Source organism: Achromobacter sp. (assembly GCF_050285585.1).
Classification (GTDB): Bacteria; Pseudomonadota; Gammaproteobacteria; order Burkholderiales; family Burkholderiaceae_B; genus Achromobacter.
Genome location: NZ_JBLZXF010000007.1, coordinates 56741 through 166458, shown reverse-complemented (window position 1 = coordinate 166458; position 109718 = coordinate 56741). Strand labels below are relative to the sequence as shown.

The following is a 109718-nucleotide window of genomic DNA, read 5'->3' as shown; positions in this document are numbered from 1 at the left end:
TCCGATCACCTACTTTTGGGGGATGCTCATCACACACATGCCCGATACCCGGCGATCGCCGAGCAAAGCGCCCCGCCATCGGGGCGCTTTTCATTTGCGGCCCGGCCAGATGGCCTGCCTCGCGCGTGCGCCTGATATCGGCCCGCCGCCATACCCGTCACGACGGATGCTTCTCATCCGAATGCCGGTGCTACAGATGGAAGCGCCACGGGAACATGCGCCTGCAGGCAATCCCCTCACCCGAGGCAGGCGCGCCGATCCAGGAGGATGACAGCATGGCTTCAGGCACTCGGTTATCAGACGTCATCGTCAAGCTGCCGGATCGTTCTACGTGCCGCGTAGAGCGACGTTTGGTGATCAAGCGAAACGCGAAAGCATCGCCGCAGCCGCCGCAGTACATCTGCTCATTGCCTACGGGCGAGCTCGTGACATGGCTTCAGGGCGGAAAGTACCGGCTTCCCGACGGCACGATAGCCGTCGCGGTCGCCCATCGCCCCCCAAGCAAATAAGCGCCACGCCTGGCCGCGGACTGCCGGTGCGTCGGCGGTTCGATATCCGGACTGCCGGAGCAAGGGGGAGGCGTCGGCGAGGCAAGCACGCGGCGCGCAGCAGTTATGATGCAGACCGTTCCTTCCGCAACACCAAGGTTTCACGTATGCCCGCCCTTGCCCGCCGTCTTTTCGCCGTCCTGCTGTTCTCCGCCAGCGCCGCCGCGCACGCGGCCGGCAGCGAATGCGTAGCCGAAGTCGAAGCCGCGCGGGCGAACATTGCGCGCGCGCAGGACGTGCAGCGCACGCGCGAATTGGCGAACGACCTGCAGTTGAACCACGCGCTGTGCCAGGGCCGGCTGGACCTGCTGGATGCCCGGTTCGCGCTGGCGGACGAGTTCGAAGCCTGCCGTCGCGATGGCGTGGCGTTTCCGGAGAAAGTCGTGCGCGCCATGACCGATGCGTCCGACGAATTGACGGACCTGAAGGCCGCGTGGATCAGAACCTGCGGCCCGCAGATGAAGGATTGAAGGCCCGCCGTCGCAGGCCTAGGCGTCAGGCGGCCTGTTTGTCCGCGCCTTGCGGATAGAAGATGGCGCGACTGGGATCGAAACCATAGCGGGGCTCGAACTCCGTGGCGTCCGCGGCCAGCGCCAGCACCGAATCCAGGATGAAATCGGCCTTGTCGTCCGATAGCAGGACGCTGAAATTCAGCCTGATGAAGCCGGGCTTTTCGATCTCGCGGCCGTCGAGGATGGCCTGGCGCATCCGGTTGGATTCAATTTCGCCGATCCCGAGCAGACGGTGCACATAGGGGCCCGCGCAGGCGCAGCCGCCGCGGGCCTGGATACCGTAGCGGTCGCTCAGCATGCGCGTCACCAACTGCTGGTGCACGAAACCGCCCTTGCCGTTGCGGACCCGGAAGGAGAAGATCGGCAGCCGGTTCGCCGTGAGCGAGCCCAGCAGTTCCAGTTGCGGCGCGTCTTTCCAGCGGGCCAGCGCGCGCTGTACGAACTGGGCGTTGCGTTCCCGCATGAAATCGGCGCCCAGCGCCTCTTTCACCAGCAGCGCCAGGGCAGCACGGATGTCGCCTACGACGTTGGGCGTGCCGGCTTCCTCGCGGGATTCCAGGCTGCCGCTGTAATCATGGCCGGCAGGCGATACGAACTTGACCGTGCCGCCGCCTGGCCAGGTGGGCTTGGTATCGAGCACCGCGTCGCGGCGCACGATCAGCACGCCCGACGCGCCGGGACCGCCGATGAATTTGTGCGGCGAGAAGACGATGGCGTCGATGCGGGCGTCAACGGCGGGCGACATATGGACGGGCAGGTAAGGCGCGCCGCCGGCATAGTCCCACAGCATCTTCGCGCCGCCGGCCTTGACCCGCCGCGTGATCCCCGCCACGTCCGCCACGATGCCCGTCACGTTGGATGCGGCGGACAGCGCGCAGAGGACGAGCGCGTCGCCAGCATTCGCCAGCGCCGCGTCCAACTGGGCCAGATCGGGGCCGCCTTCGGGGCTTTCCGCCACTTCGATGAGCTCGGCGCCGCACTCGCGCCAGGGCAGGATGTTCGAATGGTGTTCGTAGGGCCCGATGATGACCCGGACCTTCCTGCCGGCCGCCAGCGCGGCGGGCACGCCGAACAGGTGTACCAGGCGGTTGATGCCCGCGGTGGCGCCGGAGCCGGCGAAGATCACCGCATGTTCATCGCCCGCGCCGCAGCAGCGGGCGATCGCCGCGCGCGCGTCGCGGCGCAGCCGCGTGATGTAGCCGCCGCAGAAAGAGGCCTCGGTGTGCGAATTGGCGTAATACGGCAACACCTGCTCCAGCACGAAGCGCTCCACCTGCATCAGCGCGCGGCCCGAGGCCACGTAATCGGCATAGACCAGCGGCTTCGCGCCATAGGGTCCGTCGACCACCGCATCCTTGCCGATCAGCCCGTCGGCGAGCGCCGCGACGACATCGCCGATTCTCAGGCTGGCTTCGAATTGCTGCAACGGCCGTGCGCGGGCGGGGCTGGCTGGGAGGGGGGCATTCATGGCAGGGATATTCCGGTACGTTTCGAAATATCATACGATGGATGCATTGATGAAACATCACCTAAATTTTGCTTCAGCCAATCAAAAACGGGTCATTTGATCGAATATATGGAAAAAATAGACAAACTCGATCTAAGCATCATTTCCTGCCTGCTGAAAGACGGCTCGTTGTCGCAGCGCGAGCTGGCCGACCGCGTCGGCCTGTCGCAGAACGCCTGCTGGCGCCGGCTGCAGCGCCTGAATGCCTGCGGCATCATTCGCGGCACGCGGGCCGAGGTCAATCTGGTGGAACTGGGGCTGGACCTGACCGTATTCGTCATGATCCGCACGAGCCACCACGCCAAGGACTGGGCCGACGGCTTTCGCCGCCACGTCGAGCGCCTGCCCGAGGTGACGGAGTTCTATCGCATCGGCGGGGATTGGGACTACCTGATCAAAGTGGCCTGCCGGGGCATGGCCGGGTACGACCGCTTCTACCAGAAACTGATCACCGACTTCGAACTGTCCACGGTGACCGGCTTCTTCAGCATGGAAGCCATCATCGAAAACCGTCCGCCGGATCTGCGGCAGCTGGACATCTGACGCTTGCCGGCGGCAAGGCATCGGCCCGGGCGGCCGGCCGGCGCTTCTTCAGGAACAGGAACACATGCTGGAAGGCGTCGTCCGCGCGGTGCAGCGGGCCCGCCACTCCCGCGATCGGCGGCGTGAATGCGTCGAACAGGCCAACCGCCATGGGCAACACCGGATATGGCACCCGGTCGGGCCGGTCGTTGTAGCCCAGCACCAGCACGCCTGCGGGCTTGAGCACGGCCTCGCAATTCTCCAGCAACTGCCTGCAGCCCTGGGCCTCGTCGATGCCGAACCCCAGCAACCCGTTCGCCACCACCACGTCGAACGCGTTGCCGCCGTAATACCCGGCCATGCGCGTGGCGCTGCCCGTCCAATGCCTGCCCGGCTGGCCGTAGACTGCCTTGCCGGCCTCGATATCCAGCGAGTGGAACTCCGTATTCAACAAGCGCGGATAGTGCCAGTTGTGCTTATCGATGCCCACGAACAGCGTCTTGACCGCGCCGGGGGCCGCGCCGGCCATATTGTTGATGTAGCCGAAAACCGAATCTTCTAGGAACTGACGGTTCGCGGCGCGGAGCCGGAAATCGATATTCAGCCTTTCGGCCGCGCGAGGAGACAGCTTGAACAGCGCCCTCTTCAGCAAATAGCGCAGCTTGCGCATCTCCTTTCCCTTTCCGTGCCGTTGGCGTACTCGCAAACCGCCGCACTGCGCATGGGACCCGCGGGCCGCAGTCGGCTGCCTGGAGGGGAAAGATAGCCAGGGGTGGAATCAGGAGATATAGGATCGGACTGAGATTGAAAAGGAGACGGGGCGGCCACGATTCGCGGCGCCGATAAGGGCCGCCAGGCTCTTCCAGTGCTTTAGATTCCAGGCGCGGTGCCGTTCTACCGGCCGCTGGAGGCGATGTACCGGGGGGTGTTCTTCGACGCGCCGCAGGTCAAGATCGGCGACGACGGCGGCGGCAGCAACAAGGCGGCATACCTGCATCGTGCGCCTCATCCGCAACAGCCGGGATTACGCGGGCTGAAAAGATCGCAAGGCCGTGGCCGCGGCCCTGCGCCCGATCTACGCGGCCCCCAGCGCACAAGCGGCCGAGCAGGCGCTTCAGACGTTCGCCGATGGACCGTGTCGACTCCATGCGGACCGCGATAGATTAGAGCCAGAGTTGGCCACTTCCCACCCCCTACCCTGCGCAGAACACGGCATCCGTCGAGCTATTTTTCAGCAAGCCTCTTGCTGAAATGGCGGATGGCCGCAATGCAGTCTTCATATGCCAGCTGAAACAGGAAATGCGGCGCGTCGATATCGCATATAAAAAGATCGGGCGCGATACCGGCCAGACGTTGCGCCGCCGACTTCGGCACCAGTTGATCCTTCGTCGCCCTCAAATATAAAACGGGTTGGCTTATGGTCTGACCCGAGGCAAAAAGATCAACAGAGAGCGCCTCTGCTGCGCGAACCTGCCAAACCTTGGAAGCGACTGTTCTCAAGACCTCTTTGAGCTGCTGTCTCAGCTCAGGCGTTGCGCCCTTTCCCATCAGATAAGCCGTCAGCATGCGTGACGGTATGAGGCGAGGAGAGACCATTCGCGCCAGGCGCTTCATCACAAATTTCAGTGGTACATCAAGCTTTGCGAACGAAGCGCCCAGAATAATACCTTGCAGCCCTGGTATTCGTTCTTGTCCAAGACGCAAGGCAAGAGGGCCGGAAAAAGATTCACCAATGACAATAAAGTCGTTGGCGGGCAGTTGTTGTCGTACCCATTCCAGTAATCCGTCATAGTTCAGAGGCTCGAGAGGCGGATAGCAGATCGTCTTCACACGGAAGTCGGCAGCCAATGCCGCCGCAAATCTCTGTAACATGATGCCTGTGCCGTCGAGCCCCGGCAGAATGACTATTTGGTACGGCTTTCGCATCCCCGCTCGTCTCCATTAACATCGACGTGATATCGAATAGTCACCTGAACCATCACGCTCCATTGTTTCAACATTGGAGCTTGAAGGTCTGTCCGTGCAGGTTAGCATGAGGCGTGGTGCCCGGTCCTCATCGTTTCTCCAGGCAGCGCTCAGCGGCACCCAACACTCTCCAACGATTAACTTCTTGCTGATAGGCCGGGTCGCAGAACTCGTACTATTTTTCACATTGAAGACATTGAGGAAACGGATCGCAATTGTTTCAATCTGAACCTGACCGTGGATCCAAGCACGATTCCGGCATTGTCTTTCAGCAAAGATCGCATGGCACATTCGCAAGCCATTTAAACCAAAACGCACATGACAGCAGTTGCTGATCGCTTGAAGGTCGGCGACGGGCCAATATCACGCACAGGCCGCCACTGTGCTGCACGATGCGCCGATGAATGTCTCGCTGGTTAACCCTGCACAGGCGCGAGACTTCGCTGGAGCCTTGGCCGTACGTTCTAAGACCGATGGGATCGACAGCTATGTGCTGGCCCGTTATGGCCGGGCGCTCAAGCCGCCGCTGTGGCATCCAGCGCCCGTGCACGCTCGACAATTGCATGCACTGCTGGCGCGACGTGAAGCCTTGGTCAAGGACCTATTGCGAGAACGGCTAGACGCCGGCAAAAGCAAGATGCCGCGCTCGGCGCTCGCACGTCTGTGCTTCGGCGTGCTCAAAACGCGTTCGCCCGATCGCCTGAATTACGCCTAATCTCTTGACGGGTAAGACGGCATTTTTTTTAGCAGTCCCTTCGGCAGAAGCTTAGAGTCCTAAACCCTCCCGTTCCATAACCCCCTTCAATTGCATTTTTATTTTCAAATCGTCATCCATCGGAATGCCAGTTCTTAACAAATAATCCTTTCGATCAAGTAGAGCGAAGGATTCCCGAAGATATGAAAGAAACAAACCCCATTCTTTCGAGGTTAAACCAAGCAAAAAAACGCTCTCCAAAGTCTTTTTGCAAATCCATAGCAATCTCAATACGGGAAGTTTTGAGCGGGAAGAGTGGAAATATATTCTTTCCAGTTCTTTGGCTGGAACGCCGTACCTTCACCACCGTTCGGATTCCTGAAGGCAACGGTTCCTGTGCTTTCCTGAAGGTAGACTGCCCGACCATCTTTGTAATATCGCACAGATGATGGATTAGTCATTACGTTTTCTATATGACTAGCAAATTGCTCACGCGTCCTAACCCCTTAAACTCGCCCTGCACAGGAACGTGCTTCTCGAACGCATGGCCTCCAGCTATTTCCTCAGCGGCGAGTTGGACGCGAAGTTTCGCTGCATTCGCTGCATTTTCAGCACCGGTGCCAACCGCGGAGCTTCCTTTTGCGCCGCTAAGGGCCGAAGCCTTAGCCCCCTCTGCCAACGCGCGGGCAGGCCTGGCGCGCTACCATGAGCCCCTGCCGCGAGCGGAAAGGCTGACCAATCGCGCGATCGACGGGGCCCGATGGGGCAGGCATGTAGCGCCACCCGCCGTCAGTCAGGGATTTTTAAGGATTGCCAAAGATGTCGTTGCTGGATAGAACATACGACCGCACGCTGGATGCCTGGACGCACGCCTACCTGGCGCCGGCCTGGCGCGGCGCGGTTGTGGAAGGCTGGCTGTTCGAAGGGCTGGAAGCTCGGCGCGCGGCGCAGGCGCGCCTGGCGCAAGCGGGGGTCACCGCGCGCTTTCGCAGCGCCTACAAACCGCTGCTGCATTTCTTCCTGGAAGAGGTCGACCGCGCGGGGCTGGAATCCGTCGTCGTCCGCTATCCCCTGCACGAACACGCGCAGGCCAACCGTTTCACGCTGGAAGCGTATCCGCTGGCCGCCCTGCTCGAAGGCGTGCGGGTCACGATGCAGGCCGGCGCCGGCGACCTGCACTACGACGTCAGCCTGAGCTACGCCGACGGCCGCAGGATCGAAGAACGCGTCTACGCGCCGAACCAGCTGAACCATGCGCACGACGGCACGCCCGAACTCTCGCCCACCGGCTGGCTGCGCGTGCGCGACGCCAGCGGCGCGCTGCAGACCGATTCCGCGCAAGCCACCGAATACCAGCAAGTCTTCCGCAGCATCGTGGACACGGTGCGCACCCATGCATGGGGCGCCCATGAGCCGTATTTCGAGCGCCTGGAGATCCGCGTGGACCTGCCGGGCATCGATTTCGCGCTGCCGGTGGACGAGGAAATCGTCAGCACCTTCGAAGCGCTGCACGAAGATGTGTATTTCTCGCTGCTGGAACACTTCCAGCAGCATTCGGGCCGGCCCTCGGGCGACCGCGGCCTGCAGCCCGGCCAGATCATTCCGGACATCCGCCGCCATGACGGCGCGGCGCGCGTGCGGATATCGCTGGAACCGTTCGCCGCGCTCGCCCCCGTCGTCCCCGCCGCGCCGCAAGCGCCGCTGGCGCAAACCCGCGAGCCGCTTTCGGCCGCTCACATCGCGGGCTGCATGGCCGCGCTGGGCGGCGACACGTTCCAGGCCGTTTCGCGCCAGGGCCGGCCGGTGCTTGGAACCTACCTGCGCGGCCCCGGCCCCGCCGTCTTCATTTCGGGCGCGCAGCACGCCAACGAAACCTCCGGCGTCGTGGGCGCGCTGCGCGCCGCGCAGACGCTGGCCGCGCGCGGCAATGCGCACTTCGCGCTCATCGCCGCCGAGAACCCGGACGGCTACGCGCTCTTCAACCGGCTGCGCGAACATCATCCGCGCCACATGCTGCACGCTTCGCGCTACAGCGCGCTGGGCGACGACATCGCCTACCGCGAACGCGCCCCGTTCTTCGAGCGCGACGGCCGGCATCAGGCGCTGGCCATCAGCGGGGCGCAACTGCACATCAATCTGCACGGCTATCCCGGCCACGAATGGACACGGCCTCTGTCCGGCTATCTGCCGCGCCATTTCGAACAGTGGACGATTCCCAAGGGCTTTTTCCTGGTGCTGCGCCATCATCCTGGCTGGAGCGAACGCGCCCGCCGCCTGATCGAAGGCGTCACCGCAAGGCTCGCGCACAACGTGCCCGGCCTGGTCGAGTTCAATGCCCGGCAGCTTGAACTATTTCATGCGCACGCGCTCGAAACGGGATTCGACGTGCTCAACGGCATCCCGGTGCAGATAACGGAAAGCGACCGCGAAGACCTGCCGCTGGCGCTGATTTCGGAGTTTCCGGATGAAACCGTGTACGGCGACCGTTTTGTTTTCGCGCATACTGTGCAGATGGAAACCGTCCTGGCGGCGACTGAGCTCTACCGCTCGGGACTTTAACGGCTACATGCCGCCCACGGCCAAGGACCGCGACGGCAACCGACCCTTAGAACCAATAAGAAAATGAACATCCGAGAACGCAATCACGGCGACGACCTGGCACTGGTGGACATCTGGCTCCGTTCGGTGCGCGCCACGCATACGTTCCTGACGGAAAAAGAGATCCAGGCCATGTACCCGCAGGTGCTCAATACCTACCTGCCCTCGGTGCGGGTATGGGTATGCGAGGACGACGCCGGCGAAGTCGCCGGCTTCATGGGCCTGAACGGCAACAAAGTCGAAATGCTGTTCGTGGACGCCAACAAGCGCGGCAAGGGGGCCGGACGCCGCCTCCTGAATTTCGCGCGGTCGTTGCACGGCACGCTGCTGGTGGACGTGAACGAACAGAACCCCCAGGCCCACGGCTTCTACAAGCACTACGGCTTCGAGGACGTCGGCCGTTCGGCGCATGACGATTCGGGCCGGCCCTTTCCCATCATCCACATGAAGCTCGCCGGCTGAGGCCGGGCCTGTTTACGCCAATTAGAGCTTGGCGCGGGCCCTAGGCGCCCGATTTTTCCTCATGCCTGGCCTTCCAGGCCTTCAACGCTTCACGGTAGGCGTCCAAGGCTTCGTTGTAGACGTCATACACACAGGGAATGCAGCCGCTGTTGCAGCACTCCTCGGGCGCGGGCGGCTCGGGAGGAATGGGCGGCGGATCGTCGTCGGGAATTGCTTTATCGGTGCTCATGGGGAAATGTTAGCGCCGATCCGGCGGAGCGCGATCGATCACGCCGAGACCATGGCTCGCCACTCGGCGCGGCGGATCTCGTAGCGCCGCTTCCCGGCGCCGGCCGCGTCCGGCATGGCGACATGGCGCATGCCGCATTTTTCCAGCACCCGGCAGGAAGCGGCATTGTCGTCCAGCGCCACCGCCGCCAGCGCGTCCACGGGCAGACGCCCGAAGCCCAGGGCCAGCAGCGCCTGGGCGATTTCGGTGGCGTACCCTCTGCCCCAGCTATCGGGCAGGAAGGCGTAGGCCAGCTCTATCCCGTCGCGCGCGATGGCGCGCTTCAGGCCGGCGCGCCCCACCAGCGCGCCGCCATCCCTTTCGCTCAGCACATACATGCCGAAGCCGTGCTCGCGCCAGTGCGCTACGTTGCGCTGCAGATAGAGCTGGCTGGCGGTGAAGCCGCGCGTGCCGCCCATCGTCGCCATGAGACGGCCGTCCGCATGCATGGCGGCAATGAGCGGAAGGTGGATTTCGTCCATGCGCCGCGCATGCAGGCGGGCAGTGTCGAACACAGAAGGAAACAGCGCTAGGGACATGGCGGAAACAGTCGCGGTGCCTTCCATCATAACGGCCGCCCCCGGGCCGGCCCAGATCCGAAAGGATGAGCCGGCGCGGCGGTTCAATCGAGGCGCAGGCCCAGGAAACTCCAGCGCACGTCGGCGCGGTCCAGCATGTCTTCGCGTTCGCTGAGATGGTGGGAGGACAGGCCGTGCGCGGCGGCCAGTTCGATGGTTTCCTGCGCCGACACATCGAACATGCGGCGCCCCGCAGGCACGGGCCCATGCCGCAACGACATGAGAATCTGGCCCCGCGGCGCCAGCAGCGCCGCCAAGGCCTCCATGCCGTGGCGGCGTTCGTCGGCGTCCAGGTGCATCCACACGGCCGTGAGCATGATCACGTCGAATGCGCGGCCCTGCCCGCGCAGGCCGTCCAGGCCGGGCAAGGCGTCGTCCACCCACTCAAGGGTGGGCAGCGCGTGACGGCGCTGTCCTTCCAGGCGCAGCGCCCGCGTGGGCTCGGCCGCGACCACCGCATGGCCCATCCGCGCCAGCGCGGCGGCGTCGCGGCCGGATCCCGCGCCGATGTCCGCGATGCGCGACGGCGCCGCGGGAATCAGGTGCGCCACATCGCGGTGCACGTCGGCGAACGCGATGCTCTCGTACTGATCCGCAAGGGCGGCGGCGTTTTCGCCGTAGCCCTGCGTGCCCGGCGCGGCCGTCACGATTGGCCGTCCGGGCGGGCGCGAAACGCCTCGGGCGGCCAGGTGGCCTTGATCGCGTCGTAGATGCGCTTGCCGACCCGCCCGTCCTGCGGCAGGTTGCGCTTGGCCTGTTCCTCGCGCACGGCGTCGCGGGTCTTGGCGCCCGGAATGCCGTCCGCCACGCCGACGTCGTAACCCAGGCCGTAGAGCATGTCCTGCAGCTCCTTGATCTGCGCGCGCGACAGGCCGGGATCGTCGGTGGGCCAGGCCGCGACGAGCGCGGGGCCGCCTTGCAGGCGGTTCAGCAAAAGCGACACCGCCAGGCCGTACCGGCGCGATTGGTTGTAATGCAGGATGGCGTCGAAGTTCACCGTGGCCAGGAAGACGGGGCCCTTGGCGCCGGTGGGCGCGAACAGATAGGCCTGCTCGTCATTGCCCGAGGGCAGCTTCAGCGCGGATCCGTCGCCTTGCTTCAGGCCGGCCTGCGCCCATTGGGCGATCGTGCGGCGGTCCTGCGAGCCGACGTACTCGGCATCGGGCTCGGGAGGAATGGCGGCCGCCAGCTCGGCGGGCACGCGCACTTCCACCACCGCCGGCAGGCCGTGCGTCCACTTCGCGCGGCGCTTGCGCAGATGGTTGGCCGTGGAGGCCAGCGCGTCGGGCAGCGAGTTGTAGAGATCGATCTTGCCGTCGCCATCGCCGTCGGCGGCCAGTTCATAGAACGAGGTCGGAATGAACTGCGTCATGCCGAAGGCGCCGCTCCAGGAGCCGATGAACTTGTCGGCCGGCACGGTGCCGTCGCGCAGCAGCCGCACCGATGCGTAGGCGTTCTTCTCCCACAGCGACTTGTTCTCGGTGCAGGCGCGCGTCAGCCAGGCGTCCAGCACGTTGGTCTTGCCGACCTGGCGGCCGTAGTTGGTCTCGATGCCGAAAATGGCGACCAGCGTGGCCGGGTCCACCTGATACTGCTGGCTGATGGCGGCGAGCTGCGGGCCGTACTTGGCCAGCACGGCGCTGCCGTCTTTCACGCGCTCATCGTCCACCGTCTTGGCGATGTAGTCCCACCACGCTTCGCGCCCCTCGGGCTGGCCCTTGGCCGACGCTACCGTCGTGGGCAGCAGCTTGGCGTTGGCCGTGTATTTGTCCCAATCGGCCACGGTCAGTCCGTTGGCGGCCGCTCCCTTGCGCAGCTTGGCGATGCAGGCCTTGGTATCGAGTTCGGTCGGAATGATGACCTGGGGCGCGGCAGCGGGAGCCGCGGGCGCGGGCGTGGCGGCCGGCGCGGAAACGGTGGCGGGCGCCGCAGCGGCGGGCGCGGCGGTGGCGGCAGGGGCTGACGCGGGCGCAGGCGCGGCCGGGGCCGCGGCGGGCGCGTCGTCAAAACTGCGCTTGGGCGTCAAGGTGGGCAGTGGCTGGGCCGGGGCGGCCGGCTGGGCGCGCGATCCGGTGGCGGAGGCCGGCGACTGCGCATGCGCGGCGCCCGCGGCGGCGGCCGCGAACACCGCGGCCGTCAGCACGCGGGAAAAAGTATCGATTCGAAAGCGAATGGAACGCTGGCGCATGGCAATCCTGAAAAATCGAAGTCAGCCGGGATCGTACCGCGATCCGGCCAACGGCATCGAACGGCCGCGCCCGCCACGAAACGGGCGTCCGGCGCCAGCGCGCGCAGGAACCCCGTCCGAATCCGGCGAGCGCGTTGCCAAGCGTGCCGCGACAGAGAATAATCGGCACATCGACCAAGCTGCGCCATGACACCGTTCCGAGGAAAGCTTCGCATCCGGCACCTGGAAATCGTGCTGACCGTCGCCGAGCTGGGCAATCTGTCCAAAGCGGCGGCGCAACTGCACAGCACGCAATCGGGCCTCTCGCGCGCCATCGCCGAAATCGAGGAGCTGGTCGGCGCGCGGCTGTTCGAGCGCACCGCGAAGGGCACCACCTGCACGCCCCTGGGCGTTGCGATGTGCCGCCACGCGCGCCAATTGCTCACCGGTTTCCGCAAGGCCGAAACCGATCTCGCGGCCGTGTCGCGCGGCGACGAAGGCAGCCTGACGGTGGGCTGCTTTTCGATGTTCGCGGGCTGGCCCGTGGCAGAAGCCGCGCGCGCTTTCAGGCAGGCCTGTCCGCGCATCACGCTCACCATCGAGATCGGCACGCACGAGCGGCTCATCGAGGACCTGGACGCCGGCGCGATCGACGTGCTGATCAGCCGCTTCTCCTCTACCGTCAACCCGCAGATCTACCGGTCGACCGCCCTGCTGGACGACCCGGTGGTGCTGGCCTGCTCCCCCCGCCATCCGCTGGCCGGGCTGCCCGGCACCACCCTGGCCGATTACGTGGCCTACCCCTGGATCACCGCCCTGCCGGGCAGCCGCATACGCGGCGAACTGGAAATGTCCCTGCGCCAGGCCGGCCTGCCCATTCCCGACATGATCGGCGTCCTGTCGCTGGAGTTCGGCCGCGAGATGCTGCTGGACGGCCAGTATCTGTGGATGCTGCCAGGCAGCGTGGCGGCCGTCCAGCAGGCGCGCGGCGAGCTGGCGGTGCTGCCGGCCCGGCCCGCGCTGCGCAAATCGCCCCTGGCCGCCATCTGGCGCCGCGACCGCCCCAGCACGCGCCAGGCGCGCGCCTTCGCGGCGCAGCTCGAACTGGCCATCCAGGCCGACAGCATCGCGCTGGCGGCGTGAACACGCATCACCTTCAGGATCCCGACACCATGCACGACTGGCTCAACGCATTGCCCAAGGCGGAATTGCACCTGCACCTGGAAGGCTCGCTGGAACCCGAGCTGCTGTTCCAGCTGGCGCGGCGCAACGGCGTGGCCCTGCCCTGGCCCGATATCGACGCCCTGCGCGGCGCGTACGACTACGGCAATCTCCAGGAATTCCTGGATCTCTATTATTTGGGCGCCGACGTGCTGCGCACCGGGCAGGACTTCTACGACCTGACCTGGGCCTATCTGCTGAAATGCCGCGAGCAGAACGTCGTCCATACCGAGCCCTTCTTCGATCCCCAGACCCATACCGACCGCGGCGTGCCGCTGGAGGCGGTGCTGGACGGCATCGGCCAGGCGCTGGAGGACGGCCGCAAGAAGCTGGGCGTGGGAAGCGGGCTGATCCTGAGCTTCCTGCGCCACCTGCCCGAAGAACAGGCCATGCGCACGCTGGAAGCGGCGCTGCCCTACCGCGACGCCTTCATCGCCGTCGGCCTGGACAGCAGCGAAAAGGGCTTCCCGCCGCGCCTGTTCCAGCGCGTGTTCGACCGCGCGCGCGCGGAAGGCCTGCCCGCCGTGGCCCATGCGGGCGAGGAAGGGCCGCCGGAATACATCTGGGAAGCGCTGGACCTGCTGAAGGTGCTGCGCATCGACCATGGCGTGCGCGCCGCCGAAGACCCCCGGCTGATGGCCCGCCTGATCGACGAGCAGATCCCCCTGACGGTGTGCCCGCTGTCCAACATACGCCTGCGCGTGTTCGAACACATGCGTCATCACAACATTCTATCGCTGCTGGACGCGGGCGTGAAAGTGACCGTCAATTCCGACGATCCCGCCTATTTCGGCGGCTACGTGAACGAGAACTTCCACGCGCTCTACGAGCACCTGGGCATGACCCGCGAGCAGGCCCAGGCGCTGGCGGACAACAGCCTCGACGCGCGCATCGTGAAGTAGGCCGGCGGCGGCCGCCTACCGGGCCATGCGGGTTTCGCATGGCCTCGTTCAAAACCGGCATGGCCCGCAGGGCTTTTTCCTCCCTACCATAGTGCGGCGTCCGCGGCATCCGCCGCGGCCGTTCAAACAATGAGCACACAAGGGGGCAGGATATGAGTCAAACGGTTCAGGCGGCGCTGCGGACGGGCACGCTGACCGGCGTGCGCGAAGGCGGCGTTTGCCGCTATGGCGCCATTCCCTATGCGCAGGCGCCGGTGGGCCGCCTGCGGTTCGCGCCACCCCGGCCCGCGTCGTGGCGCGGCAACCTCGACGCCACCCGGCCCGGCGCCATCGCGCCCCAGCTGCCGTCGCGGCTGCGCGGCGCGATGGGCGATTTCGAGGCCGCGCAGTCCGAAGACTGTCTGCATCTGACCGTCTGGACGCCCGGCGCCGACAAGCGGCGACGCCCCGTCGTGGTGTGGCTGCACGGCGGCGCCTGGCAAAGCGGCGCAGGCGCGCTGGACTGGTACGACGGCTCGCGCCTGGCGCAGCGCGGCGACGTGGTGGTGGTGGCCGTGAACTACCGGCTGGCCGCGCTGGGCTGGCTGCACGTGCCCGGGCAGACCGCCAACGTGGGCCTGCTGGACCAGGAAGCCGCGATCGACTGGGTGCTGGACAATATCCAGGACCTGGGCGGCGATCCGGAGCGGGTCACGGTCATGGGGCAGTCCGCCGGCGCCTCTTCGATCTGCGCCATGCTGGCCCGCAAGCCGCGGTTTTCGCGCGCCATCCTGCAAAGCGCCGCGCTGGGCCGTGGATTCCGCAGCGCGCGGCAAGCCGATGCGCTGGGCCGGGCCTTTCTGCGCGCCGCCGGCGCCGAGACCCTGGATGCCGCGCGCGCGTTGCCGGTCGCCGCGCTGCTGGCCGCGCAACAGGCCCCCGAAGTGGCCGAAGCCCTGCGCGCGGAAGGCAGCAGCCGCAGCCTGTTCGGCCCCGTGCTGGACGGCGAGATACTGCCGCTGGACATCGCGCCCGCGCTGAAGCGGGCCGCGTCGCGCGCCGACGTGCTGGTGTGCTACACGCGGGACGAGATGGCCGCCTTCCCCGGCAACGCGGCGGACGCCGCCGGCCAACAACTGGGCGAGGACGTTTTCGGCGCGCCCTCGCGGCAATGGGCCCAGGAAGCCATCGCCCAGGGCCGCGAGGCCTGGCTCGCGCGTTTCGACGTGGCGCCCACGTCGCGTTTCGGCGCATGCCACTGCATCGAACTGCCTTTCGTGTTCGATACCTTGCGGGCGTTCTCCGCCGCGCCCATGCTGGCCGGCCTGCCGCCCGACCAGGCCGGGCAACTGGCGCGCCGCACGCAGGCGGCATGGATCGCGTTCATCCGCGGAGACGCTCCCGGCTGGCCGGCGGCCCCGCACATGCAGATCCTGGCCTGACTCCACCCGGGCCCGCCGCCCGGCAGGTATCCCATATCAACGATTCAAGGGGAAATTCCATGTTCAAGCAAACCGCGCTCGCGCTTGCGCTGCTGATGCCATTGGCAGCCACCGCAGCCTATCCGGACAAACCGGTGAAGATCATCGTCTCCAACCCGCCCGGCGGCCCCGTGGACGTCATGCTGCGCGTGCTGGCCAGCAAACTGGGCGCCGCCTGGGGGCAGCCCGTCGTGGTCGAGAACAAGCCGGGCGCATCCGGCATCATCAGCACGGGCGCGCTGGTGAAGTCCGCGCCCGACGGCTACACGCTGGGCATGGTGGTGGCCTCGTCCGTCACCATCGTGCCGTTCGCCGTGGACAGCCTGCCATTCGACCCGCAGAAAGACCTGCAGCCCATTTCGCTGGTGGCGCGCACGCCCTTCATCTTCATCGTGCCCAAGGAAAGCCCGCTCAAAACCTGGGAGGACTTCGTGCGCGAGAGCAAGGCGCGCAACCTCAGCGTGGGCTCTTTCTCCATCGGCACGGCCTTCCACCTGGTGTGGGAGCAGACGGCCCGCCGCGCCGGCATCAAGGCCCTGTACGTGCCCTCGTCCTCGTCAGGCAAGACGCAGAACGACCTGATCGGCGGCCAGCTCGACGTGGGCCTGGACGCGCCTTCAAGCTCGAAGGGCCTGATCGACAGCGGCCGCCTGCGCGCCCTGGCCATCACCAGCCCCGAACGCTTCGGCGGGCTGCCCGACACGCCGACGCTGGAGGAATCCGGCCTGAAGGGCTATGCGCCGCAGCCGTGGATCGGATTGATGGCCCCCGCCGGCACGCCCAAGGAGCGCGTGGCGCTGATCCAGCAGTCCGTCTCCGACATCCTGAAGGACCCCGCGATGAAGGCGCAGATGGAAACGCTGGGCATGATCCCGATCGGCAGCTCGCCGCAGGAGCTGGCGGCGACGATCGAATCGGACCGGGCGGACATGGGGCCGCTGATCAGGGAACTGGGCATCAAACTGCAATAGCCGCCCCCGCGCGCGGATTCAGTCCGTCAGTCCGCGCGCGCCCAGCGCGCGCAGGAACGTTTCCGACAAGGGTCCGGACAGTTCCCGCGCGTCCAGCCGGCCCTGCGCGATGCGGGCGTCCACGGCGCCATGCATGCCGTGATACAGCACGATGGCGGCGAGCGCCGCGTCGTCCATGGGCCAGCAGCCGGCGCGCGCGCCGGCATCCAGGATGCCTTCGAGCTGCTCCAGCACCGCGCTTTTCTCGGCCACGCCACGGTCGGGATGGTGCGTGTCGTGAAACACGACGTCATGCAGGGCGTAGCCGCCGAAATAGGCCTCCACCCCGGCGCGCGTCCAGGCGCGCAGGCGGGCCACGCCGTCGTCGGGCGCACAGGCGTCGACGGCCTGCGCAATGTGGTCCAGGAACCCTTGCGAGAATTTGGCGCGCAGGGCCGCCAGCATGTCGTTCTTCGAAGTGAAGTAGTGATAGAACGTGCCCTTGGCCACGCCGGCGCGTTCGACGATGTCGTTGATGGTGGTGGCCTCGACGCCCTTCTCGACGAACAGCGCTTGCGCCGCGGCCATCAGCTCGTCCAACCGCACCGCGGCGGGCTTGGTGCGCGGCTTGCGGGCGGCCGCCGGGCCTGCGGGCGGGGAAAGCGGGTCTGGAGCGGCGGACATATCGGCTAGGGCATCCATTCAACGGCAAGGCGCCAGTGTAGAGGACGCGCCCGCCGGCAATCAAAATTTGAGAACGATTCTTTTTTCAATTGACCGACGGTCGGTCGATTAATAGAATACCCCTTCCTCCCCCCTCATCCGCCGCTATGCATCCCGCACGCCGCCGCGCCCTGGTCCTGGCCGTCAACCTGGGCAGCTTCATCACCATCCTGGACATCAGCATCGTCAACGTGGCGCTGCCCACGATGCAGGCCGCGCTGCGCATCGACATGGCCGGGCTGCAATGGGTGGTTGACGCCTATGCCCTCTTCCTCTCGGCCTTCATGCTGTCCGCGGGCCCGCTGGGCGACCGCTACGGCCGCAAGCGCTCATGGCTGGCGGGCGTGCTGCTGTTCACGGCGGGCTCGGCCCTGTGCGGGCTGGCGGACAGCCTGACCGCCTTGCTGATCGGCCGCGCCGTGCAGGGCGTGGCAGGCGCTCTGCTGGTTCCCGGGGCGCTATCGCTGCTGACGCAGGCGTTTCCCGACCCGAAGGAGCGCGCCCAGGCCATCGGGATCTGGGCCTCGTGCAATGCCGTGTCGCTCATCGTCGGGCCGATGCTGGGCGGCGTGCTGGTCGCGCACTTCGACTGGCAGAGCATCTTCCTGATCAACCTGCCGGTGGGCGCGCTGGCCGTGGCGCTCGGGGCCTGGAGCATCACGGAAAGCGCCCATCCCGACCATGCCGCCTTCGACCCGGCGGGCCAGGCGTTGAGCGTGCTGTGGCTGGGCGCCCTGACCTTCGGGCTGATCGCCGCGGGCGAACACGGCTGGGCCGCTCCGCAGGCGGCGGGCGCGCTGGCCCTCGCCGCCTGCGGACTGATCGCCTTCCTGTGGGTCGAGCACCGCGTGGCGCGGCCCATCCTGCCGCTGGGCCTGTTCCGCGACACCGGCTTCGCCATCACGAATGTCGCGTCCTTCGTGCTGGGTTTCTCCGCCTACAGCAGCCTGTTCTTTTTTTCGCTCTATCTGCAGCACGTGCGGGGGCTGTCGCCGCTGGCGGCCGGCTGGCAGCTGGCGCCGCAGTTTGCCGCGGCGGGGCTGGTTTCCGTCGTGTTCGGCCGGCTCAATCTGCGCTTCGGCCTGCCGCGGCTGATGATCGCCGGCTACACACTGATCGGCGCCGCCATGCTGGGCATGACCGGCTTCGAGGCGGATACGCCCTACGCCGTGTCGGGATCCTTGCTGGTGCTGCTGGGCCTGGGCACGGGTCTGGCCGTGCCGTCGACCAGCATGGCGGTCATGGCCACCGTGCCGCGCGAGCGTTCCGGCATGGCGTCCGCCACGATGAACGCGCTGCGCCAGACCGGCATGACGATCGGCATCGCGCTGCTCGGCGCGCTGATGAGCGGACGCGCGATCGAAGCGCTGACGGCGTCGTTGTCGCGCCTGGGCATGCCCGATGCGCGCGCGCTCGCGCGTGCCGCGATCACCCAGCATGCCATGCCCGGACAACCCGTCAACGCGGCCGCGCTTTACGCCGATGCGCTGGCCGGCGGCTTCCACGCGGCGATGCTCGCGGCAGGCGTCGCGTCTCTGGTGGCGGCGCTATTGCTGCTGGCCGCCGCGCGCGGTTCCAAGCGCGTTCTTCGCCCGGCATGAGCACCGATTTCCGAGGCGCGGAATTCCACCGGCCGGAATCAAAACCGCCTGTTCTTAAGCGTCGGTAACAAACGCGCCGGCGCCAAAACGCTCAGGTAAGATCCTCGCTCAATAACAGGTTAACAACCAAGAGGAGAACGAGACATGCCGCAATCCAATGCCCTGTTCCGCCTGGCGCCTCTGGCGCTGGCCGCCCACCTGCTGATGGCCGGCCCGGCAGCCGCGCAAAGCGCGCCGGGCACGCAAGGGCCGCTGGTCCCCGCGCCGAATCCCGCGCTGGCCGCGCAGATCGACGAACGCGCCCGCGCCATCGAAGACAAGCTCATCGCGTGGCGCCGCGACATCCACCAACATCCGGAACTGGGCAACCAGGAAACGCGCACGGCCAAGCTGGTGGCCGATCACCTGCGCGCATTGGGCATGGACGTGAAGACCGGCGTGGCCGGCACCGGCGTCGTCGCCGTGCTCAAGGGCGGCAAGCCCGGGCCGGTGGTGGCGCTGCGCGCCGACATGGACGCGCTGCCGGTCAAGGAGCAGGTGGACGTGCCCTTCGCGTCCAAGGCGAAAGGCACCTACCTGGGCAAGGAAGTGGACGTGATGCACGCCTGCGGCCATGACGCCCACACCGCCATCCTGATGGCCACCGCGGAAGTGCTTGCCGGCATGAAGGACGAGCTGCCCGGCAGCGTGAAGTTCATCTTCCAGCCCGCCGAGGAAAGCCCCGCCGACTTCGAGCCCGACGGCAAGAAGATCTGGGGCGCCAAGATGATGGTGCAGGAAGGCGTGCTGGACAACCCGAAGGTCGACGCCATCTTCGGCCTGCACGTATCCAGCGCCTACCCCTCCGGCAAGCTCTCGTGGCGCAGCGGGCCCGCCATGGCCGCGGCCGACCAGTTCTGGATCGACGTCACCGGCAAGCAGACGCACGGCGCGCGGCCCTGGTCGGGCATCGATCCCATCGTGGTCGGCTCGCAGATCATCCTGGGCCTGCAGACCATACCCAGCCGCCAGATCAACAGTATGCTGGAGCCGGCGGTCATCACCGTGGGCGCGATCCACGGCGGCAACCGCATGAACATCGTGCCGGACAGCGTCGCCATGACGGGCACCATCCGCACCTACGACGAAGGCATGAAGAAGGACATCCACCAGCGCATCGCGCGCACCGCCGACATGATCGCGCAGAGCGCGGGCGCCAAGGCGGACGTGCGGGTGGTGGAGCTCTACAACGCCACCGTCAACAACCCGGAACTGACGGAAAAGATGGGCGCCACCCTGCGTCGCGTGGCGGGCGACGGCAACTATGGGCTGCAACCCAAATCGACGGCATCCGAGGACTTTTCCTTCTATCAGGAAAAAGTGCCGGGCATGTTCTTCTATCTGGGCGTGACCCCCAAGGGCACGGACGTGGACAAGGCGGCGCCCAACCATTCGCCGCGCTTCTACGTGGACGAGCCGGGCCTGCTCAACGGCGTGCGCGCGCTGTCCAACCTGGCCGTCGACTACATGGCCGGCGCACAGAAAGGCAGCTAGGCCGAAAACGCGGCGTGGTAGGCGACCTCGCCTTGCGCGGGACGCGTGAAGCTCAGCGCCATGAAGTACTCGGGCGGCACGCCCGGGTAGGTCAGCGCCGCCCGGGCGAATCCGAAGCGGCCGTAATAGCCCGGGTCGCCCAGCACCACGCAGCCCGCCGCGCCCAGCGCCCGAAGCCGCGCCAGGCCCTCGCGCAGCAGGGCCGCGCCAATGCCCCTGCCCTGCCGGTCCGGCCGCACTGCCACCGGCCCCAGCCCGTACCAATCGCTTGAACCGTCGCTTACCGTCACCGGCGAAAACGCGATGTGGCCCGCCATGCGGCCGTCCTCCCAGGCCACCAGCGACAGCGTCAGCGCGCCCGCCTCGCGCAGCGAATCGATGATGCGGCCCTCGGTTCCCTGGCTGTGGGGATGGTCTTTGAACGCGTCCTGCGTCAACGCGAAAATGGCCTCGCGGTCGCGGGGCGTTTCTGGAAGAATCTGCATGGTTCTGCTCCTGCCGGCATTGCGCACGAGTGTAGCGCCCCGGGCCCTTGCGCATTGACGCAGGCGCGCGCGCTGAATACAGTGGTCCCACCAACGACCTTACGGATTCCCATGACTCGCTATCGTGTCGGCATCGCCGGCTTCGGCGCCATCGGCCAGGCCGTGGCGCAATCCCTGGATGCCGGGCTGCCCGGCCTTGCGCTGGCCGCCGTCGCGGTGCGCGACCCGAACGCCCCGCCCGCGTTCTCCTGGGCCAGCGGCGCCCCGGTGTACACCCGCATCGACGCCCTGCACGCGCATTGCGACGTGGTCGTCGAATGCGCCCCGGCCGCGGTGTTCCGAGACATCGCCGAACCCGTGCTGCGCGCCGGCAAGAAACTGGTCGTGCTGAGTTCGGGCGCCCTGCTGCGCCACGACGACCTGATCGAACTCGCCCGCGCCCATCACGGCCAGATCGTGGTGCCGTCCGGCGCCATCCTCGGCCTCGACGCCATTACCGCCGCCGCGGAAGGCGTCATCCACTCCGTCACGATGATCACGCGCAAGCCCGTGCGCGGCCTGCTCGGCGCGCCCTACCTGGCCGAGAACAACATCGACATCTCGGCCATCACCGAGCCCCGCCTGATTTTCCGAGGCTCGCCGCGCGATGCCGCGGTGGGGTTCCCCGCCAACCTGAACGTCGCGGTCAGCGTCTCTCTCGCGGGCATCGGCCCCGACCGTACCACTCTGGAAATCTGGGCCGATCCCTCGCTGGAACGCAATGTCCATCGCGTCGAGGTCGCGTCCGATTCCGCCTCGTTCTCGATGGAGATCCAGAACATCCCCTCGGCCAACCCCAAGACCGGCCGCATCACCGCGCAAAGCGTGATCGCCGCGCTGCGCAAGCTGACCGGCCCCTTGCGCGTGGGCACCTGACAGGGCGATACGGAGCGCGTCAGGCCGCGGCTCGGCGCAATGCCGCGGGCTCCTGCCGCGCCGCCATGCGCCCCAGTTCCCAGTTGCCCGCGCCGTCCAGGTCCAGCCTGTGGGTATGGAACGCATCCAGCGTGCTGCGATGGCCGACGCTGACCAGCATGCAGGCGGGCAGCGCGCCGCGCAGCAGGCTGTACAAGGCATGCTCCAGGCCTTCGTCGGTGGCGGAGGTCGCTTCGTCCAGGAATACGATCGCGGGCCGGTTGAACAGGGCGCGCGCGAACGCCACGCGCTGCTGCTCGCCAATGGACAGAATACGGGCCCAGTCCGCCACCTCGTCGAGCCGCCCCGCCAGGTGCCCCAGGTTGACCTGCCTGAGCGCCTCGGCCAGCCGGGCATCGTCCTCGGGCTGAGCCAGGCCCGGGTAGGCGACCGCGCCCCGCAGATCGCCCAGCGGCAGGTACGGCCGCTGCGACAGGAACAGCGCGGACGCGCCCTGCGGCCGCCGCACCCGCCCCTCGGCATAGGGCCACAGGCCCGCCAGCGCGCGCAGCAGCGTGGTCTTGCCGCTGCCCGACGGCCCCTTTATCAGCAGGGCCTGCCCCGGGCGCAGCCGCAGGTCCAGGTCCCGCAACAGGACCGCGCCGTCGGGGCGGCGCAATTGCACGCCTTCGATGTCCAGCCCGTCGGGCAGCGTTTCCGTCCGCACGGCAGGCAGGGCACGCGCGGCCTCGTTGGCGTCCAGGAACCCATTGAGCCGGTCCAGCGTGGCGCGGTATTGCGCGAAGGTGTCGTACGACGTGCGGAAGAACGACAGCGAATCCTGCACCTGCCCGAAGGCCTGCGAGGTCTGGATGACGTCGCCCAGCTTGATCGCGCCGCTGAAGAAGCGCGGCGCCTGCAGGATGAAGGGAAACACCACGGCCACCTGGCTGACCGACAGGTTGAAGCCATCGAATTTCAGGCCCCGGTACACCCGCGCCCACAGATTGGCGATGTAAGCGGTGAAGCGCGTCCATAAGGTGGCGCGCTCCACGTCCTCGCCCTGATAGAACGCAACGTTCTCCGCGTTTTCGCGCAGGCGCACCAGCGCATAGCGGAAGTTCGCCGTCAACCGTTCGGACAGGAAGTTCAGCCTGATCAGCGGCCGCCCGATCTTGAATGCGAAAAGCGTGGCCACGATCACGTACAGGTACACCACGAACACCATGGCCCGGGGGATCTCCACGCCTCCCACCGTCAGCGCGCCCGACAGCCCCCACAGGATCGACGTGAACGCAACCAGCGACACGATGGCGCTCAACGCGCCGATCGCCAGCGTGCGCGAACCGGTGACGAACATGGCGATGTCCTGCTCGATACGCTGATCGGGGTTGTCGACGGGGGCTTGCAGGAAATGCCCGCGGTAGTAGGCGCCCGCGCCCAGCCAGTCGCGCGTCAGGCGTTCGTTGAGCCAGACGCGCCAGCGGATGTCGAAAGCCTGGCCGGCATAGCTGTCGGCCAGGGTTCGCGCGACGTGCACGCAGGCAAGCACCGAGAAGATGCCCAGGAAGCGCCAGAACGCGGATTGGTCCAGCGCCTGCAGCGCGCTGTAGAAGCCGTTGTACCAGAACGAAAACAGCACCGTCATGCGCACGGCGAACATCGCCAGGAACAACAGCAGCGCCAGGGTCAGCAAGGGCCGCCAGCTGCGGCGCGGGGTGAGATACGGCCATGCCAGCCGCCAGAACTTGCGCCCCCAATCCGTGGTGCGCGCGAGCACCGCCGCGGCCAGCGCCAGGCCCACGGCGGTAATGCCGAACGCGCGCGCAAGCCACAGCGCGCTTTCCGCGAGTTGCTGGTGCCAATTCAGGTCCATGAGCCGATCGCCCTCCAAATACGCGTTTCCTGTTAGACGACACGCGTACGCCGAGTTCCGGCGAAAGGCCCGTTTTAAGCCTCGCTTAAGCGTTCCGGCCGGGCAAGCGAAGGCGCATTGAAAGCGCAGGCATTCAACGGGCTCCCAGGTCCAGGTTGGCGAACACGTCCGCCAGCGTCGGCACGGACCGGGCGGGCCAGATAGCGCTCAGATCGAAACTGGGCAGCGCGTGGCCGTCGCGCACTTCGCAGAAGCGCACGCCCCTGAAATCCATCGAGCGGATCCAGCTGGGCAGCAGCGCCACGCCGCAACCGCCCGCCACGCAGGACAGCACCGTGAGCGTGCGGTTCGCCTCCTGCGCCACGTGCGCGTCGTGCCCCGCCTTGCGCATGGCGTCCAGGATGCCGGCATAGAACGCCGGCAGCTGCGACTGCGGATACATCACCAGGCCGGCCTGCGCGATCTGGGCCATGCTTACCTGGCCGTCGGCGGGCACGTCGAGCTCATCCGGCACGGCGGCCACCAGCCGGTCCCGCAACAGCTGGCGTTCGCGCATGCGGCCGCCGACCGCAACGGGCGTATGCATCAGGCCGATATCGATTTCGCCGGTCTGCAGGGCCTCGGCCTGCTCGGCGTTGCTCATTTCACGCAGGATCACGCGCACGCCCGGCGCCTGCCTGCGCATTTCGCGCAGCGCGCGCGGCAAGGTGTCGAAGAGGGCCGACGACACCAGCCCGACCGTCAACTGCCCGGCGCTGCCGCGGCCGATCTCTCTCGCGCGGTGCGCGGCGGCATCGATCCGCGCCACGCTGGCGCGCACGTCTTCAAGAATGGCGAGGGCCGCGGGCGTGGGCGTGGAGCCCCGGCGCGAGCGTTCGAACAGCCGCACGCCCAGGTCTTTTTCCATGCGGGCCAGGCCCTGGCTCAGCGCGGGCTGCGCGATGCCCAGCCATTCCGAGGCCCGGCTGACGCTGCCGTGGTCGACCACCGCCAGGAAATAACGCAAATGCCGGGTTTCCATATTGATCCAATATATATAAAGCAATTTTCCAGAATAGAAAATTATATGTGGGCTTCCTAGAATCCCGCCTTATGAAAAGCGCCGCCGGCCCTTGGCCAGGCGCACGATAAGGAGACTGTTTTGCCCTCGCCCGCCATTGGCGCCGCCGTCGACACCCATGCGCACGTATTCCGGCAAGGCCTTGCGCTGGCCGACGTGCGCCGCCACACCCCGGACCATGACGCCACGCCGGCCGAGTACCTCGCGCTGCTGGACGCCCACGGGCTGAGCCACGGGGTGCTCGTGCAGCCCAGTTTCCTGGGCACGGACAACAGCCACATGCTCGACGCCCTGCGCGCCGCGCCCGCGCGCCTGCGCGGCGTGGCCGTGGTGGAGCCCGGAATCGCCCCGACGGCATTGCAGGCGCTGGCCGACTCGGGCGTGGTGGGCATACGGCTGAACCTGATCGGCCTGCCCGTTCCCGAACTGGGCCTGCCTGTCTGGCAGACGCTGCTGGCGCGCGTGAACGCGCTGGGCTGGCACGTCGAAGTCCACCTGCCCGCCTCGCGCCTTCCCGACATCCTGCCCGGGCTGCTGGCCGCGCAATGCCGCGTGGTGGTGGATCATTTCGGCCGCCCCGACCCCGCCCGGGGCGTGTCCGACCCCGGCTTCCAGTACCTGCTGCGGCAGGGCGACAGCGGCCGCGTATGGGTAAAGCTGTCCGCCCCCTACCGCAACTGGCAAGCCGCCGCTTGCGCGGCCTCGGGCCGCCAGGCGACGCAGCGGCTGCTGGAGGCCTACACGCCCGAACGGCTCATGTGGGGCAGCGACTGGCCCCATACCGAGCATCGCCACCTGGCGTCCTATCCGGCGGCAACGCAATGGCTGGACGCCTGGATCGACGACCCCGAGCACCGGCGCATCGTGCTTGCCGACACGCCGCTGCAGCTGTTCCAATTCCAAGGAGACACACCATGACCCATCTTTTCAAACGCCTGGCGCGCCGCGGCGCCCTGTTCGCCGCCGCGGGCCTGCTGGCCGGCGCCGCGGGCGCCGCCTCCGCGGCCTATCCCGAACGCGCCATCACCCTGGTCGTCACTTACCCGCCCGGCGGCACCGTGGACGTGGTGGCTCGCCTGATCGGCCCCAAGCTGGCCGCGGAGCTGGGCCAGCCCGTCGTCATCGAGAACCGGGGCGGCGCCGGCGGCATGATCGGCGGCGCGGTCGTGGCCAAGGCCAAGCCCGATGGCTACACGCTGATGCTGGACGCGTCGAACCACGCGCAGAATCCCGCCCTGCATTCGAAGATGCAGTTCGACACGCTGACGGCGTTTGCGCCGGTTTCCCTGCTGCTGCGCGTGCCCAACGTGCTCGTCGTCACGCCCTCGTACGAGGTCAAGACGGTGGCCGACCTGATCAAGCTGGGGCAGCCCGGCGCCAAGGATCACGTGTACTTCGCCTCGGCGGGCCCGGGCTCTGCGCAGCATCTGGCGGGCGAACTGTTCAACCTGCTTGCCAAGACCCAGCTGCAGCACGTGGCCTACAAAGGCGGCGGCCCGGCCATGATCGACGTGATGTCGGGCCAGGTGCCGGTGATGTTCGCCAGCATGGGTTCGGCCTGGCAGCACGTGAAGAACGGCAAACTGCGCGCCGTCGCCGTCGGCGGCCTGGAACGCTCCAAGACCGCCCCCGACCTGCCCACCATCGCCGAGTCCGGCGTGCCGGGCTATGAAACCTACGAATGGAACGCGGTGTTCGCCCCGGCGGGCACGCCGACCGAGATCGTGGACCAGGTGTCGCAGGCGCTGGCCAAGGTGCTGAAGGACCCCGCCATCGCCGAGCAGTTGGCCGGCATCGGCGCGGAGCCCATCGGCTCGACGCCCGCCGAACTGGACACCTTCCGCCGCGCGGAAATCGCCAAGTGGCAGCGCGTGGTCAAGGAAGCGGACCTGAGCCTGGACTGATTGGTGCCGGGCCTCCCCCGGCCCGGCTATCATGATCCCTGACCAGGCATAGGCAGGGACAGGCAGATGGACAAGATACGGCTCGACAAATGGCTCTGGGCGGCGCGCTTCTACAAGACGCGCAGCCTGGCCGTGCAGGAAATCGGCAAAGGCCGGGTATTGGTGAACGACCAGCCAGCCAAGCCCGCGCGCGAAGTCGCGCCCGGCGACCTGGTCGCCATCCGCAAGGAAGACCCGGCGCTGCGCGTGCGGGTCGTGGCCGTCAGCGGCGTGCGCGGCCCCGCGCCCGTGGCGCGTCAGCTCTACGAAGAAACCCCGGATAGCGTTGCGGCGCGCGAACGCGCGGCGGAGATGCGCCGCCTGGCGCCCGAGCCGGCGCTGGGGATAGAAGCCGGCCGGCCGACCAAACGGGACCGGCGGCTGATCGACCAGATGCGCGGCAAATGAACGGCGAATCAGCGGCCAGGCCGACCTACCGCATCGGCGCCACGGCCTGAGGCCGCACCACGTCCACCCAGACACGCGACCGGACCAGGCTGGCGACCAGCTCGAACAGATGCTGCGGCACCCGGGCCGGAACCACGACCCGGCTGAGCAGGGCCTTCAGATCCACGCGCAGCGTCGCGCGGTCCGCCGCGCCCGCGCGCCCCCGGCCGCGCCGGCCGGGGAACGCGCTCGCATACAACCGCAACCCTCGCGCTTCGCCTCCGGCGCGCACGGGGCGGGCCTCGCCGGCCAGCCGGCCGAAATCGAGCAAGGTGTCGCCGTCAGGCAGCACCGCCTCCTTCAGCGCGGCCGTGCTCGAACAGATATACACCGCGACGTCCGAGGCATCGGCGCGCGCCGACGCGCATTCGCCAGGCGATGTCCAGAACCACCAGTCCAGCGTGCCGATGAGCCCCGCCCGCGCCGGCTCGGGCCGGCACGCCTGCGGGCTGTCCAGGCGCAGCACGCTGAACTCAAGCAGCTCCATCAATTCGATGAAGGGCAGCTTGCGCATCACATCGATGCTTGCGGAGAGATCGGATCCGTCGACGGTCCGGCCATGGAAATGCCCGAGCATGGAAACCTCCCTGTCCAGGATGGAACGACGGCCGCCGCGGCGGCCACTCCCGAGTGATTACTGGGTCTGCTCCAACAAGGCGGCGCGCATCTTGCGGCGGGCCTTCATGGTGGAATAGATCAGCCAGGCCGCGAGAGCGCCTATGGCATAGATGAACGCCGCGCTGATGGGCCGATCCACGAAGATGGCCATGTCGCCGCGTGACAGCAGCAGCGCGCGGCGGAAGTTCTCCTCGACCATGGGGCCAAGCACGAAGCCCAACAGCAAGGGAGCCGGCGAGAACCGCAGCTTCAGGAACACGTAGCCCACCACGCCCAGTATCAGCACGACGGCCACGTCGAAGAGGCTATTGTTGGTGCTGTATACGCCCACGCAGACAAAGAACAGCGCCGACGGGAACAGGTACTTGTAGGGCACCCGCAGCAACTTGGCCCACATGCCGATGAGCGGCAGGTTCATCACCACCAGCATCGCGTTGCCGATCCAGAAGCTGGCAATCAACCCCCAGAAGATGTCCGCATGCTCGGTCACCATCTGCGGACCGGGCTGAATGCCATGGATGATCAGCGCGCCCAACATCAGCGCCATGACCGAATCGCCCGGAATGCCCAGGCTCATCGTGGGGATGAAGCTGGTCTGGGCCGCCGAGTTGTTCGCGGACTCCGGACCGGCGACGCCTTCGATCGCGCCGTTGCCGAAGCGGCCCGGAGTCTTCGACACCCGTTTCTCGACCGCATAGGACATGAACGACGCGATGGTTGCCCCTGTTCCCGGCAGAATGCCCAGGACGGAACCGATGGCGCTGCCGCGCGCGATCGGCGCAACGGACTTCTTGATGTCGCCGGGCTCGGGACGCACCGCCATGCGCCTGGCGCCGTTGTCCACCACGCTTGCCTTGCCGATGCGGTTCACGTTCGCGAAGAAGTCCGCCAGGCCGAACAGCCCCATCGCCAGCGCCACGAGTTGAACGCCGTCGCTCAGTTCGATCACGCCGAACGCGTAGCGGATCGTGCCAGTGTTGACGTCGGTGCCGACGACACCGAACAGCAGGCCCAGGAATACCATCGCCACACCCTTGACCGCGGAGCCCTTGGCCAGCGTGGCGCCCGCGAACAGGCCCAGCATCATCATGGAGAAATATTCGGCGGGGCCGAACTTGAACGCCACTTCGACCAGGATGGGCGAGAACAGGATCATGATGACAATGCCCACGCACGCGCCGATGAACGACGACATCACCAGCATGAACAGGGCGGAACCGGACTTGCCCTGCTTGGCCAGTGGATTGCCATCCAGGCAGGTCACCGCGTGCGACGGCGTGCCGGGCAGGTTCAGCAGAATGCAGGTGATGCCGCCGCCGTACTGGGCGCCGTAGTAGATGCCCGCCAGCATCATGAGCGCGGCGGTCGGCGTCATGGCATAGGTTAGCGGCAACAGGATGGAGATCGCCGCCAGCACGCCCATGCCGGGCAGCACGCCGATCAGGTTGCCCATGAAGACGCCGAATAGCGACCAGGCCAGGTTTTCCCACTGGAAGGCAATGGAGAAACCATGCATTACGTTCGACAACAGTTCCATGGCTTACCCCCAGCGAAACATCGGGAACTGGAGCTGCAGGCCCCAGGAGAAGACCAGCCAGCCGAACACCGTCATCGCCGTGGCGAGGAGCGCCGCCGAGCGCCAGCTGTTGGACGTGTCTCCCATGGCGGCGATGAAGACCAGCGCAAACGTCGCGGGAAGAAAGCCGAGGAAATTCCCGATCACGATGAAAGCGCCGATTCCTGCCGCAATGCAGGCCATGCCTCGCAGGCGCTCCGCCCTCGTGGGTTGCGGCGCGCCGTGGTCGACGGCCTCGTCCGGTTGCGCCAGGTCGTCCGGGTCGGGGCTGAGCGGGATCAGGACACCCAGGGCCACCAGGAAGCAGCCCACCAGCATCGGAAAGTAGCCTGGCCCCATCCGCGCCAGCTCGCCGACCGCGTAACTGTTGGCCTCGATGATCGTCAAGGCTCCGCAGAGCGCAATCAGCGCCCCTCCCCATACATCGCGTTTTATCGCCAGTGTCTTGCTGCGCATGTTCCCCCCTTCCGGAGTCAATGTTGTTTTCGCGGCGGCCAGGACCGCCACGGGATCGAAAGAAACGGGACTGTAGAGATAGGCGCTTGCATTCGGCTTTCACCGCCGCGGCGCACGGCGCGCGTGGCGCAATGCGCGCGCGCGGCCGCCGCGCAAACGTTCACGTAAATGAACACGGTCCGTCTTCGATGTTCAGAAAAGTGGACATGCATTGCTTGAATGCGATCCGATCAGGAGGAAACCGGAAAACTGGCATGGAACTTGCCGGCGACGATGCGGTTTGCCAAACGTTGCATTTTTTCCGCGGCGCCGAGAGCGGCCCGCGGCAGGCATAATCCCTCTCTTTGCCCCGACGACTCTCGCCATGTTCCACCGCTTGGGCCGCTTACCGCTGACCGTCAGGATTCCGCTGGGTGTGGCAGTGCTGTTCTTCCTGGTTTCCAGCGCGCTGATCTCGCTATCGCTGCACGGTCTTTCGCGCCAGTTCGAGCGGCAGGTCTCGAACCTGGGCCAGGTCTATCTGGATGGCCTGTCCGCCGCGGTGCTGCCTGCCGTGCGCGCCGGCGACCGGGCGCAGATGCTCGAAGTGCTGAACCGCGCCCTGGACACGCAAGTCGGCATCGTCGACCGCACGCTGGCCATCATCGGCGCGCAGGGCCAGTTGATTGCGCATGTGGCTCGCTATGCCGAGGTCGAGGCCATTCCCCTCGAGGCGCAGCTCGCGCGGTCCTCCAGCGGCACCTATCTGAGCGCCGTGTCCAACGGCGTATGGACCTGGCGGCTGCTCGACGAGAATCGCCCCTGGCTGGGCACCGTCGCGGCCAACCTGGACGCCGGCGACTTCATCGCGCAACGCCGCTCCCTGACGATCGAACTCGTGCTGGCCGGCCTGGGCGTGAGTCTGGCCGGCGCCGGCCTGGGATTCCTGCTTGCGCGCCGGCTGCAACGGCCCATCATCCGTCTCACGCAGCAACTTCGAGCCGCCCGCCGCCACAAGCCTGAACTATTGGACCTTCGGGCGGCCAGGCCCGGGGACAATGAGCTGAACGAACTGATGGAGGCCTATAACTGGATGGTTCGCAGCGTGCAGGAACGCGAGACCCTGGCGCGCCGGCACGACCGCATCGAGCGCGCCGCGCTGCTGGGGCGCATGTCCGCCGCGCTGGCACACGAGGTACGCAACCCGCTGGCGGGCATGCAGACCGCCTTGCAGACGCTGCGGCGCTTCGGACATCAGGAAGAAGCGCGCCGGGACGCGATCGATTTCGTCGACCGCGGCATACAGACCTTGCGCTCCGTGGTTGACGCCAGCCTGCAGACCTTCAGGCCGGACGGGCAATCCCCGCGCCTGACCCTGGCGGACATCCAGGACGTGCAGCTGCTGATCCGCTCCGAGGCCAGGCGCAAGCGGATACGCTTGACGTTCCGCAATGACTGGCCCGCGCAGGCGCTGCCCCTGCCCGCCGCGCCGCTGCGCCAGATCCTGCTGAACCTCTTGCTCAACGCCGTCGCCGCGTCGCCCCCCGGCACCGAGATCGAGGTCGACAGTGAATGCGACGGGTCGCGCCTGCGGCTGCGCGTCGCGGACCAGGGCCCGGGCCTTCCCGATGAGGCGCGCACCGCGCTGATGCAGCATGGCGACGACCACGCGGAAGGCATGGGTCTGGGTATCGTGCGGGAGCTCGTCCAGGGCCTGGCGGGCGAGATCGCCATCGCCAACGCTCCGGGAGGCGGCGCGACCATCATCGTGCAATTGCCGTATGCGGCATTGGAGGACAGGAAATGAGCTACGTCGACGTCTTGCTGATCGAAGACGACCGCGTGCTGGGAGGGGCGTTGCGGCAGCGCCTGCAATTGGAAGGACTGTCGGCCGCCTGGGTGGAAAACTGCTCGCAAGCCGTCGAAGCGTTCCGCCGCCAGCGGCTGCGCCCCGCTTTCATACTGGCCGACATCCGGCTGCCGGACGGCTCCGGCGAGGACTTGTACCGTCGCATCATTCCTTATGTGGCACGCTCCACCATCGTATTCGCGACCGCCTACGGCGAACTGGCGCAGGCGGTGCGCCTGGTCGCGGCGGGCGCCACCGACTATCTCACCAAACCCTACGATGTCGACGCCCTGATTGCCCGCATCCGCGCCGCCATCGAAGCGTTCGACGACGAGGACGCCAGCGGCGCCATGCCGGAGAACCCCTTTCTGGGCAGCGCCGCCACGGAAGCCGTCGCGACGGACATTCAGAAACTGGCGGCACAAAGCCTGACCGTGCTGCTGCAGGGTGAAACCGGCGTGGGCAAGGAACTGACCGCGCGGTTCATGCATGCGCATTCCCCGTTTGCGAGCGGTCCGTTCATTGCGGTCAATTGCGCAAGCCTCACGGACGATCTGGTCGAAAGCCAATTGTTCGGACACCGGCGGGGCGCGTTCAGCGGCGCCAGGGAGGCGCATCGGGGCCTGATTGAACACGCGGACGGCGGCACGCTGTTCCTGGACGAGGTCGGCGAATTGGCTCCCAAGGCGCAGGCCGCGCTGCTGCGCGTGCTGGAAGACAAGCGCTTCCTGCCGCTGGGCGGCAACACTCCCCTGAAGGCGAAGTGCCGCTTCGTGGCCAGCACCAATGCGGACCTGCCCGAAGCCGTGCGGCGCAAGGCATTCCGCGCCGACCTGTATTACCGCCTGTCGGTGGGCCACCTGAACCTGCCGCCATTGCGCGAACGCGTGCAGGACATACTGCCGCTGGCCACGCGCTTCCTGAACGACTGGTCCGCGGCCTCGCCCGCCCCTGCCGCGTTCTCGCCAGGCGCGCAGGAGGCGTTGCTCGGGCACGCCTGGCCCGGCAACATCCGGGAACTCAAGAACCGCGTCCTGCGCGCGGCGGTAACCGCCGACGGCCCTGCGATCCAGGAAAGCGACCTGTTTCCCGAAGGCAATTTGGGCGGGCCCGTCACCGTCCCGGACCTGAGCGCCGCACGCGCGGATGCTGAACTGCGTTCGATCCGGCAGGCCATCGCGGCATCGGGAGGCCAGGTCGGACTGGCCGCCAAGCGGCTGGGGATTTCGCGCACCACGCTGTGGAAGAAGCTTCGCCAGCGCTGACCGCGGCCACGCGGCTCGCGCAGGCGATTAACATAGGAATTTTTACGCAAGCCCATCATGAAAAGCAGTTCGACAGGCGGCCTCGTCTATTCCACGGAAAGCGGCAGGATGTGCCCGGGATGCCGCAGGCCGCTCGCGCAATGCGCTTGCAAGCTGGCCGCCCAGGCTTCCCCGGGCGGCGACGGCACCGCCCGCGTATCCCGGGAAACCAAGGGGCGCGGCGGCAAGAACGTTACGGTGGTCAAGGGCCTGGCGCTGGACGGCGCCGCGCTGAATTCGCTGGGCAAGCAATTGCGCGCCGCCTGCGGCTCGGGCGGAACGGTCAAGGATGGCGTGATCGAAGTGCAAGGCGACCACTGCGACCGCATCATCGACGCCCTGCAGAAGCAGGGTTATCGCGCCAAGCGCGCCGGCGGCTAGCGCGAACGGAGAACGAACAATGACGGACCTATCGATGGCGGAAATCGCCAGCTGGCATGCCCACGTTTACTTCGACGCCGGCAGCCGGGATGCCGCCTTCGCGCTGCGCGAGCAAATCGCCGGCGCATTCGGCGGCCGGATGGAACTGGGACGCTTCCATGAGCGCCCCGTCGGCCCGCATCCGCAATGGAGTTACCAGATCGCCTTCGAGCCGGCGCAGTTCGCCGAGATTGCGGCCTGGCTCGTCCTGCACCACGGCGCCCTGGACGTGTTCATGCACCCCAACACCGGGGACTCGCTGCGCGACCACCGCGACCGCGCCGTCTGGATCGGGCGCAGCCACGCGCTGAACCTGCAGGCGCTGGGCGCCTGATCAAAGCGCGCGGCCCACGATCAGCGAATCCAGCGCCATCGCCGGGTCGCCGCTCTTGCCTTCATATGGCAGGCGGCTCAGCACATAGCGCATGGCATTGAGGCGCGCGCGTTTCTTGCAGTCCGACTTGACCACGACCCACGGCGCGTCCGCCGTGTCGGTGTGGGCGAACATCGCCTCCTTGGCGCGCGTGTAATCGTCCCATTTGTCCAGCGAGGCCAGGTCCACCGGGCTCAGCTTCCACTGCTTGAGCGGATGGACCTTGCGCTGCTGGAAGCGCCGCAACTGCTCCTCGCGGCTGACCGAGAACCAGAACTTGATCAGGTGAATGCCGCTGGAGACCAGGTGGCGCTCGAAATCCGGAACCTGGCGCAGGAACTCCTGGTATTCGCCATGCGTGCAAAAGCCCATCACGCGCTCCACGCCGGCGCGGTTGTACCAGGAGCGGTCGAACATGACTATCTCGCCCGCGGTGGGCAAGTGCTGCACGTAGCGCTGGAAGTACCATTGGCCCCGCTCCGTGTCGGACGGCTTTTCCAGGGCGACCACCCGCGCTCCGCGAGGGTTCAGGTGCTCCATCATGCGTTTGATGGTGCCGCCCTTGCCCGCCGCGTCGCGGCCCTCGAACAGAATCACGACGCGCTGGCCCGTGGCCTTGACCCAGGCCTGCAACTTCAGCAGCTCGACCTGCAGCCGGTACTTCTGCTTTTCGTAGTTCCGCCGCTGCATGCGGTGGCGGTAGGGATAGAGGCCCTCGCGCCAATCCGCGACCAGCTCGTCGTCGGCGTCGAGGGCGGCGTCCGGCGCCCGCGCGCCCGCCTCCAGCAGGGCGCGGTGCACAGCCTGCGCATCGTCCGGAGACAGTTCCTCGATGACCGAACGCAAGGCGTCGCGCGCCTGGATGGGGTCGGTGGCATGATGGCGCCGCGCGATGTCGGCCAGCACCGCCACGGCCTCCTGCCGCGCGGCGGCCACGCGCGCGGAGATGCGCTTGCGGGCGTCCAGCTCACGCGTGGCCGTATCTTCGGGTTCCGGCGCGAGGTCCTGGCCGGCGCTGTCCGGCATCTTGTCCGTCATGGGGGTCTCCTTGTTGCGCTTGCCGTGCGGCCCGCGGCGGCCGGGCGGTCGCCTGCGTTCTTGCCGGCAAACGCCCGGAGCCTGGCGGGGCAAACGGCGCGGATTTGACGTGTATGCCCGGTTGTAGCATCTTTGGCTGGCCAGGTCCCCGACGGGCCTGCCTTGTCCTCCCTTCTCTTTCACGGCGCGCCATGTGGTCATTCATCAAACGGCTGCTTGCCGGCCCTGCGCCGGCCGAGGATCCCCTGCGCGAAACCCTGGGTTTCGACGACGCCGGCCTGACCCGCAGCGGCGAGCTCTTGCGCGCAATGCGCCAGCGCGAGTTCTGGCCCTGGAGCGAGATCCACGAGTTCGGATTCCGCTATGCGCAGGCCATGTTCCCCGATCCATGGTCCGGCGACTACATGGAGGGCCTATGGCTCTTCCGCGTTCCCAGCGACGGCGGCGGGCTGATGGCCATGGAATTCGACCAAGCCGCGCTTGATATCGACCGCCTGCCTCCCGCCCTGCTGCGCAACCTGCCCGGACTGGACATGGGCGTGTTGCGGGCGGGGCTGGCCGCCGCCCGCCGCGGCCCGCGCAATTTCGAGGAGGAAGGCGAATGGATTGCGTGGCGGCGCGCGGCGGCCGCGCCGCCGGACTCGCCGGCTGAGCCTACAGCCGGTCCAGGCCCTGCCTGAGGTCGGCCAGGATGTCCTCGGGAGTCTCCAGGCCCACGGACAGGCGCAGCAAGCCCTCGGACAGGCCGTAGCGCTCGCGGTCCTCGGCGGTGTAGCTCGCGTGCGTCATGGAAGCGGGATGCTGGATCAGGGTCTCCGGATCCCCCAGGCTTACGGCGATCCGAGCCAGCTTCAGTCCGTTGAGCAGCGCGCGGCCGGCGGCGAGGCCGCCCTTCAGCTCGAACGCGACCAGGCCGCCCCCGGCCGCGAGCTGGCGCCGCGCGATATCGATGCCAGCGGTGTCTGGCAGGCCTGGATAGAACACCTCGGCCACGGCGGCGTGCCCGCGCAGCAACTCGGCGACCCTTCTGGCCGATTCACTGTGGCGCTGCACTCGCAGTTCCAGTGTCTTGATGCCGCGCAGCACCAGGAACGCCGTGAACGGCGACAGGGTCGCGCCGGTGAAGTACCGCAGGCCCTGCAAGCGGATGGCGTCGATGTGCACCTTGCGTCCCAGCACCGCGCCGGCCAGCAGGTCGCCATGTCCGCCCAGGTACTTGGTGGCGGAATGCAGAACGATATCTGCGCCGTGCTCGATCGGGCGCTGCAGCACCGGCGTGGCGAAGGTGTTGTCGACGATGGTCAGCAGCCCTTTGCCGCGCGCGATGGCGGACACGGCCGCGATGTCGACCAGGCGCAGGTTCGGATTTGCGGGGGTCTCGAAGTAGACGGCGCGCGTCTTGGGGCCGATGGCCGCGGCCACGGTTTCCGGCCGGGTGAAGTCCGCGAACACTGCCCGCACCCCGAAGCGGGCCAGGCCCTGCGTGAAGAGGGTGAAGGCGGTGCCGTACACGATCTGGTCGACCACGATCTCGTCGCCGCTTTGCAGCAGCGAGAACAGGGTCGCCGAGATGGCGGCCATGCCCGAGGCGGTCGCCACGCCGGCCTCGGCGCCTTCCAGCGACGCCAGCCGCTCTTCCAGCAGCGCCTGCGTGGGGTTGCGCGTGCGGCCATACACATAACCCTGCCGTTCTCCCAGGCGGATCTGATCAAAGGCCTCGATGCTGTCCTGGGTGTAGGTGGAGGTCAGGTACAGCGGCGGCGACAGCGCGCCCTGCTCGTCCAGCGGGTCATACCCCAGGTGGATGGCGCGCGTGGCGAAGCCGCGTTGCAAGGAGTCGGACATCTTGGAATTCCTATCGTCGGGTAAGACAAGGGCATGCCGCCCTTGCGCGGAAATCAACGTTTGTGGTCGGCGCGGCGCGACAGCCATTCGCCGGTGAACTGCACGATCGACACCAGGGCGATCAGGATCACGATCACCTCGAACATCACGCGGGTTTCGTAGCGTTCGTAGCCGTAGCGGATCGCCAGGTCGCCGAGGCCGCCGGCGCCCACCGCGCCCGCCATGGCCGAGGCATTGATCATGGCGATGACGCTCACCGTCATGCCGCCGATGATGCCCGGCAGGGCTTCGGGCAGCAGCACGTGGCGCACGATGTGCCAACGCCGGCATCCCATGGCGCGCGCGGCCTCCACCAGCCCGTGGTCCACCTCGTTCAGGCTGACCTGCGCAATGCGCGCGAAGAATGGGATCAGATTGGCCGACAGCGGCACGATGGCGGCCCATGTGCCCAGGGTGGTGCCCACCAGAAAGCGCGTGAAGGGCAGCATGGCCACCAGCAGGATGATGAAAGGAATGGCCCTGAATGTGTTCACCGCGATCGACAGCGCCTTGTTGAAACGCGGCCGCGGATAGAGGCTGCCCGGCGCGGTGACGGTCAGGACGACCGCCAGCGCCAGGCCGGCAACGATCGCGATGGCGGCCGAGATGCCGACCATCGCCAGGGTCTGCAGGAACGCCTGCAGGTATTTATCAAGCATCGGCAGCGACATAACCCAGCACCTTGATCTGATCGGCCAGCAGCGCGGCGCGCGCGGCCTCTTCCCGTAAAGCGCCCGCGGGCACCGACACCAGCAGGCTGCCTTGCGCGTGGCCGCGCAGCCGGTCCAGCCCTCCATGCAGGAGCGTCGCGCCGGGACCCAGCGCGGCCAGCGCCTGCAGCGACACGCCCTCGGGCCGCCCCTGCCCCGTGAAACGCAGGCGCAGCACGGCGGTTCCGTCCCGGCCCTGCAGGTCGGGCACCAGCCGGGCCTCCAGGTCCGCCGGCAGATCGTGCTGCAAGGGCCGCAGCAAGGCGCGCGTGGCGTCCGCCTGCGGACTGCCGAAGACGCGCCACACCTCGCCGTGCTCCACCTTGCGGCCCCCGTCCAGCACCAGCACCTTGTGGCAGATCTCGCGGATCACCGCCATGTCGTGCGTGATCAGCACCACCGTGAGACCCAGCTTGCGGTTGATGTCGCGCAGCAGCGTCAGGATCGAATGCGTGGTTTCAGGATCCAGCGCCGAGGTGGCCTCGTCGCACAGCAGGATCTCCGGCTCGTGCACCAGGGCGCGCGCGATGCCGACCCGCTGCTTCTGGCCGCCGGACAATCTGGCGGGATAGGCGTCCGCCTTGTCGCGCAGCCCCACCAGGTCCCGCAGCGCCTCGACGCGGGCGCGCGCCGCCGCCGGCCTTACCCCGGCCACGCGCAGCGGCAGGGCCACGTTCTCGGCCACCGTCTTGGCCGACAGCAGATTGAAGTGCTGGAAGATCATCCCGATGCGGCGGCGCAGCCCCACCAGCGCGTTCTCGTCCAGCCCGCCCACGTCCACGCCATCCACCAGCACGCGGCCGGCGCTGGGCCGCTCCAGCATATTGATGGAGCGCAGCAGCGTGGACTTGCCGGCGCCGCTTCTTCCGATGATGCCGAACACCTCGCCGCGCGCGATGGAAAACGAGACGTCGGACAGCGCCGCGACGGGCCCCCGCGCGCCTTCGTAGCGCTTTTGCAGCCCTTCGAACACGATGTGGGCGTCCCGAGCCTGGAGCGGCGGCGCGGCGGCCGGCTGCCCGATGGAAAATTCGTGTTGCATCATGGCTCAGAAAACCGGGATCACCGACCCTTCGTACTTGCTCAGGATGAACTGGCGCACCGCTTCCGAGTGGTACGCCTTGACCAGCTCGGGCACCCACGGCGCGTTCCTGTCCTGCTCGCGCACCGCGATGATGTTCACGTAGGGATTGTTCTCCTTCTTCTCGACCGCGATGCCGTCGCGCGTGGCGATCAACCCGGCCTGGTAGGCGAAGCTGTTGACGATGGCGGCCGTGTCCACATCCGGCAGCGAGCGCGCCAGCACGACGGATGCGCTCTCGACGAAATCGAGCTTCTTGGGGTTGGCCGTCACGTCGGCCAGCGTGGCCGTGCCCGTCGCCGGGTCGAAGCCCTCCTTCAGCGTGATCAGCCCCTGGTCGCGCAGGATAACGAGCGCCCGCGTCTGGTTGCTGGGATCGTTGGGAATGCCGACGCGGGCGCCGTCCGGCAGATCCTTCAGGGACTTGTACTTGCGCGAATAGAATGCGATGGGCGAAATCAGCGTATTGGCGACCGGCACCAGCTTGTAGCCGCGCTGCCTGATCTGGTCGTTCAGGAAGGGAATGTGCTGAAAGGCGTTGGCATCCAGGTCGCCGTTGTTCAGCGCCTCGTTGGGGCTGGCGGTGCCGGTGATGACCACGGGCTCCACGGCCAGGCCGTTCTTCTTGGCGACCTCGGCCACCACTTCCCAGATCTGCTCGTCGACGCCGCCGCGCACGCCGACCTTCAAAGGCCTGGGATCGGCCGAAAAGGCCGGCCCATGGAACATCGCCGCCGACGCCAGCACCGCGCCAAGCAGCTTCTTGAAAAAACGGGGAGTCATATTGGAATCGCCTCTCAGGCTAAGCGGTTATGAGAGAAACGATTCTAGGGACGGGCATCCGCCCGGCGAACGAATAGTTCGTTGAGTCGTTATTACAGGGGCGTTTGGTTATGGCCGCGCGGCATATGCCCGCCGCGCGGATCGCGCCGTGGAATCAGAAGGGCTTGACCACGACCAGCGTGACGATCGCGGCGGACGCGACGACCGTGAACGGCGCATACAGATCGACGAGCGGCGGGCGCCGGCCGCTGCCGTCCGCCATGCGGCGCAGGGCCGCGCTCTGGATGCCCAGCAGCGCCGACAAGGCCAGCGCGAAGCCGATCTTGACCCAGATCCAGCTCATGGCGAACCAGCCGAAGGTCATGGCCAGGTGCAGGCCGACAAGCCAGGTCAACACCATGGCCGGCGTGGTGACGAACAGCGTCCACCGGCGCAGCGCGCCCAGCATCTTGCGTTCTTTCGGGGCTTCGTCGCTTTCCTGCGGCTGCGAGGACAGGAGAAACAGCGACACGAACAGCGAACCGCCCAGCCAGGCGACCATGGCCGCCACATGGAGCATTTTGAGTAGTTGGTATGTCATGGCCCGGATTATCGCCGGATGCGGGCGCGGGCGCGAACGGCCGCTCGGCGGCCGTTTGCGCTACAGCAAACCGGCGCGCGGGGGCAGGCTCAGTTGGCGGCCTCCGGGGCGGCCGCGGGCTTGGCCGCCGGAGCTGGCGCGGCCGGGGCGGCCGGGGCGGCCGCCCCGGATCCGGAACTGGCGGGCGTCGATGGCGCCTCGGCCGGCGGCGGGCTGCCAGCGGGTCCGGACTTGGCTGCCGCCGCCGGCGCGCCCGTGGCGGCGGCCGGGTTCAAGGTGTCCGCCGGCGCATCCGGAGACACGGCGGGCTCGGCCGGCGCCGGCTTGGGCGCCGCCTTGGCGCGTTTCGCCGGAACGTCCTGGGGCGCCGAGGCGGCCTGCGCGTCCGGCAGGAAACGCTGGAGCAGCTGGAAGAATCCGTCGTAGAACTGAGGCCGCGCCACCGTCTGGCTGGCCGTCTTCACCAGCGAATCGTCGCTGGCGCCGAAAGGCATGGACACCTGCCCCAGCACGCTTACGCCCACGCTGGCGGAATTGGCGGTGCGCTTGATGGAATAGCGGTCCTGCACGGCGTTGGCGAACACCGTCGCGCGCTCGTTCGAACTGCCGTCGGACGCGCATTCGATGTTGAAGCTGATCTGCGTGTGCTGCCCGTCCTCCGCCTGAAAGTTCTTGTGCCCGGTCACGCGGGCGGACTCGAACCGGTCGATGTAATAGCCCTGACTCAGCAAGGCGCGGCGGCCAGCGTCGCAAGCGGCGGCGCTACTGGCGGAAACGGTGCGGGAATAGGTGTCGCTCTGGGCGAAATCTTCTTTCTCGAACGCGGGCTTGGGAGAGGAACATCCCGCGACCAGGCCCGTCAGGACGGCAAGCAGCGCAACAGGGTAACGGCGGATGAAACGGGGCATGGATGAGGGCCCGGCCGGACGCGGTCAAAGGGCTGCCGGCAAAACAGCACGCTCCGCCGCCCCGCAAGAGGCAGTAATGCGTAAAAGTCCGGTTATAGCGCATCCCCTTGCACCATGCTTTTACCAGGGATGTACAGTTCAACGGAGAGGTAACAACGAAAAAGGGGACGAGCCCGCCTGTTCCTAGGCGTGGCGCTCCCTGCTTTGGGCAAGATCATCGCTCGATCCCCTGCCGATGGGCGCGCAACGCGCGCGCCCTCCATGCCCATCGAAACTGGTACTAACCCTTGGTCTCACATCGTGGGATTTTGGCTATTCTGGCCGGGTCGATTCAAAACCCCGCAGAAGAGACCTGCCGTCACTGCAGGCGCCGACGGAGCAACCGCCCCGGAAACTCTCAGGCAAACAAGACTGCGCGGCCTAGACAATCTGGAGAGAGGCGCCAGGCGCGCCCACCGAAGGGGAACCCGCCGCCGTCCGCGCAGCGGGTGAAGCTCTCAGGTACAGAGACAGATGGGGTGCTGCGGCCGGGTGGCCGCGGCCACTCGAATCTGGAGCGACCATGCCCCGCATCGCCATCATCGGCGCCGGCATTACCGGCGTCACGTCTGCCTATGCCCTGAACAAACGGGGATACGACGTCACCGTCTACGACCGCCAGCGCTATCCCGCCATGGAAACGTCCTATGCCAACGGCGGCCAATTGTCAGCCAGCAACGCCGAGGTCTGGAACAGCGTTTCCACCATCATGAAAGGCCTGCGCTGGCTCGGCCGCCACAACGCGCCGCTGCTGCTGAATCCCCGGTTCAGCTGGCACAAGTATTCCTGGCTGGCGCAGTTCATCGGACAGATCCGCCATTACCGCCAGAACACCATCGACACCACGCGCCTGGCCATCCAAGCCCGTCAATACCTTTACGCGATGGCGGAAGAAGAAAACATAGACTTCGACCTGGAGCGCCGGGGCATCCTGCACATCTATCACGACGCCGCCAGCTTCGAGACGGCGCGGCGCGCCAACGAGCTGCTGCAGGCGGGCGGGCTGGAACGCTACGCGGTGACGCCCGACGAGGCGCGCAGCATCGAGCCCGCGTTGCAAACCGCCTGCCATGGCGGCTTCTACACGCCGTCGGACGCCACCGGCGACATCCACAAGTTCACGAGCGGCCTGGCCCGCGCCTGCGAGCGCCGCGGCGTGCGCTTCGTGCACGACGCCGACGTCCGGGACATCATCCATGAGCGCGGCGCCTACCTGCTGGATCTCGCCAACGAAGACGGCGCGCGGGCCGGCCAGCGCGAGTCCGCCGACGCCGTCGTCATCTGCGCCGGCGCCGCCAGCCGGCTATTCGCCAAGCGGCTGGGCGACTCGCTCAACATCTATCCCGTTAAGGGCTATTCCATCAGCGTGCACCTGGACGATGCGGAAAGCCGCGGCGCCGCTCCCAGCGTGAGCCTGCTCGACGAGGCAGCCAAGATCGTCACCAGCCGTCTGGGCGATCGCTTCCGCGTGGCCGGCACGGCCGAGTTCAATGGCTTCAACATGGACATCCGGGCCGAACGCGTGCAGCCGCTGGTGGACTGGACGCGCAAGCACTTCCCCGGCATCCGCACCTCGCGCGTGGTGCCCTGGTGCGGCTTGCGCCCGATGACCCCGAACATGATGCCCAGGGTAGGCCCCGGCAGGCGGCCGGGGGTGTTCTACAACACCGGCCATGGCCACCTGGGATGGACGCTCTCCGCCGCGACGGCGCAGATGCTGGCGGCCAGCGTCAGAGAGTCGCTGGGCCTGGCTTGAAGCCCGCGGCGCTCAATGCGCCGCGACCTCCGCTTCCCTGCCCTCCTGCCGGGCTGCCCGCGGCCCGGCATTCTCCGCGCCCTCCGCGCACGCGTCCTTGTAGATCCGCCCCTCCTTCATCACCAGGCAGATCCGGCCCGGATCGACCAGCAGGGACAGGTCTTCCAGCGGATTGCCGTCCACCATGACGGCGTCCGCAAGGTAGCCCGGACGCAGCATGCCCAGCTCGTCGGGCCGTTGCATGATCTGGCCGCCCAGGCGGGTGGCCGACACCAGCGCTTCGACGGGCGTCATGCCGATGTAGTCGACGAAGTACTGCAGGTCGGTGGCGTTCGTGCCATGCGGCATCCAGGCAAAACCGTAGTCCCCTCCCGGCAGGATGCGGATGCCGCGCTTGTGCATCTTGCGCAGCGACTCCGAGGCGATCTCCAGCTCGCGCTTGTAGCCCATCTTCTCGGCGACGGCGGGCGTGATGCCGTACTCGGAGGCATTGAAGGCCGTTCTGACCAGCCAGCCGATGCCTGGCGCGACGAAGTGCCTGTCCTTGTTGGCCTCCAGCATGTCCAGCGCCTCTTCGTCGGCAAAGCTGGCGTGATAGATCATCTCGATGCCATGGCGCACGCACTGTTTTACCGATTCGCTGGAGCGCGCGTGCGCCGCGACGCGCTTGCCGTAGCGCCTGGCCTCGCTGGCGAGCATGGCGATCTCTTCCTCGGCGAACGGAGACATCTCGGCGGGCAGGCCCGCGATGTACTCGCCGGACAGGTTGATCTTCAAATGGTCGACGCCGTACTTGATGAAGGTGCGCACCGACCGCCGGATCTCTTCGGGACCGCTGCAAACGCTGCCGAAGCTGAGCTCCTCGAACGGCATGTGCGGCAACGAGTTGTCGCCCAGCGCGCCGATAGTCGTGATCTCCTGGCTGCCCGCGAGGTAGCGCGGCCCGGGACATTCCCCCGCCTCGATCGCGTTGCGCAGCACCACGTCCAGACGCGGCTTGGCCGCGGCGGCGCCGATGGCCGAGGTCCAGCCCATTTCCAGGTAGCGCTTGGCCACGCGCACGCACCACAGTATGTGCTCCTCGGGCGGCATGAACTGGATGGCGGCGAGCGAAGGCTGGTCGTTCCATGAAAAATGCGTATGCGCCTCGGTCATGCCGGGCATCAGGAAACGGCCGCGGCCGTCGATGACGCGCGCGCCTTCCCTGCCCACCTGCCGGGGTGCGCGGACCACGTCCAGGATGCGCGAGTCTTCGATCAGCACCTCGCCCTTGAACGGGGCCTCTCCGCTGCCATCGAAGATGGCCACGTTGGTAATGGCAATTCTGGACATGACAAGTCTCCTCCGGCCCGCGCAGCGGGCCGATTTCTTATGTTGAAACGCCAGGAAAGCGGCCGCTAGCGCATTGCCGAGTAAAACTCCCGCAAGGCTTGCACGCAGGCTTGCGGTTGTTCGTAGGTCGTCCAATGGCCGCACCCGCCAAACACGAGGTGGCGGCTACCCGCGATGCGGCCGGCCAGGGCCTCGACATTGGCGGCAGGCGCCACGCCATCCTGATCGCCGGTCACCAGCAACGCCGGCACGTCGAGCGCCTCCACGGCGGCGGCCTGCGCGCCGGCCAGCGCCTCGCAGCTTTGCGCATAGCCCTCGGGCTGCTGACGCATCACGCTTTCCCGCACCAGCGCCAGCACCGCGGGCCTGTCCTGCTTGGTCTGGGCGCTGGTCGCGCCCTTGACGATGGCATCCGCGATTTCCTGCATGGCTGCGTCCCCGCCGCGGGCCAGCTCCGCCCGCGCCCGGATACCCGCGCGTCCGGACTCCGGCGGCGCGGCGAGCGGCCCGAAGAGCGCAAGCGACCGGACCCGCGCGGGATGCGCCACGGCGAGATGCTGGGCCACGATGGTGCCAAGCGAATGCGCGGCGATGTGCAGAGCGTCGATCTCCAGCGCCGCCAGCAATCCGGCCAGCGCGCCGACGTAGGATTCGATCGAAAGCGCTTCCGCCGCCAACGGCGAGCGCGCGCTGCCCGGCAGGTCCGGCCGGATGACGCGAAAGCCTTCGAAGGCGCTCATCACTGGGGTCCATGTATTGGATGAACCGCCCAGGCCATGGATGCACAGCAGGGCCGGGCCCTGCCCCTCGATCTCCACGGCCATGCCGTTAACGTAGCTCGTGCTCATGAACGTCCCCCGACAAAAGTGTTTTCGATTGCGCCCAGGCCTTCGATCTCCACGCGCACCACGTCGCCCGCGCCGAGATAGCGGGGAGGCTGCATGCCCATGCCCACGCCCGCCGGCGTGCCCGTCGCGATGACGTCGCCGGGATACAGCGTGATGCCGCGCGAGATCGTTTCGATCAGGGAGGGGATATCGAAGATCATGTTCTCCGTCGGCCCGTCCTGGCGCAGCTCGCCGTTGACCCAGCAGCGCACGCGCGTGCGGGTGCCGTCGAACTCGTCCGCCGTAGCGATCCATGGTCCCATGGGGCAGAACGTATCGAAAGACTTGCCCATGTCCCACTGCTGGTGCCGCATCTGCACGTCGCGGGCCGTGACATCGTTGACGACGGTGTAGCCGAATACGTGATCCAGCGCCTCGGCGCGCGGGATGTTCTTTCCGCCCTTGCCGATCACGACCGCCAGCTCGGCTTCGTAATCGATCTGCGCCGAAATGCCGACGGGCAGCAGCACGTCGTCCCGCGGCCCCACCACGCATTCGGGCACCTTGGTGAAGACGATGGGCCAGGATTCGGGATTCGCGTCGTTGTCCTTGAAAACCGAGGCCGAAAGCTCTTGCGCGTGGGCATGGTAGTTGCGCCCCACGCACCACAGATTGCGGCGCGGCCTGGGCAGCGGGGCAATCAGCGCCACCTCGGCAAGCGGCAGCGCCGCACCCGTTTCGGGCAATTCGAGCCCCGCGGCGAGCAGATCGATCACCGCCTGCGCGCCCATGCGCTTCTCCTCCGCGTCAAGCGCCAGGGGCGCCACCGTTAAACCGTCGCCGGACACCAGGCCTACTTCCGGCCCGCCATTCACCATAAAGCTGGCTATGCGCACTGCTGTCTCCTTCTTCCACCTGAACAGTCCCGCGGTTTGCGCCAGAGCGCACCGGCAGGTGCCCAGAACTTTATAGGCGCCGGCCGCAATGCGCTTATCGCCGGGTACGCGGACTTATCGCAGAGTCAGATCTTGTGCTAGGTGAATACACCTACGCCGGACGGGCGCATAAACGCCCATAAAATTCCTGCAGGCGCCGCACCCGCCCGATGGACTCGCCGCCCCCAGAGGCTCGCAATCTTGACGGGGCGAAAGAAGACAGGAGACAGAGATGCAGGAGACCTATGCCTTGCACGAAGGCGCGTTCGGCCGCGCCGTCGTGCTGGAACTGCGCGATGACCTGATCGCGCACGCGCACGCGGAAGTGCAGCTCGCCCTTTGGCTGGGCGGCTCGCGCGTGGAGGGCCATGTCGGCCAGACCCCGGTTCCCTACAGCGAACACCTGGCCCTGGGCACCAATACCTACGAATCGCACGACGCCCGACTGCTCGAACGGTCGGGCCCCGCCATTTTCCTGGTGCTCTACATCGCCAAGCCCTGGCTGGACGAACGGCGCGCCGCCACCGGCCGTCCCTTCCATTTCGCCGCGCCCGGCGTTCCCATCGATGCCGCCGTGCGCCAGGGCTGCTGGCGCCTGCTGGACAAGATCGTCGCGCCCCACGAACATCCGGGCGCCGACATCGACGCGGAGGTCGAAGCGCTGCTGCTGGCCGCGATCGAATCATCCACCGGGCCGGACAGGAGGAACGGCCCGGTCTCTGCCGCCCCGCCCCTGGACCGCAGGCTGCGCGCCGCCATCGCCTACATGCGCGAACACGTTCACGAGCCTATCGCCGTGGAGGACGTCGCCAGCCGCGTCGGCCTGTCGCGCGGCCATTTCTTCGCGCTCTTCCGGGACCAGCTCAACACCACGCCGCAGGTGTTCTGGAGCGCAGTGCGCGTGGAGGAAGCCGTGCGCCTGCTCGTGCACCAGGAGCAGCCCCTGACCTCGGTGGCCCTGGACCTGGGCTTTTCCACCCCCGGCAATTTTTCCCGCTTTTTCCGGGAGCACATGGGCGTATCGCCATCCCGCTTCCGGCGCGCCGCCACCGGACCTTCCCAGCATCTGCTGACCGGGATCTGCTGAGGCAGGCGCCCGCCGCGCGCTACGGCGTCGCGGCAGGCATCGCGCCGCCCGGCTGCGCAGGCGCCAGCGTTCCGCGGCCCGCGCGCGCGCCGCTCCCTGCCGGCCTGTCGCAGTTGAAATGCGCGCCGCGGCTTTCCCGGCGCGCGCTCGCGCCCTGCACGATCAGATCGGCGACCAGCGCCAGGTTGCGCAGTTCGAGCAATTCCAGGCTCGGCCCTTCGCGATGCAGCCGGACCTCCATGGCGGCGCGCAGCGGGGCGATGAACGCTGCCGCGCGCCGCAGCGCGGCGTCGCTGCGCACGACGCCGACGTCGCGGCTCATCAGCTGGCGCAGCTCCAGCCGCAAACGCGCCAGGTCCGCGGCCGGCTGCGAGGCCGTCCCGGCGGCGGCCCGACCCGCTATGGCGCCGAGCGAGGGCTTTGCGGCCTGCTGCAGGATGTCCCGCGCCGCGGCCCTGCCCGTCACCACGCACTCCAGCAGGGAGTTGCTGGCCAGGCGGTTCGCGCCGTGCAGTCCGGTGCACGCCGCCTCGCCGATCACATGCAGCCCCGCCAGGCCGCTGCGGCCCGCCACGTCCGCGACCACGCCGCCGCAGGTGTAATGCGCCGCCGGCGCGACGGGGATGGGCATGGACGCGATGTCGATGCCCAGCGCCAGGCATCGCGCATGGATGGTGGGAAAGTGCGCCAGCAGGAAATCCCGCGACTGGTGGCTGATGTCCAGATGGACGCAGTCCAGGCCGTGGCGCGCCATTTCCGTCTGGATGGCTCGGGCGACGATATCCCGCGGCGCCAGTTCGGCGCGCGGGTCGTGCGCCGGCATGAAGCGCGCGCCGCCGGGCAGGCGCAGCACGCCGCCCTCGCCGCGCACCGCCTCCGAGATCAGGAACCCCGCGGCCTGCGGATGATGCAGGCCGGTGGGATGGAATTGCGTGAATTCCATGTTGGCGATCCGGCATCCCGCGCGCCATGCCATGGCGATGCCGTCGCCCGTCGCGGCCGGCGGCGCGGTCGTCGTCCCGTACACCTGGCCCGCGCCGCCGCTGGCCAGCACCACGTGGGCGGCGGCGGCCGCGAATACCCGGCCCGCGCGCAGATCCAGCAACTGCACGCCGCGGCAAACGGCCTGCCGGGTTCCCGGTCGGCCGGCCAGGAGCAGGTCCACGGCGCAGTGGCGCTCCAGCAGCGTAATGCCGGCCTGCCCGCGCGCGCGGGCGCCCAGCGCGGCCACGATGGCGCTGCCGGTCGCATCCGCCGCGTGCGCGATGCGGCGCTGTCCGTGTCCGCCTTCGCGCGTCAGGTGCAAGCCCTCGCCATCCGCGGTGAATGCGACGCCGCGCTCGCGCAGCCACGCGATGGCGCCGCAAGCCTGCGAGATGATGCCGCGCGTGGCGGCCTGGTCGCATAGGCCCGCGCCGGCGACGAGCGTGTCGCGCACGTGCGCCTCCACGCTGTCGCCTTCGGCCAGCGGCGCGGCGATGCCGCCCTGGGCCCGGTTGCTGGCGCTGTCGACCAGGCCGCCCTTGGACACGAGCGCGACCCGCCGTCTGGGCGCCAGTTCCAGCGCGGCGGCCAGGCCGGCCAATCCGCTTCCGATGATGATGACGTCGAATTCCATGCGCCGGCGCTCCGGTGGCAATGAAGGCAGCGCTACGCCGGGCCGACCCGCGCGAACAGCGCGGTGTCGCGGGCCAGGTCTCCGCTCGCCTGCACGCGTTGCTTGCGCCGCTCGGCGAAATCCAGCATGCGGTCGATCGGGGCCTTGGCGCGCAATCCGAGCGCGGGGTCCAGGATGATCTCGTTGCGGCCGCCATCCAGCGTATCCGCCAGGTTGGACAAGGCGTTCATGGCCATCCAGGGGCAGTGGGCGCAGCTTTTGCAGGTGGCGCTGTCGCCCGCGGTGGGCGCGGCCAGGAATGTCTTGCCGGGCGCCTGCGCCCGCATCTTGTGCAGGATGCCCTGGTCCGTCGCCACGATCAGGACGGCGGTATCCAGCTTGCGCGCGGCCTCGATCAGCTGGGTGGTCGAGCCGACCACGTCCGCCTGGGCCAGCACGGCCGCGGGAGACTCGGGATGGGCAAGCACCCTGGCTTGCGGATGTTCGGCCCGCAGCAGCTCCAGCTCCGTGCCCTTGAACTCGTCGTGCACGACGCAGGAGCCTTGCCACAGCAGCATGTCGGCGCCGGTCTGGCGCTGGATGTAGCCGCCGAGGTGCCGGTCGGGCGCCCACAGGATCTTTTCTCCGCGCGCATGCAGCTCGGCGATCACGTCCAGCGCGATGGACGAGGTGACCACCCAGTCCGCCCTGGCCTTCACCGCGGCGCTGGTATTGGCGTAGACCACCACCGTGCGGCCGGGATGGGCATCGCACCACGCGGCGAACTCGTCGGCCGGACATCCCAGGTCCAGCGAACAGGTGGCGTCCAGGTCCGGCATCAGGATGCGCTTGCCCGGGCTCAGGATCTTGGCTGTTTCCCCCATGAAGCGCACGCCCGCCACCGCCAGCGTGCGCGCCGGATGGTCCCGCCCGAAACGCGCCATTTCCAGGGAATCGCCGACGCAGCCTCCAGTCTGTTCGGCCAGTTCCTGCAATGCCGCGTCCACGTAGTAGTGAGCCACCAGCACGGCGCCCTCGCGTTCCAGCAGCGCGCGCGCCCGCGCCGCGGCGGCCGCATTTTCCGCCGCCGACAGCGGCTCGGGCACGCGGGCCCAGGCGTGGCCGACGGCGCCAGGGCAGCCCGCTTCGGCAGGCAGGTCGAACTCGATGGGCCGGGGGATGAGCGTTTCCATAACTGTCTCCGTTTTTTATACTCAAAATGAGCATTTATGGGTCAAAAAAAAGGCCACGATTTATGCTAGTGTTGAGCATAAATCGTGTCAACCTTTTTATTCCGTGCGGGCATCGCACGCCACGCCGGCCTGCCCCGCGGAGCCATCACACGGAGCGCACGAACAGCGCGCGCAGCTTGCTCCAGAAGTCGCCGCCCAGCACGAAGAAGCTGGCGATCAGCATGATGTCTCCCAGGACCTGCAACTGCCACATGTCGGGCCTGAGGCCGGGCCAGAGTTCGTCGACATAGGGTTCCAGCATCGAGGTCAGGATGGGGATGAAGAACATGACCAGCCCGATGGCGTGGCGGACCGGCCCGACCTTCTGCACGGGCGCCAGCCGCTTCGCGTGCCCGAAAACGATGGCCTTGAGCTGCTGGAAACCCTCTTTGCCCATGACGGCGACGCAGGTCAACAGCAGTACCTTGTTGGCAATGAAGATGGTGCCGGTCAGCGCCGCGATGCGGGAGCCCGGCACGTCGAGCGCGGCCGCGATGGGGATGAGGAACCATAGCGCAAAGGCCAGGATGAAAAGCCCTATGCCGCACTTGAAGCGCCATCCCGTGGAGGGAGTTGGCTGGAGCGTATTGTCTGGCGATGACATGGCGGACTCCTTTTCAGGCGTCTGAGGAAACCGGAGCGGACAGCTCCGGCGGGCGCGGCGCGCGGCGCCGCGGTTCGAACAACTGCAACATCAGGCAGGCATAGAGCGTGACGGCGATGAACAGCCCCATGCGCACGGCGAAAGCGGTGTAGACGTCCTTGCCGGCGGCGCTGTCCTGCACCGATTGGCCGAGCAGGATGACGAGCGTCACCAGCGTGTTCAGCCAGAAGCTGGGCGGATGCCGCGTGGGGCTCAGCCGATACAGCTTGCGGGCGGCCAGCAGGCCGAACAGCAGCATCCACAGGAAGAACATCCACAGGCTGACGCACAGGCTGAGGGCGCACCAGAAAGCCACGGCCAGCGCTCCGCCGAGCAAGGTGGAGCCCAGCAGTTCGCGCGCCGCGCCATGCGCCGCCGTGACACAGCTCTGCCGCCCCAGGCTGACGGATTTCAGGATGATGGGCATGTAGCCCAGCGGATCCGTCAGCGCCAGCAGAAAGGCAGGCATGACGACCAGGGCGGCGCGCAAGGCCATCCTGGCGGCCTCGCCCGCGGGCAGGACGGGGCCCGGTTGCGGGGCCGGCGCGGCGGCGGGTTCAGGGAACAGCCAGTGGCAGCACCCCAGGACGGCGGCGGCGGCCAGCAGCCCCTTGGCCAGCGCCTCTACCGCCAGGGCCGCCAGCCGGAAATCGACGGTGCCGGCCGCGGAGATGATGGTCAGGCCGATCACGAGGAAAAGGGAGACCAGGCTGTTGCCGCCGCGCAGGCCTGCGCGAAACGCCAGGAACAGGCAGAGGCCGATGAGCAATACGCCCGCCAACGGGTAGTAGCGCAGCAAGGGACTGAGCAGCAGGCCGGTTCCCGTGGTGAACACGACCGCCAGGATCAGGCCGAGTCCGCTCCTGGGGGAGAGGGGGCGGTTCATGGATGCAAGCAGGAACACGCCAAGGACTGGCGCGACCATGGGTATGGGCAGATCCAGGCCGAAACCGAGGACCACGCAGAGGGCCGTGCCGACGCCCAGTCGCAGGGCGCGCGGGCTGCGGGGATCGAGACTGGCTGGCATGGCGTCAATAGGCATAGGAGAGCCAGCTCATGAGACGCAGGTATGCGCGCCCGAGCGGATTGAGCGGGTTGCCGGGGCGGGGAAACGCCATGACCTCCGCCTGCCCCCCCACGCGCACGTCGCGCAGGCTGGGCGGATCGCTGCGGTCGAACTCGACGATGACCGGAAAACGCTGGGCGGGACGGAGCCAGTCGCGGCTGTTCTGCACCGTCGGCAGGCTGCCGGGCGGCGTGGCCGGCCCCACATTCACGCCATATCCGACGCTGCGCACGCGGCCCTCGAAGATCCGGCCCGGCAGCGCGTCCAGGATGATGCCCACTGGCGTGCCCGGCTCGATGTGGCCCAGATTGTTCTCCGTCATCTCCGCGCTGATCCAGACGTCGTGGATGGGAATCAGCGTCATGACCGGATTGCCGGCGGCGGCGAACTGGCCGGCATCCGTGCGCAAGTCCGTGACCAGTCCAGCCGACCGCGCGCGCACCCGGGTATTAGCCAGGTCCAGTTCGGCCTTCTCCACGGCGGCGGCGGCGCTGCGCAGCTTGGCGTTGTCTTCGTCGCTGCCGCCTTCCTGCTCGCGGGCCCGCTGCACTTCGGCACGCGCGGCGGCGACCTGGCTGACCGCCTGTTCCAGGCTGGCCCGGGCGATTTCCAGGCGCCGCAACGAGACCGTGCCACGGTCTTCGCGGTACAGCCGTTCCAGCCGGCTGCTGTCCTGCCTCGCTTTCAGCTCGTTGGCCTGCGCGGCGCGCAACGAGGCCTGGGCCGAATCGATGCCCGCCGTGCTCGCGCCGACCTGCCTGCGCATCGACTCCAGATCCGCGCGGGCGCGGTCCAGGGCGATCCGGTAGTGTTCGGGGTCGACGTCGAACAGCGCCGCGCCGGCCTGCACATCCTGATTGTTGTGGACATACACCTTGGTCACGCGTCCCGACACCTCCGACGCCACCGGAATGACGAAGGCGTCGACCCGCGCCTGCTGGGTATACGGGGTGTAGCGGTCGGCCAGCAGATACCAGCCAAGGCTCAGCACGATGAGCAGCACGACCCATCCCACGCCCTTTCTGGCGGGGTCCGGACCGGGCTCTGCCGGCGCAGTTTGAGAAGGCGGCGGCTTACTCATCGGATCGCACCTTTTGCGCGAGTGGCGCGGCGGAAGGGTCCGCCGGCTCGGACAACAGATCCCCCCAATCGGTGCGCCGTCGCATCTGCTCGCGGGTGGCCGCGTCGAGCAAGGGCGCCTCGCTGTGCCAGCCGCCGCCCAGCGCCTTGTACAAGGCGATCAGGTCGCCCACGGCCGCGCCGCGGTTCGCGACGTAGGCATCCTGCTGGGAGGCCAACGCGCGCTGGGCGTCCAGCACGCGCTGGAAATCCGAATAGCCTTCGCGATAGAGCGCGTTGGCCAGCGTCAACGACCGCTCCGCGGCCTGCGCGGATTGCCGCAGGATGCCGTCTCGTTCCAGCGCCTTGATCAGGCCGCTGGCCGCGTCGTCCGCCTCGCGCGCCGCCTGGCGCACCTCGTCCTGATAGGCCACGATCAGCTGCTGCAGGCGCGCATCCTGGACGCGCACATTGTTCTGCAACCGCCCGTGGTCGAACACGTTCCAGCTGAGGGTGGGACCCGCCAGCAGCGCCATGCCGCCCGAGGCGCCCGCCAGGGACGTGGCGGACCAGACGATGCTTCCCAACAGGGACAGCGCGGGATACAGGTCCGCTTGCGCCACGCCGATCTGCGCCGACTGCGCGGCGATGCGCAGCTCCGCCGCGCGGATGTCGGGACGGCGCAATAGCAGATTGGCGGGAACGTCCTGCAATACGACGCGGTCGACCAGGGGAACGACGGCCTCTTTCTCGGCCAGTTCCGCGATGGGGCCCGGCGCGCGCCCTACGAGCACGGCCAGGGCGTTGCGCGCCCGCATGATCTGGCTTTCGAATTCGGGGATCGAACCCAGCGTGGCAAGATACTGAGTCTTGGCCTGCTGCAGGTCCAGTTCGTCGCTTTCGCCGCTGGCGTAAAGCCGCTGCGTGATCTCGTAGCTACGCTTCTGGATGGCGGCGTTGCCGCGGGCGATCCGCAGCCGCGCCTCGGCGGTGCGCAGCGTGAAGTAACTGTCGGCCACCTGGGCGTGCAGCAGCACCAGTACATCTTCACGATTGGCCTGCGCCTCGAAATACGCCGCGTCCGCGGACTCTATGGCGCGGCTGAACCGCCCCCAGAAATCCAGTTCCCAGCCGATGTCGAACCCCGCGCTGTACTGCCAGAAGCTGCTGGGGCGGGGATTGCCTTCGGCCGAACGCGACGACCGGCGCGTGTACAGCGTGTCGGCGCCAAGCACCTGCACCTGCGGATAGCGGCCGCTGCGGGCGATGCCGAGCTGGGCGCGGGCCTCCATGATGCGCAGGCCGGCGATCCTCAGGCCCGCGTTGTCGGCGTCTGCCTGGGCGATCAGGCGTTCGAGGACGGGGTCGTCGAATATCCGCCACCACTGCCGGGCGTCCGGCTGCGGGCCTTCCCGGCTGGCCTGCTGGAGCGCCGGCGTATTCCAGCCCCGCGTCCAGGCTTCGCGCTGGGGCTCGAAGTCTGGTCCGAGTTGCACGCAACCGCTGAGGCAGAGTGCGCCGATCAGCAGCAGCCGATTCGAACAAGTCCGCAGCGACATCGGTTATCCGGTCGGTCTAGCACCTAACCGCTACGGCGCCGGCCGCGGCCCCGGCAAGCCGGTCACGCCGCATGGACGCCAGGGGACCCGGGCCGCGGCCGTCCGGCATTTCCTGCCGGCCGCTCGCACGCCGGGCGGTCGAAATCGAAAGAGGCCTGTTCTCCTTGGCGGGACGCCCAGGTTGCGTGACGGGATTTCAACGTGCCAGATGATTCTATTGACCTTTTCTGCTTCTCGCCAGGGGGGAAACAGGAACGGATGGGAGCGATAAGAACCGCGCCGCGCCTGGTCCTGCCCTCCTCCCCATTTCAGCCCATGTACAACGCCTTGCGGTTGGCGCTAAATTCGAAATCGCGCCACGATCTGCAAGTTCCCCGCAGTGCTCTCCGGAGTGCCATCATGAACGCTCGCAAGAAGGCAGCAGGACAGGACGAACGGCCCGCCCAGGCCCAGGCCAGCCTATCGGCGAAGGCCTACGAAAAGGAGCTCGCGCGCCTGCACGTCGAACTGGTCAAGCTGCAGGAATGGGTGGTGAGGACAGGCGCCAAGGTCTGCATCGTGTTCGAAGGCCGCGACGGCGCCGGCAAAGGCGGAACGATCAAGGCGATCACGGAACGCGTGAGCCCGCGCGTATTCCGCGTGATCGCCCTGCCCGCGCCCTCCGACCGCGAGAAGACGCAGATGTACATGCAGCGCTATCTTCCGCACTTGCCGGCGGCGGGCGAGATCGTGATCTTCGACCGAAGCTGGTACAACCGCGCCGGCGTCGAACGCGTGATGGGATTCTGCTCCAAGGAAGAGGTCAAGATCTTCCTCAGGGCCGTTCCGCTGGTCGAGCGCGCCATCATCGGTTCCGGGGTGCTCCTCTTGAAATACTGGCTCGAGGTCAGCGAGGAAGAACAGACGCGCCGGCTGCAGGCCCGCATCAACGACGAGCGCAAGGTCTGGAAACTCTCCAAGCTGGACCTGGATTCGTACAGCCGCTGGTACGACTACTCCCGCGCGCGCGACGATATGTTCCTGGCGTCCGACACCGACATATCGCCGTGGTTCGTTGCGCAGTCCAACGACAAAAAGCGGGTGCGCCTGAACATCATCAGCCATCTGCTCGCAAGCATCCCTTACAAGCCGCTGCCCCGGGTCAAGGTCAAGCTGCCGAAGCGGCAGAAACCTGGAGACTACCGCGAACCCACTCGCCAGCCCCGGCGCGTTCCCGAGTTGTTCTGAACGACGCCGCGCGGGCTGGCCCGCACACCAAGGAGATACCATCTTGGCCGAGCTACTGATCAACCATGTGGAGGAAAGCACCTCCGACGAAGACATCAGGCATTTTCTCCTGAAGTACGGCTTTCCCTCGTTCGACCGCATCCAACGCGTTCCCAGCACCGGGGAACGGCCCGCGGTCCTGGTGACTTTCGACGATTGCAGCGCCGCGGCCCTGCGCGCCCTGGCGCCTCGCATCCACCAGGTTTTCTGGAAGGACCGCACGCTATCCGTGCTAGTCATGAGAGAACCGATCCCATAACCATGAACGCAGCGCCAGTACTCGCGGATCCCCGGCCCCTCTTGCCTAGAATGAACCAAAAACGCGCCGGGCGGGCGCCGCCTTCACGGGTGGCGCAATGCACGGCGCTCCATCGTTCTTTTCGGCGGGATACCTATGCTCGAGGCCATCGAGACGTTCCATTGGGGCGCCATATTCCAGATCATTCTCATCGATATCCTGCTTGGCGGCGATAACGCCGTGGTGATAGCGCTGGCCTGCCGCAACCTTCCGGCCCGCCAGCGCATCAGGGGCATACTCTGGGGCACCGCAGGCGCGGTCCTGCTTCGGATACTGCTGATCGCCTTCGCGCTCGTGCTGCTGGACATCCCCTTCCTGAAGGCGCTGGGCTGCCTCCTGCTGGTGTGGATCGGCATCAAGCTGCTGGCGCCGGAGGAAGACGCGCACGGGAACATCGCCGGCGGCACGACCGTGCTGTCGGCCATCAAGACCATCATCCTGGCCGATTTCGCGATGAGCCTGGACAACGTCATCGCCATAGCAGGCGCCGCGCAGAACACCCAGGCCGACCACCAGCTGTACTACGTCATCTTCGGGCTGTGCGTGAGCGTGCCCATCATTGTCTGGGGCAGCACCCTCGTCCTGAAGCTGATAGACCGCTTCCCGGTGGCCGTCACGCTGGGCGCCGGGCTGCTGGGCTGGATCGCGGGCGGCATGCTGATCACCGATATCTTCATCGTCGAACGCTGGGGCCAGCCCGCGCCGCTGCTCAAGATGGCGGTCGAATCGGCGGGCGCGCTGCTGGTCGTGGCGGCGGGCAAATGGCTTGCCGCCCGGCGGCGACGGAACCGCCCTGCAGGGGAGGAGCACGCGTCGACTTCGTAACGGAATATGCATACCGAGGGTTTTCCCCAGGGCCACCCCTGTCGATTTCCGGTCCACTGGTACGTCGTGTCAGTACGCACAACTTTCTGAAAGGCGGACTCACCATGACTACCGGCACTGTCAATCTCCATCGCGTCATGTGCGCGCCCCCCGAGCGCATCTACCGGGCCTTCCTGGAGCCCGACGCCGTTGCGCGCTGGCTTCCTCCCTACGGCTATACCTGCCTGGTCCATCACTTGGACGCCAAGGTCGGCGGCACGCACAAGATGTCGTTCCGCAACTTCGGAAGCGGCAAGAGCCACGACTTCGGCGGCGAGTATCTGGAACTCATTCCGAACGAGAAGATCCGCTACTCGGACCAGTTCGACGACCCGAACCTGCCGGGCCAGATGCAGACGAGCATCACGCTGCGGCAGGTTTCCTGCGGCACGGAAATCACCATACGCCAGGAAGGCATACCCGAGGTGATTCCCACCGAAATGTGCTATCTGGGCTGGCAGGATTCCCTGGACCAGCTGAAGCGCCTGGTCGAGCCCGATATTCCGGACTGAGCGCCGGCCGTGGCCCAAGGAGCCGAAACATGACCGACGACAAGCGGCCGGCCAAGCCGGCAAAGGCGGCAAAGGCCGCCGGCGCAACGGACGGACCGCCTGTCCTGCTGTCCGGCGGCAACCCGCAGATCCCCAAGGGCGACGGCGACGCGCCGGTGCAGGCCTACATCGCCGCCATGCCCGGCTGGAAAAGCGGGCTGGGCCGCCGCCTCGACGCGCTCATCGTGCGCGCGGTTCCCGGCGTGCGCAAGGCGGTCAAGTGGAATTCGCCGCTGTACGGCATGGACGGCCAGGGCTGGTTTCTCAGCATCCATTGCTTCACGAAATATGTGAAGGTGGCCTTTTTCCAGGGCGCGGCGCTGCGGCCCGTCCCGCCCGGCGCCTCCAAGACGCGAGGCACCCGCTATCTCGACATCCGCGAGGACGATACGCTGGACGAAGCCCTGTTCATGGACTGGGTGAAGCAGGCCAGCGCGCTTCCCGGCGAACGGATGTGAACGCGCGCTAGGAACGCGGCCGGCGGGGCTTCCTGGCCGGGGCGCGCGGCGCCGCCTCCGCCAAGAGCTCCTGCACCAGCTCGATGACGCGCTCGGCGGTCGGGGACAACGTGCGGCGGGCGCGGTGGATGACGCTGTGGGTCAGCTGGCCGGTGGCCGGATAAGCCAGCGGCAGCGGGGCGAGCAAGCCCTGCTCCAGTTCGGCCGCGATGGCCTCGCGCGTGCAGAAGAGCACGACATCGCTGCCCAGGGCCACGTCCCGCAGCGCGGCGACGCTGTCGCATTCGAAGGCGATCGGCAATGCGTCCTGGCGCGCCACCTGGTAGAGGCGCGCCAGGTATTCGCGGGCGCGCGGCGGCAGGTCGGTGGCCGCCAGGCGGTACTGTCCCAGCGCGGCGCGCAGCCGCGGCCTGGCGACGCTTTGCAGGGGATGGCCGGCGCGCGTGAACAGGCCGCCGTGCTGGGGCGGAAGCGGCCGCGCCGCGAAATCGTCCGGCGGAGGCAGGCTATGCGTGACCGCCACCGCGAAATCCAGTTTGTCCTGCAGCAGCTTGTCCAGCAGGCGCTGCCAGCTCTCCACCTCCACGTGCACACTCAGGCCCGGATGCTCGCGCGCAATGCGCACCAGCAGCGGCGACAGGAACCCGGCCGCGGGAAACACGCCAATTCCCAGGTTCACCCGCCCGGTGTCGTGGCCGCGGATCAATTCGGCCTCGCGGCGCAGGTCGCGGGTTTCCCCCAGGATGCGCTGGGCGCGTTCCAGCACGGTGCGCCCGGCCTGCGTGGGCACGACGCCCGTGGACGCGCGGTCGACCAGCACCAGGCCCAGGGAGTCTTCCAGGGCCTGAATGCTGCGGGTCAGCGCGGACTGCGTCAGGTGCAGCCGCTGCGCGGCGCGCGAATAGTGTTTTTCCTCCGCGAGCACCGCAAAGTGCTGGAGCGAGCGAATCGAAAGGCTCATGCGTTTTTCTCATCAGGAATGGGCTAAATATGCATTTGATTCCGATCAATGGCAAGACTAAAACAAGTTGCCGCGACGGAAAAAATGCAGCACCGGCCGCCCTGTGGTGAACCGCAATCCAGAGCAATGCGCGACATTGCCTACCCCCAGGAGGAGACAACATGAACCGCAAGCGTTTTCTGAAGTTGTTGGGCAGAGGCGGCGCCGCAATGCTGGGCGCCATGGCCTGTCTTTCGGCAGCGGCGGCGCCCGCCACGCAGGCGCCGCCATGGCCTGGCGGCGGCAAGCCCATCCGACTGGTAGTGCCGTTTCCGGCCGGATCGGGGTCGGACTCCCTGGCGCGCATGCTGGCAATGAAGGTTACGCAGCGGACGGGCGCGCCGGTGATCGTGGACAACAAGCCCGGCGCGGGCACCATGATCGGCGCGCAGGAAGTGGCGCGCGCCAATCCCGACGGCTACACCCTGCTCTACACCATCGTCGTCACGCATACCCAGAACCCGCATCTGTACAAAAAACTGCCGTACGACCCGGTCAAGGACTTCACGCCCGTTCTGCAGGTAGTGCGCTCGGCAACGGTGCTGGTCGCCAACAAGAATGCGCCCTTCTCGACGACGGCCGAAATGATCGACTATGCGCGGGCCAACCCAGGCAAGCTGAACTTCGCCTCGTACAGCCTGGGATCCACCTCGCACCTCAATGGCGAGATCCTGAAGCAGCAGACCGGCATCGACATCGTGCACGTGCCCTACAAGGGCACCGCCGACGCCAGCCGCGCGCTGCTGGCCGGCGAAGTGCAGATCTATTTCGACGGCACCGCGACCGCCGTGGAGAACGCGCGCGCCGGCAAGGTCAAGCTGCTGGGCCCCGCCACCGATCGCCGCCTGAGCGTGCTGCCGGACCTGCCGACCTTGAAGGAACAGGGCATTTCCGGCCTGGACATCGTCGGCTGGCAAGGCATCTTCGGCCCCGGCGACATGCCTCCCGCGCTGGCCGAACGCGTGGCCCAGGTGTTCCGCGAGGCGCTGGACAGCCCGGAGGTGACCCAGAGCATCGTGTCGCAAGGCAACGAAGTGAGCGGCGCGGGGCCGAAGGAATTCTCGCAGATCGTCCGGAAGGACAGCGACCGCTGGGGCGCCGTGATCCGGCGCATCGGTCTGGTCCTCCAATAATCCCGCGCGAGTCGAAAGGAGAGCGCAATGCATGATCTGGTCATACGCGGCGGCACGATCGTCGATGGTTCGGGCCAGCCCCGCCACGCCGGGGACATCGCAATAGACGGCGGCCTCGTCGTCCAGGCGCAAGGCAAGGCCGCCGCGGGCCGGCGCGAGATCCGGGCCGACGGCTGCCTGGTGGCGCCGGGCTGGGTGGACATCCACACCCACTACGACGGCCAGGCCACCTGGGATCCCTACCTCAGCCCGTCCACCTGGCATGGCGTCACCACGGCCATCATGGGCAATTGCGGCGTGGGCTTCGCCCCGGTGAAGCCCGATCGCCGCGACTGGCTCATCAAGGTCATGGAGGGCGTGGAGGACATTCCCGGCTCGGTGCTGTCCGAGGGCATCCAGTGGGATTGGGAAACCTTCCCCGAATATCTGGACGCGCTGGACCGCCGCCCCAAGGCGCTGGACGTGGGCGCGCAGGTCCCGCACAGCGCCGTGCGGGCCTACGTGATGGGCGAGCGCGCCATCCACCACGATGAGGCCTCGCCCGCCGACCTGATCGCCATGCGCGAGGTGGTGCGCGAAGCGCTGCTCGCCGGCGCGGTGGGGTTTTCCACGTCGCGCACGTTCCTGCACAAGTACGACGAGCGCAAGTATCCGCCCGGCACCTTCGCCACCGGCGAGGAAATCACCGCGCTGGGCTCGGTCATGGGCGAGGTGGGCCACGGCGTGTTCCAGATGACGGCGAACCATCCCGCGATGGAAGGCGAAATCCCCTGGCTGGAACAACTGGCGCGCCACAACCGCCTGCCGGTGCTGTTCAACCTGCAGCAGACGGACGGCGCGCCCGACGTCTGGAAGCAGATCGTGCGCAGCCTGGACCGCGCGCGCGAGGAGGGCGTGCCGCTGCTGGCCGGCATCAGCGGACGGCCCCTGGGCATCCTGTTTTCGTGGCAGAGCTCGCTGCATCCATTCATCGCGCACCCCAGCTACCAGGCCCTGCATGCCCTGCCGCTGGCCGAGAAGCTCGCCCGGCTGCGCGACCCCGGCACCCGCGGCCGGATCATGAACGAGCAGCGCGGCCTGCTCGACCGCCGCGCCGAAACGCTGTTCAGCAGCTTCCACAAGATCTACCGGTTGGGCAGCGATCCCGACTACGAGCCGCCGCCCGAGGAAAGCGTGGCCGCCATGGCGCGCCGCAGCGGCCGACCGCCGCTGGAAATCGTCTACGACCTCATGCTGGAGAACGATGGCCAGGCTATCCTCTACTACCCGTCGTTCAACTATTCGTACGAGAACCTCGACCATCTGCATCAGCTGATGCAGCATCCCAACACGGTGAACAGCCTTTCCGACGGCGGCGCGCACTGCGGCTACATCTGCGACGTGAGCATGCCGACCTTCATGCTGAGCCACTGGACCCGCGATCGCCGCCGCGGCCCGCTGCTGGGCCTGGAGCACGTGGTCAAGCGCCAGACGCGCGACACCGCCAGCGTCTACGGGCTGCTCGACCGCGGCCTGCTGCGTCCGGGCTACAAAGCGGACCTCAACATCATCGATCCCGACGCGGTGAGGGTGCACTGCCCCGAGATGGTGTTCGACCTGCCGGGCGGCGGCCGGCGCCTCGTCCAGCGCGCCGACGGCTATCTGGCGACGCTGGTCGGCGGGATTCCGATCTTCGAGGGCGGGACGGCCACCGGCGCGCTGCCCGGCAAGCTCCTGCGCGGCGCGAGGCGGCAGCATGGCTGACGGCCGGATTGCGCCGGACGCCGCCGCATGGTCCAGTCCGCAGGCCGACGCCGGCCTCGACCGGCTGTTCCTCCAGGCCAGGACTGTCCGCGCCTGGCAGGAGCGGCCGGTCGCGCCGGCGCTGCTGCGCGAACTCTACCGGCTCATGTGCATGGGCCCTACGTCGGCGAATTGCCAGCCCGCCAGGATCGTGTTCGTGCAAAGCGCCGCCGGCAAGGCGGCACTGTTGCCGCTGCTGGACGCGGGCAACCGCGAGCAGACGCGGCTTGCGCCGGTGACGGCCGTGCTTGCCTGCGACCTGCATTTCCATGAGCGGCTGGGCGTCCTCTACCCGCACCAGCCTCAAGCGCGCAGCTGGTTCACCGCAAGCCCGGCCGCCACGCGCGACGCCGCGCTGCGCAACGCGAGCCTGCAGCATGGCTACTTCATCATCGCCGCCCGCGCCCTGGGACTGGATTGCGGCCCCATGGGAGGCTTCGATGCGGACGCGGTGACGAAGCGCTACTTCCCCGGCGGACGCGCGGAGGTGAGCTTTCTATGCAACCTGGGCTACGTATCCCCGGCGCCCATGCGCGCGAGGCTGCCAAGGCTGCCATTCGAAGAAGCCTGCGCGCTGGCCTAGTCTCGATCGGGGGCCGCCGCCGGCGCGTACTGTCCCATCAGTCCGGTGATCCAGTCCATGAACACGCGCAGCTTGGCGCTGACGTGGCGGTTCGGCGGAAACGCCACGTACATCGGCATCGGATCGAGCCGCCAGTCCTGGAACAACGGCACAAGCTCGCCGCTGTCGACGTGGGGCCGCGACATGTAGTCCGGCAGCCAGAGCACACCAAGCCCGGCCAGGCCGGCAGCCAGGTAGGCATTGCCATCGTCGACCGCCAGCACATGGCGCCCCTGCACGTGGATGCGCTCGCCGCCACGGCGCATGGCGTACGGAAAGGCCTTGCCCGTGCGCGACCACAGAAAGCCCACGATGCGGTGATGCGTGTCTTCCAGCTCGGCCGGATGCGAAGGCGGACCGGCGCGCTCCAGATAGGCGGGCGCCGCGTAGACGCCAAGCCGCAGATCGGCCACGCGCCTCGCCATCAGCGACTGGTCGGCCATGTCGCCGCCCCGCACGACGCAGTCCACGTTCTCGTCGATCAAGTCGACGATGCGATCGCTCACGCCCATGTCGAGCTGGATGTCGGGATAGCGGGCATGGAACGCCGGCAGCGCGGGCACGAGCACCAGGCGGGCCAGCGGACTGGGCACGTCGACCCGCAGCCGCCCCCGCGGCTGGGACGAGGCGCCCGACAGGCTGGTCTCGGCGTCGTCCAGGTCGGCAAGCAGGCGCAGCACGCGTTCGTAGTAGGCCGCGCCGTCGGCCGTGACGTTGACCTTGCGCGTGGTGCGGTTCAGCAGACGCACCCGCAACCGCGCCTCCAGTTGCTGGACCAGCTGCGTAACGCTGGTCTTGCTCAGGTGGAGCGTCTCCGCGGCCTTCGTGAAGCTGCCGGTTTCCACCACGCGCGCGAACGCCTGCATCGCATCGAAACGGTCCATCCCCGCTCCCCGGGTGTTTAGATTGTTTGGATTCTACAAATAGTGCTGGCTGCATCTGCCCGTTTATCCGCCGGGCGCTGGCCGCTTACAGTCCCTCCATCGTTGACGCCGGGCCGCCGCGGCCCATTGATGGAGCATACTCATGGCAACTCGCGACGTTGTTTTTCCGCCCGGGCGCCGGGCGCTTTATGAACGGAACCGCTATTCCCCGGCCATCCGGTCCAATGGCTTTCTGTTCGTGTCGGGGCAGGTCGGCAGCCTGGATGACGGGTCTCCGGAACCCGGCCTGCAGGCGCAGGTCCGGCTCGCCTTCGACCATTTGCAAGCCATCCTGGCGGAAGCCGGCTGCACGTTCGAGGACGTGGTGGACGTGACGGTCTTCATCGTCGACCCGGCATCGAAGTTCGAAGCGATCTGGAGCGTCGTGCCGGAGTATTGGGGCGCTGCGCCCCACCCCACGCTGACCGCGGTGGGCGTGACCTGGCTTTATGGCTTCGACTTCGAAATCAAGGTGATCGCCAGGCTGCCGGACGCGGCGGGCGCCTGAACCCGCCGGCCGTCACACCACGCCTACCCTTATCACTCCGGAGATGGTTTCCGCCGCCCGCTGCAAGGCGGGCACCATTTCCGCCTCCAGACGGTTCCCCACGACCTCCGAGGCGTCCATGGATATGCCCACCGACAGCACGCGCGAGCCGGCCTGCGGAACGGGGACCGCCACCGAAACCTGGTTGCTGTCGGGATAGTCGTAGCGGCTCCACTGCCCGGCCGCCAGGCGCAGACCGCCGGCCAGCGCGCTCGACGGCGGCAGCACGCTGCCCACGCGCAGATTCATGACCACCAGGCGCCGCCGCTCGGCGGGCGCCATCGCCCGCCCGATGATGATGACGCCCTCCGGATTGGCCTCGCCCAGGTTGGACGTGCCTGAATAGGCGTCGGCGAGCTTCTGCAGTAGCTCCTGCACGGCGTCGGTCACCCCCAGGCTGTCCATGGCCGCGAACCCCAGTTCGAAGACCTGGGGCGTCAGGCGCCAGCGGCTGTCTTCACGCGCGGCATAGCCCTCTTCCTCCAGCGTCTGCAGGAAACGCAGCACGGTTGCGTGCGGCAGATCGACCGCGCGCGCCAGCTCGGCGAGCGTCGGCCTTCCGGCGCCGCGGAAGGCCCGCATGATCGATAGACACCGCTGGATCGATCTATTATTCTTCACGCGTTCACCTGATAAACATATTGATTACTAGGTGAACAATACACATAAATGATGCTCCCGGCAAGACCGGCGAGCCCGGGAAGGAGACAAACGCATGAAACGCATCGCACTCGCCTTGGCGGCGGGCCTCGCCCTCTGTATGGGGCCCGCCGCGGCACAAGCTCCGTGGCCGTCGCAACCGATCAAATGGACCGTGCCCTACCCGCCCGGCGGATCCACGGACATGCTGGCCCGGCTGGTCAGCCACAAGCTGGGGGAACGGCTGGGGCAGCCCGTCATCGTGGAGAACAAGGCGGGGGCCGGCGGCAACGTAGGAACCGACTTCGCCGTGAAGCAGCCCGCGGACGGCTACACCATCGTGATGGGCAATATCGGCCCCATCTCCATCAACCCCGCCCTGTATCCGGACCTGCCCTACCAGCCGCAGCGCGACCTGGCGCCGGTGACGATGCTGATGAGCGTCCCCAACCTGCTGGTGGTGAATCCCGCGCTGCCGGTGCGCTCCGTGCAAGAGCTGATCGCCTACGCCAGGAAAACGCCCGAGCCAATGGGCTACGCCACCCCGGGCGCGGGCACCTCGCTGCACCTGGCCGGCGAGCTGTTCGCCTCGTCGGCGGGCCTGCGGCTGACGCATGTGCCCTACCGGGGCAGCGCGCCGGGCCTGAACGACACCGTGGCCGGGCATGTGCCGATGATGTTCGACAACATGCCATCGGCGTTGCAGCTGGTGAAGGCCGGCAAGCTGCGGGCGCTCGCCATCACCAGCGCCGCGCGGTCGCCGCAATTGCCCGACGTGCCGACGATGGCAGAGGCGGGCCTGCCCGGCTACGAGATCGCCGGATGGTTCGGCGTGCTGGCGCCGGCCGCCACGCCCGGGCCCGTCGTCGAACGCCTGAACAAGGAACTGCTCGCGGTGCTGGCGATGCCCGACGTGCGCGAACAGATCGGCGCCATGGGCGGCATCATCGCGGCCGAAGGGCCGGCCGGCTTTGGACGCTATATCGCGTCGGAGACCGAGAAATGGGGTGCGCTGGTGCGCAGCGCCCAGATCAAACTTCAATAGGCAAGGAGGCAAGCATGACCACGTATCGCCATCTGGAAACCCACCCGATCGCCGGTGCGCTGGGCGCCGAAATCCGGGGCCTGGACCTGTCGCGCCCGCTGTCGGACGAGCAGTTCGAGGAAGTGCGCGCCGCGCTGCACGAACACCTGGTGGTTTTCTTCCGCGACCAGCAACTGACGCCGCAGCAGCACATCGACTTCAGCAAGCGCTTCGGCGACCTGCTGGAAGTGCCTTTCGTGCGGGCGCTGGAAGGATATCCGGCCGTTCTTCCCGTGATGAAAGGCAAGACGGAAAGCACCCGCCGCCTGTTCGGCGGCCTGTGGCACACCGACATGAGCTACGCCGAGGAGCCGCCGCTGGGCTCGGCGCTGTACGGTCGCGTCATCCCGCCCTACGGCGGCGACACGATGTGGGCGAACATGTACCGCGCCTATGACTCCCTGTCCGACCGGCTCAAGGGCATTCTCGACGGCCTCGGCGCCGTGCACAGCCCGGTCCGCTCGTACGGCGCGGGCGGCGCCGTGGTGAACAACGGCGACCCCGCCCACAAGATGGACGTGCGCACCGACGACCGCGCCACCAACGAAGTGGTGCATCCCGTGGTCCGGGTGCACCCCGCCACCGGCAGGAAGGCCCTCTACGTGAACAGCACCTACACGCTGCGCTTCGACGGCATGACCGAAGAGGAAAGCGAGCCGCTGCTGCATTTCCTGTACCGCCACGCGGCGCGGCCGGAATTCACCTGCCGCTTCCGCTGGACGCCGGGGTCGCTGGCGCTGTGGGACAACCGCTGCACCCAGCACCTGGCGATGAACGACTACGACGGTTTCGACCGCGAAATGCACCGGACCACGATATCCGGAGACAGGCCGATCGCCGTCGGGCAGTCCCTGCGGTAACGGCCCGGCCGGCGGCGCGGCGCCGGCCGCAGGCATGACGCCTTTTTCCCGATGCCCACCGGCCGGCTGGACGATGCATCGCCGGCCGCGCCGCCGCCGAATGGATGAGCCCTGCTTCCGCGCCCGTCCAGGCGGGCGATGGACGAACGGCGAGAGATGCCGCACCCTGGCGGACAGGCAGAAATAAATACGCTCGCGTCTCGATTCTCATGGCGACGCGGCAAACGCGCAGGGGCGCGCTCAAGGTCGGGGAATCGAGATGAACATCCTGCTGGCGTTCGCGCCCTTCATCATGTTTGTCATCATCGAGAGGGCTGTGGGGGTACTGGAAGGATTGGCGACGGGGGCCTTCGTATCCGCCGGCCTGGTGCTGCGCGACTGGATCAGTCCCGAGCGCCGCGCGAAGCTCATGGAAACGGGCACGCTGCTGCTCTTCGCCGGGCTGACGCTTTACGCCCCGATGGTCGACGGCGAATCCTGGACGATTGCCGAAACGCGCCTTAGGGTGGACGCCGGGCTGCTGTTCCTCGTGCTGCTGACCATTGCCGTGCGCAGGCCGTTCACGCTGGCATACGCGCGCGAGAAGGAGCCCGAGTATGTCTGGAAGAGCCGCCGGTTCGTGCGCACGAAGTATGCCGTCGCCACCGCCTGGGCGCTGGCGTTCGCGGTGATGGTCGCGACGGACGCGCTGCTGGTCTACCGCCCGCAGCTGCCGCAGGTCATCGCGATCGCGGTGACGGTCGCGGCGCTTGCCGGGGCGATGAAATTCACCGCTTGGTATCCAGACCGGGTGTGGGCTACAACATCGAGATAGCCCTTGCAGGAGCGCCCGGTGAAGCCCTTGGGAAACCACATCGAAGTCACGCTGGCCACGCAGGCCGACGATGCGCTGATCGCGGCGTTCGCGCGCCTGCTGCCCCAGTTGTCGCGGACCGCGGCGCCGCTGTCGCGCGAGGCGCTGGAGGAAATCATCCGTTCGCCCTCCAACCACGTGTTCATCGCCACCATGGGCGAAGAGCGCCGCATCGTCGGCACGCTGACCCTGGTGCACTTCCGCATCCCCACGGGCGTGCGGGCCTGGATCGAGGACGTCGTGGTGGACGAACAGGCCCGCGGCCTGAAAGTCGGCATGGCGCTCACGCACGCCGCCATCGTCAAGAGCCGCGAACTGAAGGCCAGGACGCTGGACCTGACGTCGAATCCCGGGCGGCTGTCGGCCCACCACCTGTATGAATCGGCGGGCTTCGTCATGCGCGATAGCCGCGTGTACCGCTACCAGGGCTGAACTGCCGGCGTGCTACTGGAAGTGGTAGCGCTCGCGGTACCCCACCGGCGACATGCCGCAGTACTTGCTGAAGATATCGCGGAACGCCTTGGTATCGTTGTAGCCGACCTCGTACATGACTTCCGCCACGCTCTTGCGCGAGGTTTCCAGGCGCTTCTTGGCGGCTTCCACGCGCACGCGCTGCACGTATTCCACGATGCTGTTGCCCGTGGCCTGGCGAAAGCGGCGCTCCAGGGTGCGCCGCCCCATGGCGTGGCGGCCGGCCAGTTCCTCGACCGTGATCTTTTCCGTGTAGCGGCCTTCGATGTAGTCCTGCACCGCGCGCACGACCTCGTCCGCATGCGCCTTCTGCCCCATGAATACCGAGAACGGCAGCTGGCTTTGGCGGCTCCAGTCGAGCTGGAAATACTTGGCGCACCAGATGGCGGTGTCGCGGTCGGTGTACTTCTCGATCAGGTGCAGCACCAGGTGCGCGGCGGAAAACGCGCCGCCGCTGGTGTAGACGCCGTTGTCCGCCATGACGACGCGGTCGCTGACCCAGCGCACGCTGGGGAACAGGCTGGCGTACAGATTCTGCGCCACCCAATGGACGACGGCCTGCTGGCCGTCCAGGATGCCGCCCGCCGCCAGGAGCGCGGCGCCCATGCACAGGCTGGCGACCTCCCCGCCCTCGCGGTGATGCCGCGACAGCCACTCGATGAGTTCGCGGTTGGACAGCACCGCGTCGGACACCGAGCCGAGCAGCGGCGGGGCGATGCAGATGTCGATGTCCTGGGCGTCGGCCAGCACCAGGTCCGCCTGCACGGTGATGCGGCCGTCGTCCAGCCTGACCTCCCGCGTCAGCGCCAGGGTGCATACCTTGAACCGGGGCTCGCGCCCGTGCGCGGCCAGGTACTCGTTGGCGACGAGAAAGCCGTGCCTGGCGGTCTCCAGCGACGCGATGTTGGCCCCTTGGGGCAGCAGGAACGCGATGTTTTTCATTCCGCAAAGCATACGCCTGCCGGCTGTCGCAATCCACCCTCAAGAATGTCGCAATCTCCTATCTGAAATCGCGGCCGATCCCGATACAGTGGCATACACCGGAGACGGATCCGGCTTGCGCGGCGCACGGCTCGCGGGCTTGCGGAAACGCAATAGAACAACGCGAATCAAAGGAGTCACTGATGGAAAAGTACATAGACGGTTACCTGTTGAGCGTGCCCAAAGCCAATGTGGAAACCTACAAGAAGATGGCGCAGCAGGCCCAGGCGATCTGGCTTGAATACGGCGCGCTCGATTACCGCGAAGGCGTGGCGGACGACATCGACGGCGAAGGTTTCGCCTCGTTCAGCGCCGCGGCTGGCGCGCGCGAGGGCGAGACCGTCGTGTTCGCGTGGATCCTGTACGCCAACAAGGCGGAGCGGGACAGGATCAATGCCCAGGTCATGTCGGACGCCCGCCTGAAGGATATGTGCTGCGAAGGCGTATTCGACTTCAAACGGATGTGCTGCGGGGGATTCAATACGCTGGTGGGCAACTAGGACGAGCGGGGCGGCCGGGAACTCCCTCCCCCGCCTCTTTTTCAATCGCGAATACCCCGGAGACTCGATATGAGCACCCCTGCAACCAGGACCATTCCCGAAGGCATGCACACGCTCACCCCGCACATCGTGTGCGAGGGCGCGTCCGACGCCATCGCCTTCTTCAAGAAAGCCTTCAACGCCCAGGAGCTCGCGCGGCTGCCGGGCCCCAACGGCAAGATCATGCACGCCGCCGTGCGCATCGGCGATTCCGTCCTGATGCTGATGGACGACTTCCCCGAATGGGGCAGCCTGGGCGCCAAGGCGCTGAAGGGAACGCCGGTCACCCTGCATCTGTACGTGGACGACGTGGACGCCGCCATGAAGCAGGCCGTGGCCGCCGGCGCCCAGATGACGATGCCCGTGGCGGACATGTTCTGGGGCGACCGCTACGGCCAGGTGGTGGACCCGTTCGGGCACCGCTGGTCCATCGCCACGCACAAGTTCGACCTCACGCCGGAGGAAATCCAGCAGAACATGGCCAAGATGGGCAGCATGGAAGGCTGCGGCGACCCGTCCAGGAAGCAGCCGGGCTGAAGGCCGTTCGGGTCAGGGCTGGGGGTACGGCCCCAGGAAGTCGAGCTTGCCGATCTTCACGCCCGCCTGCCGCAGGATGCCGTAAGCCGTCGTGACGTGGAAATAGAAGTTGGGCAGCGCGAAAGTCAGCAGATAGTCGTCGCCACGGAACTCCTGCCGGAAGTCGCCGAAAGCCAATGTGATCTTGCGGCTTTCGGCGCCGTCGAGCTTGTCCGCCGGAACGCCCTGCAGGTATGCGATCGTGGCCGCGATGCGCTCCTGCAACTGTTCGAAGGTGGTTTCCTCGTCCGGAAATTTGGGCGCTTCCACCCGCGACAGCCGCTGCACCGCGAATTTCGACGCGTCGCTGGCGCGCTGCACCTGGCCGGACAGCGGATACATGTCCGGAGCGAGCCGCGCAGCGATGAGCGCGGCCGGATCGGCGCCCGTCGCGGTGGCGTGGGCGGCGCCCTTTTCCAGCAAGGCGGCCAGGACGGACAAACCTCGGACGAAGACAGGCACGCAAGCCTGATACATGGACAGGGGCATGGCATTGATTCCCAAAAAGGCATGGCGGGCGGCGCGCGATGCGCCGGCCCGTCGAGCATACCCCCTTCCCAGGCATTCCGCCCCGGGCGCTCAGTTCCCCGCGCGGCGCTGCGCCTGGAAGAAGCGCCAGATCAGCGACGAGGCATCGGGGCCGCTGCGGGCGTGGTAGCGGATCGACGCGTCGCCGCCGCTCCACGCGTGCTCCAGCCGCGTGACCTCGCACAGGCGCAGCACGGTGTTCTGGCCGCGCAGCATGTCCACCCGGCGATAGGCTTTTTCGGTGCCCAGGCCCAGCACGTGCTCGATCGGCGTGCTGTCGGGCGACAAGCCGTTGAGCATGCGGAACTGTTCGAACAGCTGGCGCGCATTGCGCGGCGCCACCGCCGGATCCAGCTGGCCTTGCAGGATCATGGCGGGCATGCCCAGCTGGAAGACTTCCGGATCCGCGACGCGCTGCAACAAGGGCAGCAACGGCTTGAGGGTGCCGCGCCGCATGGTGCCGATGCCGCTGGCCGCGCTGTGGGCATCGCCCACCACCGGCCCGGAATGCATGGCCACGGCGGCGATCAGGCGCGGATGCCGAAGCGCCACCAGCGCGGCCATGCCGGCGCCCGCCGACAGGCCCGCGACATAAATGCGTTCGGGGTCCAGCCCGAACCTGTCCAATTCGGACCGGATCAGGGCTGCGATCAGGTCGGCCTCGGCGCCGCCATGCGCATCGTCGGGCTGGAACCAGCGCCAGCAGCGCTGCACCTGGCGCGCCAGCGACTGCTGCGGATACAGCACCATGAAACCGCCGGCGTCGGCCCATTGATTCATGCGGGAACCGCGCGCGAACGCCAGCGCAGTCTGCCTGCAGCCATGCAGCATCACCACGAGCGGCATGCCGGAGCGCGGCGCGGAAGCGGGCGTATAGCGGGAAAAGCCGAGCCGTTGGCCCCGGCTGTCGGAGAACTGCCTGGCGGCCTCCCAGCGCCCGCCCCCCAGGGAAGGCGCCGCGGGCGCCGCGGATTTGGCGGCCTGCCGGGCGGCGACGGTGGCCTTGCGCCGGGTGGCGCTGCGCCGCTTGGCGGCCTGCGGAGCCGCCGCTCGCAAGGCGGCGCGCTGCAGCCTGCCGAGTTTCTTCGCGGTTTTGAAAAACAGACTGGTAAAACTGCGCGCCATTCGAGGCCTCGGCCACTAAACCCGTTGAGCATGACACCGGCATGGAATGTATCACACAGTAACTTCCGGCCGGCGCTCGCCGCCGCCCCGGGACGGCCCGCGATTTGCACAAGATCAAACCGTCCCCTCATCGCCGGCGCAAAGCGCGGCGCCGGCCTTGAGGCGGCGCATCAAAGCGCCTATGGTGGAGGCTTCGGGCCCACCAAGACGCATTCATGTTTCCCAACGACAGACCCCAGACATTCGGCGAGGAAATCGCCAACGCCATCAGCCACGGCGTGGGCGCGGCCGGCGCCGTGGCATCGGCTCCCATCCTGATCGTCGCCGCCGTGCGCCAGGGCGACGCCGCCTTCATCGCGGGGGCCGCGGTCTTCGCCGCCTCGATGTGCCTGCTGTACCTCGCCTCCACCATATACCACGCCCTGCCCCGCAGCCGCGCCAAGCAGTTCTTCAATGTGCTGGACCATTCGGCCATCTACCTGCTCATCGCGGGCACGTACACGCCGTTCGCGCTGGGCGCGCTGCGCGGCCCCTGGGGCTGGACCCTCTTCGGCCTGGTCTGGGGCATGGCCCTGCTGGGCGTGGGGCTGAAGGCCAGCAAGCGCCTCAACCGCCCCGCGATGTCCACCGGGCTCTACCTGGCGATGGGCTGGCTGGTGCTCATCGCGGTGAATCCTCTGATCGAAAACGTGCCCACGGGCGGCCTGTGGTGGCTGGTCGCGGGCGGGCTGGCCTACACGGGCGGCGTAGCGTTCTTCGTGCTCGACAACCGCTGGCGCTACAGCCACTTCGTCTGGCACCTGTTCGTGCTTGCCGGCACCGCCTGCCACTTCTTTGCAGTGCTCTGGTACGCGGCCTGACGCCGGGGCTGCTTCTCGTCAAGGGCGGCGGGCGGCGTCCGGCTGCGGCATGGCCAGCAGGCCGCGCTTCATCAGCGCTCGCATGCCCGGCACCAGCAAGGCTCCCCCGAACAACAGATCGCGCCACAGCCCGGGACCCGATGCCTGGAAGCAAGGCGTCAGCGCGCGGCTCAGCGTCTGATACATCCGCGACGGCATGAGGCGGCTGCGGGCGTATTTCCCGGGCCCGCGTGCCGCGCCATGCCGGCCCAGGGCCCGCGCCAGCGCCAAGGCGTCCAAGGCCGCAAGCGTCGTGCCCAGGCCCAGTTGCGGGCTCATCGCATGGCCCGCGTCCCCCACGGCGCAGTACGGGCCCCGGGCCAATCCTCGCGGCCAGGTATGGCGGTAGGTCGCCACCGCCAGGTCTTGGTGCCCTGTAATCTGGTCGACCACAGGCGCGGCCTCGGGCCACAAGGACAACAGGCGCGCCTTCCATTCGCCGATGGGCGCGGCCCGCCAGGCCGGCAGGGCGTCGTGCCGGATGCTCCAGAAGAGAGACAGGCGCACGCCCCGCGGCCCGATCTCGGTCGGCAAGAGCCCCATCATTTCGCGGGTGCCCCGAAACCGCTGCAGCAACTGCGTCGCGCCCGGCCAGCCCGGAACCCAGAACTGGCCCCACAGGGCGCCCCATGGATAGGCGCGCGAGCGCGCGGCCAGCCCGGCCTGCTCGCGCAGCGCCGAGGCTGCGCCATCGGCCGCGACGAACAGGTCGAAGTTGGACTGGGCCTGGCCCTCGCCCGCGCCGTGCGTCACGAAGGCCCTGCCCTCCTGCGTGTCGAGCCCGCTGACCGGACAACCGAATGAAAACGCCACCCCCGCCCGCCGCGCGGCGTCGAACAGCACTTCGCCCAAGGCCGCCCGGGTCACGGCTCGCGCGCCGTCGCCCTGGTAGTCGATATCCACGACCGGCCAGCCCCGATGTGAAAGACCCAGCAGGCGGTCGATGGGCGCGCCGACGTTCAGCGCCTCCACGTCCACCCCGAGCGTTCTCAGCGCCCGCACGCCCGGCGGCTGCAACAACAGGCCCGCGCCCTGCGTGGTGAAACCCTGGTGCTTTTCGAACACCCGCACCTGGTGGCCGTCCCGCGCCAGCGCCAGGGCGGTGGCCAGGCCGGCGCTGCCCGCGCCCGCGATGCCGATGGATAGGGAGGGATGGCGGGAAGGAGTCGCGTGTTTCATGAGTGCGGGCATAGTACCAACAGGCCCTAGCCCTGGCGCAGGTATTCCGTGGGCGGACGCCCCAGCACGCGCCGGAACATCGTGGAAAACGCGGCCGGGCTCTGGTAGCCGAAATCCAGCGCGATGCTGGTGACCGCCGCGCCCGCGGCCAGGCGCGACAGCGCCAGCACCACGCAGGCGCGCTGGCGCCATTCCGAAAACGCCATGCCCGTCTGTACGCGGAAATGGCGGCTGAAGGTGCGCGGGCTCATATGCAGGCGGCCGGCCCAGTCCTCGGGCGCGGCGCGCGCGTCGGGCGCGGCGATGAACCCTCTGCACAGGGCCGCCAGACGCTCGTCGGGCGGCAGCGGGATATGCAGGGGGAGCACCGGCGCGCGCGCTATCTCATGCAGCAGCAACGCCGCCAGCGCGCCGTCGCGCCCTGCCCGGTCGTAGTCGGCAGGCATGTCCACCGCATCCATCAGCAGCTGCCGCAGCAGCGGCGATACCTCGATCACCTCGCATGCCTGCCCATCGGCGCGCGCCGCGCCCGGTTCGATGTAGGCGCTGCGGGTGCTGACGCCCAGCATGCGGACCTCATGGACCACGCCGGCGGGAATCCATACGGCGCGCTGCGGCGGCACCACCCAGTTGCCGTCGCGGGTGGCGACCTGCATGACGCCGGTGGCGCCATACAGCAGTTGGGCGCGGCGATGCGCATGCGCCGGCAGCAGCTGGCCGGGAGGATAGTCGTTGCCGATGGCGACGACGGGGCGGTCCAGGTGGTCGTAGCGGTCTATATGGACGTTGCGCATGGCGCTGGGGCCGCCAGGCCGGCGGCGCATCGATGGCCGAAATTCAAACATTATTGTCCCATCCTCGAAAGCGGGCCAAGGCTGGCGGCCGTATCGTGAACGTTTTCCCTGGGAGGACGGGCGGCATGATGTATCTGGTTCTGGCGTTTTTCGGTTGTCTGAGCGGCGTGACGACCGTGCTGTTCGGCTTCGGCGGGGGCTTCGTCGTGGTGCCCGTGCTGTACGGCGTGCTGACCGCCACGCACGGCGCCCAGGACGCGATCGGCCAGGCGGCCATGCACATCGCGGTGGCCACCTCCACCTGCGTCATGATCGTCAACTCGGTGGCGGCCACGCGCAAGCACCAGCGCGCCGGCAACATCCTGCGCGCCTACGTCTGGCCGCTGGCGGCCTTCATCGCGGCGGGCTCGCTGCTGGGCGCGCTGGCCGCCACCCGCGCCAGCGGCGCACTGGTGCGCTACGCCTTCATCGCCTATCTGGGCGTGACCATCCTGGATTGTCTGCTGCGCCAGGGCTTCATGGCCCAGGGCGAAGCGCGGCCGCGGCCGCTGGGCGCGGGCGTGATGGTGGGCGGCGGCGCGGCCATCGGCGCGATCGCGGCCTTCCTGGGAGTCGGCGGCAGCGTCATGACGGTGCCGCTGCTGCGCCGCCGGGGCCTGCCCATGTCCAAGGCCGCGGCGATGGCCAACCCGCTGACGCTGCCCGTCGCCATCATCGGCACGCTGGCCTACATGGCGGCCGCTCGCGGCCTGCCGCAGGCCCTGGCGCCATGGATCGTGGGCTACGTGGACCTGTTCGCCTTCGCCGCCCTGGCGATCGGCTCGCTGGCGGGCATCCGGCTGGCGGCGCCCCTGATTCCCCGCATCCCCGACCGCCTGCATGCCCGCGTCTATGTGCTGCTGCTGGCGCTGGTCATGCTGAGCATGCTCGCCGTCTAGCGGTCCGGCGCCGCACACCTAAGGAAACATCGCGGCCAGCAGCGACTACGAAAACACGCAAAACGTTTCCGGCGCCCCGCGGGGAGCGCCCTCCCGCGCCGCGCGCGCATCCGGTGGCCTGCCGACACAGGAAAACACATCGCGAAACTTGCCCCTGGACGGACCCGATTGTCATCATGGCCAGACACTCAACCGGAACATGGAGGTTTCATGCAGCGTTCCACTTATGCATTCCTATCCGCCGCCCTGCTCACGACGGCGCTGTCCGGTGCCCCCGCCCTTGCGCAACAGGCCAGCCAGGCGCAAGCCCAGGCCCAGCAGCAAATGGCGCCTCCGCCCGCGATACAACCGACCGACCAGCAACTGCAGCGCTTCGCGTCGGCCTCGCAGAAGATCTCCGGCGTCGTGGACGAATACCGGCCCAAGGTCGACGCCGCCAAGACGGACGAAGCCAAACAGCAAGTCGTCCAGGAAGCCGATGCCAAGATGGTGCAACTGGTCCGCGCGGACGGGCTGACCGTCGAGGAATTCAACGGCATCGGCCAGGCCGTGCAGCAGGATCCCCAGCTCAAGCAACGCGTGATGAACATGAGCAAGGGCGGCCCCGCCACCAAGTAATGCCGTCGCAACCCCCGCCGCGGCAGACGCCACGCGCCTTCGGGAGCGTGGCGTTTTTTCTTTCTGCAGTTATGCTGTTTCCGTTACTCCCCCAGTCCTGTCCAAGGAGCGCGGCATCTTGACCCCGGATCTCACCCTCTATGACCTGGCGGGCGCCGACCCGTCGCTGCGGTTCAGCCCGCATTGCTGGAAGACGCACATGGCGCTGGCCCACAAGGGCCTGTCCGCCACGACCGTGCCCTGGCGCTTCACCGAGAAAGAAGCCATCGATTTCTCCGGCCAGAAACTGGTGCCGGTGCTGGTGCACGGCACGCGCGTGGTGAGCGACTCCTGGCAGATCGCCTGCTATCTGGAGGAGACCTTCCCCGAACGCCCGTCCCTGTTCGGCGGCGCGGCCGGCCGCGCGCTGAGCCTGTTTGCGAACGCCTGGGCGGACGCCACGCTGGTCCCCACGCTGGCCCGCCTGCTGCTGCCCAGCATCCATGGCCTGATCCACGACAAGGACAAGGACTACTTCCGCGCCACGCGCGAAAAACGCTTCGGCCGGCTGGAGGACCTGCCCGCGGTCCGGGACGAGCAGATCGCCGCGCTGCGCGCGTCGCTGCTGCCGCTGCGGCAAACGCTGGGCAGGCAGCCCTATCTGTCGGGCGAGCATCCCGCCTACGCGGACTACGCGGTGTTCGGCATGTTCATGTGGGCCCGTTGCACCTGCCCCCTGGAACTGCTGGCCGAGGACGATCCCGTCCACGCCTGGCGCGAACGGCTGCTGGACGCCTACGGCGGCATGGCGCGCGCCGCGCCGGTCTGCGCCCCGTAAACGCCGGACGGCGCCGGCGCTAGGTCTTGAGCCGGTAGCCCGTCTTGAAGATCCAGCGCACGCCCAGCACGCAGGCGAGCAGGAAGGCCAGCGTCATGCCCACGCTGATGCCCACGCTGACGTCGGCCACACCGTAGAACGCCCAGCGGAACCCGCTGACCAGATATACGACCGGGTTGAACAGCGTGACGGCCTGCCAGAAAGGCGGCAGCATCTTGATGGAATAGAAGGTGCCGCCCAGGAAGGTCAGCGGCGTGATGATCATCAGCGGGATGATCTGGAGCTTCTCGAAACCGTCGGCCCAGATGCCGATGATGAAGCCGAACAGGCTGAAGGTTACGGAAGTGAGGACCAGGAAGGCCAGCATCCAGACCGGATGCGCCACCTCGAAAGCCACGAACAGCCGCGCCGTGGCCAGCATGATCAGCCCCAGGATGATGGACTTGCTGGCGGCCGCCCCGACATAGCCCATGACGATCTCCACGTAGGAAATGGGCGCGGAGTGGATTTCGTAGATGGTGCCGGAAAACCTGGGCATGTAGATGCCGAAGGAGGCGTTGGCGATGCTCTGCGTCAACAGCGACAGCATGATCATGCCGGGCACGATGAAGGCGCCGTAGCTCACCCCGTCGATCTCGACCATGTGCGAGCCGATGGCGGATCCGAACACCACGAAATACAGCGACGTGGAGATCACGGGCGACAGCACGCTCTGCATGAGCGTGCGCCACGCGCGGGCCATTTCAAACAGGTAGATAGCGCGGATGGCGTAGAAATTCATGATTGACCGTGCACCAGGCTGACAAAGATATCCTCGAGCGAGCTTTCCGAAGTGTTCAGGTCGGTGAATTCGATCTCCAGCCTGCCCAGCTCGTGCAGCAGCCGCGAGATCTCGCCGCCGCCCTGGTTGTCGTAGGTATAGACCAGCGTATGGCCGTCGGCCGACAAGTCCAGCTGGAAGCCGTCCAGCGCCGTCGGAATACCCGGCAGCGGCGCCTTCAGGGTCAGGGCCAGCTGGCGCTTGCCGAGCTTTTTCATGAGCGCATGCTTTTCCTCGACGAGGATGATCTCGCCCTTGCGGATCACGCCGATCCGGTCGGCCATTTCCTGGGCTTCCTCGATGTAGTGCGTGGTCAGGATGATGGTGACGCCGCTTTCGCGCAACCGCCGCACCATTTCCCACATGCCGCGCCGCAACTCGACGTCCACCCCGGCGGTGGGCTCGTCCAGGAAGAGGATCGCGGGCTCGTGCGACAGCGCCTTGGCGATCATGACGCGGCGCTTCATGCCGCCCGACAGCGCCATGATGCGGCTGTCCTTCTTGTCCCAGAGGGACAGGTCGCGCAGCACCTTCTCGACGTAGACGTGGTCGGTCGGCTTGCCGAACAGGCCCCGGCTGAAGTTGACGGTGTTCCAGACGCTTTCGAACGCGTCGGTGGAGATCTCCTGCGGCACCAGCCCGATCTTGGCGCGCGCCGCGCGGAATTCGGCCACGATATCGTGGCCGTCGGCCAGCACCCTGCCCCCGGTCGGGTTGACGATGCCGCAGATTATGCTGATCAACGTCGTCTTGCCCGCGCCGTTCGGTCCCAGCAGGGCGAAGATCTCGCCGCGCCGGATATCCAGGTTCACGTTCCTGAGCGCCTGGAATCCCGATGCGTACCGTTTGGATAAATCCTGGACTGAAATGACCGGCTGCACTCGCGCCCCCCACTTGATCGATAGCCAGGGATTTTACCCGCCGCGCCGGGGCGGCTTGTTTGGCGTGGCGGAACAGTGTGTTTTGGAAACCGGCCGCGGCGGCTTGCACCGCAGGCCTGCAATGCAGGGCTGGACGGGCCGGGACCCCGTCGTGCGAGCCGCTGCCGCAGGCCTGCGCGCCGTATACTTACGCATTGCGCGAAAGCGCGGTCCACAAGAGAGATTTACCCGTGAGCGCATTGCCCGCCTGTCCGAAGTGCCAGTCCGAATTCACCTACGAAGACGGCGGCCTCTTTATCTGCCCGGAATGCGCGCATGAATGGCCGCAGCAGGCGGCCGAAGCCGCCGAAGAAGCCAAGATCTACCGCGACTCGGCCGGCAACGTCCTCCAGGACGGCGATACCGTCACCGTCATCAAGGACCTGAAGCTCAAGGGGTCCGGCGGCGTGATCAAGATGGGGACCAAGGTCAAGGGCATCCGGCTCGTCGACAGCGACCACGACATCGACTGCAAGATCGACGGCTTCGGCCCCATGAGCCTCAAGTCGGAATTCGTCAAGAAGGTCTAGGCCCCGCGCGGGCCGCGAGCCCGGCGGACGGGGCTACAGCTCCTCGTCTTCGTCGGGCTTGGGCATCAGGTAGGCCGTCAGCGTGCTGGACAGGCCCGCCATGACCCAAAGCACGAAAAAGGACACTGTGTAGAAGCCCATGCGCCCCGTCGGCACGTGGCCGAAGATCGCCACGTCCAGCGGGTCGATCAGGGCGAAGATCAGCGCGCTCCCCGCCGCTGCCGCCAGAAACGACGGCCACAGTATCCACATCAACGATCGCAAGCCCATCTGTGCACTCCAGGTTTACGGATTGGCGCTCGGCGCGGCCTGCTCGACGACCAGGCCGCGCTTGACGACGCCGTCCTGGATCGGCTGGTTGGTGAAATTCGTAAACGCGAAATAGATCGTGACGAAGCAGCCGATCATGGCGGCGAAAGGCCCGGCCATGAGTATCCACGGCCAGGGTTCACGGTACCAGGGCTTGACTGGCTGCGCGGCGGGAGCGGCATTCATGGGCATATCCTTTTCAGTGCTTAGTCGGGGACGTAGAAGCTCGCGGCTTCGTCGGTTTCGATGCGGCGGTTCTCGCCGTCCTGGCCGCGCGCGCGCAGCGTGATGGGATGGGCGCCGGGCTGCGAGCCCGCCGGCGCGCGGATCACCATCGGCACCAGCTTGTTGGCCGCGGGCTCGACGTCCACGGTGTCGGCGCCCTGCTGGCCCGCCAGCACGGCCAGGCCCGGCATGCCCTCGGCCGACAGGCGCAGGTGCATGGGCTGGTCGGACGTGTTGATGATCTGCAGCCGGTACACGTTTTCGATCAGGCCGCCGGCCACTTCGCGGCCCAGCGCGCCGCGGTCGCGGATGATGTCGACCCGCAAGGGGTTGCGCATGGCCAGCGAGGCCACGAACGCGACGGCCAGCGCCAGGATCAGCGTGCCGTATATCAGCACGCGCGGACGCAGCAGGTGGGACCGCGCGCTCTTGGCGGACAGGCCGTCGAGCATCGCGCGCTCCGAGGTATAGCGGATCAGCCCCGGCTCGTACTGCATCTTGTCCATGACCTGTTCACAGGCGTCGATACAGGCGCCGCAGCCGATGCACATGTATTGCAGGCCGTCCCGGATGTCGATGCCCGTCGGACAGACCTGCACGCACAGGCTGCAATCGACGCAGTCGCCCATTCCGGCCGCCTTGTGGTCGACCTTGCGCGAGCGTCCGCCTCGCGGGTCGCCGCGGCGCTTGTCGTAGGTGACCACGAAGGTGTCCGGGTCCACCATCACGCTCTGGAAGCGCGCGTAGGGGCACATGTACTTGCACACCGATTCGCGCATGAAGCCGGCGTTGCCCCAGGTGGCGAAGCCGTAGAACAGCATCCAGAACCACTGCCAGGGCCCCAGTTGCAAGGCGAAGAGCTCGTGGCCCAGTTCGCGGATGGGCGCGAAATAGCCGATGAAGGTCGAGCCCGTCCACCACGCCAGCGCGATCCAGAGGAAATGCTTGGTCAGCTTCAGCCGGGCCTTGCGCCAGGTCCAGGGCGATTCATCCAGGCGGATGCGCGCGATGCGGTCGCCTTCGACCTTGCGCTCGATCCACATGAAGATCTCGGTATAGACGGTCTGCGGACAGGCATAGCCGCAGAACAGGCGGCCCGCCACCGCGGTGAACAGGAACAGCGCCAGTGCCGAGATGACGAGCAGCACCGCCAGATAGACCACGTCCTGCGGCCACAGCACCAGACCGAAGAGATAGAACTTGCGCGCGCCCAGGTCGAACAGCACGGCCTGGCGCCCGTTCCACTGGAGCCAGGGCAGGCCGTAGAAGATCAGCTGCGTGATAAAGACGAACGCGATGCGCCAGCGGGCGAAGATGCCGCTGACGGATCGCGGGTAGATCTTGCTGCGCACGCCCGCCAGCGTCTGCTCCAGGGTCTCCTGCCCGGGACGCGGCGGCCTCGTGTACGGCCGCCAGGGCGGCGGGTCACCGCCAGGCGAATTGCCGACGCTTGCGGTTGACCCATCTTCCATTTGCTGCTCCCTGCTGTAAGTCCAGTGATGTGGGAGCCGTCTTGCGCTCCCACCTAAGCGCCGTGTATGCCCTTTACTTCGCGGCCTCGGCCGATGCCTGGGGCGCTGCGCCGGGCTTGTTCGACAAGCCCCAGACCCATGCCGTCAGGATCTTGATCTGCTCGGGCGTCAGGATGTCCTGGTGCGCGGGCATGCGGTTGTCGCGGCCATCCAGGATCGTCTTCACGATGGTCGCCTCGGAACTGCCGTACAGCCATACGTCGTCCGTGAGGTTGGGAGCGCCCATGGCCTGATTGCCCTTGCCGTCCACGCCGTGACAGGCGACGCAGAAGTTGGCGAACTCGCGCTTGCCGCGGAAAACCCGGACCGGATCGGCCGTCAGGCCCGACAGAGACCGCACGTACTGGGCGATGTCGCCGGCCGTCTTGGGGTCGATCGCCGCCTTCCAGGGCGGCATCACGCCGACGCGTCCATGCGTGATGGTCTGCGTGATGGCTTCCGGAGAACCGCCGTGCAGCCAGTCGCCGTCCGCCAGGTTGGGGAAGCTGGGGCCGCCCTTGGCGTCGGAACCGTGGCACTGCGCGCAGGTGTTCAGGAACAGGCGCTGGCCGATCTCGCGGGCGCCCGGATCCTGGGCGATCTGCGGAATGTCCATGGTCTCGAAGCGCGCGTAGATCGGGCGCACGGCCTCGGCCATCCGGGCCTGCTGCTGCGCGACTTCCTGCGTGCTGCTGAAACCCAGCTGGCCCTTGTACTCGCCCAGGCCCGGCATGAAGAACAGATAGCCCAGCGCGAACGCGCAGGCCAGCAGGTACATCCACGTCCACCAGCCGGGCACCGGATTGTTGAGCTCGGTCAGGTCGCCGTCCCAGACGTGGCCCGTGTCCTCGACCTGGCCGTTGGCCGGCTTGGTGCTGAGCCAGCGGCGCTGCGTATACAGCAGCCAGACGCACCAGAGCACGCCGCCCACGGCGATGATCGAGATGAAATACCCCCAGAAGCCACTAACGAAATCGCTCATGACCGATTCGCTCCATCTTGTTGTGCCGGCCCGAATTCATCGGGCAGTGCGAACGGCAGCATGGCCGATTCGCGATTGGCGCTCTGGCGGCCGCGCGAGCAGGCCCACCAGACAATGCCGAAAAAGGTTGCCATCGAGATGGCGGTGACGATTGCGCTCAGATAGCCCAGCATGGTCAGCCTCCCGTGGCGGCCGGCTGCGAGGCGGACTGGGCCGCCTTGCCGGCCGCCTCCGCCTGCTTGGCCTGCTCGGCCTGCTTGGCCTTGCGCACGCCCACGCCCAGGCCCTGCAGATAGGCGACCAGCGCGTCTTCCTCGGTCTTGCCTTCGATGGCCTTGGGCGCCGCCGCGATTTCCTCGTCGGTGTAGGGCACGCCCAGCTTGCGCAGCGCCCGCATGCGCTCATCCACGTTCTGGCCGGTGATGACCGTCTTTTCCAGCCAGGGATAGGCGGGCATGTTGGACTCCGGCACCACCTTGCGCGGATCGCGCAGGTGGATGCGGTGCCAGTCGTCGGAGTAGCGCTCGCCCACGCGCGCCAGGTCGGGACCCGTGCGCTTGGAGCCCCACAGGAACGGATGGTCGAAGACCGATTCCGCCGCGATCGAGTATGAACCGTAGCGCTGCACCTCGGCGGCCAGCACGCGCACCTGCTGCGAATGGCAGCCGACGCAGCCTTCGCGGATGTAGACGTCGCGGCCCATCAGCCGCAGCGGGCTGTAGGGTTCGACACCCGCGACGGCCTGGGTCGTGCTGTGCTGGAAGAACAGCGGGATGATCTGGACCAGGCCCGCGAAGGACACCACCAGGATGCTGGCGATGATCATCCAGCCGATGTTCTTCTCGAGCGTCTCGTGGGAAAAGAAGCCGTGTTGCTTTTTGGCCATGATGTCCTCGTCAAGCAGTGGCCGGCACGGCGGTCGCGGGGACCGACGGACGCGCGGCATGGGGATCGTCTTGCGGAATGGCGGGGTTGACCGGGCGCGCGCCGCGCACCGTCATCCACACGTTCCAGGCCATGACGAACACACCCGACAGGAACAGCGTGCCACCCAGCAGGCGGATCAGGTAATACGGAACCCGCGTCTTCAATTCTTCGACGAAGCTGTACACCAGGGTGCCGTCGGCCGCGGTATCGCGCCACATCAGGCCCTGCTGCACGCCGGCGATCCACATGGCGGCGATGTAGAGCACCACGCCGATGGTCGCGATCCAGAAGTGCAGTTCGATGGCCTTCACGCTATACATCTTTTCACGGCCGTAGAGGCGCGGAATCAGGTAGTAGAGCGAGCCGAAGGAGATCATGGCGACCCAGCCCAGGGCGCCCGAGTGCACGTGGCCGATGGTCCAGTCCGTATAGTGCGACAGCGCGTTGACCGTGCGGATCGACATCATCGAGCCTTCGAAGGTCGACATGCCGTAGAACGACAGCGCCGTCACCATGAACTTCAGGATTGGGTCGGTGCGCAGCTTGTACCAGGCGCCCTGCAGGGTCATGATGCCGTTGATCATGCCGCCCCACGAAGGCGCCAGCAGGATCAGCGAGAACGTCATGCCCAGCGACTGGGTCCAGTCGGGCAGCGAGGTGTACAGCAGGTGGTGCGGGCCCGCCCACATGTACGTGAACGCCAGCGCCCAGAAGTGGACGATGGACAGGCGGTAGGAATAGATGGGGCGGCCGGCCTGCTTCGGCACGAAGTAATACATCATGCCCAGGAAGCTGGTGGTCAGGAAGAAGCCGACGGCGTTGTGGCCGTACCACCACTGCACCATGGCGTCCTGCACGCCGGCGTAGGCCGAGTAGGACTTCCACAGCGTGACCGGCATCTCGATGTTATTGAAGATGTGCAGGATGGCGATCGTGAGGATGTACGAGCCGAAGAACCAGTTGGCCACGTAGATGTGCTTGGAGCGGCGCTTGACGATCGTGCCGAAGAACACGATGGCGTAGGCCACCCAGACCAGGGTGATCAGGATGTCGATGGGCCATTCCAGTTCGGCGTACTCCTTGCTGCTGGTGAAACCCAGGGGCAAGGTGATGGCGGCGGCGACGATGACGATCTGCCAGCCCCAGAACGTGAACGCGGCCAGCGGACCGCAAAACAGGCGCGCCTGACAGGTGCGCTGGACCACGTAGTACGACGTCGTGAACAGCGCGCTGCCGCCGAACGCGAAAATGACCGCGTTGGTGTGCAGCGGGCGCAGGCGGCCGTACGACAACCACGCGATATCGAAGTTCAGCTGCGGCCAGATCAACTGCGCGGCGATAAATACGCCGACAGCCATGCCGACGATGCCCCAGACTACCGTCATGAGTGCGAACTGCCTCACGATCTTGTAGTTGAAGGTATCGGCCTTGCTTGCGATTGCTGTGCAATCGTTCATCACCCTACCCCTAAAGAGAAACAAATAGATCCAGGTTGCAATGATGGGGGCTGGCGGATAAACGGACGTTGATTTGGATCAAACCCTACAGGCGGTACAGGGGAACGCGCGGCTTGCGCAACAGATCTATGGCGCGACCGCGGATGCGGACGGCCTCAGCCGCGGCCGGCGGGGCCGCTGTCGTCGTCGCGCAGGATGGCGGTGCCGGCGTCGTCGGTGTCGTCGTACTGGCCGTTGAAGACGGCCCACCAGAGCGAAACGCCGATAGCCAGCACGAAGAGCAGGGACAGGGGCAGCAGCAGATAGAGGATGGTCATGGCGCCGCTTCCAGCGCGGCGCCGGACGGCAGGTCGCCGGACCAGTCGCGCCGGCACAGGCGCCAGGAGTTGTAGGCGACGGCCAGCGACGACACCAGCATGGTGATCGCGGCCAGCCACGGCGTGACCCAGCCGACCAGCGCCAGCGGCGTCATGAGCAGATGCCAGACCAGCGAGCCGTTGAGGTTCTGGCGGGCCTTGCGCCGCGCCTCGGCAAGCAGCGCGTCCAGCGCCGCGTCGGGCATGTCGGGGCGGGCTGCCAGCGCCGAATGCGCGGAGGCCATGGCGGTGGGCACGGCCATCGACATGGCGCAGGGGCAGCTCATCACCAGCAGGGCCACCATCACGGGAATGCTGTGGGCCGGGTCGATCCAGGCCCAGGCGGCCGCGGCGGCGAGCGCCAGCGCGACCTGCGCCATCACGAAGCGCGATGCGAGGCGGTCGGCGCGGGCGCCGAGTTCGAGCCGCTGGGCCTCCACGCGCTCATGGCGCAGCCCGCCGGCCGCGCCGCCGAAGGACTGGCGGGCGCACAATTCCAGGTAGCGCGCGGTCAGCAGAAAGGCCACGAACATCGTGACCGAATCGAAATAGACCTCGCCCCGGCCGGTATAGGTGGCGTGGACGCTGGGAATGAAGGCGGCGACGATGCCCAGCGCCACCGGCACGTCCATGCCGGCGCGGCCGCGCCGCAGGTTGTCGCCGGCATGGCGCCAGATCGGCCAAGCCGAATACAGCACCACCGGCACGGTCAGCGCCAGGCTGGCCCAGTTCATCAGCACGATGGCCCAGTCCAGCGTTTCCAGCGCGTCCGCCGGCATGCTGTCGTGCCGCAGGTAGCCGGGCCAGGCGAACATCATGACCTGCATCATCGCCAGCCACGCCAGCGACAGGCGCACCAGCGCATGGCGGCGCTGCTGGCGTTCTGGCTGGGACAGGGCCGCCGGGACGGCGAAGATCGATTTTGCTCGCATGCGCCGATGGTAACCAGCGCGCCGGGCCCATGCCTTGATCTGAATCAAGGCGCGCGATCCGGCTTGCCGAGCCCCCATGCCGGGAGCCCGGCCGGGGATCAGGGGCGCTGCCGGCGCAACACGCCGGTCACGGCCCGCATCAGGCTGGCCAGGTCATCCTCGCCGATGGTCAGCGCCGGAGTCAGATAGACCACGTTGCCGAAGGGCCGCACCCAGACCCCGGCCTCCACCAGGCGCCGTTTCAGGGCCTCGCGATCGGCGATGCCGTCCAGTTCCACCACCCCGATGGCGCCCAGCACCCGCACGTCGCGCACCCAGTCGCGTTCGCGGCACGGCTCCAGCCCCGCCGCCAGCGCCTCGGAAATGGCCGCGGCCTGCGCCAGCCGCGGTTCGGTCTCGAACAGGTCCAGCGAGGCGTTGGCCGCCGCGCAGGCCAGCGCATTGCCCATGAAGGTGGGGCCGTGCATCAGCGCGTGCGAAGGATCGTCGGACCAGAATGCGTCGAACACCCGGCCGCTGGCCACCGTGGCGGCCAGCGGCAAGGTGCCGCCGGTCAGGGCCTTGGAGAGCGTCAGGATGTCCGGCCGGATGCCGGCCTGTTCGAACGCGAACATCGCGCCCGTCCGCCCGAAGCCGGTGAAGATCTCGTCGAAGATCAGCAGCAGGCCGTGCTGGTCGGCCAGGCGGCGCAGCCGCCGCAGCACTTCCGGGTCGTGCAGCAGCATGCCGCCCGCTCCCTGCACCAGCGGCTCGACCAGGATCCCGGCAAGCCGCTCGCCGTGCTTGTCCAGGTGAGCCTCCAGCGCTGCCAGTTCCGCCTCGCCGCGCGGCAGGTCCACGATGTCGTGCTGGGCCAGCATGCCCCGGAACAGGCTGTGCATGCCCTCCTCCGGATCGCACACCGCCATGGTGCCGAAAGTATCCCCGTGATAGCCGCCCCGGAACGCCAGGAAACGGTCGCGGCCGCGCTCGCCCCGGTTCAGCCAGAACTGCAGCGCCATCTTCATGGCGACCTCCACCGCCACCGAGCCCGAATCCGTATAGAAGACCCGCTCCAGCCCCGGACCGAGCAGCCCGGCCAGCCGGCGCGCCAGGGTCAGCGCCGGCTCGTGCGTCAGCCCGCCGAACATCACGTGCGGCATGGCGTCCAATTGCGCTCGGACCGCCTGCGCGATGTGCGGATGGTTGTAGCCATGGCAAGCGGTCCACCAGGAGGCCACCCCGTCGATCAGGCTGCGGCCGTCGGCCAGTTCCAGCCGGCTGCCGTGGCTGCGCACCACGGGCAACGGCGGCGTCGCCGTTTTCATCTGGGCATAGGGAAGCCAGATATGGGGCTGGCCCCGGGCCACCCAATCGGGCATGTGCATGGATTACCTCCTGAAAACCGGCGGCCCGGGCCCCGCCCGGCGCTGCCGGGAAAGGACGCCGTCCGCCTCCACTACAATGGCCCGCATTCTACGGCCTGGCCGAAGGCCTGTTCGCACCAATTGGTGCTTCGCGCAGGCGCAGGCCGGGCTGCCGCTGGATGGGCCGATGTCAAAGCTGGATTCACTGTTTACCTCCGAGTTGGCGCGGGCGGAAGCGCGCCGCGTGCGCCGCCGCCTGCGCACGGCCACCGCCGCCGCGCCCGGGCACATCGTGCTGGGCGGCGCGCCTATCCTGAACTTCTCCAGCAATGACTATCTCGGCCTGGCCCGGCATCCGCTGCTGGTGGAGCGCGCCCGGGAATGGGCGGCCCGCCACGGGGCCGGCGCGCAGGCCTCGCGCCTGGTCTGCGGCAACCTGGACCTGCACGAGCAGGTGGAAGCCAAGCTCGCCCGCCTGAAAGGCACGCAAGCCGCGTTGCTGCTCGCCTCGGGCTGGCAAGCCAACGCGGCCGTGCTGCCCGCCCTGCTGCGGGCGGCCGCCAGCCAGGGCGAGGTCGAGCTCTACGCCGACAAGCTCAACCACGCCAGCCTGCATCACGGGTGCCAGGCGGCCGGCGTCAGGCAGATCCGGTTCCGGCACAACGATCTGGACCATCTGGAAAGCCTGATGGCGGCGCGGGCCGATGCGCAGCCGGGCAAGCCCGTCTCCCGCTTCATCGTCACGGAAAGCGTTTTCAGCATGGACGGGGACCGCACCGACGTGGCGCGCCTGGCGGGCCTGGCCGACCGCTACCGGGCGTTCGTCTACCTGGACGAAGCGCACGCCACGGGCGTGCTCGGGCCGGGCGGAATGGGCCTGGCGGGCTTGGCGCCGGGGCGGATCGACCTGGCGATGGGCACGTTCAGCAAGGCGCTGGGCGGGTTCGGCGCCTACGTCGCCGGCTCGCGCGCCTTGTGCGACTACCTGCTCAATGCCTGCTCGGGCTTCATCTACACGACGGCGCTGCCGCCCGCCGTGCTGGGCGCCATGGACGCGGCGCTGGACCTGGTCCCCGCCATGGACGCCGAGCGCGCCCGCCTGGCGGTCGCCGGAGACCGCCTGCGCGCCGCCCTGCGGGAGATGGGGCTGGACACCGGCGCTTCGTCCACCCAGATCGTGCCCGCGCTCGTCGGCGACGAAGCCCGCGCGCTGGAGATGGCGGCCGGACTGGAGCGGCTCGGCCTGCTGACCGTGGCGATCCGCCCGCCCACCGTGCCTGCCGGCACCAGCCGCCTGCGCGTCACGCTCAGCGCCGCGCACCGGGATACCGACGTCTCCCGGCTTATCGACGGCTTCGCCGCCGTGCTGGCGCGATGACCGGCCCCGGCCCGGCGCCGCGGGCGCGCCCCACCCTGCTCTTCGTCCACGGATGGGCCTTCGACGCTTCACTCTGGGCGCCGCTGCGCGCCGAGCTTGGCGGCTGGCCGCAGGCCGTCTTCGACGCCGGCTATTTCGGCGCGAAGCAAGACGCGGACGTCGCCGGCCCGACGATCGCCATCGGCCATTCGCTGGGCGTGCTGCGGCTGTTGCGCCGGTTGCCGCCGGGCTGCCTGGGCCTGGTCGCCATCAACGGCTTTCCGCGCTTCGCCGCCGCGCCCGGCTTCGATGAGGGCGTGCCGGCCCGCATGCTGGATCGCATGATCAAGCGCCTGTCGGCGGATCCCGCAGCGGTGCTGCGCGATTTCCGCCAGCGCTGCGGCGCGGCGTCGCCCTTCGGCGAGCCCCGGACCGAAGCCCTCGGCCTCGACCTGCAGGCCCTGCGCGACGACGACCTGCGCCCCGCGCTGGCGGCGCTGCCCGTGCCCTTGCTGGCCCTGGCCGGCGAAGAGGATCCCATCGTCCCCGCTCCGATGACCCGGGCCCTGTTCGCGGACCGTCCCGCCGGCGAGCTGTGCTGGCGCGAACGCGGCGGGCATCTGCTGCCCGTCTCCGACGCGCCCTGGTGCGCCGCGCGCATCCGCGCCTTCCTTTCCCGCGTGGCGCCCGAAGCATGACGCGGGCGCGGCGCAACCCGCAGGTTGGCGCGCGTTTCGGCGCGGCCGCCCGCCACTATGACGACCACGCGCCCGTACAGCGCATCACGGCCGAACGACTCGCCAGCGATATCGCCTTGCTGCCGCTGCCCCGGTACCCGCGCATCCTGGAGATCGGCTGCGGCACCGGCCTGCTGACCCGGGCGCTGGCTCGCCGCCTCGGCCCCGCCGATTGGACGGTGACCGACATCGCCCCCGGCATGCTGGCGGCGGCGCAGCGCCAGCCGCCCCTGCCCGGGACTTTCCGCTACCAGTTGCTGGACGGCGAACACCCCGAGGGCCTGCCCGGCGGCTACGACCTGATCTGCTCCAGCCTGGCGGTGCAATGGTTTTCCGACCTCAACGCGGGCCTGGGCCGGCTGGCCGCGCTGCTGGCCCCGGGCGGCCGCCTGGCGGTGGCGACCCTGGCCGCGGGCACCTTCCAGGAATGGCGGGCGGCCCATGCCGCGGCCGGCCTGGACGCGGCCACGCCGGCCTATCCCCGCGCAGGCGCCATCCATCCGGACGTGGGCGATCTGACGGGTAGCGTGCGCGCGGAACGGCTGCTACATAATCATCCTGACGGCCTGCATTTCCTGAAGGGCCTCAAAGGCATAGGCGCCACCACCCCGGCGCCTGGAAGCAAGCCGCTCAGCGCCGCCGGGTTGCGCCGGGTGCTGGCGGCGTTTGACCGACAAGGAGCCACGGTGACCTATCACCTGGCCTATGGCATGTGGAAAAAATCTGATTCGCGCCCCGCGGGGGTATTCGTAACCGGCACGGATACCGGCATCGGCAAGACCCTCGTCTCCGCCATCCTGGCGCGCGCCTGGAACGCCGACTACTGGAAGCCGGTGCAGACGGGCGTGTCCGAAGAGCCGGGCGACACGGAAACCGTGGCGCAATTGGCCGGGCTGCCGCCGGAGCGCCTGCACCTGCCGGCGTATGTGCTGCAGGCGCCCCTGTCGCCCTGGGCCGCGGCCACGCTCGAGGACGCCGTCGTCGACGCCACCAGCATCGTGCCGCCGCCCACCCAGGCGCCGCTGATCGTGGAAGGCGCCGGCGGGCTCTACGTTCCCATCGACGACACCCACATGATGATCGACCTGATCGCGCGGCTGGACCTGCCCGTGGTCCTGGCGGCGCGCAGCGGGCTGGGCACCATCAACCACACCCTGCTCAGCCTGGAGGCGCTCCGGCGCCGCGGCATTCCCGTGCTGGGCGTCATCATGAGCGGGCCGCTGTCGGCGGGCAACAAGGAAGCCATCGAACGGTTCGGCAACGTGCGCGTGCTGGCCGAGATCCCCCCCTTGGCCAAAGTCGATGGCGCGACGGTCGAAGCGCTGGCGCAAGGCATTCCTCCGCTGGACGACTGCCTGGCCGCGCTGGGCGGAGCCCCCGCGGTCGCCGACTAGCTTCCGGCCGGCGGGCGGCCGCATGGGGCATGCCCGCGGCTGCCCGCCGTTACCAATACGTACAAAATAAATTTGCCGGCCCGGCGCGCCCTCCTTCGTCCGGCGCCCGCTTCGGCCGCCTGCATTCGGCCTCTTGGATGGCTGCCTACGCCTCATGTTCGGCATGGGCTTTCGCGAAGCACCCGCGATTCATACGACTAAAAGCCACATCCGGCCTTGCCGCCGGCCGCCCTTTGCGCCGCCCGCGACGTTGTTGACCGCTAACGCAACACAACGATAGATTTCCGCGCATTGCAGTTCGATTCGCCGGCAGTTGGTCGTGTTCCCAGGTTTTCTTCTTGCAGGAGAGCTGGCATGGTCACCAGAAGGCTGCACATTCCCGTCCTGGCCCCCAAACCCAACCGCAACTTCTTCGACGGGAGCCGCCCCGGCCAGCCCGTCCTGCGGCCGGCCGACCTGCTGGCGCTGCGGATCGAGCTGCGCAACCTGGCGGTCACGCCCGGCCAGCCTCCCCGGCTGAAAAAAGCGGGCAGCGGACCTGCCACGCTGATCGTCCATTTCCCGCCGCAATCGATCACGGAGCAGACGTTCTTCGAAACGCCGGCCGGCAACGCGACGAATCCGCCCCCGCCCCGCCCCACGCCCGACGAACCGGAGCCCGCCGGCGGGCAGGACACGCTTACGGGACCGCCGGTGCGGGCGCGCATCGCGGGCGAATCGCGGCTGGCCTTCTCCGTGCCCGACGGCTTCGACGCGCCTTACACGCTGGAAGGCGTGCTGGCCGCGATCGAATCGCTGCCGCTGGCGGTGGCCGCCAATGCGCGCCCGCCATCCGCCAGCGCGCCGCGCCTGAGCTTGCGCGACCTGTTCGACAAGCGCCTCGACAAGCTGGGCCCCGTCCAGCGCGCGGCGCTGTCCAGCTTCGCGCTGCGCAATGCGCGCATCGCCGTGCAGCAGGATGCGCCCGGCGCGCTGCTGCTGCGCCTGGCGGGCGGCGGGCCGGGCTTGCGCGCCTTGCGGCCGGGCGGGGCGGCGATCCGCCCGGTGGAACGGACGGGCGCCATCGTGGACATCCTCAAGCGCGGGCCCAGGCCCGCGCCGCCCTCCGCCCAGCAGACCGCCATCGAACTGCCCTGGCGCCTGATCCTCAGCCCGCACGCGGAAGAACGCTGGCGCCACGCGAAAGCGCCCGTCACGTCGGCCGCCACGCAGCACACGGAGCTGTGGCATTCGCGCCTGCTGGCCGCGCCCGCGCAAGCCGGCGCGACCGAACCGCCCGCGCCGGACGCGCAGCGCACGGTGCGCGCGGTCTGGGCGCTGGGCGGCGAAAGCACCACAAAGCCCATGCAGGCGGCGTTCCCCGTGCCCGCGGAGAACTACCTGCCCCAGCCGGACGCCTGGCCGTTCCGCATGCCGATGAACGACTTCGACCGTTATCAGATCGCGCACCTGTCGTCCAACTTTTCGGTGGCCAACTACACGCCGCAACCGGTGAATGCGCGGCTGCTCATGCTGTCGTCGCTGGGCGCCTGGCTGGATTCGCGCGGCAACTGGGACGCGCCCGGGCTGTCGCTGGAGGAATGGACGCACCGCGGAGCCATGGGCCGGGATCATTTCGTCCGGATCGTCTACAAGGGCATCCTGTTCCCGTTCGGCCATCGCGCATCGCTCGTCAAAGTCAGCGAGCGCAAGTTTCATCCCGGCAGGCCGGGCAACACGGCCTACCTGCGCCAGCGCCTGTTCATCATCGTGCGGCAGCGCGAACGCCTGTACGCCGACCCCGGACTGCAGGCGCGGGACGGCGGCGACCCGATATTCCTGCATCGCCAGATGCCATTCTCCAGCGTGCGCATCCTGACCTCCGTAACGCCCAGCCTGGATCAGGCCGGCAGCCCCGCCAGCGATATCGACGGCATGGGACAACTGCTGTTCTGGCCCTGCGTGGCCGGCGCTCCGTTCCGCTTCGCCTGTTCCGCCACCGACCTGGACGGCCGCAACACGCAGTTCGATCTGCCGATGATCTTCATGGACGGAAGCAGGGCGAGCCCGCGCGAGCAGAAAGGCCTGTGGCTGGCGCCCGCCTACGACGCGGCGGAAGCGTTCGCGCTCAAGACACAGGCCGCCTGGCGCAAGCCCGAGCGCAGCGACCGCCGCATCGCGCTCCTGAACCAGCAACGCGTCACGCTGGCGCCCAGCCTGAAGGCGGGAGACACGGCGGCGCAGGTGGAATCGATCGAGTTCGATGGCGTCGTCGATCCGGGCAACGGCCAGCTGCGGGCCTACAGCGATGCGCTCAACGGTCCCGTGTTCTATCCCGGCGTCAAGCGCGCCTCGATCCGCATCGCCGCCCTGTCGAAACTGACCGGCAGCGACAAGAGCAGCACGCTCAGCTGGAACGCCCATTACCTCAAGTTCGGCTTCGACGCCGCCAACGCGGGCCAGGTTTTCGGCGATATCGACGCCGACCCCCTTCATCGCGGCGGCGCGGCGCTGGACTTCTCGGCGCAAGGCGATCGCGCGGGCGGCTTCGTGCAGCCCAACCTGCGCCCCACCGCCCTGTCGCGCCTGGCCGGCCCGGTCGGCGGCACGGTCGAGGAATTCGTCGCCGGCAGGATGAGCGGCGCGGACGTCTTTCCCAAGGCGCTTTCCGACCTGCCCTTGCCGCTGCTGTTCGGCTGCATCCCGCTGGGCGACGTGATCGAGGCCGTGGCCGACGCGGCGGGCACGCCCGAGCGGGTGCCGCGCTTCGTGTCGGAGGCCTGCTCACAGCTGGAAAGCCTGGTCAACGACCTCGGACGCCTCTACGGGCTCGTGGCGGACCTAGTCCAGCAGCCCGGCCGAATCGCCGAAGGCGCCTTGAAGGCGCTGGACGCCACGCTCCAGGATCTGCTGGGCCAGGCCCAGGCCTACGCGCAAACCCTGGTGCAAAACGCCCAGGCCCGCGTCAACGCGCTCATCGCCGCGCTACAGGCCGTGCGCGCGCAGGTCGAACAGCTGGCGGGCCAATCCTTCGACGCAGCCCCGGCCCTGCCGGGGCTGCCCGCGGCGCTCAACGCCGCCCGCGCCGCCGCCGAGGCGCTGCGCGTCACGGCTGGCGAGCCGGTGAATGGCGTGGGCCTGCCCGACGGCTTCCGCCAATCGCTGCTGCAGGCCGCCAGCGTGGCCGACGCCCTGCTGGACAGCGTGGGCGTCGTGCCCGTGCTGCTGACCCGGGGCAAGGCGCTGTACGACGCGCTGGACGCGGTCGTGGGCCGCCCGGACCAGCTGGACGAACGCTTCTCCGATCCCGCAACGCTCAAGCCTCGCCTGCAGGCCGTCTCGGCCGCCGCGCAGCCCCTGTCGGACACCATAGGAACGGCGAGGCTGCTCGAAGGCGCGCCGCGCCAGATCGCGCAAACGGCGCTGCGCACGGTGACACTCGCGGTCGACGCCGTGCTGGCCAGCGCCGAACTCCTGGACCTCCTGGAGACGAACTGACCCTCCGGTTCGACTGGAACCCGGTGATCCGCAACTGGTCGATCAAGCCCGGCGATCCGCCGCTCTTCGTCGCCAACGATCCGCACGGCTTCCGGGTCGCCGTAGAGGCGCGCGTGCGCAAGAACGGGCAAAGCGCGCCGAAGCTGTCGGTCACCTGCTCGCTCAAGAGCTTCGACCTGGTGCTGATCGCGCCGGCCAGCTTTCTGGAACTGAACTTCGAGAAGATCGAGTTCCGCATCGACACGGCCGCGAAGATGGACGTGGACGTGCTGCTGACCGACATCAAGTTCGTGGGCCCCCTGTCGTTCGTGGAAACGCTGCGCGACCTGATCCCGCTGGACGGGTTCTCCGACCCGCCCTACCTCGACATCTCGGCCAAGGGCGTGGACGCCGGTTTCGACGTGGCCCTGCCGGCCATCGCGATAGGCGTGTTCAACCTGTCCAACCTGAGCCTGGGCGCCGGCTTCACCGTGCCGTTCATCGGCCAGCCCCTGGCCGTGCGCTTCAACTTCTGCACGCGCGAACAGCCCTTCAACCTGTCGGTGTGCATGTTCGGCGGCGGCGGATTTTTCGGCGTCACGCTGGACCCCAGCGGCATCCAGATCCTGGAGGCCGCCTTCGAATTCGGCGCCAGCGTATCGGTGAACCTGGGCGTGGCCTCCGGCGGGGTGCACGTGATGGCGGGCATCTACTTCCGGATGGAAAAAAGCGCCTGCTCGCTGGCCGGCTATTTCCGCATGGGCGGCTGCGTCAGCGTCCTGGGCATCGTCAGCGTCTCGATCGAGATCTACCTGGAGCTGCGCTACGAGTTCGAGAGCGGCAAATGCGCCGGACGCGCGACCATCACCATCGAGATCGAGGTCTTCATGTTCTCGACGAGCGTTTCGCTGTCGTGCGAACGCAAGTTCGCGGGGTCCAATGGCGACCCGGGCTTCCGCGACCTGATGGGCCCCAGGCCGGACCTGCCCCTGGCACAGGAGCTGGCGCAGATCGACGACAGCACGGAATACGCGTGGCGCGAGTACGCCGAAGCCTTTGCCTGAGGAGCGCCCCATGGCCAAGCAAACCATCGTCTGGACCGCAATCCCCAATGGCCGCGTGCCCACTGGCGTCGGCGCGGGCCGCCTGCGCGTCTCCATCGTCGCCTCGCCCCGGCTGACGCCGGAAGCGGCGGACGAACAGCGGCTGCGCGCCTTTCCCGATTGGGTGAACTGGCCACGCACGCTGCAGCGGGCGCGCTTCGCGCTGAATGTCGGCGCGGAGGAAATCCCGCTGGAGCCGCAACCGCAGGTCGATCCCGACCTCTGGGGCCGGCTGCTGCCCAAGACCACACCGGTCGCGGGGTTCGTCTTCCGCGACATGAGCGCCGTCAATCTGTTCTCGTACTCGGTGGCGGCCGTGCTGGGATTGGCGCGCAAGCATTACGGCCGGCTGGCCGTGCAGGCCACCGGCACGCACCCCACCCTGCTGCCGTGGCGCGACGCGCATCCGGGCCTGAAGGACATGCTTACCGATTGCGGCACCCGCACCGCCATCGTGCCCATCGCCGACCGGCGCATCGAAGTGGCGCTGCCCGGCTTCGACCGTTTTTTCGATGACGGCGGCGACAGCCCCGAACGCGTGCTCCGCAACCAGGTCTACGGCCCCCACAGCATCTACGAAGGCCGCGCCGCCGCGCCCGGCGTGGATGCCAATGGCAATCCGCTGCCTCCCGCCGGCTTTCCGCTGCGGGCCCTGCCGACCCGCTGGAACGACGGCGCGCTCAGCAATGCAGACCAGAACCTGATGAAGCAGTGGAACTCCCAGGCCGAGTACTCGCTCTACCAGGCAAACCGCTTCTACCGGCGCGAACCGCCCACCGCGGAGCAGCGGAAAATGCGCCGCCCCGACGGCCTGAACGTGCCTCCCCCGCCCGCGGTCCCGGACATGGACTTCCACGCCATCGTGGCGTCCTACGGCGATTATCCGGGGCTGCTGCGCCGGCTGGGCCTGGTCATCGATTGCCTGCTGCCGGCGGACTCGCCCCTGGACCGGCAGATGGCGGCGGCGGCCTCGGCGCAAGGCCGCTTCTTCCTGGCCCTGCGCTGGGAGGGCGAGCATGACGCCGCCGACGACGCCTGCCCCGCCACCGCCTGGACGGGCGACCACGAGCGTTTCACCACGCGTCCGCGCAATCCCGACCATGAACGCGGCATGCTCAAGCTGCGCCGCGCCGACGACAGTTGGAACCTGTACGAGCCGCGCAGCCCCTTCGACGTCTACCAGGTCGACCCCGACGGCGCGGCGCTGAAGACGGTGGACTTCCTGCTGACCGCGCAGAACCTGGTAGCCCGCAGCCTGGCGCTGGGCGCCGGCGGCGCGGTGACCTACACCACCGGCGACAAGCAGGCCGTGGCCGCGCTGCGCTCGGGCGGCCTGGGCGTGGCCCGGCGCGGCCGCGCCTGGGAGGTGGCGCAGAACGCGGCGGCCTCGGCGCTGAAGAACGACGCCCTGTCCGGCGCGCCGGGCAGCATCGTGCTCTACACCGAGGACCTATTGCGCGGCTACCGCGTCGATGCGCAGGCGCACGTTCCCGGTGATCCGCAGCCATGGCGCTCGCTGTGCCTGCGCACCGGCGCCTATCGCTGCACCGACGGCGGCGAACCGCTGACGCTGCCGGACGACGAAGGTTACGTAAAGGGCGCGTCCACCAGCAGCGGCGAGGACCAGGACGATCATTACCTGCACGAGTCGCTCTTCCGGTGGACGGGCTGGAGCCTGGTCGCCCCCCGCCCGGGGCGCACGCTGCGCGACCGCGAAGACCCTGACAGCGGCGTGCAGGGCGAAGTGCCCGAGGACGTGCAGGACGTCGAAACGGACAAGGGCAACGGCCTGGCGGTCAGCTTCGCCGCGCGCAAGGGCAGCCTGCCGCGCCTGCGCTACGGCATGCCGTACCGCTTCCGCGCGCGGCTCGTCGACCTGGCCGGCAACAGCCTGGCGCACGACGATCCCTCGCTGGAACAGGACGACAACGCCACGCAACCGGTCACCTACTGGCGCTTCGAACCGGTGGACCCGCCGGCGCTGCTGCACCGCGCCCGCCTGAGCGAGGGCGAGTCGCTGGAACGCATGGTGATCCGCAGCAACACCGGCATGGATCCCGCGGCCTATCGCAACAGCCCCGGCTTCAAGGCCGCCGCGCAACAGCCGGCCTCGCAGGATTTCGAATACACGCCCGCCAACGAGCGCCACGTCGTGCCGCCCAAGGCCTCCCAGCTGCAATGCGAGACCCATGGCCTGTTCGACGCGCTGATGAGCAGCCCGGCCGGCATCAAGCAGGCCTATGAGATCTCCGCGCGCGACGCCGCCACGCTGTACGACGCGGTTCCCGGCGCGCAGATCGAACTGATCACGCCCAGGGCGCTCGACAAGATCGCCACCACCGACGCCGTGCCGCCGCAATTGCCGTCCCCCGGCCATCCGACCGGCGAACGGCTGGCCGCCGGCCAGTACGTCATCCACCGCGAAGCGCGGGCGGGCACCCCTTATCTGCCCGATCCGGCAGCGGGCGGCTTCGCGCTGCGCGCGCAGCCCGGGCACGCGCTGCCCGGCGTGACGGGCCCCAAGGCGCTGGGGCCCAGCGCCGTCATCGCGATGACGCCCGCCCAGGAACTGGTGCTGCTGGTCAGGCATGCCGGCGCCTGGCCCGACGTCCAAGGCCTGCGCATCGTGCTGCAGGAGCGCAAGGCAACGCTGGACGATCCTCCTTGCGCGGAACGCTATCCCGACGACGGCGCCGCCACCTGGGATGAATCCGAGCGCGTGCTCACCTTCTACCTGCCCAAGGGCCGCATCGCCCGGCTGCGCTATTCCAGCTTCGTGAACCCGGGCCTGGCGAATACCTTCGGCATCCCGGCGTGGGCCGGCAACGAAGGCGAACGCGCGACCTTGCGCCTGTCGTCCATGCTGGGCAGCTGCTGGATGGTCACGCCCTACCGGCCGCTCGTGCTGGTCCACGCCACGCAGCAGCCCGTCTGCGATCCGGTGCTGCTGCTGCCGGGCGAACCGCAGCGCGGCGCCGGCGAGGCCCACGTGGACCTGCAGGCCCGGGTGCGGTTGCACGGTCCCACCACGGGCAAGATCGAGGTCGAGGCCGATTGGCACGAATGGGTGGACGATCCCGGCAAGCCCCGTCCCGAGCGCATCGCCGGGCACGGCGTGCTGCCCGAGATTCCCCTGTCCGAGAACTACGCCAACCTCTTCAGCCTGAGCAACGCGGTGGAGGAACAGCAGGCCGATGCGGACAAGCCCCGCGCCCCGGGCAACCGCCATGAGTTCGGCGATACCCGCTTCCGGCTCATCCGCTATCGCCTGCGCGCCACCACCCGGTTCCGCGAATACCTGCCGCCGGCGATATACGAGCAAACGGACGAGGTCACGCGCCTGGGCCCCATCGCCGACGGCCCCCTGGTCGAGACCGGCGCCGACGACGACCCCGGCGCCCCCGTGCTGCCGCGCGACGGCGCCGCGCCGAACACCATCGTGCGCGCCAGCGCGCCGCCGGACGCCCCCAGCCTCATGTATGTGCTGCCCACGTTCCGCTGGCAGGAGACGCCGGGGCAAGGCAAGCTCGACGTGACGCGGCTGGGCAACGGCCTGCGGGTATGGCTGGAGCGCCCCTGGTTCTCCTCCGGCGACGGCGAGCTGCTGGGCGTGGTGATCTACGGCGACGGCAGCAACTTCACCGACATCCCCGACGCCCTCACCCCCCTGGTCACGCAGTGGGGGCTGGACCCGCTGTGGGACACGCCCCAGCCCAAGCACCGCACGCGCGTCTCGGATTTCGCCGCGCGCGTGACGGACGAAACCGCCATGCTGCAGGAGATCCCCACGCAGCGGGTGCACGTCGTCGGGCACCGCGTGCGCTGGCACGAAGAAAGGGCGCGCTGGTATTGCGATATCGAGCTCGACCCGGGCCGCAGCTACATGCCTTTCGTCCGCCTGGCGCTGGCGCGCTACCAGCCCAACGCCATCGATTCCGCCAAGCTGTCGCGTGTGGTGCTAGCCGATTTTTCCCAGGTGCTGCCTCGCCGGCGCGCCGTGTTCGAACACAAGCGGGGCCGGTTGACGTTCAATCTGCGCGGCGTAGTGCCCGCCCACGGACCGATGAAATTTCCGCTGGATTCCGAATACCTGGACATTTCCTTCATTCCCGGCATCGGCCAGACGGCGGAGAGCGGCCGCAACCGCATCGAACTGGTGCTGCAGACCCGCGACCCGGCGCTGGACAGCGATCTGGCTTGGAGCGATGCCGCGGTGCTGGCTTCAGGCCTCCTGGACCCGTCCGGCGCGGCGCCCGCGCCCGGCTCGCCGATCATCACCGACCGCCTGCGAGAACTGCCGCTCCGCGAAATCGCCACGCCCGCCGCCCTGAACGAATTCGCCTGGCTCGGCGGCCTGGAGGCCGGCCCCGCGGTACGGTTCCCGCCCGTGCTGGAAGGCCCGCTGCTGGGCGACCTGCTGGACCCCGTGATCTGGTCCGCCAGCGTCGCGGTGCCCGACCGCGGCGGCAAGCCCGCCCGCATCGCCGTGCGGGAGTACGAGCGCTACTACACGGACGGCTCGGTGCCGGAGCAGCGAGCGGGCGCGTTGCGGCGTCGGCGCATCGTCGAGGAACGTCTGGTGTACACGGCGTTCTTCGCGCTCTAGCTATGCCGCCCAGGCCCTAGCCCAGCGCGCCGCTCTCCCGCAGGCGGGCCGCCTGCCCGGCGTCGATGCCCGCTTCGGCGAGCACGTCGTCGCTGTGCTCGCCGAAAGCGGGCGCGGCGCGCGGCGCCGGCGCCTGGCTGCGGCCGTACTTGATGGCCTGGGCGAAACCTCGGTAGCTGCCCACCACCGGATGCGCGAAGGTCGAGATCATGCCTTCCGCCTGGACCTGCGGAAAATCGAACATGTCCTCCACCCCGCGCGCCGCCGCGCAGGGCACGTCCTCGCCGAACAGCGCTTCCCATTGCAGCGCGGTCCTGCCGCGCAGCGCTGCGCGCAGCAGCGGCACGATCTCGTCGCGGTGCCGGGCGCGCTTGCGCACCGAGTCGTAGCGCTCGCTGGCCGCCAGCGCCTGCAGGCCGGTCTTGGCGCACAGGGCCTGCCAGAAGTGCGGCGTATTCGCCGAGATGTACAGGTAGCCCTCGCCGGTGGGATGGATGCCCGTGATGCCGCCCGACCGCATATCGCGCCCGATTTCCCGGGGCTCGCCTTCGGCCCACACCAGGCGCGCCGATTGCAGCGCCAGCGCGCTGCGCAGCAGGGAGACGCCGACGTACTGGCCCCGGCCGCTACGCTCGCGCTCGTACAACGCTGACGCCACGCCCGAGGCCACCATGGCGGACGCGTAGTAGTCCACCACCGACCCGTACAGCACCTCGGGCGGCCCCTCCGGCTTGCCCTGCAACGCGCACATCCCGGTCATGGTCTGCAGCACCTGGTCGTAACCTGCCTTGTCTTTCAGCGGCCCGGTCTCGCCATAGCCGGTGACCGCGCAATAGATCAGCCGCGGATTGATCTCCGCCAGCTGCTCGTAGCCGATGCCCAGGCGCGGCGGCACGCCGGGCCGGAAGTTGTGCACCAAGACGTCGGCGCGCTTGACCAGCTCCCGCAGCGCGGCCCGGGCGTCGTCGCGCTTCAGGTCCAGCACCAGCCCGCGCTTGCCGCGGTTGACGCCCAGGAAGGCGCGGCTTTCCGCCTCCAGCGTCGAGGGATACTTGCGCAGGTTGTCGCCCGCGGGCGGCTCCACCTTGATCACGTCCGCCCCCTGGTCCGCCAGCAGCGCGCAGCCGTAGGGGCCGGCGATGTAGGCGCTCAGGTCCAGGACCCGCACGCCGTCCAGCGGGCCGGCGCTCGCCGGCATCGTCGCGGCGGCCGTCATCGCGCCTCCTCGCCCGCAGCCATGCGCAGGACCGCTTCGGCCCGGCGCAGGAACGGGCCGTCGATCATCCGGCCGTCCACCACGAACGCGGCGACGCCCCTGGCGCCGGCCTCGCCGGCGGCCTGCACCACCCGCCGGGCATGCGCGATTTCCGCGTCGCTCGGCCGGAACGCGGCATTGGCCAGCGCCACCTGCCTGGGATGGATGCAGCTCTTGCCGATGAAGCCCAGGCGGCGCGCCAGCTCGGCCTCGGCCTGGAAGCCCGCCGTGTCCTCGATGTCGGCAAAGGCGGAGTCATAGGCGAACACGCCCGCCTCCGCGGCCGCCAGGCGCACCGCGAACATCGCCTGGCGCACCGCCGCGGGCTCGCGCCGGTCGATGCCCGCGGGCTCGAACAAGTCCCCTAGTCCGAGCTGCAAGCCCGCCACGCAGGGATGGGCCGCGGCCAGCGCCGCGGCGCGGCGCAACGCGCGCGGCGACTCAATGTTCAGCAGCAGGCCGATGGGGTGTTCCACGCCATTGGCCTGACGCGCCTGTTCGATGGCGCCCGCCGCCGCCCGCACGTCCGCCTCGCACTCAGCCTTGGGCAGGTTCACCATCCGCAGCCCCTTGCGCACCACGGCCCGTAGGTCCGCGTGGAAGTGTTCCGAATCCAGCGCATTGACGCGCACGATCAGGGTCTTGGCGGTGGCGCCGGCCTCAGCGGACGCCAGCAGTCCGGCCAGGTGCCCGCGGGCCTCGTCCTTGCGCCCGGGCGCCACCGCGTCCTCCAGATCGAACGACAGGGCATCGGCCGGGCCGGCAAGCGCCTTGGCGAACAGCTCGGGACGCGATCCCGGAACGAACAGTTTGCTTCTCATGCGTTGACTCTCGAATAGCGGCGGCTTTCGCTCATTGAATGGAGATATTGCGATCGGCCGCCACCTGTTTCCACTTGGCGGCGTCCGCCTGCACCAGGTCGGCGAACTGCGGCGCGGTCAATTCCGCCGGCACGGCGCTTTCCTCGGCAAACATGGCGCGCATCTTCGGATCGTTGACGATGCCCCGAATCTCCGCGTTGAGGTGTTCGATCAGCGGCGCAGGCGTGCCGGCGGGCGCAAGCACGCCCCACCACAGTTCGACCGAATACCCTGGCTGTCCTTCCGCGATGGTGGGAAGTTCGGGATAGAACTGCGAACGTTGGGGCGACGTCACCGCCAGTACGCGCAGCTTGCCCCCCTTGAGCAAGGAAGCCGTCGATGCAAAGCTGCCGATCACGAAATCGACGCGCCCACCCGCCAGATCGTTGAGCGCATGCGACATGCCTTTGTACGGAACGTGCGTGAACGCGGTCTGCTCGCCGCCGGCCAGGATCTCGCTGGCCATCTGATTCACGGATCCCAGGCCCGCGCTGCCGTAGGTCAGCTTGCCTGGCTCCTTGCGGCCGGCGGCCAGCAGGTCCGCCATCGCCCGGTACGGGGATTCCTGCCCCACCACCAGCGCCATCGGGCTGCGCGCCAGCATGGCCACCGGCGCGAAGCTGCGCACCACGTCGTACTTCAGGTTGGTCTGCACCGCCGCGTTGGTCGTCAGCGTGGACGAGGACAGCATCAGCACCGATCCGTCCTTGGGCGCCCGGGCCACATATTCCGCCCCGATGGCGCCGCCCGCGCCGGGGCGGTTCTCGACGATGACGGTGGACGAGATCCGGGCGCCCAGCTTTTCGGCCAGCACGCGCGCGAACACGTCGTTGCTGCCGCCAGGCGGAAACGGCACCACCATGGTGATGGTCTGCGGCAAAGCCGGCGGCGCCGCGACCGCGCCCGCGGCCAGCCCTCCGGCCAGGCACGCGGCCGCCAGGCGCGCGAGGATTCTGTTCATGGCATGTCTCCCTGTCTACGGTCTGGCGTGCATGCGGCGCATGCCTTGAAGGCGCCAGCCGTTCCTGTCTTGTCGCAGCGATACTAGGCCGCCCGCCTGATGATATAAAGCGAGGATTCTTAAAACACTACGTGAGGATTTCTGATGAAGATCGAATCTTTCCGTACGCTCAACGCCGTACTGCGCGGCGGCAGCTTCGCGGCGGGTGCGGCCGACATGAACCTGTCTCCCAGCGCGGTCAGCCTGCAGATGAAGCAGATGGAGGAGTATTTCGGCCAGCCGCTGTTCGACCGATCGGCGCTGCAGGTCAGACCCAACCCCTTTGCCGCCGAAGTGGACACCGTGCTGCAGGACGCGCTGGCACGGCTGGACGAACTGCGTCGGCGCAGCACACCCGAGGTCGAAGGACGGGTCAGGCTGGGCACGATCGAGCCCTTACAGGTGACCTTGCTGCCGCCGCTGCTGCGCGTGCTGCGGGAACGCTATCCCCGGCTGGACGTCCGGCTGGTTCGCGGCCGCGGCACCGAATTGGCGGCCAAGCTGAAGACCGGTGAAATCGACGCGGCCATCATCCCCCGGCCGGAAACCGGCGGTTCCAGCCGGCTATCCTGGACGCCGCTATTGCGCGAAAAACTGGTGCTGATCGCCCCGCCCCAATCGCGCGAGAAGACCGTGGCGGAACTGTTCCAGCAATATGAATGGATCCGCTTCGACAAAGCGACCATCGGCGGACGCCTGGCCGCGCGCTATGTCGCCCGGCATGCGCCCTTCGCACGTTGCCGCATCGACCTGCAGTCGCTGGCGGCGCTCACCGCCTTGGTTTCGGAGGGCCTGGGCGTCTGCGTCCTGCCCGAACCTGGCCCCAACCTCCTCGACGTGCATCCAGTTCGCGTGCTGCAACTGGGCAAGGATGCGCCCTACCGGCAGATCGCGTTCGTCTGCCGCCAGTCGGACCAGGAGAACCGCCTCGTGCAGGCTCTGCTGGACGGCGCTCAACGCTAACAGGAGAAAGCGGCCCGGCGGCAAAAAAAAGGGTGCCCGGAGGCACCCAAATCCACCCTACAACAGCACTACGACCGCACAAACTCGTTGCGACCCTCGATTAGGCGGCCTTCTGGGCCTTGCCGTGCTCGAACTGGGCTTCCTCGGTGGAGCCCGTCAGCGCGGTGGTCGAGGATTGGCCGCCTTCGATCGTCTGCGTAACGGCGTCGAAGTAGCCGGTGCCCACCTCGCGCTGGTGCTTCACCGCGGTGAAGCCCAGCTCGGCGGCGGCGAATTCCTTCTGCTGCAATTCGACGAAGGCGCTCATCTGGCGGCGGGCATAGCCGTGGGCCAGTTCGAACATGCCGTAGTTCAGCGCATGGAAGCCGGCCAGCGTGATGAACTGGAACTTGTAGCCCATGGCGCCCAGCTCGCGCTGGAACTTGGCGATCGTGCCGTCGTCCAGGTTCTTCTTCCAGTTGAACGAGGGCGAGCAGTTGTACGCCAGCAGCTTGCCCGGGAACTGGCGATGGATGGCCTCGGCGAACTTGCGGGCGTACTCCAGGTTGGGCGTGGACGTTTCGCACCAGATCAGGTCGGCGTAGGGCGCGTAGGCCAGGCCGCGCGAGATCGCCTGGTCGATGCCGGCCCTGGTGCGGAAGAAACCTTCCACGGTGCGCTCGCCCGTGATGAACGGGCGGTCGTTCTCATCCACGTCGCTGGTCACCAGGTCCGCCGCGTCGGCGTCGGTGCGGGCCAGCAGCACGGTGGGCGTGCCCATCGTGTCGGCCGCGAGGCGGGCGGACACCAGCTTGGACACGGCCTCGCGGGTGGGCACCAGCACCTTGCCGCCCATGTGGCCGCATTTCTTCACGGAAGCCAGCTGGTCCTCGAAGTGCACGCCGGCGGCGCCCGCCTCGATCATCGCCTTCATCAGTTCAAACGCGTTCAGCACGCCGCCGAAACCGGCTTCGGCGTCAGCCACGATGGGCGCGAAGAAATCGATGTAGCCCTCGTCGCCGGGATTCTTGCCTTCCATCCATTGGATCTGGTCGCAGCGGGACAGCGAGTTGTTGATGCGGCGGACCACCTGCGGCACCGAATTGGCGGGGTACAGGGACTGGTCGGGATACATTTCGCCTGCCAGGTTGGCGTCGCCGGCGACCTGCCAGCCGGACAGGTAGATGGCCTTCAGGCCGGCCTTGACCTGCTGCATGGCCTGGTTGCCGGTCAGGGCGCCCAGCGAATTCACGAACGGTTCGCTGTGCAGGAGGTCCCACAGGCGGGTGGCGCCGCGGCGCGCCAGCGTGTGTTCCACGCCGATGGAGCCGCGCAGGCGGATGACGTCTTCGGCGCTGTAGTCGCGCTTGATGCCTTGCCAGCGGGCGTTCTCGGCCCAGTCCTTCTGCAGATTGCGGATTTCGGTTTCGCGGGTGCTCATGGTGATGCTCCTGGTCAGTGATGGGAAAGACTTCAAAGGATTCGCGTCCTGCATGGCGTGAATCGTTGGAGAAAGTCTAAGCCTCTGCTGCAGAGCAAGGTGAGCTTATGTCTTATACAAGACGAAAAATATTATTCTTTAAAATCAATTATTTATAAAATCAATTTCGTATCACGAAACGTGATTGTCGCCTGTGAAATGACCTGGCGCTGCTGCGCAGCAGGCACTTTCATATGGCGAAGGTTACATTTCACGATGCGAAAATCAGCGCCCTGCCGACGGCCTACAATGCGTCCATTCCCGTGTTTTTCGTGATTCCGCCATGACCTTGTCCCACGGCCCGCTCGGCCAGAGCGTGTCCTACGTCTCGCAGTACGACCCGACGCTGCTCTTCCCCATCGCGCGCTCGCACAACCGGGCCGCCCTGAACCTCGCCGGGGGCAAATTGCCTTTCACGGGCATGGACCTGTGGAACGCCTACGAGCTGTCGTGGCTGGACGCCAAGGGCAAGCCCCGCATCGCCATGGCCACGTTCTCGGTGCCGGCGGACAGCCCCAACATCATCGAGTCCAAGTCGTTCAAGCTTTATCTGAATTCGTTCAACCAGACCCGGCTGGTCAATTCGGCCGCGTTGCGCGGCCGCCTGGAGCGCGACCTGAGCGCCGCGGCCGGCGCTCCCGTCGGGCTGGACTTCTTCCTGCCCCAGCGCTTCTCCGAGTTGCAGATGGGCGAGCTGGACGGCATCTATATCGATAAGCTGGACATCGAGATCGATACCTACGAACCCGCACCCGAACTGCTGCGCACGCGGCCGGGCGCCCCTGTCGAGGAAACGCTGGCATCGCGCCTGCTGAAATCGAACTGCCCCGTGACGGGCCAGCCCGACTGGGCCAGCGTGCAGATCCGCTATCGCGGCGCGCCCATAGATCGCGAATCGCTGCTGCGATACATCGTGTCGTTCCGCCAGCACGCGGAGTTCCACGAGCATTGCGTCGAGCGCATCTTCACCGACATCATGCAGGCCTGCCGCCCCGAGCAGCTGACGGTCTATGCGCGCTATACCCGCCGGGGCGGCCTGGACATCAACCCCTGGCGCAGCAACTTCGAGACGGCTCCCCCGGCGGACCTGCGCACCGTCCGCCAGTAGCCGCCCCGCGCGCTAGTTCTGGAAGGGCTCGGGCCTGGGCGTGTCGTCCTCCGACGGCGGCAGCACCGGATACTGGATCGCCGGCTGGTCGCCCGTCAGCGTCTTCAGGAAAGCCACGATCTGCGCGTTCTCGTCCGGCGTGAAGGTCCGGCCCAACTGCAGCCGGCCCATCACGTCCACCGCCTGCGCAAGCGTGGCCGCCTCGCCGTCATGGAAGTACGGGTAGGTCAACGCCACGTTGCGCAACGTGGGCACCTTGAAATTGAAGCGGTCCGCGTCCTTGCCCGTGACGGCGGCGCGGCCTTCGGCCTTGTTATCCGTCTGATAGGGCGCGACCAGGCCCATCTTCTGGAAAGAATTGCCGCCTACCGCCACGCCGTTGTGGCACGCAACGCAACCGCTGTTCTTGAAGAGCTCGTAGCCGGCCAGTTCTCGCACCGTCAGCGCCTTCTTGTCTCCGCGCAGCCATTGGTCGAACCGTGAGTTGGGCGTGACCAGCGTTTCCTCGAATGCGGCCAGCGCGCCCGTCACCTCGTCGATCGTGATCCGGTCGTTGCCGAAGACCTGCTTGAATTCCGCCCGGTAGCCCGGAATGGAGTTCAGGACCTGGATGGCCAGCTCATGCGTGGACGCCATTTCCATGGGGTTGGCGATGGGGCCGCCCGCCTGCTCGCGCAGGTCCTTGGCGCGCCCGTCCCAGAACTGGGCGATGTTCAGGCTGGAGTTGAGCACCGTGGGGGAATTGATCGAGCCTTGCTGCCATTTGTGGCCGATGGACGCCTTGAGGTTGTCCGATCCGCCCATGGCGAGGTTATGGCAGGAATTGCAGGAAATCGCGCCGGACCGCGATAGGCGCGGATCGAAAAACAGCTTCTTGCCCAGCGCTACCTTGCCCGGTTCCTTGATGACGGCCGGTTCCACCGGCTGTATCGGTTCCTGCGAAGCGGCAGAGGCCAGAGGACTCCAACAGGCCAGGGCGATCCCCGCGGCCAGCAATGCGCTTGCCTTACTCATATGCTTCTCCTGGGTAATAACCTTTTCAGTTACATGGTTATTACATCAGGCCGAAGCCGTCCGGGCCTTGCGCCGCATCAAACGGCCGGCGCGGCCCGCCCGCGAGGTTCAGGAACGCGCTGCCGCCCCGCCCGCGGCGGCGGGCTCTGCCCGCCGCGCCTGCACGGCGATCCATTGGGCCAGCAGGGCCGCCGCGGCGAACGCCACGCCGGCGCCCACCCAGGGCCCCTGGCGCAGGCCGGCGTCCAGCAGCAGGCCGAAGGCCAGCGGCCCCAGGGCCGAGCCCACGTCCATGCCGGAATAGACCAGCCCATACACGGAACCGGTGGCGCCCTTGGGCGTCACGCGGCGGATCAGCATGTCGCGCGAAGGCGCCGCCACGCCGGAGCAGAAGCCCGCCAGGGCGACCACGGGCGCGGCCAGCACGGCGGGCACCAGGCCCAGCGCCAGGACGACCAGCGTCAGGCCCGCCAGGATGAGCGCCACCATGACCGTGCGCTCGGTGCGCGGGTTGGCCGACACGAGGAAGCCGCCCGCGGCCATGCCGACCGCGGAAGCCACCATATAGCCCGACAGCGCCGAACTGGCGGCGACCTTGGACAGGTCGTACAGCTGCCCCAGAAGCGGAATGGTGTAGTTCTGCACCGACGACAAGGCGATGGAGGTGCAGGCGAAGAACAGGAACGCGCCCCACAGCGCCGGCTTGGACAGCAGCGTCGCCAGGGTGGTGAGCACGCCCTCCTGCGGCTTGGTGGCCGGCTTGGCGGCAGGCTTGCCGGCCTCGGAATCGGCCTGGCCGTCTTGCGGCAACGGACCGCCGAGCAGGTCGCGCCCCAGCACGGTCAGCAGCAGCACCAGCGCGACCAGCCCGGCCGCGCTGTAGGCCGCCACCCGCCAGTCCGCCAGCAAGGTGATCGTCGTGATGAACACGGGGGTGAGCGCCCAGCCCAGGTTGCCCGTCAGCCCGTGCGTGGAGAAGGCATGGCCGAGCCGCGGCGCCGTGATGCGATGGTTGATGATGGAATAGTCGGCCGGATGGAACACCGAGTTGCCGACGCCGCCCACCACCGCGGCCGCGATCAGCATGGCGTAGCCCGTGGCCGAGCCGATCAGCAGGCCCGACAGCACGAAGCACGCCAGGCCGAACCACAGCACCGGCCGCGCGCCGACGCGGTCGACGACGAAGCCCGATGACGCCTGCCCGATGCCCGACACCACGTAGAAGGTGGAAACCAGCAACCCCAGGCGGGCAAAGTCCAGGCCGAACTCGTTGCCCAGGGAGACGTAAAGCGACGGCAGGACCAGCTGGAAAAAGTGCGAGGAGGCATGGGCCACCCCGATCAGCAGGATGATTTTCCAGTCGCGCCGGCGGACGGCGGCGTCCATGGCCAGGGTATTCGCAGCGGTGTTCATTGCAAAAGGCCGCGGGCGGCGGCAAGGTGCGCGGCGCCTGCGGCGCTGCGCGGGTTGTCTCCGGCGGCGCCCGGGTCCGGACGCCGTATTCTGGTTTTGCGGGGCAAGCCCCGGTACTACAGCGCCTTTTCGCGGATGGCGGGCCAGGCGCGTTGCAGGTAATACAGCATGGACCACACCGTCAGCACCGCCGCGACGACGATCAGCACGTCGCCCAGCAGCTTGGTGCTGACACCGTAGATCGGCTGGTTGTACAACAGGCACGGAATGGCGACCATCTGCGCGGCCGTCTTGAATTTACCCAACCGATGCACCGCCACGCTGGCGCTGGCGCCGATCTTGGCCATCCATTCGCGCAGGGCGGAAATCGTGATTTCCCGTCCGATGATGATCAGGGAGATAAAGGCGTCGACGCGGCTGAGATCCAGCAGGACGATCAGCGCGGCGCAGACCATCAGCTTGTCGGCCACGGGATCGAGAAAGGCGCCGAACGCGGAGGTCTGGTTCCAGCGGCGGGCCAGCCAGCCGTCGAACCAGTCGGTCAGCGCCGCAATGATGAAGGCCCAGGCAGCCAGGGTGTCGCGCGTGGGCACGGACATCCAGCTATCGGGCAGGTAGAACAGCCCGACCACCAGCGGAATCATGGCGATGCGCAGCCATGTCAGGATAATGGGTACGTTAATTGGCATAGTGTCCGTATGCTACATCAAGCTCCCCTCCGAAGCGCCTGCGGCGCCTCCCCCAGGGGGGGCGCCTCTGCGGACCGGCGGAGCCGGATCCGCGCGGCCTGGCTTGGCGGCCGTGGTTGTGGATGCAGAACTTGCCTCGCAGGAGGGGTCGCGTGGAGGATAGGGGGCGATCTTTACAGGAATAGGCGCCATCCTCTATCGCAGGGCTTCATAGATGCGGATGGCGAGTTCCTGGGAGATGCCGTCCACCGACGCCAGGTCTTCGATGCTGGCGGACGCCACGCCGGAAAATCCGCCAAAGCGGGCCAGCAGGCGCTGGCGGCGGCGGGCGCCGACGCCTTCGATCTCTTCCAGCCGCGACACATTGCGCGCCTTGGCGCGGCGCGCGCGCATGCCGGTGATGGCGAAACGGTGCGCCTCGTCGCGCACCTGGGCGATCAGCATCAGCGCGGCGGATTCGCCGCCCAGCGCAACCGGCGGACGCTCGTCGGCGAAGACCAGGGTCTCCAGGCCGACCTTGCGCCCTTCCCCCTTGGCCACGCCCACCAGCGCCTGCACGTCCAGGCCCAGTTCCACGAAGACCTTGCGCGCCACTTCCACCTGGCCCTTGCCGCCGTCGATCAGCACCAGGCCGGGCATGGGCGCCTCGCCGTCGGCCACCTTGGCGAAACGCCGGGTCAGCACCTGGCGCATCGCGGCATAATCGTCGCCCGGCGTGATGCCGGCGATGTTGTAGCGGCGATAGAGCGACGGCTGCATGTCGTGATGCTCGAACACCACGCAGGACGCCTGCGTAGCCTCGCCCGCCGTGTGGCTGATGTCGAAGCATTCGATGCGCAGCGCGTCCAGGGCCGCCTCGTCGGTGTCCAGTTCCAGCGCCTCGGCCAGCGCCAGGGTGCGGGCCGCGCGGGCGCCGGACTCGGTCAGCGCGCGCGCCAGGGCCATCTCCGCGTTCTTGCCTGCCTGCTCCAGCCATGCCCGGCGCGCTCCCTGGGGCCGCGTCAGCACGCGCGCGGGCCGGCCGCCGGCCTGCTCCA

General features: G+C 67.9%; 107 protein-coding genes, 2 pseudogenes and 2 riboswitches (1 of these 111 cut by a window edge). Of the genes and pseudogenes, 51 read left to right on the top strand and 58 right to left on the bottom strand.

The features are described 5' to 3' along the window. The first annotated feature begins 655 nt into the window (after window positions 1–655). Window positions 656–1018, top strand: coding sequence for a hypothetical protein (locus ACN6PJ_RS12645; RefSeq protein ID WP_427996213.1), 363 nt, complete (start codon window positions 656–658; stop codon window positions 1016–1018). A 25-nt stretch (window positions 1019–1043) separates the two neighbouring features. Here ACN6PJ_RS12645 and ACN6PJ_RS12640 read toward each other — a convergent pair whose 3' ends face one another. Beyond that, window positions 1044–2528, bottom strand: coding sequence for an aminotransferase class V-fold PLP-dependent enzyme (locus tag ACN6PJ_RS12640; protein ID WP_427996212.1), 1485 nt, complete (start codon window positions 2526–2528; stop codon window positions 1044–1046). A gap of 108 nt (window positions 2529–2636) precedes the next feature. Between ACN6PJ_RS12640 and ACN6PJ_RS12635 the strand changes: the two genes are divergently transcribed. After that, window positions 2637–3110, top strand: a complete 474-nt coding sequence (locus ACN6PJ_RS12635) for an Lrp/AsnC family transcriptional regulator (protein WP_427996211.1) — start codon at window positions 2637–2639, stop codon at window positions 3108–3110. On the opposite strand, the gene ACN6PJ_RS12630 is transcribed toward ACN6PJ_RS12635, so the two are convergent. After that, window positions 3067–3759: a class I SAM-dependent methyltransferase gene (locus ACN6PJ_RS12630; protein WP_427996210.1), complete on the bottom strand. Its 693-nt coding sequence runs from the start codon at window positions 3757–3759 to the stop codon at window positions 3067–3069. The genes ACN6PJ_RS12635 and ACN6PJ_RS12630 overlap by 44 nt on opposite strands. A gap of 304 nt (window positions 3760–4063) precedes the next feature. Between ACN6PJ_RS12630 and ACN6PJ_RS12625 the strand changes: the two are divergent. After that, a pseudogene (locus ACN6PJ_RS12625) lies at window positions 4064–4225 on the top strand (transposase); the annotation flags it as partial. Window positions 4226–4313: 88 nt separating this feature from the next. On the opposite strand, the gene ACN6PJ_RS12620 reads toward ACN6PJ_RS12625, so the two are convergent. Continuing rightward, window positions 4314–5015, bottom strand: a complete 702-nt coding sequence (locus ACN6PJ_RS12620) for an alpha/beta fold hydrolase (RefSeq protein WP_427996209.1) — start codon at window positions 5013–5015, stop codon at window positions 4314–4316. Window positions 5016–5406: 391 nt separating this feature from the next. On the opposite strand from ACN6PJ_RS12620, the pseudogene ACN6PJ_RS12615 reads away from it, so the two are divergent. The 3 genes and pseudogenes from ACN6PJ_RS12615 to ACN6PJ_RS12605 form a co-directional block, all read left to right on the top strand. Next, window positions 5407–5706: pseudogene (locus ACN6PJ_RS12615) on the top strand (IS110 family transposase); the annotation flags it as partial. An 861-nt stretch (window positions 5707–6567) separates the two neighbouring features. Further along, window positions 6568–8307 carry a peptidase M14 gene (locus tag ACN6PJ_RS12610; protein WP_427996208.1) on the top strand — a complete coding sequence of 580 codons (1740 nt, stop codon included), beginning with the start codon at window positions 6568–6570 and terminating at the stop codon, window positions 8305–8307. A 63-nt stretch (window positions 8308–8370) separates the two neighbouring features. Then, window positions 8371–8808, top strand: a complete 438-nt coding sequence (locus ACN6PJ_RS12605; protein ID WP_043542334.1) for an acetyltransferase — start codon at window positions 8371–8373, stop codon at window positions 8806–8808. Between the two features lie 40 nt (window positions 8809–8848). Here ACN6PJ_RS12605 and ACN6PJ_RS12600 read toward each other — a convergent pair whose 3' ends face one another. From ACN6PJ_RS12600 to ACN6PJ_RS12585, 4 genes are all read right to left on the bottom strand, one after another. Further along, window positions 8849–9037, bottom strand: coding sequence for an oxidoreductase-like domain-containing protein (locus tag ACN6PJ_RS12600; RefSeq protein WP_427996207.1), 189 nt, complete (start codon window positions 9035–9037; stop codon window positions 8849–8851). A 38-nt stretch (window positions 9038–9075) separates the two neighbouring features. Further along, window positions 9076–9615: a GNAT family N-acetyltransferase gene (locus tag ACN6PJ_RS12595; protein WP_427996206.1), complete on the bottom strand. Its 540-nt coding sequence runs from the start codon at window positions 9613–9615 to the stop codon at window positions 9076–9078. Between the two features lie 83 nt (window positions 9616–9698). Further along, entirely contained in the window at window positions 9699–10301 is a 603-nt protein-coding gene (locus tag ACN6PJ_RS12590) for a class I SAM-dependent methyltransferase (RefSeq protein WP_427996205.1), read from the bottom strand. After that, a complete protein-coding gene (locus tag ACN6PJ_RS12585) occupies window positions 10298–11842 on the bottom strand; it encodes a lytic murein transglycosylase (protein ID WP_427996204.1) in 1545 nt (514 codons plus the stop codon). Before ACN6PJ_RS12585 ends, ACN6PJ_RS12590 begins: the two co-directional genes overlap by 4 nt. A 186-nt stretch (window positions 11843–12028) precedes the next feature. Between ACN6PJ_RS12585 and ACN6PJ_RS12580 the strand changes: the two genes are divergently transcribed. The 4 genes from ACN6PJ_RS12580 (at window position 12029) to ACN6PJ_RS12565 (ending at window position 16375) form a co-directional block, all read left to right on the top strand. Beyond that, entirely contained in the window at window positions 12029–12964 is a 936-nt protein-coding gene (locus tag ACN6PJ_RS12580; protein ID WP_427996203.1) for a LysR family transcriptional regulator, read from the top strand. Between the two features lie 29 nt (window positions 12965–12993). Next, window positions 12994–13944 carry an adenosine deaminase gene (locus ACN6PJ_RS12575; RefSeq protein ID WP_427996302.1) on the top strand — a complete coding sequence of 317 codons (951 nt, stop codon included), beginning with the start codon at window positions 12994–12996 and terminating at the stop codon, window positions 13942–13944. 152 nt (window positions 13945–14096) lie between these two features. Then, the gene (locus ACN6PJ_RS12570; protein ID WP_427996202.1) at window positions 14097–15365 is read left to right on the top strand and encodes a carboxylesterase family protein; all 1269 of its coding nucleotides are present in this window, start codon (window positions 14097–14099) and stop codon (window positions 15363–15365) included. Window positions 15366–15424: 59 nt separating this feature from the next. Next, window positions 15425–16375, top strand: coding sequence for a Bug family tripartite tricarboxylate transporter substrate binding protein (locus ACN6PJ_RS12565; RefSeq protein ID WP_427996201.1), 951 nt, complete (start codon window positions 15425–15427; stop codon window positions 16373–16375). An 18-nt stretch (window positions 16376–16393) separates the two neighbouring features. On the opposite strand, the gene ACN6PJ_RS12560 is transcribed toward ACN6PJ_RS12565, so the two are convergent. Further along, window positions 16394–17038 carry a TetR/AcrR family transcriptional regulator gene (locus ACN6PJ_RS12560; protein ID WP_427996200.1) on the bottom strand — a complete coding sequence of 215 codons (645 nt, stop codon included), beginning with the start codon at window positions 17036–17038 and terminating at the stop codon, window positions 16394–16396. A gap of 146 nt (window positions 17039–17184) precedes the next feature. Here ACN6PJ_RS12560 and ACN6PJ_RS12555 point away from each other — a divergent pair, with 146 nt between their 5' ends. Both ACN6PJ_RS12555 and ACN6PJ_RS12550 read left to right on the top strand, forming a co-directional pair. Then, window positions 17185–18678, top strand: a complete 1494-nt coding sequence (locus ACN6PJ_RS12555) for an MFS transporter (protein ID WP_427996199.1) — start codon at window positions 17185–17187, stop codon at window positions 18676–18678. Window positions 18679–18822: 144 nt separating this feature from the next. Further along, complete coding sequence (locus ACN6PJ_RS12550) at window positions 18823–20211, top strand: amidohydrolase (protein WP_427996198.1); 1389 nt, start codon at window positions 18823–18825, stop codon at window positions 20209–20211. Here ACN6PJ_RS12550 and ACN6PJ_RS12545 read toward each other — a convergent pair. Continuing rightward, window positions 20208–20696, bottom strand: a complete 489-nt coding sequence (locus ACN6PJ_RS12545; protein ID WP_427996197.1) for a GNAT family N-acetyltransferase — start codon at window positions 20694–20696, stop codon at window positions 20208–20210. The two genes, ACN6PJ_RS12550 and ACN6PJ_RS12545, sit on opposite strands and share 4 nt — an antisense overlap. 111 nt (window positions 20697–20807) lie before the next feature. On the opposite strand from ACN6PJ_RS12545, the gene ACN6PJ_RS12540 reads away from it, so the two are divergent. Continuing rightward, the gene (locus ACN6PJ_RS12540; protein ID WP_427996196.1) at window positions 20808–21611 is read left to right on the top strand and encodes an aspartate dehydrogenase; all 804 of its coding nucleotides are present in this window, start codon (window positions 20808–20810) and stop codon (window positions 21609–21611) included. A 19-nt stretch (window positions 21612–21630) separates the two neighbouring features. On the opposite strand, the gene ACN6PJ_RS12535 is transcribed toward ACN6PJ_RS12540, so the two are convergent. Continuing rightward, window positions 21631–23466, bottom strand: a complete 1836-nt coding sequence (locus ACN6PJ_RS12535) for an ABC transporter ATP-binding protein/permease (protein WP_427996195.1) — start codon at window positions 23464–23466, stop codon at window positions 21631–21633. Between the two features lie 133 nt (window positions 23467–23599). Beyond that, a complete protein-coding gene (locus tag ACN6PJ_RS12530; RefSeq protein ID WP_427996194.1) occupies window positions 23600–24487 on the bottom strand; it encodes a LysR family transcriptional regulator in 888 nt (295 codons plus the stop codon). A gap of 120 nt (window positions 24488–24607) precedes the next feature. Between ACN6PJ_RS12530 and ACN6PJ_RS12525 the strand changes: the two genes are divergently transcribed. From ACN6PJ_RS12525 to ACN6PJ_RS12515, 3 genes are all read left to right on the top strand, one after another. Next, window positions 24608–25444, top strand: a complete 837-nt coding sequence (locus ACN6PJ_RS12525) for an amidohydrolase family protein (protein WP_427996193.1) — start codon at window positions 24608–24610, stop codon at window positions 25442–25444. After that, window positions 25441–26430 (top strand): tripartite tricarboxylate transporter substrate binding protein, encoded by a 990-nt coding sequence (locus ACN6PJ_RS12520; RefSeq protein WP_427996192.1) that lies wholly within the window; start codon window positions 25441–25443, stop codon window positions 26428–26430. The genes ACN6PJ_RS12525 and ACN6PJ_RS12520 overlap by 4 nt, the downstream gene beginning before the upstream one ends. Before the next feature lie 66 nt (window positions 26431–26496). Next, window positions 26497–26877, top strand: coding sequence for an RNA-binding S4 domain-containing protein (locus ACN6PJ_RS12515; RefSeq protein ID WP_427996191.1), 381 nt, complete (start codon window positions 26497–26499; stop codon window positions 26875–26877). 25 nt (window positions 26878–26902) lie between these two features. Here ACN6PJ_RS12515 and ACN6PJ_RS12510 read toward each other — a convergent pair whose 3' ends face one another. From ACN6PJ_RS12510 to ACN6PJ_RS12500, 3 genes are read right to left on the bottom strand one after another with little or no spacing between them, the layout of a single operon-like run. Further along, window positions 26903–27493, bottom strand: coding sequence for a hypothetical protein (locus tag ACN6PJ_RS12510; protein WP_427996190.1), 591 nt, complete (start codon window positions 27491–27493; stop codon window positions 26903–26905). Between the two features lie 57 nt (window positions 27494–27550). After that, a complete protein-coding gene (locus ACN6PJ_RS12505; RefSeq protein WP_427996189.1) occupies window positions 27551–29071 on the bottom strand; it encodes a tripartite tricarboxylate transporter permease in 1521 nt (506 codons plus the stop codon). A gap of 3 nt (window positions 29072–29074) precedes the next feature. Next, window positions 29075–29566, bottom strand: coding sequence for a tripartite tricarboxylate transporter TctB family protein (locus ACN6PJ_RS12500; protein WP_427996188.1), 492 nt, complete (start codon window positions 29564–29566; stop codon window positions 29075–29077). A 364-nt stretch (window positions 29567–29930) separates the two neighbouring features. On the opposite strand from ACN6PJ_RS12500, the gene ACN6PJ_RS12495 reads away from it, so the two are divergent. The 4 genes from ACN6PJ_RS12495 to ACN6PJ_RS12480 are packed head-to-tail and all read left to right on the top strand — an operon-like array spanning window position 29931 to window position 33452. After that, window positions 29931–31352 (top strand): ATP-binding protein, encoded by a 1422-nt coding sequence (locus ACN6PJ_RS12495; protein ID WP_427996187.1) that lies wholly within the window; start codon window positions 29931–29933, stop codon window positions 31350–31352. After that, window positions 31349–32659: a sigma-54-dependent transcriptional regulator gene (locus ACN6PJ_RS12490; protein WP_427996186.1), complete on the top strand. Its 1311-nt coding sequence runs from the start codon at window positions 31349–31351 to the stop codon at window positions 32657–32659. The genes ACN6PJ_RS12495 and ACN6PJ_RS12490 overlap by 4 nt, the downstream gene beginning before the upstream one ends. Before the next feature lie 57 nt (window positions 32660–32716). Beyond that, entirely contained in the window at window positions 32717–33079 is a 363-nt protein-coding gene (locus tag ACN6PJ_RS12485) for a translation initiation factor Sui1 (RefSeq protein WP_427996185.1), read from the top strand. A gap of 19 nt (window positions 33080–33098) precedes the next feature. Next, a complete protein-coding gene (locus ACN6PJ_RS12480; RefSeq protein WP_427996184.1) occupies window positions 33099–33452 on the top strand; it encodes a DOPA 4,5-dioxygenase family protein in 354 nt (117 codons plus the stop codon). Here ACN6PJ_RS12480 and ppk2 (ACN6PJ_RS12475) read toward each other — a convergent pair whose 3' ends face one another. Continuing rightward, window positions 33453–34529, bottom strand: coding sequence for a polyphosphate kinase 2 (gene ppk2 / locus ACN6PJ_RS12475; RefSeq protein ID WP_427996183.1), 1077 nt, complete (start codon window positions 34527–34529; stop codon window positions 33453–33455). A 191-nt stretch (window positions 34530–34720) separates the two neighbouring features. On the opposite strand from ppk2 (ACN6PJ_RS12475), the gene ACN6PJ_RS12470 reads away from it, so the two are divergent. Continuing rightward, a complete protein-coding gene (locus tag ACN6PJ_RS12470) occupies window positions 34721–35209 on the top strand; it encodes a hypothetical protein (RefSeq protein WP_427996182.1) in 489 nt (162 codons plus the stop codon). On the opposite strand, the gene ACN6PJ_RS12465 is transcribed toward ACN6PJ_RS12470, so the two are convergent. The 6 genes from ACN6PJ_RS12465 to ACN6PJ_RS12440 all read right to left on the bottom strand — a co-directional run bounded on the left by ACN6PJ_RS12465 (window position 35184) and on the right by ACN6PJ_RS12440 (window position 40475). Then, window positions 35184–36374, bottom strand: coding sequence for a trans-sulfuration enzyme family protein (locus ACN6PJ_RS12465; RefSeq protein ID WP_427996181.1), 1191 nt, complete (start codon window positions 36372–36374; stop codon window positions 35184–35186). The genes ACN6PJ_RS12470 and ACN6PJ_RS12465 overlap by 26 nt on opposite strands. Window positions 36375–36427: 53 nt before the next feature. Further along, window positions 36428–37084 (bottom strand): methionine ABC transporter permease, encoded by a 657-nt coding sequence (locus tag ACN6PJ_RS12460; protein ID WP_427996180.1) that lies wholly within the window; start codon window positions 37082–37084, stop codon window positions 36428–36430. Then, a complete protein-coding gene (locus ACN6PJ_RS12455; protein WP_427996179.1) occupies window positions 37065–38168 on the bottom strand; it encodes a methionine ABC transporter ATP-binding protein in 1104 nt (367 codons plus the stop codon). The genes ACN6PJ_RS12460 and ACN6PJ_RS12455 overlap by 20 nt, the downstream gene beginning before the upstream one ends. 3 nt (window positions 38169–38171) lie before the next feature. Beyond that, window positions 38172–38987 carry a MetQ/NlpA family ABC transporter substrate-binding protein gene (locus ACN6PJ_RS12450; protein ID WP_427996178.1) on the bottom strand — a complete coding sequence of 272 codons (816 nt, stop codon included), beginning with the start codon at window positions 38985–38987 and terminating at the stop codon, window positions 38172–38174. Between the two features lie 154 nt (window positions 38988–39141). Continuing rightward, window positions 39142–39567, bottom strand: a complete 426-nt coding sequence (locus ACN6PJ_RS12445; protein WP_427996177.1) for a CopD family protein — start codon at window positions 39565–39567, stop codon at window positions 39142–39144. An 89-nt stretch (window positions 39568–39656) separates the two neighbouring features. Continuing rightward, complete coding sequence (locus ACN6PJ_RS12440) at window positions 39657–40475, bottom strand: DUF2242 domain-containing protein (protein ID WP_427996176.1); 819 nt, start codon at window positions 40473–40475, stop codon at window positions 39657–39659. A gap of 332 nt (window positions 40476–40807) precedes the next feature. Then, window positions 40808–40899: riboswitch (glycine riboswitch) on the top strand. A 1-nt stretch (window position 40900) separates the two neighbouring features. Next, a riboswitch (glycine riboswitch) is annotated at window positions 40901–40992 on the top strand. A 45-nt stretch (window positions 40993–41037) separates the two neighbouring features. Here ACN6PJ_RS12440 and ACN6PJ_RS12435 point away from each other — a divergent pair. Continuing rightward, a complete protein-coding gene (locus ACN6PJ_RS12435) occupies window positions 41038–42270 on the top strand; it encodes a D-amino acid dehydrogenase (protein ID WP_427996175.1) in 1233 nt (410 codons plus the stop codon). Window positions 42271–42282: 12 nt separating this feature from the next. Here ACN6PJ_RS12435 and ACN6PJ_RS12430 read toward each other — a convergent pair whose 3' ends face one another. The 3 genes from ACN6PJ_RS12430 to ACN6PJ_RS12420 form a co-directional block, all read right to left on the bottom strand. Further along, window positions 42283–43602, bottom strand: coding sequence for an amidohydrolase family protein (locus tag ACN6PJ_RS12430; RefSeq protein WP_427996174.1), 1320 nt, complete (start codon window positions 43600–43602; stop codon window positions 42283–42285). A 65-nt stretch (window positions 43603–43667) separates the two neighbouring features. Next, a complete protein-coding gene (locus ACN6PJ_RS12425) occupies window positions 43668–44450 on the bottom strand; it encodes an alpha/beta fold hydrolase (protein WP_427996173.1) in 783 nt (260 codons plus the stop codon). Further along, window positions 44447–45325 (bottom strand): fumarylacetoacetate hydrolase family protein, encoded by an 879-nt coding sequence (locus ACN6PJ_RS12420; RefSeq protein ID WP_427996172.1) that lies wholly within the window; start codon window positions 45323–45325, stop codon window positions 44447–44449. Before ACN6PJ_RS12420 ends, ACN6PJ_RS12425 begins: the two co-directional genes overlap by 4 nt. A 271-nt stretch (window positions 45326–45596) precedes the next feature. Between ACN6PJ_RS12420 and ACN6PJ_RS12415 the strand changes: the two genes are divergently transcribed. Continuing rightward, window positions 45597–46451 carry a helix-turn-helix domain-containing protein gene (locus ACN6PJ_RS12415; protein ID WP_427996171.1) on the top strand — a complete coding sequence of 285 codons (855 nt, stop codon included), beginning with the start codon at window positions 45597–45599 and terminating at the stop codon, window positions 46449–46451. A 19-nt stretch (window positions 46452–46470) separates the two neighbouring features. On the opposite strand, the gene nadB is transcribed toward ACN6PJ_RS12415, so the two are convergent. The 6 genes from nadB to ACN6PJ_RS12385 all read right to left on the bottom strand — a co-directional run bounded on the left by nadB (window position 46471) and on the right by ACN6PJ_RS12385 (window position 53607). Beyond that, a complete protein-coding gene (gene nadB / locus ACN6PJ_RS12410) occupies window positions 46471–48069 on the bottom strand; it encodes an L-aspartate oxidase (RefSeq protein ID WP_427996170.1) in 1599 nt (532 codons plus the stop codon). 32 nt (window positions 48070–48101) lie between these two features. After that, entirely contained in the window at window positions 48102–49241 is a 1140-nt protein-coding gene (gene nadA / locus ACN6PJ_RS12405; protein ID WP_427996169.1) for a quinolinate synthase NadA, read from the bottom strand. Window positions 49242–49386: 145 nt separating this feature from the next. Next, window positions 49387–49884: a transporter suffix domain-containing protein gene (locus ACN6PJ_RS12400; protein ID WP_427996168.1), complete on the bottom strand. Its 498-nt coding sequence runs from the start codon at window positions 49882–49884 to the stop codon at window positions 49387–49389. Between the two features lie 13 nt (window positions 49885–49897). Further along, a complete protein-coding gene (locus ACN6PJ_RS12395) occupies window positions 49898–50965 on the bottom strand; it encodes a DUF2955 domain-containing protein (protein WP_427996167.1) in 1068 nt (355 codons plus the stop codon). Next, window positions 50955–52070: an HlyD family secretion protein gene (locus ACN6PJ_RS12390; protein WP_427996166.1), complete on the bottom strand. Its 1116-nt coding sequence runs from the start codon at window positions 52068–52070 to the stop codon at window positions 50955–50957. The genes ACN6PJ_RS12395 and ACN6PJ_RS12390 overlap by 11 nt, the downstream gene beginning before the upstream one ends. Further along, window positions 52063–53607 (bottom strand): efflux transporter outer membrane subunit, encoded by a 1545-nt coding sequence (locus ACN6PJ_RS12385; RefSeq protein ID WP_427996165.1) that lies wholly within the window; start codon window positions 53605–53607, stop codon window positions 52063–52065. The genes ACN6PJ_RS12390 and ACN6PJ_RS12385 overlap by 8 nt, the downstream gene beginning before the upstream one ends. A gap of 399 nt (window positions 53608–54006) precedes the next feature. Between ACN6PJ_RS12385 and ppk2 (ACN6PJ_RS12380) the strand changes: the two genes are divergently transcribed. The 5 genes from ppk2 (ACN6PJ_RS12380) to ACN6PJ_RS12360 all read left to right on the top strand — a co-directional run bounded on the left by ppk2 (ACN6PJ_RS12380) (window position 54007) and on the right by ACN6PJ_RS12360 (window position 57044). Beyond that, window positions 54007–54834, top strand: coding sequence for a polyphosphate kinase 2 (ppk2, locus tag ACN6PJ_RS12380; protein WP_427996164.1), 828 nt, complete (start codon window positions 54007–54009; stop codon window positions 54832–54834). Window positions 54835–54877: 43 nt separating this feature from the next. After that, window positions 54878–55132 (top strand): RNA-binding protein, encoded by a 255-nt coding sequence (locus ACN6PJ_RS12375; protein ID WP_427996163.1) that lies wholly within the window; start codon window positions 54878–54880, stop codon window positions 55130–55132. 135 nt (window positions 55133–55267) lie between these two features. Further along, entirely contained in the window at window positions 55268–55996 is a 729-nt protein-coding gene (locus tag ACN6PJ_RS12370; RefSeq protein ID WP_427996162.1) for a TerC family protein, read from the top strand. Window positions 55997–56100: 104 nt separating this feature from the next. Continuing rightward, window positions 56101–56547, top strand: a complete 447-nt coding sequence (locus tag ACN6PJ_RS12365) for an SRPBCC family protein (protein WP_427996161.1) — start codon at window positions 56101–56103, stop codon at window positions 56545–56547. Window positions 56548–56576: 29 nt separating this feature from the next. Further along, window positions 56577–57044, top strand: coding sequence for a DUF1801 domain-containing protein (locus tag ACN6PJ_RS12360; RefSeq protein ID WP_427996160.1), 468 nt, complete (start codon window positions 56577–56579; stop codon window positions 57042–57044). Between the two features lie 7 nt (window positions 57045–57051). On the opposite strand, the gene ACN6PJ_RS12355 is transcribed toward ACN6PJ_RS12360, so the two are convergent. Further along, window positions 57052–58005, bottom strand: coding sequence for a LysR family transcriptional regulator (locus ACN6PJ_RS12355; protein ID WP_427996159.1), 954 nt, complete (start codon window positions 58003–58005; stop codon window positions 57052–57054). A gap of 161 nt (window positions 58006–58166) precedes the next feature. On the opposite strand from ACN6PJ_RS12355, the gene ACN6PJ_RS12350 reads away from it, so the two are divergent. Genes ACN6PJ_RS12350 through ACN6PJ_RS12340 form a run of 3 tightly spaced genes read left to right on the top strand, consistent with a single transcriptional unit; the run spans window position 58167 to window position 61542 of the window. After that, entirely contained in the window at window positions 58167–59177 is a 1011-nt protein-coding gene (locus ACN6PJ_RS12350) for a Bug family tripartite tricarboxylate transporter substrate binding protein (protein ID WP_427996158.1), read from the top strand. A 27-nt stretch (window positions 59178–59204) separates the two neighbouring features. Further along, the gene (locus tag ACN6PJ_RS12345) at window positions 59205–60920 is read left to right on the top strand and encodes an N-acyl-D-amino-acid deacylase family protein (RefSeq protein WP_427996157.1); all 1716 of its coding nucleotides are present in this window, start codon (window positions 59205–59207) and stop codon (window positions 60918–60920) included. After that, window positions 60913–61542: a malonic semialdehyde reductase gene (locus ACN6PJ_RS12340; RefSeq protein ID WP_427996156.1), complete on the top strand. Its 630-nt coding sequence runs from the start codon at window positions 60913–60915 to the stop codon at window positions 61540–61542. Before ACN6PJ_RS12345 ends, ACN6PJ_RS12340 begins: the two co-directional genes overlap by 8 nt. Here ACN6PJ_RS12340 and ACN6PJ_RS12335 read toward each other — a convergent pair. Next, window positions 61539–62465, bottom strand: coding sequence for a LysR substrate-binding domain-containing protein (locus ACN6PJ_RS12335; RefSeq protein ID WP_427996155.1), 927 nt, complete (start codon window positions 62463–62465; stop codon window positions 61539–61541). The genes ACN6PJ_RS12340 and ACN6PJ_RS12335 overlap by 4 nt on opposite strands. A gap of 142 nt (window positions 62466–62607) precedes the next feature. Between ACN6PJ_RS12335 and ACN6PJ_RS12330 the strand changes: the two genes are divergently transcribed. After that, window positions 62608–63012 (top strand): RidA family protein, encoded by a 405-nt coding sequence (locus ACN6PJ_RS12330; protein WP_427996154.1) that lies wholly within the window; start codon window positions 62608–62610, stop codon window positions 63010–63012. Window positions 63013–63024: 12 nt separating this feature from the next. Here ACN6PJ_RS12330 and ACN6PJ_RS12325 read toward each other — a convergent pair whose 3' ends face one another. Continuing rightward, the gene (locus tag ACN6PJ_RS12325; protein WP_427996153.1) at window positions 63025–63672 is read right to left on the bottom strand and encodes an IclR family transcriptional regulator; all 648 of its coding nucleotides are present in this window, start codon (window positions 63670–63672) and stop codon (window positions 63025–63027) included. A 94-nt stretch (window positions 63673–63766) separates the two neighbouring features. On the opposite strand from ACN6PJ_RS12325, the gene ACN6PJ_RS12320 reads away from it, so the two are divergent. From ACN6PJ_RS12320 to ACN6PJ_RS12305, 4 genes are all read left to right on the top strand, one after another. Then, window positions 63767–64735 (top strand): Bug family tripartite tricarboxylate transporter substrate binding protein, encoded by a 969-nt coding sequence (locus ACN6PJ_RS12320; protein ID WP_427996152.1) that lies wholly within the window; start codon window positions 63767–63769, stop codon window positions 64733–64735. Between the two features lie 14 nt (window positions 64736–64749). Beyond that, window positions 64750–65634, top strand: coding sequence for a TauD/TfdA dioxygenase family protein (locus ACN6PJ_RS12315; RefSeq protein WP_427996151.1), 885 nt, complete (start codon window positions 64750–64752; stop codon window positions 65632–65634). A 259-nt stretch (window positions 65635–65893) separates the two neighbouring features. Then, the gene (locus ACN6PJ_RS12310; RefSeq protein ID WP_427996150.1) at window positions 65894–66448 is read left to right on the top strand and encodes a hypothetical protein; all 555 of its coding nucleotides are present in this window, start codon (window positions 65894–65896) and stop codon (window positions 66446–66448) included. A gap of 18 nt (window positions 66449–66466) precedes the next feature. Beyond that, entirely contained in the window at window positions 66467–66919 is a 453-nt protein-coding gene (locus ACN6PJ_RS12305; RefSeq protein WP_427996149.1) for an N-acetyltransferase family protein, read from the top strand. Window positions 66920–66931: 12 nt separating this feature from the next. Here ACN6PJ_RS12305 and ACN6PJ_RS12300 read toward each other — a convergent pair whose 3' ends face one another. Continuing rightward, window positions 66932–67912 carry a GlxA family transcriptional regulator gene (locus ACN6PJ_RS12300; RefSeq protein ID WP_427996148.1) on the bottom strand — a complete coding sequence of 327 codons (981 nt, stop codon included), beginning with the start codon at window positions 67910–67912 and terminating at the stop codon, window positions 66932–66934. A gap of 170 nt (window positions 67913–68082) precedes the next feature. Here ACN6PJ_RS12300 and ACN6PJ_RS12295 point away from each other — a divergent pair, with 170 nt between their 5' ends. Together ACN6PJ_RS12295 and ACN6PJ_RS12290 are read left to right on the top strand one after the other, a co-directional pair. Further along, entirely contained in the window at window positions 68083–68439 is a 357-nt protein-coding gene (locus tag ACN6PJ_RS12295; RefSeq protein WP_427996147.1) for a DUF1428 domain-containing protein, read from the top strand. A 69-nt stretch (window positions 68440–68508) separates the two neighbouring features. Then, a complete protein-coding gene (locus ACN6PJ_RS12290) occupies window positions 68509–69015 on the top strand; it encodes a VOC family protein (RefSeq protein ID WP_427996146.1) in 507 nt (168 codons plus the stop codon). A 12-nt stretch (window positions 69016–69027) separates the two neighbouring features. Here ACN6PJ_RS12290 and ACN6PJ_RS12285 read toward each other — a convergent pair whose 3' ends face one another. After that, window positions 69028–69543, bottom strand: coding sequence for a DUF1993 domain-containing protein (locus ACN6PJ_RS12285; protein WP_427996145.1), 516 nt, complete (start codon window positions 69541–69543; stop codon window positions 69028–69030). A 90-nt stretch (window positions 69544–69633) separates the two neighbouring features. Continuing rightward, window positions 69634–70707 (bottom strand): extracellular catalytic domain type 1 short-chain-length polyhydroxyalkanoate depolymerase, encoded by a 1074-nt coding sequence (locus ACN6PJ_RS12280; RefSeq protein ID WP_427996144.1) that lies wholly within the window; start codon window positions 70705–70707, stop codon window positions 69634–69636. A gap of 215 nt (window positions 70708–70922) precedes the next feature. Here ACN6PJ_RS12280 and trhA point away from each other — a divergent pair, with 215 nt between their 5' ends. Continuing rightward, window positions 70923–71567, top strand: a complete 645-nt coding sequence (gene trhA, locus ACN6PJ_RS12275) for a PAQR family membrane homeostasis protein TrhA (RefSeq protein WP_427996143.1) — start codon at window positions 70923–70925, stop codon at window positions 71565–71567. A gap of 18 nt (window positions 71568–71585) precedes the next feature. Here trhA and ACN6PJ_RS12270 read toward each other — a convergent pair whose 3' ends face one another. Then, window positions 71586–72785, bottom strand: coding sequence for an FAD-dependent oxidoreductase (locus ACN6PJ_RS12270; protein WP_427996142.1), 1200 nt, complete (start codon window positions 72783–72785; stop codon window positions 71586–71588). 26 nt (window positions 72786–72811) lie between these two features. Next, complete coding sequence (locus tag ACN6PJ_RS12265; protein WP_427996141.1) at window positions 72812–73579, bottom strand: AraC family transcriptional regulator; 768 nt, start codon at window positions 73577–73579, stop codon at window positions 72812–72814. 125 nt (window positions 73580–73704) lie between these two features. Here ACN6PJ_RS12265 and ACN6PJ_RS12260 point away from each other — a divergent pair, with 125 nt between their 5' ends. The 3 genes from ACN6PJ_RS12260 to ACN6PJ_RS12250 all read left to right on the top strand — a co-directional run bounded on the left by ACN6PJ_RS12260 (window position 73705) and on the right by ACN6PJ_RS12250 (window position 75952). After that, on the top strand, window positions 73705–74517 hold the full coding sequence (locus ACN6PJ_RS12260; RefSeq protein WP_427996140.1) for a sulfite exporter TauE/SafE family protein: 813 nt from the start codon (window positions 73705–73707) through the stop codon (window positions 74515–74517). 210 nt (window positions 74518–74727) lie between these two features. Next, entirely contained in the window at window positions 74728–75135 is a 408-nt protein-coding gene (locus ACN6PJ_RS12255) for a DUF4168 domain-containing protein (RefSeq protein ID WP_427996139.1), read from the top strand. A 118-nt stretch (window positions 75136–75253) separates the two neighbouring features. Next, a complete protein-coding gene (locus ACN6PJ_RS12250; RefSeq protein ID WP_427996138.1) occupies window positions 75254–75952 on the top strand; it encodes a glutathione S-transferase family protein in 699 nt (232 codons plus the stop codon). 19 nt (window positions 75953–75971) lie between these two features. Here the strand turns inward: ACN6PJ_RS12250 and ACN6PJ_RS12245 are convergent, their stop codons facing one another. Both ACN6PJ_RS12245 and ACN6PJ_RS12240 read right to left on the bottom strand, forming a co-directional pair. Continuing rightward, window positions 75972–76733 (bottom strand): ABC transporter permease, encoded by a 762-nt coding sequence (locus ACN6PJ_RS12245; RefSeq protein ID WP_427996137.1) that lies wholly within the window; start codon window positions 76731–76733, stop codon window positions 75972–75974. Further along, a complete protein-coding gene (locus tag ACN6PJ_RS12240) occupies window positions 76730–77653 on the bottom strand; it encodes an ABC transporter ATP-binding protein (protein WP_427996136.1) in 924 nt (307 codons plus the stop codon). Before ACN6PJ_RS12240 ends, ACN6PJ_RS12245 begins: the two co-directional genes overlap by 4 nt. 230 nt (window positions 77654–77883) lie before the next feature. Between ACN6PJ_RS12240 and ACN6PJ_RS12235 the strand changes: the two genes are divergently transcribed. After that, the gene (locus ACN6PJ_RS12235) at window positions 77884–78222 is read left to right on the top strand and encodes a zinc ribbon domain-containing protein YjdM (protein WP_427996135.1); all 339 of its coding nucleotides are present in this window, start codon (window positions 77884–77886) and stop codon (window positions 78220–78222) included. 33 nt (window positions 78223–78255) lie between these two features. On the opposite strand, the gene ACN6PJ_RS12230 is transcribed toward ACN6PJ_RS12235, so the two are convergent. The 10 genes from ACN6PJ_RS12230 to ACN6PJ_RS12185 form a co-directional block, all read right to left on the bottom strand. Continuing rightward, window positions 78256–78492, bottom strand: coding sequence for a hypothetical protein (locus tag ACN6PJ_RS12230; protein ID WP_427996134.1), 237 nt, complete (start codon window positions 78490–78492; stop codon window positions 78256–78258). Between the two features lie 15 nt (window positions 78493–78507). Next, complete coding sequence (locus ACN6PJ_RS12225) at window positions 78508–78717, bottom strand: FixH family protein (RefSeq protein WP_043541864.1); 210 nt, start codon at window positions 78715–78717, stop codon at window positions 78508–78510. A 20-nt stretch (window positions 78718–78737) separates the two neighbouring features. Further along, on the bottom strand, window positions 78738–80228 hold the full coding sequence (gene ccoG / locus ACN6PJ_RS12220) for a cytochrome c oxidase accessory protein CcoG (RefSeq protein WP_427996133.1): 1491 nt from the start codon (window positions 80226–80228) through the stop codon (window positions 78738–78740). 73 nt (window positions 80229–80301) lie between these two features. Then, on the bottom strand, window positions 80302–81249 hold the full coding sequence (ccoP, locus tag ACN6PJ_RS12215; RefSeq protein WP_427996132.1) for a cytochrome-c oxidase, cbb3-type subunit III: 948 nt from the start codon (window positions 81247–81249) through the stop codon (window positions 80302–80304). Next, the gene (locus ACN6PJ_RS12210; protein WP_043541861.1) at window positions 81246–81422 is read right to left on the bottom strand and encodes a cbb3-type cytochrome oxidase subunit 3; all 177 of its coding nucleotides are present in this window, start codon (window positions 81420–81422) and stop codon (window positions 81246–81248) included. The genes ccoP and ACN6PJ_RS12210 overlap by 4 nt, the downstream gene beginning before the upstream one ends. Before the next feature lie 2 nt (window positions 81423–81424). Then, window positions 81425–82135: a cytochrome-c oxidase, cbb3-type subunit II gene (gene ccoO / locus ACN6PJ_RS12205; protein WP_427996131.1), complete on the bottom strand. Its 711-nt coding sequence runs from the start codon at window positions 82133–82135 to the stop codon at window positions 81425–81427. A 10-nt stretch (window positions 82136–82145) separates the two neighbouring features. Continuing rightward, the gene (gene ccoN, locus ACN6PJ_RS12200) at window positions 82146–83633 is read right to left on the bottom strand and encodes a cytochrome-c oxidase, cbb3-type subunit I (RefSeq protein ID WP_427996130.1); all 1488 of its coding nucleotides are present in this window, start codon (window positions 83631–83633) and stop codon (window positions 82146–82148) included. Window positions 83634–83788: 155 nt separating this feature from the next. Further along, window positions 83789–83950, bottom strand: a complete 162-nt coding sequence (gene ccoS / locus ACN6PJ_RS12195; RefSeq protein ID WP_062684624.1) for a cbb3-type cytochrome oxidase assembly protein CcoS — start codon at window positions 83948–83950, stop codon at window positions 83789–83791. Beyond that, window positions 83947–84921 (bottom strand): hypothetical protein, encoded by a 975-nt coding sequence (locus ACN6PJ_RS12190; RefSeq protein WP_427996129.1) that lies wholly within the window; start codon window positions 84919–84921, stop codon window positions 83947–83949. Before ACN6PJ_RS12190 ends, ccoS begins: the two co-directional genes overlap by 4 nt. A 98-nt stretch (window positions 84922–85019) precedes the next feature. Further along, window positions 85020–86288 carry an adenosylmethionine--8-amino-7-oxononanoate transaminase gene (locus ACN6PJ_RS12185; protein WP_427996128.1) on the bottom strand — a complete coding sequence of 423 codons (1269 nt, stop codon included), beginning with the start codon at window positions 86286–86288 and terminating at the stop codon, window positions 85020–85022. A 166-nt stretch (window positions 86289–86454) separates the two neighbouring features. Here ACN6PJ_RS12185 and ACN6PJ_RS12180 point away from each other — a divergent pair, with 166 nt between their 5' ends. From ACN6PJ_RS12180 to ACN6PJ_RS12155, 6 genes are all read left to right on the top strand, one after another. Next, complete coding sequence (locus tag ACN6PJ_RS12180; RefSeq protein ID WP_427996127.1) at window positions 86455–87645, top strand: aminotransferase class I/II-fold pyridoxal phosphate-dependent enzyme; 1191 nt, start codon at window positions 86455–86457, stop codon at window positions 87643–87645. Beyond that, a complete protein-coding gene (locus ACN6PJ_RS12175; protein ID WP_427996126.1) occupies window positions 87642–88322 on the top strand; it encodes an alpha/beta fold hydrolase in 681 nt (226 codons plus the stop codon). Before ACN6PJ_RS12180 ends, ACN6PJ_RS12175 begins: the two co-directional genes overlap by 4 nt. Then, window positions 88319–89755 carry a dethiobiotin synthase gene (gene bioD, locus ACN6PJ_RS12170; protein WP_427996125.1) on the top strand — a complete coding sequence of 479 codons (1437 nt, stop codon included), beginning with the start codon at window positions 88319–88321 and terminating at the stop codon, window positions 89753–89755. Before ACN6PJ_RS12175 ends, bioD begins: the two co-directional genes overlap by 4 nt. 354 nt (window positions 89756–90109) lie before the next feature. Further along, entirely contained in the window at window positions 90110–93232 is a 3123-nt protein-coding gene (locus ACN6PJ_RS12165) for a hypothetical protein (protein WP_427996124.1), read from the top strand. Between the two features lie 23 nt (window positions 93233–93255). Beyond that, window positions 93256–94275, top strand: a complete 1020-nt coding sequence (locus tag ACN6PJ_RS12160; protein WP_427996123.1) for a hypothetical protein — start codon at window positions 93256–93258, stop codon at window positions 94273–94275. A gap of 10 nt (window positions 94276–94285) precedes the next feature. Further along, window positions 94286–98920 carry a hypothetical protein gene (locus ACN6PJ_RS12155; protein ID WP_427996122.1) on the top strand — a complete coding sequence of 1545 codons (4635 nt, stop codon included), beginning with the start codon at window positions 94286–94288 and terminating at the stop codon, window positions 98918–98920. 16 nt (window positions 98921–98936) lie between these two features. Here the strand turns inward: ACN6PJ_RS12155 and ACN6PJ_RS12150 are convergent, their stop codons facing one another. Genes ACN6PJ_RS12150 through ACN6PJ_RS12140 form a run of 3 tightly spaced genes read right to left on the bottom strand, consistent with a single transcriptional unit; the run spans window position 98937 to window position 101996 of the window. Then, window positions 98937–100136, bottom strand: coding sequence for a CaiB/BaiF CoA transferase family protein (locus ACN6PJ_RS12150; RefSeq protein WP_427996121.1), 1200 nt, complete (start codon window positions 100134–100136; stop codon window positions 98937–98939). Next, window positions 100133–100996 carry an HpcH/HpaI aldolase/citrate lyase family protein gene (locus ACN6PJ_RS12145; RefSeq protein ID WP_427996120.1) on the bottom strand — a complete coding sequence of 288 codons (864 nt, stop codon included), beginning with the start codon at window positions 100994–100996 and terminating at the stop codon, window positions 100133–100135. The genes ACN6PJ_RS12150 and ACN6PJ_RS12145 overlap by 4 nt, the downstream gene beginning before the upstream one ends. Before the next feature lie 31 nt (window positions 100997–101027). Continuing rightward, window positions 101028–101996, bottom strand: a complete 969-nt coding sequence (locus ACN6PJ_RS12140; RefSeq protein WP_427996119.1) for a tripartite tricarboxylate transporter substrate binding protein — start codon at window positions 101994–101996, stop codon at window positions 101028–101030. A 144-nt stretch (window positions 101997–102140) separates the two neighbouring features. Between ACN6PJ_RS12140 and ACN6PJ_RS12135 the strand changes: the two genes are divergently transcribed. Continuing rightward, a complete protein-coding gene (locus ACN6PJ_RS12135) occupies window positions 102141–102998 on the top strand; it encodes a LysR family transcriptional regulator (protein ID WP_427996118.1) in 858 nt (285 codons plus the stop codon). 100 nt (window positions 102999–103098) lie between these two features. Here ACN6PJ_RS12135 and aceA read toward each other — a convergent pair whose 3' ends face one another. Then, complete coding sequence (gene aceA / locus ACN6PJ_RS12130; protein WP_427996117.1) at window positions 103099–104418, bottom strand: isocitrate lyase; 1320 nt, start codon at window positions 104416–104418, stop codon at window positions 103099–103101. A gap of 322 nt (window positions 104419–104740) precedes the next feature. Between aceA and queF the strand changes: the two genes are divergently transcribed. Beyond that, complete coding sequence (gene queF / locus ACN6PJ_RS12125; protein WP_427996116.1) at window positions 104741–105565, top strand: NADPH-dependent 7-cyano-7-deazaguanine reductase QueF; 825 nt, start codon at window positions 104741–104743, stop codon at window positions 105563–105565. Between the two features lie 12 nt (window positions 105566–105577). Here the strand turns inward: queF and ACN6PJ_RS12120 are convergent, their stop codons facing one another. From ACN6PJ_RS12120 to uvrC, 4 genes are all read right to left on the bottom strand, one after another. Continuing rightward, complete coding sequence (locus tag ACN6PJ_RS12120; protein ID WP_427996115.1) at window positions 105578–106579, bottom strand: cytochrome-c peroxidase; 1002 nt, start codon at window positions 106577–106579, stop codon at window positions 105578–105580. Between the two features lie 108 nt (window positions 106580–106687). Then, window positions 106688–107992: an MFS transporter gene (locus ACN6PJ_RS12115; RefSeq protein ID WP_427996114.1), complete on the bottom strand. Its 1305-nt coding sequence runs from the start codon at window positions 107990–107992 to the stop codon at window positions 106688–106690. 116 nt (window positions 107993–108108) lie between these two features. Further along, on the bottom strand, window positions 108109–108681 hold the full coding sequence (gene pgsA, locus ACN6PJ_RS12110; protein ID WP_427996113.1) for a CDP-diacylglycerol--glycerol-3-phosphate 3-phosphatidyltransferase: 573 nt from the start codon (window positions 108679–108681) through the stop codon (window positions 108109–108111). 195 nt (window positions 108682–108876) lie between these two features. Then, window positions 108877–109718, bottom strand: partial view of an excinuclease ABC subunit UvrC gene (gene uvrC / locus ACN6PJ_RS12105; protein WP_427996112.1) — the end only. Its footprint extends 985 nt past the window's final position; 842 of the gene's 1827 nt are visible here — the last part of the coding sequence; its start codon lies beyond the right edge, outside the window; its stop codon occupies window positions 108877–108879.

Bases quoted from the DNA above. Each gene is read 5' to 3' on its own strand.
- ACN6PJ_RS12245 (WP_427996137.1), bottom strand. From the start codon at position 76,733: ATGAATTTCTACGCCATCCGCGCTATCTACCTGTTTGAAATGGCCCGC.
- ACN6PJ_RS12355 (WP_427996159.1), bottom strand. From the start codon at position 58,005: ATGAGCCTTTCGATTCGCTCGCTCCAGCACTTTGCGGTGCTCGCGGAG.
- ACN6PJ_RS12360 (WP_427996160.1), top strand. From the start codon at position 56,577: ATGACCGACGACAAGCGGCCGGCCAAGCCGGCAAAGGCGGCAAAGGCC.
- ACN6PJ_RS12315 (WP_427996151.1), top strand. From the start codon at position 64,750: ATGACCACGTATCGCCATCTGGAAACCCACCCGATCGCCGGTGCGCTG.
- ACN6PJ_RS12180 (WP_427996127.1), top strand. From the start codon at position 86,455: ATGTCAAAGCTGGATTCACTGTTTACCTCCGAGTTGGCGCGGGCGGAA.
- ACN6PJ_RS12635 (WP_427996211.1), top strand. From the start codon at position 2,637: ATGGAAAAAATAGACAAACTCGATCTAAGCATCATTTCCTGCCTGCTG.
- ACN6PJ_RS12510 (WP_427996190.1), bottom strand. From the start codon at position 27,493: ATGCTCGGGCATTTCCATGGCCGGACCGTCGACGGATCCGATCTCTCC.
- ACN6PJ_RS12445 (WP_427996177.1), bottom strand. From the start codon at position 39,567: ATGACATACCAACTACTCAAAATGCTCCATGTGGCGGCCATGGTCGCC.
- ACN6PJ_RS12260 (WP_427996140.1), top strand. From the start codon at position 73,705: ATGATGTATCTGGTTCTGGCGTTTTTCGGTTGTCTGAGCGGCGTGACG.
- ACN6PJ_RS12320 (WP_427996152.1), top strand. From the start codon at position 63,767: ATGAAACGCATCGCACTCGCCTTGGCGGCGGGCCTCGCCCTCTGTATG.
- ACN6PJ_RS12285 (WP_427996145.1), bottom strand. From the start codon at position 69,543: ATGCCCCTGTCCATGTATCAGGCTTGCGTGCCTGTCTTCGTCCGAGGT.
- ACN6PJ_RS12340 (WP_427996156.1), top strand. From the start codon at position 60,913: ATGGCTGACGGCCGGATTGCGCCGGACGCCGCCGCATGGTCCAGTCCG.
- ACN6PJ_RS12430 (WP_427996174.1), bottom strand. From the start codon at position 43,602: ATGTCCAGAATTGCCATTACCAACGTGGCCATCTTCGATGGCAGCGGA.
- ACN6PJ_RS12175 (WP_427996126.1), top strand. From the start codon at position 87,642: ATGACCGGCCCCGGCCCGGCGCCGCGGGCGCGCCCCACCCTGCTCTTC.
- ACN6PJ_RS12535 (WP_427996195.1), bottom strand. From the start codon at position 23,466: ATGGACCTGAATTGGCACCAGCAACTCGCGGAAAGCGCGCTGTGGCTT.
- ACN6PJ_RS12465 (WP_427996181.1), bottom strand. From the start codon at position 36,374: ATGTCCGACTCCTTGCAACGCGGCTTCGCCACGCGCGCCATCCACCTG.
- ACN6PJ_RS12390 (WP_427996166.1), bottom strand. From the start codon at position 52,070: ATGAGTAAGCCGCCGCCTTCTCAAACTGCGCCGGCAGAGCCCGGTCCG.
- ACN6PJ_RS12640 (WP_427996212.1), bottom strand. From the start codon at position 2,528: ATGAATGCCCCCCTCCCAGCCAGCCCCGCCCGCGCACGGCCGTTGCAG.
- ACN6PJ_RS12520 (WP_427996192.1), top strand. From the start codon at position 25,441: ATGACCCATCTTTTCAAACGCCTGGCGCGCCGCGGCGCCCTGTTCGCC.
- ppk2 (WP_427996183.1), bottom strand. From the start codon at position 34,529: ATGACGGACAAGATGCCGGACAGCGCCGGCCAGGACCTCGCGCCGGAA.
- ACN6PJ_RS12310 (WP_427996150.1), top strand. From the start codon at position 65,894: ATGAACATCCTGCTGGCGTTCGCGCCCTTCATCATGTTTGTCATCATC.
- ACN6PJ_RS12290 (WP_427996146.1), top strand. From the start codon at position 68,509: ATGAGCACCCCTGCAACCAGGACCATTCCCGAAGGCATGCACACGCTC.
- ccoP (WP_427996132.1), bottom strand. From the start codon at position 81,249: ATGAGCGATTTCGTTAGTGGCTTCTGGGGGTATTTCATCTCGATCATC.
- trhA (WP_427996143.1), top strand. From the start codon at position 70,923: ATGTTTCCCAACGACAGACCCCAGACATTCGGCGAGGAAATCGCCAAC.
- ACN6PJ_RS12485 (WP_427996185.1), top strand. From the start codon at position 32,717: ATGAAAAGCAGTTCGACAGGCGGCCTCGTCTATTCCACGGAAAGCGGC.
- ACN6PJ_RS12265 (WP_427996141.1), bottom strand. From the start codon at position 73,579: ATGCGCAACGTCCATATAGACCGCTACGACCACCTGGACCGCCCCGTC.
- ACN6PJ_RS12565 (WP_427996201.1), top strand. From the start codon at position 15,425: ATGTTCAAGCAAACCGCGCTCGCGCTTGCGCTGCTGATGCCATTGGCA.
- nadA (WP_427996169.1), bottom strand. From the start codon at position 49,241: ATGGAAACGCTCATCCCCCGGCCCATCGAGTTCGACCTGCCTGCCGAA.
- ACN6PJ_RS12165 (WP_427996124.1), top strand. From the start codon at position 90,110: ATGGTCACCAGAAGGCTGCACATTCCCGTCCTGGCCCCCAAACCCAAC.
- ACN6PJ_RS12605 (WP_043542334.1), top strand. From the start codon at position 8,371: ATGAACATCCGAGAACGCAATCACGGCGACGACCTGGCACTGGTGGAC.
- ACN6PJ_RS12425 (WP_427996173.1), bottom strand. From the start codon at position 44,450: ATGAGCACGAGCTACGTTAACGGCATGGCCGTGGAGATCGAGGGGCAG.
- ccoS (WP_062684624.1), bottom strand. From the start codon at position 83,950: ATGACCATCCTCTATCTGCTGCTGCCCCTGTCCCTGCTCTTCGTGCTG.
- ACN6PJ_RS12395 (WP_427996167.1), bottom strand. From the start codon at position 50,965: ATGCCTATTGACGCCATGCCAGCCAGTCTCGATCCCCGCAGCCCGCGC.
- ACN6PJ_RS12530 (WP_427996194.1), bottom strand. From the start codon at position 24,487: ATGGAAACCCGGCATTTGCGTTATTTCCTGGCGGTGGTCGACCACGGC.
- queF (WP_427996116.1), top strand. From the start codon at position 104,741: ATGACCTTGTCCCACGGCCCGCTCGGCCAGAGCGTGTCCTACGTCTCG.
- ACN6PJ_RS12270 (WP_427996142.1), bottom strand. From the start codon at position 72,785: ATGAAACACGCGACTCCTTCCCGCCATCCCTCCCTATCCATCGGCATC.
- ACN6PJ_RS12400 (WP_427996168.1), bottom strand. From the start codon at position 49,884: ATGTCATCGCCAGACAATACGCTCCAGCCAACTCCCTCCACGGGATGG.
- ACN6PJ_RS12620 (WP_427996209.1), bottom strand. From the start codon at position 5,015: ATGCGAAAGCCGTACCAAATAGTCATTCTGCCGGGGCTCGACGGCACA.
- ACN6PJ_RS12500 (WP_427996188.1), bottom strand. From the start codon at position 29,566: ATGCGCAGCAAGACACTGGCGATAAAACGCGATGTATGGGGAGGGGCG.
- ACN6PJ_RS12585 (WP_427996204.1), bottom strand. From the start codon at position 11,842: ATGCGCCAGCGTTCCATTCGCTTTCGAATCGATACTTTTTCCCGCGTG.
- ACN6PJ_RS12480 (WP_427996184.1), top strand. From the start codon at position 33,099: ATGACGGACCTATCGATGGCGGAAATCGCCAGCTGGCATGCCCACGTT.
- ACN6PJ_RS12610 (WP_427996208.1), top strand. From the start codon at position 6,568: ATGTCGTTGCTGGATAGAACATACGACCGCACGCTGGATGCCTGGACG.
- ACN6PJ_RS12145 (WP_427996120.1), bottom strand. From the start codon at position 100,996: ATGAGAAGCAAACTGTTCGTTCCGGGATCGCGTCCCGAGCTGTTCGCC.
- ACN6PJ_RS12370 (WP_427996162.1), top strand. From the start codon at position 55,268: ATGCTCGAGGCCATCGAGACGTTCCATTGGGGCGCCATATTCCAGATC.
- ppk2 (WP_427996164.1), top strand. From the start codon at position 54,007: ATGAACGCTCGCAAGAAGGCAGCAGGACAGGACGAACGGCCCGCCCAG.
- ACN6PJ_RS12190 (WP_427996129.1), bottom strand. From the start codon at position 84,921: ATGCGAGCAAAATCGATCTTCGCCGTCCCGGCGGCCCTGTCCCAGCCA.
- ACN6PJ_RS12495 (WP_427996187.1), top strand. From the start codon at position 29,931: ATGTTCCACCGCTTGGGCCGCTTACCGCTGACCGTCAGGATTCCGCTG.
- ACN6PJ_RS12440 (WP_427996176.1), bottom strand. From the start codon at position 40,475: ATGCCCCGTTTCATCCGCCGTTACCCTGTTGCGCTGCTTGCCGTCCTG.
- nadB (WP_427996170.1), bottom strand. From the start codon at position 48,069: ATGGAATTCGACGTCATCATCATCGGAAGCGGATTGGCCGGCCTGGCC.
- ACN6PJ_RS12560 (WP_427996200.1), bottom strand. From the start codon at position 17,038: ATGTCCGCCGCTCCAGACCCGCTTTCCCCGCCCGCAGGCCCGGCGGCC.
- ACN6PJ_RS12450 (WP_427996178.1), bottom strand. From the start codon at position 38,987: ATGACTCCCCGTTTTTTCAAGAAGCTGCTTGGCGCGGTGCTGGCGTCG.
- ACN6PJ_RS12460 (WP_427996180.1), bottom strand. From the start codon at position 37,084: ATGTCGCTGCCGATGCTTGATAAATACCTGCAGGCGTTCCTGCAGACC.
- ACN6PJ_RS12350 (WP_427996158.1), top strand. From the start codon at position 58,167: ATGAACCGCAAGCGTTTTCTGAAGTTGTTGGGCAGAGGCGGCGCCGCA.
- ACN6PJ_RS12555 (WP_427996199.1), top strand. From the start codon at position 17,185: ATGCATCCCGCACGCCGCCGCGCCCTGGTCCTGGCCGTCAACCTGGGC.
- ACN6PJ_RS12225 (WP_043541864.1), bottom strand. From the start codon at position 78,717: ATGAATGCCGCTCCCGCCGCGCAGCCAGTCAAGCCCTGGTACCGTGAA.
- ACN6PJ_RS12470 (WP_427996182.1), top strand. From the start codon at position 34,721: ATGTGGTCATTCATCAAACGGCTGCTTGCCGGCCCTGCGCCGGCCGAG.
- ACN6PJ_RS12570 (WP_427996202.1), top strand. From the start codon at position 14,097: ATGAGTCAAACGGTTCAGGCGGCGCTGCGGACGGGCACGCTGACCGGC.
- ACN6PJ_RS12300 (WP_427996148.1), bottom strand. From the start codon at position 67,912: ATGCTTTGCGGAATGAAAAACATCGCGTTCCTGCTGCCCCAAGGGGCC.
- ccoG (WP_427996133.1), bottom strand. From the start codon at position 80,228: ATGGAAGATGGGTCAACCGCAAGCGTCGGCAATTCGCCTGGCGGTGAC.
- ACN6PJ_RS12540 (WP_427996196.1), top strand. From the start codon at position 20,808: ATGACTCGCTATCGTGTCGGCATCGCCGGCTTCGGCGCCATCGGCCAG.
- ACN6PJ_RS12630 (WP_427996210.1), bottom strand. From the start codon at position 3,759: ATGCGCAAGCTGCGCTATTTGCTGAAGAGGGCGCTGTTCAAGCTGTCT.
- ACN6PJ_RS12580 (WP_427996203.1), top strand. From the start codon at position 12,029: ATGACACCGTTCCGAGGAAAGCTTCGCATCCGGCACCTGGAAATCGTG.
- ACN6PJ_RS12435 (WP_427996175.1), top strand. From the start codon at position 41,038: ATGCCCCGCATCGCCATCATCGGCGCCGGCATTACCGGCGTCACGTCT.
- ACN6PJ_RS12140 (WP_427996119.1), bottom strand. From the start codon at position 101,996: ATGAACAGAATCCTCGCGCGCCTGGCGGCCGCGTGCCTGGCCGGAGGG.
- ACN6PJ_RS12255 (WP_427996139.1), top strand. From the start codon at position 74,728: ATGCAGCGTTCCACTTATGCATTCCTATCCGCCGCCCTGCTCACGACG.
- ACN6PJ_RS12385 (WP_427996165.1), bottom strand. From the start codon at position 53,607: ATGTCGCTGCGGACTTGTTCGAATCGGCTGCTGCTGATCGGCGCACTC.
- ACN6PJ_RS12135 (WP_427996118.1), top strand. From the start codon at position 102,141: ATGAAGATCGAATCTTTCCGTACGCTCAACGCCGTACTGCGCGGCGGC.
- ACN6PJ_RS12645 (WP_427996213.1), top strand. From the start codon at position 656: ATGCCCGCCCTTGCCCGCCGTCTTTTCGCCGTCCTGCTGTTCTCCGCC.
- ACN6PJ_RS12550 (WP_427996198.1), top strand. From the start codon at position 18,823: ATGCCGCAATCCAATGCCCTGTTCCGCCTGGCGCCTCTGGCGCTGGCC.
- ACN6PJ_RS12515 (WP_427996191.1), top strand. From the start codon at position 26,497: ATGGACAAGATACGGCTCGACAAATGGCTCTGGGCGGCGCGCTTCTAC.
- ACN6PJ_RS12115 (WP_427996114.1), bottom strand. From the start codon at position 107,992: ATGAACACCGCTGCGAATACCCTGGCCATGGACGCCGCCGTCCGCCGG.
- ACN6PJ_RS12415 (WP_427996171.1), top strand. From the start codon at position 45,597: ATGCAGGAGACCTATGCCTTGCACGAAGGCGCGTTCGGCCGCGCCGTC.
- ACN6PJ_RS12120 (WP_427996115.1), bottom strand. From the start codon at position 106,579: ATGAGTAAGGCAAGCGCATTGCTGGCCGCGGGGATCGCCCTGGCCTGT.
- ACN6PJ_RS12490 (WP_427996186.1), top strand. From the start codon at position 31,349: ATGAGCTACGTCGACGTCTTGCTGATCGAAGACGACCGCGTGCTGGGA.
- ccoO (WP_427996131.1), bottom strand. From the start codon at position 82,135: ATGGCCAAAAAGCAACACGGCTTCTTTTCCCACGAGACGCTCGAGAAG.
- ACN6PJ_RS12295 (WP_427996147.1), top strand. From the start codon at position 68,083: ATGGAAAAGTACATAGACGGTTACCTGTTGAGCGTGCCCAAAGCCAAT.
- ACN6PJ_RS12150 (WP_427996121.1), bottom strand. From the start codon at position 100,136: ATGACGGCCGCCGCGACGATGCCGGCGAGCGCCGGCCCGCTGGACGGC.
- ACN6PJ_RS12280 (WP_427996144.1), bottom strand. From the start codon at position 70,707: ATGGCGCGCAGTTTTACCAGTCTGTTTTTCAAAACCGCGAAGAAACTC.
- ACN6PJ_RS12230 (WP_427996134.1), bottom strand. From the start codon at position 78,492: ATGGGCTTGCGATCGTTGATGTGGATACTGTGGCCGTCGTTTCTGGCG.
- pgsA (WP_427996113.1), bottom strand. From the start codon at position 108,681: ATGCCAATTAACGTACCCATTATCCTGACATGGCTGCGCATCGCCATG.
- ACN6PJ_RS12455 (WP_427996179.1), bottom strand. From the start codon at position 38,168: ATGATGCAACACGAATTTTCCATCGGGCAGCCGGCCGCCGCGCCGCCG.
- bioD (WP_427996125.1), top strand. From the start codon at position 88,319: ATGACGCGGGCGCGGCGCAACCCGCAGGTTGGCGCGCGTTTCGGCGCG.
- ACN6PJ_RS12365 (WP_427996161.1), top strand. From the start codon at position 56,101: ATGACTACCGGCACTGTCAATCTCCATCGCGTCATGTGCGCGCCCCCC.
- aceA (WP_427996117.1), bottom strand. From the start codon at position 104,418: ATGAGCACCCGCGAAACCGAAATCCGCAATCTGCAGAAGGACTGGGCC.
- ACN6PJ_RS12345 (WP_427996157.1), top strand. From the start codon at position 59,205: ATGCATGATCTGGTCATACGCGGCGGCACGATCGTCGATGGTTCGGGC.
- ACN6PJ_RS12545 (WP_427996197.1), bottom strand. From the start codon at position 20,696: ATGCAGATTCTTCCAGAAACGCCCCGCGACCGCGAGGCCATTTTCGCG.
- ACN6PJ_RS12595 (WP_427996206.1), bottom strand. From the start codon at position 9,615: ATGTCCCTAGCGCTGTTTCCTTCTGTGTTCGACACTGCCCGCCTGCAT.
- ACN6PJ_RS12330 (WP_427996154.1), top strand. From the start codon at position 62,608: ATGGCAACTCGCGACGTTGTTTTTCCGCCCGGGCGCCGGGCGCTTTAT.
- ACN6PJ_RS12335 (WP_427996155.1), bottom strand. From the start codon at position 62,465: ATGGACCGTTTCGATGCGATGCAGGCGTTCGCGCGCGTGGTGGAAACC.
- ACN6PJ_RS12600 (WP_427996207.1), bottom strand. From the start codon at position 9,037: ATGAGCACCGATAAAGCAATTCCCGACGACGATCCGCCGCCCATTCCT.
- ACN6PJ_RS12505 (WP_427996189.1), bottom strand. From the start codon at position 29,071: ATGGAACTGTTGTCGAACGTAATGCATGGTTTCTCCATTGCCTTCCAG.
- ccoN (WP_427996130.1), bottom strand. From the start codon at position 83,633: ATGAACGATTGCACAGCAATCGCAAGCAAGGCCGATACCTTCAACTAC.
- ACN6PJ_RS12210 (WP_043541861.1), bottom strand. From the start codon at position 81,422: ATGCTGGGCTATCTGAGCGCAATCGTCACCGCCATCTCGATGGCAACC.
- ACN6PJ_RS12185 (WP_427996128.1), bottom strand. From the start codon at position 86,288: ATGCACATGCCCGATTGGGTGGCCCGGGGCCAGCCCCATATCTGGCTT.
- ACN6PJ_RS12155 (WP_427996122.1), top strand. From the start codon at position 94,286: ATGGCCAAGCAAACCATCGTCTGGACCGCAATCCCCAATGGCCGCGTG.
- ACN6PJ_RS12575 (WP_427996302.1), top strand. From the start codon at position 12,994: ATGCACGACTGGCTCAACGCATTGCCCAAGGCGGAATTGCACCTGCAC.